General features: G+C 64.4%; 102 protein-coding genes and 1 other RNA gene (1 of these 103 only partly in view). 46 read left to right on the top strand and 57 right to left on the bottom strand.

The window, feature by feature from the left end; genetic code table 11:
- The first annotated feature begins 4 nt into the window (after nt 1-4).
- Genes gpgS through gpgF form a run of 3 tightly spaced genes read left to right on the top strand, consistent with a single transcriptional unit; the run spans nt 5 to nt 2,875 of the window.
- The gene (gene gpgS, locus CCOS865_RS18775; protein ID WP_119143573.1) at nt 5-1,126 is read left to right on the top strand and encodes an N-acetylglucosaminyl phosphatidylglycerol synthase; all 1,122 of its coding nucleotides are present in this window, start codon (nt 5-7) and stop codon (nt 1,124-1,126) included.
- Nucleotides 1,119-1,883, top strand: a complete 765-nt coding sequence (gene gpgD, locus CCOS865_RS18770; protein ID WP_119143571.1) for an N-acetylglucosaminyl phosphatidylglycerol deacetylase — start codon at nt 1,119-1,121, stop codon at nt 1,881-1,883. The genes gpgS and gpgD overlap by 8 nt, the downstream gene beginning before the upstream one ends.
- Entirely contained in the window at nt 1,880-2,875 is a 996-nt protein-coding gene (gpgF, locus tag CCOS865_RS18765; RefSeq protein WP_119143569.1) for a glucosaminyl phosphatidylglycerol flippase, read from the top strand. The genes gpgD and gpgF overlap by 4 nt, the downstream gene beginning before the upstream one ends.
- On the opposite strand, the gene CCOS865_RS28780 is transcribed toward gpgF, so the two are convergent.
- The gene (locus tag CCOS865_RS28780) at nt 2,778-3,014 is read right to left on the bottom strand and encodes a hypothetical protein (protein ID WP_119143567.1); all 237 of its coding nucleotides are present in this window, start codon (nt 3,012-3,014) and stop codon (nt 2,778-2,780) included. The genes gpgF and CCOS865_RS28780 overlap by 98 nt on opposite strands.
- A 15-nt stretch (nt 3,015-3,029) precedes the next feature.
- Nucleotides 3,030-3,881, bottom strand: a complete 852-nt coding sequence (gene purU, locus CCOS865_RS18755) for a formyltetrahydrofolate deformylase (RefSeq protein ID WP_119143565.1) — start codon at nt 3,879-3,881, stop codon at nt 3,030-3,032.
- Between the two features lie 301 nt (nt 3,882-4,182).
- Between purU and mvaT the strand changes: the two genes are divergently transcribed.
- Entirely contained in the window at nt 4,183-4,560 is a 378-nt protein-coding gene (gene mvaT / locus CCOS865_RS18750; RefSeq protein WP_119143563.1) for a histone-like nucleoid-structuring protein MvaT, read from the top strand.
- Between the two features lie 68 nt (nt 4,561-4,628).
- On the opposite strand, the gene sbcB is transcribed toward mvaT, so the two are convergent.
- The 3 genes from sbcB to CCOS865_RS18735 form a co-directional block, all read right to left on the bottom strand.
- Nucleotides 4,629-6,059, bottom strand: coding sequence for an exodeoxyribonuclease I (gene sbcB / locus CCOS865_RS18745; protein ID WP_119143561.1), 1,431 nt, complete (start codon nt 6,057-6,059; stop codon nt 4,629-4,631).
- A 90-nt stretch (nt 6,060-6,149) separates the two neighbouring features.
- A complete protein-coding gene (locus CCOS865_RS18740; RefSeq protein WP_119143559.1) occupies nt 6,150-6,509 on the bottom strand; it encodes a PilZ domain-containing protein in 360 nt (119 codons plus the stop codon).
- A 124-nt stretch (nt 6,510-6,633) separates the two neighbouring features.
- On the bottom strand, nt 6,634-7,020 hold the full coding sequence (locus CCOS865_RS18735) for a tol-pal system YbgF family protein (RefSeq protein ID WP_119143557.1): 387 nt from the start codon (nt 7,018-7,020) through the stop codon (nt 6,634-6,636).
- Nucleotides 7,021-7,200: 180 nt separating this feature from the next.
- Between CCOS865_RS18735 and pyk the strand changes: the two genes are divergently transcribed.
- Nucleotides 7,201-8,655 (top strand): pyruvate kinase, encoded by a 1,455-nt coding sequence (pyk, locus tag CCOS865_RS18730; RefSeq protein WP_119143555.1) that lies wholly within the window; start codon nt 7,201-7,203, stop codon nt 8,653-8,655.
- Between the two features lie 142 nt (nt 8,656-8,797).
- On the opposite strand, the gene CCOS865_RS18725 is transcribed toward pyk, so the two are convergent.
- Nucleotides 8,798-9,721 (bottom strand): iron-sulfur-binding ferredoxin reductase, encoded by a 924-nt coding sequence (locus CCOS865_RS18725; protein ID WP_119143587.1) that lies wholly within the window; start codon nt 9,719-9,721, stop codon nt 8,798-8,800.
- 254 nt (nt 9,722-9,975) lie between these two features.
- Between CCOS865_RS18725 and CCOS865_RS18720 the strand changes: the two genes are divergently transcribed.
- The gene (locus CCOS865_RS18720; RefSeq protein ID WP_119143553.1) at nt 9,976-11,499 is read left to right on the top strand and encodes a fumarate hydratase; all 1,524 of its coding nucleotides are present in this window, start codon (nt 9,976-9,978) and stop codon (nt 11,497-11,499) included.
- Between the two features lie 103 nt (nt 11,500-11,602).
- Here CCOS865_RS18720 and CCOS865_RS18715 read toward each other — a convergent pair whose 3' ends face one another.
- A complete protein-coding gene (locus CCOS865_RS18715) occupies nt 11,603-12,193 on the bottom strand; it encodes a GNAT family N-acetyltransferase (RefSeq protein WP_119143551.1) in 591 nt (196 codons plus the stop codon).
- A gap of 115 nt (nt 12,194-12,308) precedes the next feature.
- Between CCOS865_RS18715 and CCOS865_RS18710 the strand changes: the two genes are divergently transcribed.
- Complete coding sequence (locus CCOS865_RS18710; RefSeq protein ID WP_119143549.1) at nt 12,309-12,707, top strand: ketosteroid isomerase-related protein; 399 nt, start codon at nt 12,309-12,311, stop codon at nt 12,705-12,707.
- Nucleotides 12,708-12,734: 27 nt separating this feature from the next.
- Here the strand turns inward: CCOS865_RS18710 and CCOS865_RS18705 are convergent, their stop codons facing one another.
- From CCOS865_RS18705 to colR, 5 genes are all read right to left on the bottom strand, one after another.
- Nucleotides 12,735-12,962, bottom strand: a complete 228-nt coding sequence (locus CCOS865_RS18705; protein ID WP_119143547.1) for a hypothetical protein — start codon at nt 12,960-12,962, stop codon at nt 12,735-12,737.
- The gene (locus CCOS865_RS18700) at nt 12,962-13,660 is read right to left on the bottom strand and encodes a lipopolysaccharide kinase InaA family protein (protein WP_119143545.1); all 699 of its coding nucleotides are present in this window, start codon (nt 13,658-13,660) and stop codon (nt 12,962-12,964) included. Before CCOS865_RS18700 ends, CCOS865_RS18705 begins: the two co-directional genes overlap by 1 nt.
- A gap of 6 nt (nt 13,661-13,666) precedes the next feature.
- Nucleotides 13,667-14,347: a class I SAM-dependent methyltransferase gene (locus CCOS865_RS18695; protein ID WP_119143543.1), complete on the bottom strand. Its 681-nt coding sequence runs from the start codon at nt 14,345-14,347 to the stop codon at nt 13,667-13,669.
- Nucleotides 14,348-14,471: 124 nt separating this feature from the next.
- The gene (locus CCOS865_RS18690) at nt 14,472-15,782 is read right to left on the bottom strand and encodes a sensor histidine kinase (RefSeq protein WP_119143541.1); all 1,311 of its coding nucleotides are present in this window, start codon (nt 15,780-15,782) and stop codon (nt 14,472-14,474) included.
- Nucleotides 15,772-16,455, bottom strand: coding sequence for a two-component system response regulator ColR (gene colR, locus CCOS865_RS18685; protein ID WP_119143539.1), 684 nt, complete (start codon nt 16,453-16,455; stop codon nt 15,772-15,774). Before colR ends, CCOS865_RS18690 begins: the two co-directional genes overlap by 11 nt.
- A 178-nt stretch (nt 16,456-16,633) precedes the next feature.
- Here colR and CCOS865_RS18680 point away from each other — a divergent pair, with 178 nt between their 5' ends.
- Nucleotides 16,634-17,362, top strand: a complete 729-nt coding sequence (locus CCOS865_RS18680; protein WP_119143537.1) for a phosphatase PAP2 family protein — start codon at nt 16,634-16,636, stop codon at nt 17,360-17,362.
- A gap of 840 nt (nt 17,363-18,202) precedes the next feature.
- Here CCOS865_RS18680 and groL read toward each other — a convergent pair.
- From groL to CCOS865_RS18655, 5 genes are all read right to left on the bottom strand, one after another.
- The gene (groL, locus tag CCOS865_RS18675; protein WP_119143535.1) at nt 18,203-19,846 is read right to left on the bottom strand and encodes a chaperonin GroEL; all 1,644 of its coding nucleotides are present in this window, start codon (nt 19,844-19,846) and stop codon (nt 18,203-18,205) included.
- Between the two features lie 48 nt (nt 19,847-19,894).
- Nucleotides 19,895-20,188 (bottom strand): co-chaperone GroES, encoded by a 294-nt coding sequence (locus CCOS865_RS18670; RefSeq protein WP_016488938.1) that lies wholly within the window; start codon nt 20,186-20,188, stop codon nt 19,895-19,897.
- A gap of 258 nt (nt 20,189-20,446) precedes the next feature.
- On the bottom strand, nt 20,447-20,908 hold the full coding sequence (locus CCOS865_RS18665; protein WP_119143533.1) for an FxsA family protein: 462 nt from the start codon (nt 20,906-20,908) through the stop codon (nt 20,447-20,449).
- Nucleotides 20,909-20,973: 65 nt separating this feature from the next.
- Nucleotides 20,974-21,705 (bottom strand): HugZ family pyridoxamine 5'-phosphate oxidase, encoded by a 732-nt coding sequence (locus CCOS865_RS18660; RefSeq protein ID WP_119143531.1) that lies wholly within the window; start codon nt 21,703-21,705, stop codon nt 20,974-20,976.
- 90 nt (nt 21,706-21,795) lie between these two features.
- The gene (locus CCOS865_RS18655; RefSeq protein WP_119143529.1) at nt 21,796-22,803 is read right to left on the bottom strand and encodes a DUF481 domain-containing protein; all 1,008 of its coding nucleotides are present in this window, start codon (nt 22,801-22,803) and stop codon (nt 21,796-21,798) included.
- Between the two features lie 153 nt (nt 22,804-22,956).
- Here CCOS865_RS18655 and CCOS865_RS18650 point away from each other — a divergent pair, with 153 nt between their 5' ends.
- Together CCOS865_RS18650 and CCOS865_RS18645 are read left to right on the top strand one after the other, a co-directional pair.
- Nucleotides 22,957-23,310: an MGMT family protein gene (locus CCOS865_RS18650; protein ID WP_119143527.1), complete on the top strand. Its 354-nt coding sequence runs from the start codon at nt 22,957-22,959 to the stop codon at nt 23,308-23,310.
- Nucleotides 23,311-23,353: 43 nt separating this feature from the next.
- Nucleotides 23,354-24,901 carry an AmpG family muropeptide MFS transporter gene (locus CCOS865_RS18645; RefSeq protein WP_119143525.1) on the top strand — a complete coding sequence of 516 codons (1,548 nt, stop codon included), beginning with the start codon at nt 23,354-23,356 and terminating at the stop codon, nt 24,899-24,901.
- 25 nt (nt 24,902-24,926) lie between these two features.
- On the opposite strand, the gene CCOS865_RS18640 is transcribed toward CCOS865_RS18645, so the two are convergent.
- The 3 genes from CCOS865_RS18640 to CCOS865_RS18630 all read right to left on the bottom strand — a co-directional run bounded on the left by CCOS865_RS18640 (nt 24,927) and on the right by CCOS865_RS18630 (nt 27,811).
- The gene (locus CCOS865_RS18640) at nt 24,927-26,171 is read right to left on the bottom strand and encodes an MFS transporter (protein ID WP_119143523.1); all 1,245 of its coding nucleotides are present in this window, start codon (nt 26,169-26,171) and stop codon (nt 24,927-24,929) included.
- Nucleotides 26,172-26,370: 199 nt separating this feature from the next.
- A complete protein-coding gene (locus tag CCOS865_RS18635; RefSeq protein WP_119143521.1) occupies nt 26,371-27,210 on the bottom strand; it encodes a mechanosensitive ion channel family protein in 840 nt (279 codons plus the stop codon).
- 115 nt (nt 27,211-27,325) lie between these two features.
- Nucleotides 27,326-27,811 carry a YajQ family cyclic di-GMP-binding protein gene (locus CCOS865_RS18630; RefSeq protein ID WP_119143519.1) on the bottom strand — a complete coding sequence of 162 codons (486 nt, stop codon included), beginning with the start codon at nt 27,809-27,811 and terminating at the stop codon, nt 27,326-27,328.
- A gap of 100 nt (nt 27,812-27,911) precedes the next feature.
- Between CCOS865_RS18630 and CCOS865_RS18625 the strand changes: the two genes are divergently transcribed.
- Genes CCOS865_RS18625 through CCOS865_RS18615 form a run of 3 tightly spaced genes read left to right on the top strand, consistent with a single transcriptional unit; the run spans nt 27,912 to nt 31,466 of the window.
- A complete protein-coding gene (locus CCOS865_RS18625; RefSeq protein ID WP_119143517.1) occupies nt 27,912-28,829 on the top strand; it encodes a putative 2-dehydropantoate 2-reductase in 918 nt (305 codons plus the stop codon).
- A gap of 38 nt (nt 28,830-28,867) precedes the next feature.
- Complete coding sequence (locus tag CCOS865_RS18620; protein ID WP_119143585.1) at nt 28,868-30,898, top strand: sensor histidine kinase; 2,031 nt, start codon at nt 28,868-28,870, stop codon at nt 30,896-30,898.
- A gap of 1 nt (nt 30,899) precedes the next feature.
- Nucleotides 30,900-31,466, top strand: coding sequence for a cob(I)yrinic acid a,c-diamide adenosyltransferase (locus CCOS865_RS18615; protein WP_119143515.1), 567 nt, complete (start codon nt 30,900-30,902; stop codon nt 31,464-31,466).
- A 138-nt stretch (nt 31,467-31,604) separates the two neighbouring features.
- Here CCOS865_RS18615 and CCOS865_RS18605 read toward each other — a convergent pair whose 3' ends face one another.
- From CCOS865_RS18605 to secA, 4 genes are all read right to left on the bottom strand, one after another.
- Nucleotides 31,605-32,549: a Nudix family hydrolase gene (locus CCOS865_RS18605; RefSeq protein ID WP_119143513.1), complete on the bottom strand. Its 945-nt coding sequence runs from the start codon at nt 32,547-32,549 to the stop codon at nt 31,605-31,607.
- Nucleotides 32,546-33,178 (bottom strand): glutathione S-transferase family protein, encoded by a 633-nt coding sequence (locus tag CCOS865_RS18600; RefSeq protein WP_119143511.1) that lies wholly within the window; start codon nt 33,176-33,178, stop codon nt 32,546-32,548. Before CCOS865_RS18600 ends, CCOS865_RS18605 begins: the two co-directional genes overlap by 4 nt.
- A 101-nt stretch (nt 33,179-33,279) precedes the next feature.
- The gene (gene argJ, locus CCOS865_RS18595; protein ID WP_119143509.1) at nt 33,280-34,497 is read right to left on the bottom strand and encodes a bifunctional glutamate N-acetyltransferase/amino-acid acetyltransferase ArgJ; all 1,218 of its coding nucleotides are present in this window, start codon (nt 34,495-34,497) and stop codon (nt 33,280-33,282) included.
- A 127-nt stretch (nt 34,498-34,624) separates the two neighbouring features.
- Nucleotides 34,625-37,366, bottom strand: coding sequence for a preprotein translocase subunit SecA (secA, locus tag CCOS865_RS18590; protein ID WP_119143507.1), 2,742 nt, complete (start codon nt 37,364-37,366; stop codon nt 34,625-34,627).
- 350 nt (nt 37,367-37,716) lie between these two features.
- Here secA and CCOS865_RS18585 point away from each other — a divergent pair, with 350 nt between their 5' ends.
- Nucleotides 37,717-38,178, top strand: a complete 462-nt coding sequence (locus tag CCOS865_RS18585; protein WP_119143505.1) for a DUF721 domain-containing protein — start codon at nt 37,717-37,719, stop codon at nt 38,176-38,178.
- A 647-nt stretch (nt 38,179-38,825) separates the two neighbouring features.
- On the opposite strand, the gene lpxC is transcribed toward CCOS865_RS18585, so the two are convergent.
- The 17 genes from lpxC to rsmI all read right to left on the bottom strand — a co-directional run bounded on the left by lpxC (nt 38,826) and on the right by rsmI (nt 58,274).
- Nucleotides 38,826-39,737 carry a UDP-3-O-acyl-N-acetylglucosamine deacetylase gene (gene lpxC, locus CCOS865_RS18580; RefSeq protein WP_119143503.1) on the bottom strand — a complete coding sequence of 304 codons (912 nt, stop codon included), beginning with the start codon at nt 39,735-39,737 and terminating at the stop codon, nt 38,826-38,828.
- Nucleotides 39,738-39,849: 112 nt separating this feature from the next.
- Nucleotides 39,850-41,046 (bottom strand): cell division protein FtsZ, encoded by a 1,197-nt coding sequence (gene ftsZ / locus CCOS865_RS18575; RefSeq protein WP_119143501.1) that lies wholly within the window; start codon nt 41,044-41,046, stop codon nt 39,850-39,852.
- Between the two features lie 55 nt (nt 41,047-41,101).
- Entirely contained in the window at nt 41,102-42,364 is a 1,263-nt protein-coding gene (gene ftsA / locus CCOS865_RS18570) for a cell division protein FtsA (protein WP_119143499.1), read from the bottom strand.
- 14 nt (nt 42,365-42,378) lie between these two features.
- Nucleotides 42,379-43,248 (bottom strand): cell division protein FtsQ/DivIB, encoded by an 870-nt coding sequence (locus CCOS865_RS18565; protein WP_119143497.1) that lies wholly within the window; start codon nt 43,246-43,248, stop codon nt 42,379-42,381.
- Between the two features lie 5 nt (nt 43,249-43,253).
- Nucleotides 43,254-44,210 carry a D-alanine--D-alanine ligase gene (locus CCOS865_RS18560; RefSeq protein WP_119143495.1) on the bottom strand — a complete coding sequence of 319 codons (957 nt, stop codon included), beginning with the start codon at nt 44,208-44,210 and terminating at the stop codon, nt 43,254-43,256.
- Complete coding sequence (gene murC, locus CCOS865_RS18555; protein ID WP_119143493.1) at nt 44,207-45,661, bottom strand: UDP-N-acetylmuramate--L-alanine ligase; 1,455 nt, start codon at nt 45,659-45,661, stop codon at nt 44,207-44,209. The genes CCOS865_RS18560 and murC overlap by 4 nt, the downstream gene beginning before the upstream one ends.
- Nucleotides 45,654-46,733: an undecaprenyldiphospho-muramoylpentapeptide beta-N-acetylglucosaminyltransferase gene (gene murG / locus CCOS865_RS18550; RefSeq protein WP_119143491.1), complete on the bottom strand. Its 1,080-nt coding sequence runs from the start codon at nt 46,731-46,733 to the stop codon at nt 45,654-45,656. Before murG ends, murC begins: the two co-directional genes overlap by 8 nt.
- Nucleotides 46,723-47,937 carry a putative lipid II flippase FtsW gene (gene ftsW / locus CCOS865_RS18545; RefSeq protein WP_119143489.1) on the bottom strand — a complete coding sequence of 405 codons (1,215 nt, stop codon included), beginning with the start codon at nt 47,935-47,937 and terminating at the stop codon, nt 46,723-46,725. The genes murG and ftsW overlap by 11 nt, the downstream gene beginning before the upstream one ends.
- Entirely contained in the window at nt 47,934-49,280 is a 1,347-nt protein-coding gene (murD, locus tag CCOS865_RS18540) for a UDP-N-acetylmuramoyl-L-alanine--D-glutamate ligase (RefSeq protein WP_119143487.1), read from the bottom strand. Before murD ends, ftsW begins: the two co-directional genes overlap by 4 nt.
- 6 nt (nt 49,281-49,286) lie before the next feature.
- Entirely contained in the window at nt 49,287-50,369 is a 1,083-nt protein-coding gene (mraY, locus tag CCOS865_RS18535; RefSeq protein ID WP_119143485.1) for a phospho-N-acetylmuramoyl-pentapeptide-transferase, read from the bottom strand.
- Nucleotides 50,369-53,209 (bottom strand): bifunctional UDP-N-acetylmuramoyl-L-alanyl-D-glutamate--2,6-diaminopimelate ligase MurE/UDP-N-acetylmuramoyl-tripeptide--D-alanyl-D-alanine ligase MurF, encoded by a 2,841-nt coding sequence (murF, locus tag CCOS865_RS18530; protein WP_341868392.1) that lies wholly within the window; start codon nt 53,207-53,209, stop codon nt 50,369-50,371. The genes mraY and murF overlap by 1 nt, the downstream gene beginning before the upstream one ends.
- Nucleotides 53,210-53,214: 5 nt before the next feature.
- Entirely contained in the window at nt 53,215-54,963 is a 1,749-nt protein-coding gene (locus CCOS865_RS18525) for a peptidoglycan D,D-transpeptidase FtsI family protein (RefSeq protein WP_167469077.1), read from the bottom strand.
- Nucleotides 54,963-55,256: a cell division protein FtsL gene (gene ftsL, locus CCOS865_RS18520; protein ID WP_119143480.1), complete on the bottom strand. Its 294-nt coding sequence runs from the start codon at nt 55,254-55,256 to the stop codon at nt 54,963-54,965. Before ftsL ends, CCOS865_RS18525 begins: the two co-directional genes overlap by 1 nt.
- On the bottom strand, nt 55,253-56,200 hold the full coding sequence (rsmH, locus tag CCOS865_RS18515; RefSeq protein WP_119143478.1) for a 16S rRNA (cytosine(1402)-N(4))-methyltransferase RsmH: 948 nt from the start codon (nt 56,198-56,200) through the stop codon (nt 55,253-55,255). Before rsmH ends, ftsL begins: the two co-directional genes overlap by 4 nt.
- Nucleotides 56,197-56,652, bottom strand: coding sequence for a division/cell wall cluster transcriptional repressor MraZ (mraZ, locus tag CCOS865_RS18510; protein WP_119143476.1), 456 nt, complete (start codon nt 56,650-56,652; stop codon nt 56,197-56,199). The genes rsmH and mraZ overlap by 4 nt, the downstream gene beginning before the upstream one ends.
- A 311-nt stretch (nt 56,653-56,963) precedes the next feature.
- Nucleotides 56,964-57,323: RNase P RNA component class A (gene rnpB, locus CCOS865_RS18505), an RNA gene on the bottom strand.
- A gap of 75 nt (nt 57,324-57,398) precedes the next feature.
- Entirely contained in the window at nt 57,399-58,274 is an 876-nt protein-coding gene (gene rsmI / locus CCOS865_RS18500; protein ID WP_119143474.1) for a 16S rRNA (cytidine(1402)-2'-O)-methyltransferase, read from the bottom strand.
- Between the two features lie 187 nt (nt 58,275-58,461).
- Between rsmI and CCOS865_RS18495 the strand changes: the two genes are divergently transcribed.
- From CCOS865_RS18495 to CCOS865_RS18445, 8 genes are all read left to right on the top strand, one after another.
- A complete protein-coding gene (locus tag CCOS865_RS18495; RefSeq protein WP_119143473.1) occupies nt 58,462-60,276 on the top strand; it encodes a penicillin-binding protein activator in 1,815 nt (604 codons plus the stop codon).
- Entirely contained in the window at nt 60,276-60,647 is a 372-nt protein-coding gene (locus tag CCOS865_RS18490; RefSeq protein ID WP_119143471.1) for a YraN family protein, read from the top strand. The genes CCOS865_RS18495 and CCOS865_RS18490 overlap by 1 nt, the downstream gene beginning before the upstream one ends.
- 88 nt (nt 60,648-60,735) lie before the next feature.
- Complete coding sequence (locus CCOS865_RS18485) at nt 60,736-61,329, top strand: phosphoheptose isomerase (RefSeq protein ID WP_119143469.1); 594 nt, start codon at nt 60,736-60,738, stop codon at nt 61,327-61,329.
- A complete protein-coding gene (locus tag CCOS865_RS18480) occupies nt 61,326-61,904 on the top strand; it encodes a BON domain-containing protein (RefSeq protein ID WP_119143467.1) in 579 nt (192 codons plus the stop codon). The genes CCOS865_RS18485 and CCOS865_RS18480 overlap by 4 nt, the downstream gene beginning before the upstream one ends.
- Nucleotides 61,905-61,965: 61 nt before the next feature.
- A complete protein-coding gene (locus CCOS865_RS18475; RefSeq protein ID WP_119143465.1) occupies nt 61,966-62,184 on the top strand; it encodes a YgdI/YgdR family lipoprotein in 219 nt (72 codons plus the stop codon).
- Between the two features lie 1,491 nt (nt 62,185-63,675).
- Nucleotides 63,676-64,929: an OprD family porin gene (locus tag CCOS865_RS18460; protein ID WP_119143463.1), complete on the top strand. Its 1,254-nt coding sequence runs from the start codon at nt 63,676-63,678 to the stop codon at nt 64,927-64,929.
- 207 nt (nt 64,930-65,136) lie between these two features.
- A complete protein-coding gene (locus CCOS865_RS18450) occupies nt 65,137-66,096 on the top strand; it encodes a LysR family transcriptional regulator (RefSeq protein WP_119143461.1) in 960 nt (319 codons plus the stop codon).
- Between the two features lie 101 nt (nt 66,097-66,197).
- Entirely contained in the window at nt 66,198-66,722 is a 525-nt protein-coding gene (locus CCOS865_RS18445; protein ID WP_119143459.1) for an Mpo1 family 2-hydroxy fatty acid dioxygenase, read from the top strand.
- Between the two features lie 133 nt (nt 66,723-66,855).
- Here CCOS865_RS18445 and pcaC read toward each other — a convergent pair whose 3' ends face one another.
- The 7 genes from pcaC to pcaR form a co-directional block, all read right to left on the bottom strand.
- Nucleotides 66,856-67,254 (bottom strand): 4-carboxymuconolactone decarboxylase, encoded by a 399-nt coding sequence (pcaC, locus tag CCOS865_RS18440; protein WP_119143457.1) that lies wholly within the window; start codon nt 67,252-67,254, stop codon nt 66,856-66,858.
- Nucleotides 67,255-67,264: 10 nt separating this feature from the next.
- Nucleotides 67,265-68,056 carry a 3-oxoadipate enol-lactonase gene (pcaD, locus tag CCOS865_RS18435; protein WP_119143455.1) on the bottom strand — a complete coding sequence of 264 codons (792 nt, stop codon included), beginning with the start codon at nt 68,054-68,056 and terminating at the stop codon, nt 67,265-67,267.
- Between the two features lie 11 nt (nt 68,057-68,067).
- Nucleotides 68,068-69,432, bottom strand: a complete 1,365-nt coding sequence (locus tag CCOS865_RS18430; RefSeq protein WP_119143453.1) for a 3-carboxy-cis,cis-muconate cycloisomerase — start codon at nt 69,430-69,432, stop codon at nt 68,068-68,070.
- Between the two features lie 9 nt (nt 69,433-69,441).
- Nucleotides 69,442-70,731: an MFS family transporter gene (locus CCOS865_RS18425; RefSeq protein WP_119143451.1), complete on the bottom strand. Its 1,290-nt coding sequence runs from the start codon at nt 70,729-70,731 to the stop codon at nt 69,442-69,444.
- Between the two features lie 195 nt (nt 70,732-70,926).
- Complete coding sequence (gene pcaF, locus CCOS865_RS18420) at nt 70,927-72,132, bottom strand: 3-oxoadipyl-CoA thiolase (protein ID WP_208644551.1); 1,206 nt, start codon at nt 72,130-72,132, stop codon at nt 70,927-70,929.
- A 194-nt stretch (nt 72,133-72,326) separates the two neighbouring features.
- Nucleotides 72,327-73,673, bottom strand: a complete 1,347-nt coding sequence (pcaK, locus tag CCOS865_RS18415; protein ID WP_119143447.1) for a 4-hydroxybenzoate transporter PcaK — start codon at nt 73,671-73,673, stop codon at nt 72,327-72,329.
- 321 nt (nt 73,674-73,994) lie between these two features.
- The gene (gene pcaR, locus CCOS865_RS18410; RefSeq protein WP_119143445.1) at nt 73,995-74,864 is read right to left on the bottom strand and encodes a pca regulon transcriptional regulator PcaR; all 870 of its coding nucleotides are present in this window, start codon (nt 74,862-74,864) and stop codon (nt 73,995-73,997) included.
- A 560-nt stretch (nt 74,865-75,424) separates the two neighbouring features.
- Here pcaR and CCOS865_RS18405 point away from each other — a divergent pair.
- The 3 genes from CCOS865_RS18405 to CCOS865_RS18395 all read left to right on the top strand — a co-directional run bounded on the left by CCOS865_RS18405 (nt 75,425) and on the right by CCOS865_RS18395 (nt 79,305).
- On the top strand, nt 75,425-75,625 hold the full coding sequence (locus CCOS865_RS18405) for a hypothetical protein (protein WP_119143443.1): 201 nt from the start codon (nt 75,425-75,427) through the stop codon (nt 75,623-75,625).
- Between the two features lie 310 nt (nt 75,626-75,935).
- Nucleotides 75,936-77,408, top strand: coding sequence for an inorganic phosphate transporter (locus CCOS865_RS18400; protein ID WP_119143441.1), 1,473 nt, complete (start codon nt 75,936-75,938; stop codon nt 77,406-77,408).
- 874 nt (nt 77,409-78,282) lie between these two features.
- Complete coding sequence (locus CCOS865_RS18395) at nt 78,283-79,305, top strand: IS110 family RNA-guided transposase (protein WP_119143439.1); 1,023 nt, start codon at nt 78,283-78,285, stop codon at nt 79,303-79,305.
- A 526-nt stretch (nt 79,306-79,831) separates the two neighbouring features.
- Here CCOS865_RS18395 and CCOS865_RS18390 read toward each other — a convergent pair.
- From CCOS865_RS18390 to CCOS865_RS18380, 3 genes are all read right to left on the bottom strand, one after another.
- A complete protein-coding gene (locus CCOS865_RS18390; protein ID WP_119139278.1) occupies nt 79,832-80,857 on the bottom strand; it encodes an IS110 family RNA-guided transposase in 1,026 nt (341 codons plus the stop codon).
- Nucleotides 80,858-81,055: 198 nt separating this feature from the next.
- Complete coding sequence (locus tag CCOS865_RS18385) at nt 81,056-82,342, bottom strand: sensor histidine kinase (protein ID WP_119143437.1); 1,287 nt, start codon at nt 82,340-82,342, stop codon at nt 81,056-81,058.
- On the bottom strand, nt 82,339-83,079 hold the full coding sequence (locus CCOS865_RS18380; protein WP_119143435.1) for a response regulator: 741 nt from the start codon (nt 83,077-83,079) through the stop codon (nt 82,339-82,341). The genes CCOS865_RS18385 and CCOS865_RS18380 overlap by 4 nt, the downstream gene beginning before the upstream one ends.
- 218 nt (nt 83,080-83,297) lie before the next feature.
- Between CCOS865_RS18380 and CCOS865_RS18375 the strand changes: the two genes are divergently transcribed.
- On the top strand, nt 83,298-83,573 hold the full coding sequence (locus CCOS865_RS18375; RefSeq protein ID WP_119143432.1) for a DUF2790 domain-containing protein: 276 nt from the start codon (nt 83,298-83,300) through the stop codon (nt 83,571-83,573).
- Nucleotides 83,574-83,635: 62 nt separating this feature from the next.
- On the opposite strand, the gene CCOS865_RS18370 is transcribed toward CCOS865_RS18375, so the two are convergent.
- Both CCOS865_RS18370 and aroQ read right to left on the bottom strand, forming a co-directional pair.
- Entirely contained in the window at nt 83,636-84,481 is an 846-nt protein-coding gene (locus tag CCOS865_RS18370) for a shikimate dehydrogenase (protein WP_119143431.1), read from the bottom strand.
- A complete protein-coding gene (gene aroQ, locus CCOS865_RS18365; protein ID WP_119143429.1) occupies nt 84,478-84,927 on the bottom strand; it encodes a type II 3-dehydroquinate dehydratase in 450 nt (149 codons plus the stop codon). The genes CCOS865_RS18370 and aroQ overlap by 4 nt, the downstream gene beginning before the upstream one ends.
- Nucleotides 84,928-85,180: 253 nt before the next feature.
- Here aroQ and CCOS865_RS18360 point away from each other — a divergent pair, with 253 nt between their 5' ends.
- Genes CCOS865_RS18360 through CCOS865_RS18350 form a run of 3 tightly spaced genes read left to right on the top strand, consistent with a single transcriptional unit; the run spans nt 85,181 to nt 90,812 of the window.
- The gene (locus CCOS865_RS18360) at nt 85,181-86,389 is read left to right on the top strand and encodes a TolC family protein (protein ID WP_119143427.1); all 1,209 of its coding nucleotides are present in this window, start codon (nt 85,181-85,183) and stop codon (nt 86,387-86,389) included.
- A 58-nt stretch (nt 86,390-86,447) separates the two neighbouring features.
- Nucleotides 86,448-87,671 carry an efflux RND transporter periplasmic adaptor subunit gene (locus CCOS865_RS18355; protein ID WP_119143425.1) on the top strand — a complete coding sequence of 408 codons (1,224 nt, stop codon included), beginning with the start codon at nt 86,448-86,450 and terminating at the stop codon, nt 87,669-87,671.
- Nucleotides 87,672-87,686: 15 nt separating this feature from the next.
- Complete coding sequence (locus CCOS865_RS18350) at nt 87,687-90,812, top strand: CusA/CzcA family heavy metal efflux RND transporter (RefSeq protein WP_119143423.1); 3,126 nt, start codon at nt 87,687-87,689, stop codon at nt 90,810-90,812.
- Between the two features lie 35 nt (nt 90,813-90,847).
- Here the strand turns inward: CCOS865_RS18350 and CCOS865_RS18345 are convergent, their stop codons facing one another.
- Nucleotides 90,848-92,173, bottom strand: a complete 1,326-nt coding sequence (locus CCOS865_RS18345) for an MFS transporter (protein WP_119143421.1) — start codon at nt 92,171-92,173, stop codon at nt 90,848-90,850.
- A 281-nt stretch (nt 92,174-92,454) separates the two neighbouring features.
- On the bottom strand, nt 92,455-93,147 hold the full coding sequence (locus CCOS865_RS18340; RefSeq protein ID WP_119143419.1) for a FadR/GntR family transcriptional regulator: 693 nt from the start codon (nt 93,145-93,147) through the stop codon (nt 92,455-92,457).
- Between the two features lie 265 nt (nt 93,148-93,412).
- Between CCOS865_RS18340 and CCOS865_RS18335 the strand changes: the two genes are divergently transcribed.
- Genes CCOS865_RS18335 through CCOS865_RS18320 form a run of 4 tightly spaced genes read left to right on the top strand, consistent with a single transcriptional unit; the run spans nt 93,413 to nt 96,255 of the window.
- On the top strand, nt 93,413-94,198 hold the full coding sequence (locus CCOS865_RS18335; RefSeq protein ID WP_119143417.1) for a transporter substrate-binding domain-containing protein: 786 nt from the start codon (nt 93,413-93,415) through the stop codon (nt 94,196-94,198).
- Nucleotides 94,199-94,221: 23 nt separating this feature from the next.
- Nucleotides 94,222-94,887, top strand: coding sequence for an amino acid ABC transporter permease (locus CCOS865_RS18330; protein ID WP_119143415.1), 666 nt, complete (start codon nt 94,222-94,224; stop codon nt 94,885-94,887).
- Entirely contained in the window at nt 94,884-95,534 is a 651-nt protein-coding gene (locus CCOS865_RS18325) for an amino acid ABC transporter permease (protein ID WP_208644550.1), read from the top strand. Before CCOS865_RS18330 ends, CCOS865_RS18325 begins: the two co-directional genes overlap by 4 nt.
- Nucleotides 95,521-96,255, top strand: a complete 735-nt coding sequence (locus CCOS865_RS18320; protein WP_119143411.1) for an amino acid ABC transporter ATP-binding protein — start codon at nt 95,521-95,523, stop codon at nt 96,253-96,255. The genes CCOS865_RS18325 and CCOS865_RS18320 overlap by 14 nt, the downstream gene beginning before the upstream one ends.
- Before the next feature lie 14 nt (nt 96,256-96,269).
- Here the strand turns inward: CCOS865_RS18320 and CCOS865_RS18315 are convergent, their stop codons facing one another.
- Together CCOS865_RS18315 and CCOS865_RS18310 are read right to left on the bottom strand one after the other, a co-directional pair.
- Complete coding sequence (locus CCOS865_RS18315) at nt 96,270-97,091, bottom strand: hypothetical protein (RefSeq protein WP_119143409.1); 822 nt, start codon at nt 97,089-97,091, stop codon at nt 96,270-96,272.
- A 754-nt stretch (nt 97,092-97,845) separates the two neighbouring features.
- A complete protein-coding gene (locus CCOS865_RS18310; protein WP_415842635.1) occupies nt 97,846-100,470 on the bottom strand; it encodes an autotransporter family protein in 2,625 nt (874 codons plus the stop codon).
- 355 nt (nt 100,471-100,825) lie between these two features.
- On the opposite strand from CCOS865_RS18310, the gene flgB reads away from it, so the two are divergent.
- The 13 genes from flgB to CCOS865_RS18245 form a co-directional block, all read left to right on the top strand.
- Complete coding sequence (flgB, locus tag CCOS865_RS18305) at nt 100,826-101,233, top strand: flagellar basal body rod protein FlgB (protein ID WP_119143405.1); 408 nt, start codon at nt 100,826-100,828, stop codon at nt 101,231-101,233.
- A gap of 2 nt (nt 101,234-101,235) precedes the next feature.
- Nucleotides 101,236-101,679 carry a flagellar basal body rod protein FlgC gene (flgC, locus tag CCOS865_RS18300; RefSeq protein ID WP_119143403.1) on the top strand — a complete coding sequence of 148 codons (444 nt, stop codon included), beginning with the start codon at nt 101,236-101,238 and terminating at the stop codon, nt 101,677-101,679.
- A 15-nt stretch (nt 101,680-101,694) separates the two neighbouring features.
- A complete protein-coding gene (gene flgD / locus CCOS865_RS18295; protein WP_119143401.1) occupies nt 101,695-102,405 on the top strand; it encodes a flagellar hook assembly protein FlgD in 711 nt (236 codons plus the stop codon).
- A 27-nt stretch (nt 102,406-102,432) separates the two neighbouring features.
- Nucleotides 102,433-103,779, top strand: coding sequence for a flagellar hook protein FlgE (gene flgE / locus CCOS865_RS18290; protein ID WP_119143399.1), 1,347 nt, complete (start codon nt 102,433-102,435; stop codon nt 103,777-103,779).
- Nucleotides 103,780-103,849: 70 nt separating this feature from the next.
- Nucleotides 103,850-104,038 carry a hypothetical protein gene (locus CCOS865_RS18285; protein ID WP_119143397.1) on the top strand — a complete coding sequence of 63 codons (189 nt, stop codon included), beginning with the start codon at nt 103,850-103,852 and terminating at the stop codon, nt 104,036-104,038.
- A gap of 178 nt (nt 104,039-104,216) precedes the next feature.
- The gene (gene flgF / locus CCOS865_RS18280; RefSeq protein WP_119143395.1) at nt 104,217-104,957 is read left to right on the top strand and encodes a flagellar basal-body rod protein FlgF; all 741 of its coding nucleotides are present in this window, start codon (nt 104,217-104,219) and stop codon (nt 104,955-104,957) included.
- Between the two features lie 46 nt (nt 104,958-105,003).
- A complete protein-coding gene (gene flgG, locus CCOS865_RS18275) occupies nt 105,004-105,789 on the top strand; it encodes a flagellar basal-body rod protein FlgG (RefSeq protein ID WP_119143393.1) in 786 nt (261 codons plus the stop codon).
- 47 nt (nt 105,790-105,836) lie between these two features.
- Nucleotides 105,837-106,532 (top strand): flagellar basal body L-ring protein FlgH, encoded by a 696-nt coding sequence (flgH, locus tag CCOS865_RS18270; RefSeq protein WP_119143391.1) that lies wholly within the window; start codon nt 105,837-105,839, stop codon nt 106,530-106,532.
- 12 nt (nt 106,533-106,544) lie between these two features.
- Nucleotides 106,545-107,654: a flagellar basal body P-ring protein FlgI gene (locus CCOS865_RS18265; RefSeq protein WP_119143582.1), complete on the top strand. Its 1,110-nt coding sequence runs from the start codon at nt 106,545-106,547 to the stop codon at nt 107,652-107,654.
- Between the two features lie 11 nt (nt 107,655-107,665).
- Nucleotides 107,666-108,868 (top strand): flagellar assembly peptidoglycan hydrolase FlgJ, encoded by a 1,203-nt coding sequence (flgJ, locus tag CCOS865_RS18260; RefSeq protein WP_119143389.1) that lies wholly within the window; start codon nt 107,666-107,668, stop codon nt 108,866-108,868.
- 12 nt (nt 108,869-108,880) lie between these two features.
- On the top strand, nt 108,881-110,920 hold the full coding sequence (gene flgK / locus CCOS865_RS18255; protein ID WP_119143387.1) for a flagellar hook-associated protein FlgK: 2,040 nt from the start codon (nt 108,881-108,883) through the stop codon (nt 110,918-110,920).
- A 13-nt stretch (nt 110,921-110,933) separates the two neighbouring features.
- Nucleotides 110,934-112,523, top strand: a complete 1,590-nt coding sequence (locus tag CCOS865_RS18250; protein ID WP_119143385.1) for a flagellar hook-associated protein 3 — start codon at nt 110,934-110,936, stop codon at nt 112,521-112,523.
- Between the two features lie 73 nt (nt 112,524-112,596).
- Nucleotides 112,597-114,743: the 5' portion of a glycosyltransferase gene (locus CCOS865_RS18245; RefSeq protein WP_119143383.1), read on the top strand. 1,426 nt of this gene lie beyond the right edge of the window; 2,147 of the gene's 3,573 nt are visible here — the first part of the coding sequence; the start codon lies at nt 112,597-112,599; the stop codon falls past the right edge of the window.

Raw genomic sequence — 114,743 nt, 5'->3', positions numbered from 1 at the left:
AGGGATGCTGATCGTGCACATTGCTGACATCACCATGTTCTACGCCCCGGCCAGCGGCGGCGTACGTACCTATCTTGATGCCAAACACCGCCGCCTCGATGCCATGCCCGGGGTGCGCCACAGCCTGTTGATCCCCGGCGCCAGCGCCACCCACACCGACGGCGTGTACCGGGTTCCCGCGCCTCCCCTGCCCTTCGGCAAAGGCTATCGCTTTCCGGTCCGCCTGGCGCCCTGGTGCAACGTGCTGCGCGAACTGCAGCCGGACCTGATCGAAGTCGGCGACCCCTACCTGACCGCCTGGGCGGCTCTCGAAGCGCGGCGCAAGCTCGATGTGCCGGTGATCGGCTTCTACCACTCCGACCTGCCGCTGCTGGTCGGCAACCGCATGGGCAACTGGTTCACGCCCAATGTCGAAGCCTATGTCAGCAAGCTCTACGGCAACTTCGACCGGGTGTTGGCGCCCAGCCAGGTGATGGCCGACAAGCTGCGCCGCCTGGGCGTGCGTGAGGTGCATGTGCAACGCCTGGGCGTCGACCTCGCGACCTTCCACCCCGACCACCGCGACGCTGGCCTGCGCGCGCAGCTGGGCATCGCCGACACCACCCGCCTGCTGGTGTTCGCCGGGCGCGGCTCGCGGGAGAAGAACCTGCCCGTGCTGCTCGAGTGCATGGGCCACCTCGGCCGGCACTACCACCTGCTGTTGGTGGGCTCGGGGATGCCGACCAACGTGCCCGACAACGTCAGTGTGATCAACCAGTTCTGCCCCCTGCCGGAGGTCGCCCGGCTGATCGCCAGCGCCGACCTGCTGGTACACGCCGGCGACCAGGAAACCTTCGGCCTGGTGATACTCGAAGCCATGGCCAGCGCCACCCCGGTGGTGGCCGTGCGCGCCGGTGCCTTCGGCGAAATCGTCAACGAGCAGTGCGGCCGCCTGTGCGCGCCGAACGATGGCCGGGCGATGGCCACGGCGGTGCGCGAGATCTTCGAGCAAGGCGTGCGCAAGCTCGGCCTGCAGGCGCGCCGTCACGTCGAGCAGCACTACTCGTGGGATAACGTGGTCAACGGCCTGCTGCAGCACTACCAGGCCGTGCTCGGCCACCCGTCACAGGCGCGCGCGCATGCCTGAGCCCACGCCCCAGCCACGCAGCCTGATGCTGGTGCTGCACGATGTCGCGCCCGAGACCTGGCCCGACTACCAGCCCTTCGTCGAAGCCGTCGACCGACTCGGCGAGGTGCCGATGACCTGGCTGGTGGTGCCGGACTTTCATCACCGCAACGCCCTCAGCCGCGCGCCGGGCTTCTGCCAACTGCTCGAGCGGCGCCTGCAGCAGGGCGACGAGCTGGCCCTGCACGGTTACTACCATGCCGACGATGGCCCTGCGCCGCGCAGCACGCGCGACTACTTCATGCGCCGGATCTACACCCACGAGGGTGAGTTCTACGCGCTCGACCAGGCGCAGGCCCTGCAGCGCCTGCACGACGGCCTGGCGCTGTTCGATCGGCACGGTTGGCCAGTGGCCGGCTTCGTCGCCCCCGCCTGGCTGATGAGCGAAGGCACGCGCCAGGCCCTGCGCCAACTGCCGCTGCGCTACACCAGCACCCCACAGCACCTTTATCGCCTGCCCGAGTTCACCGCCATCGACGCCCCGGGGTTGGTCTGGAGCGCACGCAGCGCCTGGCGTCGGGGGCTATCGCGGGTGGTCTGCGACTGGCAGTGCCGGCGCTGGCGCGAGGCGCCGACCTTGCGCCTGGGCCTGCACCCCGTCGACATGCGCCACCGGGCCTCGCGCGAGTATTGGCTGCGGACGCTACAGACGCTGCTGGAGCAAGGCCGCCAACCCTTGACCAAGTCCGCCTGGCTGGACCGCCAGGTCGCCGCATGAACCGCCTGGGCTGGCTCGCCCTGGCCTTGCTGCTGGCCTTGCTGGTACCGGCCGTGCTCGGCGGCAGCGAGCTGCTGCCAAGGCTGCGCACGTTCGACCCCGGCCTCATGCTGACGCTGCTGGGGATGATCCTGCTGTGCTGGGTGATCAACGCGTTGCGCCTGCGGCTGTTGCTCGGCGAGCAAGGCGCGAAGCTGGGCCGGGTACGCAGCCTGGGCGTAGTAATGGCCACCGAATTCGCCATCTGCACCACGCCCGGCGGCAGCGGCGGGCCGTTGACCCTGATGGCCCTGCTGGCCCGCGACCGGATCGGCCCCGCGCGCAGTGGCGCGGTGTTCGCCATGGACCAGCTGAATGACCTGCTGTTCTTCTTCTGCGCGATGCTGGCGATCGCCGGCTACGCCTTGTTCCACAGCCTCGGGCGCAGCCAGGAGAGCATGCTGCTGGGCAGCGCGCTGATGCTCTGCACAGCACTCGCCGGGGTCATCGCCCTGCTGCGCTACCGCCGCCCGCTGATGCGCGCCAACGGCCGACTGCTGCGCCGGCTGGGCCTGGCCGCCCAGCGCCAGCGCCGCTGGGCGCGCAAGCTGCTGCGCTTCGTGCAGGCGCTGGCCGACACCTGGCGCCTGCCCAAGCGCACCCTGGTGCTGGTGTTCGGCCTCACGTGCGTGCACTGGAGCCTGCGCTACAGCGTGCTGTACCTGGTGTTGCGCGGGTTGGGCGTGGAGCTGGCGTGGATCCCCAGCTTCCTGGTGCAGATGCTCTCGCTGAGTGCCGGCCAGTTCAGCCTGCTGCCGGGCGGCGCAGGCGCTGCAGAACTGACCTCGGCGAGCCTGTTGACGCCCCTGGTGGGCAGCTCGACCGCGGCCGCGGCGATCCTCCTGTGGCGCGCCGTTACCTACTACTTCTATCTGCTGGCGGGCGGACCGGTGTTCGTCTGCCTGCTGGCGCGTCCGCTGCTGGAGCGCTGGCGTCGTCATCAGGCGGGTTGAGCTGACGCCAGAGCTCGGCGGCACCGGCAAACTCGGTACCGTCCTGCTCGCTCAAGGCGTCGGGATCGAAACGCGCCAGGCAGCCCTCGCCCAGCGTCGGCGGCGCCTTGGCAGCCGCCTTGTCGCGTGGATCAGCCATCGCCCCGGCCTCGTCTCAGTCGAACACCACGGTCTTATTACCGTGCACCAGCACGCGGTCTTCAAGGTGATGACGCAGGCCACGGGCGAGCACCATCTTCTCGACGTCGCGGCCGAAGCGGACCATGTCTTCGATGCTGTCGGCATGGCTGACACGAACCACGTCCTGCTCGATGATCGGGCCGGCGTCGAGCTCTTCGGTGACGTAGTGGCAGGTCGCGCCGATCAGTTTGACGCCGCGCAGCGCTGCCTGGTGATACGGCTTGGCACCGACAAACGACGGCAGGAAGCTGTGATGGATGTTGATCACTTTTTCGGCGTACTGCTGGCACAGCTGCGGCGGCAGGATTTGCATGTAACGCGCCAGCACAACGACGTCGGCCGCGTGCTCCTCGACCAGACGCGACACTTCGGCAAAGGCCGGTTGCTTGTCTTTCGGGTCGACCGGGACGTGGAAGAACGGAATGCCATGCCACTCGACCATGCTGCGCAGGTCGTCATGGTTGGAGATCACGCACGGAATGTCGCAATCCAGTTCATCGGTGTGCCAGCGGTGCAGCAGGTCGGCCAGGCAGTGCGACTCGCGGCTGGCCATCAGCACCACGCGCTTCTTCTGCGCCGAGTCGGTGACCCGCCAGATCATGGAGAACTCGTCGGCAATCGGCGCGAACGCTTCACGGAACGCCTCGATACCGAACGGCAGCGACTCGGCGCGAATTTCATGACGCATGAAGAACCAGCCACTCTGCACGTCGGAGTGGTGGCTCGCTTCGTTGATCCAGCCGTTGTACAGCGCCAGGAAATTACTGACTTTCGCCACGATACCGACACGGTCGGGGCAAGCGATCACCAGACGATAGGTGCGCATGAGTGAGACTCCAAGAACTTCGCAAAGGCGCATAGTCTAGCGGCCTGTCAGGAAAAACGCAGTAGTCATCGTTACCCCCGGCGAGCGCCCGGCCGGCGGCGCGTGGAGCCACGACAATTAGCCATGAACAGCGCGATAACCCGGTCGCGTCTCCGACATATGTAAATTTTTCTTAACCTGGCGCACTAGTTATTAGCAGCGGCATGACAATTGATGCCTTTATTAATTGTTTACTTGAGAGTATCGCCTGTCTATTATTGGCCCACACTGTCTCCCTGTACATGCATTTAAGGAACACGCCATGTCCCTGATCAACGAATACCGCGCGACCGAAGAAGCCATCAAAGAACTTCAAGCGCGTCTGGCCAACCTGTCGCAAGATGACAAGCTGAAGAAAGAGCTGGAATTCGAAGGCAAGCTGCGCACCCTGATGGGCGAATACTCCAAGTCGCTGCGCGACGTGATTGCCCTGCTCGACCCAGAGTCGAAACTGAGCAAAGCCCCACGTGGCGCCGTGAAGACCACCGCCACCAAGCGTGCGCGCAAGGTCAAGCAATACAAAAACCCGCACAACGGTGAAGTCATCGAAACCAAAGGCGGCAACCACAAGACCCTGAAAGAATGGAAAGCCAAATGGGGTGGCGATGTGGTTGAAGGCTGGGCAACCCTGCTGGACTGATAGTTCCACTGCAGTACCCCTGCAAAAACGCCGGCAATTGCCGGCGTTTTTTTATGGGCTTTTAACACTCACAGCTGCAACTGGGCCTGCAACTGCCCGACATGCGCCTGCCACGCCTCCAGTACCTGCCGCCCCGCCGCATCGGCGCTTTGCCAACTGCTCTGCCATGCCTGCTGGAAATCACCCAGGGTAATCGGTGCGCCCAGCTGCGGATCAGCCAGGCGCTGCTGGCAGAATTGCTGCCAACGCTGCCGTTCCTGTTCATCGAGGGTGTCGTAGAAGTTGCGCGCACGGTAGCGAAAGAGCAGCTCAGGCATACGCGGGTCATCGAACATCCACGGCGACTGCGCTAATTGATGAGGGTCTGCCTCACGTACCTGCTCGCACAGGCGGCGATCTCGATCACCGAGGAAACCACCGTACAACTGCTGTTCGGGATCTTCGCAGGGGGCAAATTCTTCTGCACTATAAACAGCCGGCAATTTGTCCTGCCACTCTGCCTGCTGGCGCGCCAACTCTTCCGCGCGCGATTGCAGCACGCCGATGTCGATGCCCAGACGCTGTTGATCCGCCGGGCGCAATACGTTCAAAGGCGCCAGCACCGGGCAACGGTTGATCTGTACCAACTTCAACGGTACCGGTAATTGTCCTACAGCGAGTTGGTCACGGCGGGTGTACAAACGGTCACGCAATGTTTCAGCGGTTTCATTTATTAACGGTGACGCGTCCTGCTGCAGGTCGCAGACAATCAATGCATTACGATTACGCGGGTGCCACGCCAACGGCAGTACCACGCCGATATAACTGCGCTCGGCGGAGAACCGCCCGGAAATATGCACCAGCGGCTGTAACAGGCGAATCTGTTCCATCACCTTGTGCTTGCTGCGCAACTGAAATAACCAGTCATACAAGCGCGGCTGTTTTTCGCGGATCAACCGCGCCAGGGCAATCGTCGCCCGCACGTCGGAAAGCGCTTCGTGGGCATGCCCATGGTCGATCCCGTTGGCCTTGCTGAGCAACTCCAGGCGAAGGCTGGTGCGCCCGTCCTGTTGCGGCCAGACGATGCCATCCGGGCGCAGCGCGTAGGCGGTGCGCACCACGTCGATCAGGTCCCAGCGGCTGTTGCCGCCTTGCCACTCGCGCGCATACGGGTCGAAAAAATTGCGGTAGAGGCTGTAGCGGGTCACCTCGTCATCGAAGCGCAGGGTGTTGTAGCCCGCACCGCAGGTGCCGGGGCGAACCAGTTGCTGGTGCACCCGGGTCATGAACTCGGCTTCGCACAGGCCCTTGCTGGCCAACTGCTCAGGGGTGATACCGGTCACCAGGCACGCCGCCGGGTGCGGCAGGATATCGTCCGAGGGGCGGCAATAGAGGTTGACCGGCGCTTCGATCTCGTTGAGGTCGAGGTCGGTACGCACACCCGCCATCTGCAACGGGCGGTCGCAGCGCGGGTTGATGCCGGTGGTTTCGTAGTCGTGCCAGAAGATGCTGGAGCTCACGGGGTGTTCCTGTCACTAGGTCGACCGTGAGTCTAGCGGCCTGGGCGGCCAAATCGAATCCCCAATGCGGGCAAGGTGTGTCGCCGGCGCTCAGGCCGAGGCGTTGGCCGGGCGGAAACTGAAGAAATCGCGCAGCGAACGGACGAAGTCGTCGTACTCGCGCGGCGCCTGCAGCAGCATGAAGCCCGAGTCGTAGTGCCCGGGCGTCTGGTCTTCCCGGCACCACAGGCAACTGGCCGTGAGGTTGATGAACTGATGCCCGCCGCTGGCCAATGGCACACGCAGCTGCAGTTCGAAATCCGGCCCGACCAGTACCGGCAAGGTACTGATCAGCATCAGGCCGTCTTCGGAGGCATTACCCAGGTATCCGATCTGCTGGTCGGTGAAACGGTTGTAGACCTTGAGCACACAAGGTAACTGGTGACGTTGGATGTGGCGCTGGATAAACATGATCGCAAGTGATGTCCCGTACCCGAAGCCAGGAATGCACGGTACTGGCGGTTGCTGTTACAGCTAAGATACAGGTTAGTCCAGCCGCCGTGGCAAATCTCGTGAAATCAACGACACCTTGGTGTTAACGCCAAGGGGTAGCCTTCGCCGGGCTGGCCACCGCGGGCTCACCGCTGCGGTAGTGGCCGAGTTTTTCCAGGGTCTGCAAGCGCGCACGGGCGCGGTAGGCGTACTCGTTCTGTGGGTAGCGCTGGATCAGGTACTGGTAAGTCTGCGCGGCATCGACGAAGAGGTTCTGGCGCTCCAGGCACTGGCCACGCAGCAACGCCACTTCCGGATGGATGAACGGTCGCGCACGGCTGGTGCGGTCGACCTGCGACAGCTCGAGCATGACCCGCTGGCAGTCGCCGCGGTCATAGGCGCGGTAGGCGTTGTTCAGGTGATGGTCCATCGACCAACGGGTGCAGCCGACGACACTGGCCGCGACAGCTAAAACGATCAGGGCTCGCATGGGGATCTCCTTTGCTACGCAGTATATCGGCTTGGCACGGCAAATCTTCACAGGCTTTTGCAAGGATACCCCGACCGTTCAAACGCCCCCCTCGCAGGATGCCAGGTAGTGCAACGGAACAATGACTACAGCGCAACGAAGGAGTAGCCTTTCGCTGCGCTTCACTATAGGAGTCTGTGCATGACCATCCGCCGTACCAAAATCGTCGCCACCCTTGGCCCCGCCAGCAATTCGCCGGAAGTGATCGAACAACTGATCCTCGCCGGCCTGGACGTGGCACGTCTGAACTTCTCCCACGGCACCCCGGACGAGCACAAGGCCCGGGCCCGCCTGATCCGCGAGATCGCCGCCAAGAACGGCCGCCACGTCGCGCTGCTGGGCGACCTGCAGGGTCCGAAGATCCGCATCGCCAAGTTCAGCAACAAGCGCATCGAACTGAAGATCGGTGACAAATTCACCTTCTCCACCGTCCACCCGCTGACCGAAGGCAACCAGGATATCGTCGGGATCGACTATCCCGACCTGGTCAAGGACTGCGGCGTGAACGACGAGCTGCTGCTCGATGATGGCCGCGTGGTCATGCGCGTCGAGACCGCCACTGCAGACGCCCTGCACTGCGTGGTGCTGGTCGGCGGCCCGCTGTCCGACCACAAAGGCATCAACCGCAAAGGTGGCGGCCTGACCGCCCCGGCACTGACCGAAAAAGACAAGGCCGACATCAAGCTGGCCGCGGAAATGGACCTGGACTACCTGGCCGTGTCGTTCCCGCGTGACGCCAAGGACATGGAATACGCGCGCAAGCTGCGTGACGAGTCCGGCGGCAGCGCCTGGCTGGTGGCCAAGATCGAACGCGCCGAAGCGGTCGCCGACGACGAGACCCTCGACGCCCTGATCGCCGCCTCCGACGCGGTGATGGTCGCCCGTGGTGACCTGGGTGTGGAAATCGGCGACGCCGAGCTGATCGGTATCCAGAAGAAGATCATCCAGCACGCCCGCCGCAACAACAAGGCGGTGATCGTCGCGACCCAGATGATGGAGTCGATGATCCAGAACCCGATGCCGACCCGTGCCGAAGTGTCCGACGTGGCCAACGCCGTGCTCGACAACACCGACGCGGTGATGCTGTCGGCCGAAAGCGCCGCCGGTCTCTACCCGATCGAAGCGGTCCAGGCCATGGCGCGGATCTGCCAGGGTGCCGAGAAGCACCCGACCAACCAGAAGTCCAGCCATCGCCTGCACACCACCTTCGAGCGCTGCGACGAGAGCATCGCCCTGGCGGCGATGTACACCGCCAACCACTTCCCCGGCGTCAAGGCGATCATCGCCCTCACCGAGAGTGGCTACACCCCGCTGATCATGTCGCGCCTGCGTTCGCACGTGCCGATCTACGCGCTGTCTCCGCACCGCGCGACCCAGGCCCGTGCGGCGATGTTCCGCGGCGTCTACCCGATCGCCTTCGACCCGGCCTCGCTGCCGGCCGACAAGGTCAGCCAAGCGGCAGTGGACGAGCTGCTGCAGCGCGGCCTGGTCGCGCAAGGTGACTGGGTCATCCTGACCAAGGGCGACAGCTACCACACCATCGGTGGCACCAACGGCATGAAGATCCTGCATGTCGGTGATCCGCTGGTCGGCTGATCAATCCGGGCCGCTTTGCGGCCCTTCGCGGGGCAAGCCCGCTCCCACCGGACCCCTGCAAGGCTCGAATGCTGAGCCCTCCACAGAGCCTGTAGGAGCGGGGTTGCCCCGCGAAGAGGCCCGCATCAGCGCCGCCATCACCTTAAACGTGCTCGGTGAACACATCGGCAAACAGCTGATTCCTCGGCAGCCCGGCAATGAACAAGCGCCGCGCAAACTGCTCGACACTCCCCGGCGACCCGCACGCCAACGCCACTGTCTGCCGCGACGCCAGGCGCAATCCTGCCAGCGCTTGCTGGAAGTCCTCCAGCGCATGCAACTCCACCGTCAACTGCGGATACACCCGAGCCAGCTCATGCAGCGCCTCCGCCAGGTAGTGCTCGTGCGCGACATGCAGCACTTTGATTTCACCTTCATGCCCCTCGCGCAACGCCTCACGCAAAATGCCCCATAACGGCGCCAGCCCGGTGCCCGCCGCCAGCAACCAGAGCGGCCGCGCCTGCCAGTCCGGGTCGTAGTGCAGCGCACCGCCGCGCAACTCGCCGAGGCGCAGCTCATCGCCCAGCCGCAATCCCCGCGCCAGGTCGCAAAACGCCCCCGGCCGTCGGCAGTCGATATGAAACTCGAGAAAATCATCCTCACCCGGCAGGCTCGCCAGGGAATACGGCCGCGCGACCTCGCCGTGCCACAGCAGCACATGCTGCCCGGCCCGATAGCGCATTGGCCGCTGCGCGCGCACGCGCAGGCGCAGCACCTCGGCGAACCAGTCTAGCCCGCAGACCAACGCCGGCAGGCCATCGCTGAGCGGGTCGAACAAGGCCACGCGCAGATCGTCGACCACCCGGCACTGGCAGGCCAGCCGCCAGCCCAACGCGTATTGCTCCAGGGCCAAGGCCTCGGGCAAGGCATCGGCCGGCTGCCCTGCTTCACAGCGCACCAGGCAGGCATGACAACTGCCCGCCCGGCAGCTGTAGGGCACGGCCAGGCCCGCCGCATTGAGGGCATCGAGCAGGTTGCTGCCGGCCGGCACCGGCCAGCGGCGCTCGCCGACGCAGAGTTCAGGCATGGTCATCGAATCTCCAGGTATCACAGGGCCACTGTAAGGCAAGCCGGGATCGACAGCAAAAACGATGCCCAGTGGCTGCCGACAAAGGTCCAGACCGCGCGCTGGTGTACCGGCCCCGGATGCGCGCTATACTGCCGCGCCTTTTTTGCGTCGGCCTGACCTGCCGATGCACCTTGCAAGGTCGTTTCGACACGCTGGTCGGCGCCGTCGGAAGGCCTTTACGAATGTTCCCGTCTTAAAGAGGAGCGCGCTGCATGACCGTGATCAAGCAAGACGACCTGATTCAGAGCGTCGCCGACGCCCTGCAATTCATCTCGTACTACCACCCCGTCGACTTCATCCAGGCGATGCACGAAGCCTACCTGCGTGAAGAGTCGCCCGCTGCGCGCGATTCCATCGCCCAGATCCTGATCAACTCGCGCATGTGCGCGACCGGCCACCGCCCGATCTGCCAGGACACCGGTATCGTTACCGTGTTTGTCCGCGTCGGCATGGACGTGCGCTGGGACGGCGCGACCATGAGCCTGGACGACATGATCAACGAGGGCGTACGTCGCGCCTACAACCTGCCCGAGAACGTCCTGCGTGCGTCGATCCTGGCCGACCCGGCCGGTGCTCGCAAGAACACCAAGGACAACACCCCGGCGGTCATCCACTACTCGGTCGTGCCTGGCGACAAGCTCGAAGTGGATGTCGCAGCCAAGGGCGGCGGTTCGGAAAACAAGTCGAAGATGGCCATGCTCAACCCGTCCGACTCGATCGTCGACTGGGTGCTCAAGACCGTCCCGACCATGGGCGCTGGCTGGTGCCCACCGGGCATGCTCGGCATCGGCATCGGCGGCACCGCCGAGAAAGCCGCGGTGATGGCCAAGGAAGTCCTGATGGAATCCATCGACATCCATGAGCTCAAGGCCCGCGGCCCGCAGAACCGCATCGAAGAGATCCGCCTGGAGCTGTTCGACAAGGTCAACCAGCTGGGCATCGGCGCCCAGGGCCTGGGCGGCCTGACCACCGTGCTCGACGTCAAGATCATGGACTACCCGACCCACGCCGCTTCGCTGCCGGTGTGCATGATCCCCAACTGCGCGGCCACCCGCCACGCGCACTTCGTCCTCGACGGCTCCGGCCCGGCCGAGCTCGAAGCGCCGTCGCTCGACGCCTACCCGGAAATCGTCTGGGAAGCCGGCCCGAGCGCGCGTCGGGTCAACCTGGACAGCATCACCCCAGAAGAAGTCGCCAGCTGGAAACCGGGCGAGACCATCCTGCTCAACGGCAAGATGCTCACCGGCCGCGATGCGGCGCACAAGCGCATGGTCGAGATGCTCAACCGCGGCGAACAGCTGCCGGTCGACCTCAAGGGCCGCTTCATCTACTACGTCGGCCCGGTCGACCCGGTCGGTGACGAAGTGGTAGGCCCTGCCGGCCCGACCACCGCTACGCGGATGGACAAGTTCACCCGGCAGATCCTCGAGCAGACCGGTCTGCTCGGCATGATCGGCAAGTCCGAGCGCGGCCCGACCGCCATCGAAGCGATCAAGGACAACAAAGCCGTGTACCTGATGGCCGTCGGCGGCGCCGCCTACCTGGTCGCCCAGGCGATCCGCAAGTCGCAGGTGCTGGCCTTTGCCGAACTGGGCATGGAAGCGATCTACGAGTTCGAGGTCAAGGACATGCCGGTCACCGTCGCGGTGGACAGCAACGGTGAGTCGGTGCACATCACCGGCCCAGCGCTGTGGCAGAGCAAGATCGCCCAAAGCCTGGCAGTTGAAGTGAAGTGATTCACCTCCTGCGCTGACAGAAACGCCCGGCCTAGGCCGGGCGTTTTCATTTTCACGGTACCCAGGCACTGCCCTGTCGAGCACCGCCGGGCTGCCAGCCAGGTTACATCGGCAATGCCTTGAGCCAGAACGACATGATCTTGGCCGACTGCTCCTGCTGGTCCAGGTCGCGCCAGGCATGGCGGGTGCGCAGTGACGGTTCGTGGAGAAACCCGCGATTGCGCCAGAAACCCTGCAACGGCTTGTAGTCTGCCGGCCGTCGCGGGTGCCCGGCCGGGCGCTCGACCGCACAGAACGCGCAGTAGTCGAACCCGCCCAGCTTGTGCGCATACGACTCGCGCTCGATGAAGAAGCGCACGCCCAGGCCTTGGCCACGGTAGCCCGGCAGCAATACCGACTCGCCAAAATAGAAGACCCTGGCAGGATCACGGCCGTTGGCCAGGAACGGCTGCTGGAACGCGTCCGTCTCGTCGGCCAGGGGCAAGCCGGTCGATGCACCGACCACCTCGCCGTTATCCAAGGCCAGGACCACCAGGCTGCGGGGCGACGCGGCGTAGGCCGCCAGGTAGTCGGCCTGGTATTCAGGGGTACCGTCATACAGATAGGGAAACTCGCGGAACACCGTCAGGCGCAGGCGAACGAGGTCATCGATGTAAGGCGCGATGGCGGCGCCGTGCAACAGGCGGATTTCCATGCTTGGCGGTCGTTTTGTCGATGTGGATGACGCGCTCGGCTAAGCCGGGCCTGAGGGGAAACCCTATCATCCGCTGCATGCCCTCTCCTTTCCCGTACACGACAGGAACATTGCCATGACCGCTACTGAACTCGTCACTGCCTACTATGCCGCCTTGAATGCCAAGGACATGCCGGCCTTGCTCGACCTGCTCAGCGCGGACGTGATCCATGACATCAACCAGGGTGAACGACAGATGGGCAAGGCCGCCTTCGCCGCTTTCATGGACAAGAGCAACCGCTGCTACCGCGAACGCCTGGCCGACATCGTGGTGATGCAGGACGCCGAGGGCAAGCGCGCCGCCGCCGAGTTCACCGTACACGGTGAGTACCTGGCCGACGACGAAGGCTTGCCGGCGGCCAGCGGCCAGACCTATGTGCTCTCGGCGGGGGCGTTCTTCTACATTCACTTCGGCAAGATTGCCCGGGTGAGCAACTACCACAACCTCAATGACTGGCTTGAACAGGTGGCGTGAAACCACCCTGCGAGCGGGGGGTGGCCTTCAGCTGAACGGCCGCAAGCCTTGGCGCAGGCCAAACAGCAACAACAGCAGGTCGTGATCCGGTTGCACCGTACCCTGCGCCTTGGCCACACGGGGCAAGGCACATTGGCCACCCAGGTCGGCCTTGCTGAAGACGGTGGGCCGCGGTTCTTCCCACGCGGCCACCGCTGCGGTGGTCACGGCCAGAGCCGCCACCAGGAACAAAGCTCGAGCTATTTCTAGTTTCATTACTCTAACCCTTTGACAGCGCTGCCAAACGCCATCTGGTAAAAGTAGAGCAATGTCTGCCATTCCGCGTCGTTGAGTGACGAATGGCGGCGCAACTGGCCCAGGTCGTTGAGCGCTGCGCGGTGGCGGCTGATGCGCCGGCGGCACTTCTCCAGGTCGAGCAAGGCGACTTCGGCGCGGGCCTGCTCGCCTTCCCCGCTGACCTTGATGAACACATGCTTGCCATACAGGCAGCCATGCTGCCAATGGCCCAGGTGCATGCGCGACAGGTTGTCGGCGAGGTCCTTGAGCATGCGTTCGTGGAGCACCGGCGGGTAGGTCTCGCGCGCGCCCTCGGCGTGCCAGGAGTCGAGATCGACGAAGCCATCCAGCGCCTCGCTCACCAGCAGCGCACGCCACTGGTGATCGCCATCGCGCTCAGCGCCGCAATAGACGATCCGCGGGACTCGTACACCGAGTTCTTCGAAACTGTGCAGGGCATCCTGCTCGCGCAGCACCGTCGGCCGCCCGAACGGGTGCAGCAGGCTGCGGTAGGTATGGCCGATCTGACGCTTGGCATACAGCAACTGCCCGCTCGCGTCGTTCAGCCGCTGCACGCCGCTTTCGCCGCCGCGCCGCTGATTGGGTGCCTCGACCCATTCGCCCTGCTGTTGCCAGTAGTAATCGAACTGCGAACCGCGATGCTGGGCTGTTGCCATGAATGCCTACCCCTTGCGTAGTACGTAAACCCGCCACATGGCGTAGAACGGCAGGAAGTCCAGACGCTCCTGAATACGGAAACCGGCAGCGACAAACTCTTGCTCGACTGTATCGGCAGGTAACACAAAACGGTTCTGGTAACTGCCCTGCTCCGTTTTGGCGCTGCGTCGCTGTTCGAGTTTCTTGCGCCGCCAAGCCTTGAAGTTGCCATCCACCCACAGCGACAGAATCACACTGTCGCGGCTAACCCGCTGAAACTCAGAGAGAATAGTCTTGCGATGGGCGGCCTCGCCGATGTGGTGGAACAGGCGCATGCAGAAGATGCTGTCCACGGCGTTGTCGGGCAAGTCGATGGCAAAGGCTGATGTCTGCAAGGGTCGTACCCGCGCGACCACCTCTGGCGCTTGCGCGGCACAGGCTGTCTCGATCATCGCCTGCGAATTGTCGGCGCCGATGATCACGCGGTTGGCTTTTTCCGCTAGCAGCGGCCAGAAACGCCCGGCGCCACACGGCAGGTCGAGGACCAGCCCAGGGTCGCCCGCCAACGCCAGGGCACGCCGCGCCAGCTGTTCATCGCGTTGGTGGGACAAGCGACGCGCCAAGCCATCCTGATGCTTGTGGAAGTACGCCTGGGCGTGCTGCTGATCGTACTTCTCGGAAAATTCGAGTTTGATGGGGCTACGCATTGGGCATCTCCTGACTCAATGCGCTCACCTTAGGCAAGCGCACGTTGGCGTCAGGTCATGCAGATGTGAAAAATCTGTCAGCGCGCCGCCGACACGTTGCAGAAGATTACCGAGGCAGACGCGTTCACTCGCCTGCCCGATCATCCTCCAGCAACGCGGCGCTCTGGCACAGATCCACCTGGAAGCGGCAGCCGTGCGGCGAGGTGGCGGTCAGGGTCACTCGCCACCCCTGGTCGTCACAGATCCGCTGCACCAGCGACAACCCCAGGCCCAGCCCCTCACCGCGACGCTCGTCGCCGCGCACGAAGGGCTGGAACATCGCCTCGCGCTGCTCTTCGGGGATGCCCACGCCACTGTCTTCGACGCTGAAACCGTTAGGCTCCAGGCTCAGGCGGATGTAACCGCTGTCGGTGTAATGCGCAGCGTTGCGCAGCAGGTTGCCCATCACCGACTGCAGGAACGTGGCGTTGTGCACCAGCGGGCTGGCACTGACCCGGCCGTCGTAGTAGAGCGCCAGGCCCTTCTGCTCGATGGTGTCGCGCCAGACCCCGATGAGGTCGTCGGCCACCTCACGCAGGGAAGCACGCGAGGCCACAGCGCCTTCGTCGCGCTGGGCCCGGGCGAGCATGAGGAAGGTCTTGACCAGCTCGCGCATCTCTTCGGTGGCCCGCGCGATACGCTCCACCTGGCTGCGCGCGCGGCTGTCCAGGCCGGGGTTCTCGATCAGCAGTTCGCAGGAGGTGGCGAGCACCATCAGCGGCGTGCGCAGCTCATGGCTGACGTCGCTGGTGAACAACCGTTCACGGGTCAGTGCATCGCGCAGCCGGCCCAAGGTGTCGTCGAAGGCCACCGCCAGCTGGCCAACCTCGTCGGCGGCGTAGTCCGGCGCCAGCGGTGGCGCCAGGCCGAGCAACTGATCGCGGTGGCGCACCTGGCGCGCCAGGCGAATCACCGGTGCCATCACCCGCCGCGCCAGCAGCCAGCCGAGGAACACCGCCAGCACCAGGCTGAGCAGGAAGCCGACCACCACCACGGCAAACAGCACCCGCTCGCGCTCTTCGAAATCGCTCTGGTCCTGCAGCAGCACGTAGTGCCGGCCATCGACCACTTCGACCATCGCGTGGTAGGACAGCTGGTCGCGGAACACCTCGTGGAAGCCCGGGGTGAGGTGGCGCAGGTCCTTGGGCAGTTCGAAGTCGTCACGCCCGCCGCTGAAGTAGAACAGCTGGTCGGGGCGCGGCCGATGGCTCCAGTCGCTGACGCTGTCCATGCGCAGCAGGCGCTGCAGGTCGCCGCCAAGGACCGCCGAGATCAGCCGTTCTTCGACCAGGTGCACGGTGGCCACGATGCCGAAGGCGAAGGCCCCGGCGACCAGGGCGCTCATCAACGCGAAGGCGATGATGATGCGCTGGGCAAGGCTCTGCTTAAACTCCATCGCGACCCTCGGCGAGGCGGTAGCCGACGCCATGGACGGTATGCAGCAAGGGTTTGTCGAAAGGTTTGTCGATCACCTGGCGAAGCTGATGGACATGGCTGCGCAGGCTGTCGCTGTCCGGGCAATCATCGCCCCACAGGGCCTCTTCGAGGACCTCGCGGCGCAGCACGTGCGGGCTCTTCTGCATGAGTACCGCGAGCAGCTTGAGGCCGACCGGGTTGAGCTTGAGCAAGCGGCCCTGGCGGGTGACTTCGAGGGTGTCGAGGTCGTAGCTGAGCTCGGCGACCTGCAGGGTGCGCCGACCGCCGCCCTGGCTGCGGCGCAGCACGGCTTCGATGCGCGCGGCCAGCTCGGACAGGGCGAACGGCTTGAGCAGGTAGTCGTCGGCCCCCGAACGGAAGCCTTGCAGGCGGTCATCGAGCTGGTCACGGGCGGTGAGCATGATCACCGGGGTGTCGCGGCGGGCATCTTCGCGCAGGCGCTTGCACAGGGTGTAGCCATCGATGCCGGGCAGCATGATGTCGAGCACGATGAGGTCGTAGTGCTCGGTGGCGGCCAGGTGCAGGCCGGACAATCCGTCCTGGGCACAATCGACGGTGTAGCCCTTCATGCCGAGGTAGTCGGCGAGGTTGGCGAGGATATCGCGGTTGTCTTCAACCAGTAGAATGCGCATCGAGGTCTCCTGTGCGGCGCTTTCGCAGTGCGCGGCAGGCGCAGCTTACGGGCATCGCTGGCGCGGCGCCAGCCTCTGCCCACTATCGTCGAGCCTGACGTTTTTTTCACCCAAGCTTCACCTGTTGCCGATTGCGCCGAGCAGACAATGGCCGATCCCTCACGCTCCAGGAGCCGTCATGTACCCAGCCGTTCGTCCGCGTCCGATCAATCCTTGGCTTTATCTGGGCATCCCCCTGGCAACGGCGGCGGGCCTGCTGTCACTGGAGTGGACCTCGCTGGACATGGACCTGGCCAAGCTGGCCTTCGACCCGGCCGCCGGGCAGTTCATCGGCCGTCACAGTTACCTGCTGGAGAACGTCCTGCACGACGGGGTGAAGCAGGCGGTGATCGGCCTGGGCCTGCTGGCGATTCTGGCGTTCATTGCCAGTCTGTTCTGGCAGCGTCTGTTTACCTGGCGCCGGGAGCTGGGCTGCCTGGTGCTGTCGCTGGCGATCTCCACCGCGTTTGTCACGCCGCTCAAGCAAGTCACCCAGGTGCAGTGCCCCTGGAGCCTGAGCGAGTTTGGCGGCCAGGAGACCTACAGCAAGCTGCTCGAGGCGCGCCCGGCCACCGACAAGCCTGGGCTGTGCTGGCCTGGCGGGCATGCGGCGACGGGGTTCAGCCTGTTTGCATTGTTCTTCATGTTGCGCGACCGACGCCCGCGCTTGGCCCGGGTGGCCTTCGGGGTGGCGGCGACGACGGGGGTGGTGCTGTCGATCGGGCGGATGCTGCAGGGCGCGCACTTCTTTTCGCACAACGTATGGACGGCGGTGTTCTGCTGGCTGATCGGGTTGGGCTGTTACTACCTGGTGCTGTACCGCCGGGGGGTGGCGTTGGCGCCTGCTGGCCAGAGCAGCATTGCCTGAATGATTGTGGGTCTACCCATTCGATGCGTTAGCGCTTATGGCCCCTTTCGCCTTTCCGGCCAGCCCTTGCAAGGTGTTCTGAAATTGCGCTTGGCGTGAGCTCGCCGGGGCCGCTGCGCAGCCCTTTCGCGACACAAGGCCGCTCCCACATGGACCGCGCCGTGCAGTAATTTTCGCGTGTGCGCGCAGCGGACCCGGCGAGTTGAAAGGGCTGGCCCTTACGGCGTCCTGAGGCTGCCAGGTTAGGGGCGGCGCTTGTGCTGGCGTTGTCTTCGACAGCGGCATGGGTGGTGGATATTCGGGCCTCATCGCGGGCAAGCCCGCTCCTACAAGGACCACATACACCCGTAGGAGCGGGCTTGCCCGCGATAGGGCCGGAACTGCCAATGCAAATTCTTGCGCTGACGCGCTGTACCGCCCTTATAAACAAGCGAGAGCGCAGCGATTCGCCAGCCGTTGCCCCGGCCCTTGATCTGGCCCTTGATCTGGCTTGTGATCTTGATCTACCGCGACTTCAGGAGGCCGAACAGAGGTCTTGCGGAGCGAGGTGACGGCCAGGAAGGCCGGCAAGGGCTGCGGGCCAGGAAGGCCCGTACAGCCCGGTCCTCGCGGGAGCAAGGCCGGAGTGAGGGAACCCGTAGCGCAGCGAAGGGCCGGATGTAGGAGCAAGCGGTTTTTGGTTACTTTTTTCCAAGAAAAAAAGTGACCCGCCGTAAGGGCGGAAGGGGCCATCAGCCCCACCCCACCAAATGGATAAGCCCCCCATCCAAGCCCCCCCGAAGCAAAAAAAAGCCCCGCACTAGGCGGGGCTTTTTTATACAGCGAGGGGGTAAGGCTGGCTTACATCATGCCGCCCATGCCACCCATGCCGCCCATGTCTGGCATACCGCCGCCAGCTGCCTTGTCTTCCGGAGCATCAGCAATCATCGCTTCGGTGGTGATCATCAGACCGCCAATCGAAGCTGCAGCTTGCAGTGCCGAACGGGTAACTTTAGCTGGGTCGAGGATGCCCATCTCGATCATGTCGCCGTACTCACCGGTAGCAGCGTTGTAACCGTAGTTGCCCGAACCCTGCTTGACCTTGTCGGCCACAACGCTTGGCTCGTCGCCGGCGTTGGCAGTGATCTGACGCAGCGGCGATTCAACAGCGCGGCGCAGCAGTGCGATACCGACGTTCTGGTCTTCGTTGTCACCCTTCAGGTCAACGATGGCCGACAGGGCACGTACCAGGGCAACACCACCGCCAGGTACCACGCCTTCTTCAACGGCTGCACGGGTAGCGTGCAGGGCGTCTTCAACGCGGGCTTTCTTCTCTTTCATTTCAACTTCGGTGCCAGCACCGACCTTGATCACGGCAACACCGCCAGCCAGCTTGGCCAGACGCTCTTGCAGCTTCTCACGGTCGTAGTCCGACGAAGTCTCTTCGATCTGGGCGCGGATCTGCTTGACGCGTGCCTGGATGTCGTCTTCAACACCAGCGCCATCGATGATGGTGGTGTTTTCTTTCGACAGGATGACGCGCTTGGCGTTACCCAGGTGCTCCAGGGTAGCCGATTCCAGCGACAGGCCGATTTCTTCGGAGATGACCTGGCCGCCGGTCAGGACAGCGATGTCCTGCAGCATGGCCTTGCGGCGGTCGCCGAAGCCTGGTGCCTTGACCGCAGCAACCTTGACGATGCCGCGCATGTTGTTGACTACCAGGGTAGCCAGCGCTTCGCCTTCAACGTCTTCGGCAACGATCAGCAGCGGACGGCCGGCCTTGGCAACGGCTTCCAGAACTGGCAGCAGCTCGCGGATGTTGGAGATCTTCTTGTCGACCAGCAGCAGCAGCGGGCCATCCAGCTCGGCAACCATGGTGTCCGGCTTGTTGACGAAGTACGGCGACAGGTAGCCACGGTCGAACTGCATGCCTTCTACGACAGACAGTTCGTTTTCCAGGCCCGAGCCTTCTTCAACGGTGATCACGCCTTCTTTACCGACTTTTTCCATGGCTTCGGCGATGATTTCACCGATGGAGCTGTCGGAGTTGGCGGAGATGGTGCCGACCTGGGCGATGGCCTTGGAGTCGGAGCACGGCTTGGACAGGTTCTTCAGCTCGTTGACAATGGCGATGGTGGCCTTGTCGATGCCGCGCTTCAGGTCCATCGGGTTCATGCCGGCAGCGACGGCTTTCAGGCCTTCGTTGACGATGGCTTGAGCCAGAACGGTGGCGGTGGTGGTGCCGTCACCGGCAGCATCGTTGGCCTTGGAAGCGACTTCCTTGACCAGCTGGGCGCCCATGTTTTCGAAAGCGTCTTTCAGCTCGATTTCTTTGGCAACCGAAACACCGTCTTTAGTGATGGTTGGCGCGCCGAAGCTCTTGGCCAGGACAACGTTACGGCCTTTCGGGCCCAGGGTGGCTTTTACTGCGTCAGCCAGAACGTTGACACCAACGAGCATTTTCTTGCGGGCGGAATCGCCGAATTTTACGTCTTTAGCAGCCATGATCGTTTAATCCTTGGAATTCTTTGGAGTAACGGGAAGTCGGGGAAATCAGCCTTCGACGACAGCGAGAATCTCGTTCTCGGCCATCACCAGCAGATCTTCGCCGTCGACTTTCACGGTGTTGCTGCCCGAGTACGGGCCGAAAACCACTTTGTCACCCACTTTCACGGCCAGCGCGCGAACTTCGCCGTTGTCCAGGATGCGACCGGTGCCGACGGCGACGACTTCACCGCGGTTTGGTTTTTCAGCGGCCGAACCCGGCAGGACGATACCGCCAGCGGTTTTCGATTCTTCTTCGCTGCGACGGATGACTACGCGGTCATGCAGAGGACGAAGCTTCATTGTCGATCTCTCCCAAATTGTGGTTTTCATCGGCCGGTGTCGACACCGGCGGGTTGAGGCATTCCGGCGTTGCCGGTAGGGGCCCGCATTCGGCGAACCCCTGTGTTTGTCTGGTGTCGCCACCAGAAACCTTGCGGTGACCACATACATGAGGTCGGTAGAACCAATTACAAGGCTTGCCCACGAAAATATTTCATCGCTTTACCGCATAAGCAACAACGGCCCCTCTCGGGGCCGCTGGGTAAACTCTGGAAACATTCACTTGTCGCGGCGCTGGTATTCGCCCTCGATGACGTTCGGCTGCTGAGCGCCCTGCGCCGGCCGAGCGTCGAATGGATCATCCTGGAACGCCCGCTGGCGCATGGCCTGGGCTTCGGCGCGCTGACGCATCTTGCGCGCGGCCAGCTTGCGGCTGAACGGCAGCAGGAAGATCAGGCCCAGCACGTCACCGATGAAGCCCGGGATCAGCAGCAGGACGCCACCGACCGCCAGCATCAGGCCGTGGAACATGTCCTCAGCGGGCAGTTCGCCACGCTGCAGGCTCTCGCGGGCACGCAGGGCGGTGGCCAGGCCGGCCACGCGCAGCACCAGCACACCCAGGGCGGAGCCGGCGATGATCAGCAGCAGCGCCGGGAAGAAGCCAATGGCGGCGCTGACTTTGACGAAGACGAACAGCTCCAGCACCGGAAACAGCAGAAACAGCAATAGGAAAACACGCATCAAGGGTTCCTCGACGGAAGACAACCTTCCACTAAGACCACAAATGGATGCGTACGCTCGGTTTTTCAACCCCCGGCTGCACTCGCATCCGGCCATTTGTCGGCGCGCGCCAGCAAAACCAGCGCTTCGCGGACTTGTGTCGGCGTATTGCAAGTGCTGGGGAACGGCAGCCAGTACACGCCTTGGCCAATGCGCAGGTGCATGCCTTCAGTGTCGAGGCCGACCAGCTCGGCGGGCGCGGTACGCGGCAGGTCGCTGAGCGCGACGTAGTGGGCGATGGCGTTGGCGTGGTCGCTGTTCATGTGCGCGATCATGCTCGCCTCGGCCGTGCCGGCGAAGGCATTGGCCAGGGTCACCTGGTCGAGCCAGTGGATCGCGCCAAAGCCACCGATGTAGCGGTGGCGCACCGGCTGCAGCACCCAGAAGTCGAAATCATGGGCCTTGTGATAATTGGCGGCGTCGGGGAAGTAGCGGTAGTAGCGCTCGGCGGCCGCCTCGATCGCGGCGGGGTCGGTCAGCTTGTGCGCCTCGGCCATCACCGTCAGGCGGCCCACCGCCTGCACGTCCTCGGCCTCACGCTCACCCACCAGCAGCGAGCACTTGGCGTCCTGTTGCAGGTTGTGGGTGTGCTGGGCGATGCGGCTGATCAGGATCAGCGGGTGCCCTTCGGCGTCCAGGCAGTACGGGACCACCGAGCCGAACGGGTAACCGGGCATCGACTTGGAATGGGTCGAGAGGACCCCGCGATACTCCTTGAGCAGCAGTTCGCGGGCGGGACGAAGGGCATTGGTACTCACGAATGAGGCTCCTGGCGGCAGACTGGGTGGCTGACAAGATAAGCATTATCAGCGCCGTCTGCCAATGGGCCGCAACGCGGCCCTGATGCCTTACCAGGTGACGCCGAAGCCTGCGGTGTAACGCGTCTTGTCCAGGTCGCTGTCGCTGGTGCCCTGGATCATGTCCTTCTCGGCCTTGAGGTTGAGCGAGGCCCACTCGGTAACCTTGTAGCGCAGGCCGATCTCGGCATCCAGCGAGTAGTCCGCCACGCCGCCCAGCGGCTTGCCGAGTTCACCGTTGGTGAACAGCTGGACGTTCTTGCCGATCAGGTAGCGGGTGTAGTCCCACTTGACCGCTGCGGCATAGAAGTTGTCCTTGCCGCCATCGCGGTACTGGTAGTCGGTGCGGTTGATCAGCGCGCCGAGCGAGAACGCGCCCAGCTCGTCATCCCAGAACTGATAGCCCGGGCCGGTACCGACGGTGCGCTGGCGCGCCAGGTCTTCGATATGGTCGCGTTTGTACTCCAGGCGCCCCTGCCAGAACCACTTTTCGGTAATGAAGCGGTCCAGCGCGTACTCGGCGCTCCAGTTGTTGGTGGTGGTGACGTCGTCCTTGGTCTCGCGGTTGTATTCGCCTTCGGCGTTATGCCGCCAGCGACCATGGCGCGCGGTGGTCTTGAAGCCGACGTCGTAGTCGTCGGTGTCGTTCTCGGCGCGCTTGTAGTCCATCGCCACGTCGACGTTGCCCTTCCACAGGAAGTCCTCGACCAGCGGCCGCGGCTTCATGATCTGCTCGATGCTGGCCAGGTCGACGGTCTTCGGCGCGTCGCCATTGGCCAAGGTCACCTTGCCCGGCTCGGCGGCTTTCAGCGACTTGGCCTTCTCGCCGTTGTAGGCGTCCTGCTTGACCAGCATCTCCTGGTCGCTCTCGAGCGTCTGGACCTGTTTCCAGTCGAGGGCGATGGAGCCACCATAGGGCGTCTCGAGCAGCAGCTTGCCGCCGTCGAAGACCTTGATCTTGCCACTGAGCTTGTCACCGTTCTTCATCCACACGGTGTCGGCGAAAACGGGGCTGCACAGCGACGCGGCGATAAGGCAGAGCAAGGTTCTAGAATACATAAGCTGACTACGCGCTCGGTTTGACGAAAAAAGCCGGGCATTATCCAGATACGCGCGACTAGAGCAAGGACAGACCCAGCCCATGCCAATGAGTTCAACTCGCATTTGTGCAAATGCCTCGGGCCGCCGCCGTCTACGGCCGGGCATCGCCTGATGCCCGGCGCTTTGCACCTTTCGGCGGAAGCTGCCGAGGCCCGACGAATGGCACTCTACCTGGTGCTCGGGCAGGTCCCTGCCGGCAAGGTGGTGAGCTATGGCCAACTGGCCGAGCTGGCCGGCCTGGGGCGCGCCGCGCGCTGGGTCGGGCGCACCCTCGGGCAGTTGCCGAGCGACACCCGCCTGCCCTGGCACCGGGTGTTGGCGGCCGGCGGTCGGCTGAGCCTGGTGCCAGGTACGCCATCAGGCGACGAACAGCGTGCCCGGCTGCGCGCGGAAGGCGTCAATGTAACCAATAATCGTGTGGATATGACGCGCCATGGCTGGCGTCCAATGGAGCACAGCGGTTAGAGTGCGCGCTTTGTTTTCGTAAACTTGAGGCAGATGTTGGCCCATGCCCCGTAAAACCTGGCGCGCTGCGCTCGCTGCCTATGCCAGCCCGTCAACCTTGGTGCTTTTGCTGCTTGGCTTCGCCGCCGGCCTGCCGTACATGCTGGTGTTTTCAACCCTGTCGGTGTGGCTGCGCGAAGCCGGTGTGGCGCGCGAGACCATTGGCTATGCCAGCCTGATCGGCCTGGCCTATGCCTTCAAGTGGGTCTGGTCACCGCTGCTCGACCAATGGCGCCTGCCGCTGCTCGGCGGCCTCGGCCGACGCCGCTCGTGGCTGTTGCTGTCACAGGTGCTGGTGGTGATCGGCCTGGTCGGCATGGGCCTGTGCGACCCGCAAAAGCACTTGTCCTGGCTGATTGCCCTGGCCGTGCTGGTGGCGTTCGCCTCGGCCACCCAGGACATCGCCGTCGACGCCTACCGCCTGGAAATCGCCGAAGACCAGCGCCAGGCCGCCCTCGCCGCCAGCTACATGGCCGGCTACCGGGTCGCGGCGCTGCTCGCCACTGCGGGCGCGCTGTTCTTCGCCGAGTGGTTCGGTTCGACCGGCTTCAGTTACCTGCACCAGGCCTGGACCGGCACCTATGTGCTGTTCGGGATCATCATGCTGCCCGCCGTGTTCACCACCCTGGTGATGCGCGAACCGCCCGTGCCGCTGCGCACCCAGTTGTCTGCCGCGCGCTATGGCCTGGGCCATCAGCTGGCCTCGGTGTTCGTGCTGATCATCCTGCTGGTGTCGGTGCCGGCCAGCTTCACCCAGCTGTACAACACCGGCTGGGCCAGCGTGCTGTTCGGCGACGCCAGCGTGCTCGACCTGCTGCTCGAAGACCGCGCGTTCCTGCGCCTGATCCTCTATGTGCTGCTGAGCTGGGCCTGCCTCTCGTCGCTCGGCCGCCGCGGCCTGGCGCCGGTGCTGACGCCGGTCAACGACTTCATCGCGCGCTACCGCTGGCAGGCGCTGCTGCTGCTCGGGCTGATCGCCACCTACCGCATGTCGGACACGGTGATGGGCGTGATGGCCAACGTGTTCTACATCGACATGGGCTTCACCAAGGACCAGATCGCCAGCGTCAGCAAGATCTTCGGGCTGATCATGACCCTGCTCGGCGCCGGTGCCGGCGGCCTGCTGATCGTGCGCTTCGGCATCATGCCGATCCTGTTCATCGGCGGCGTGGCCTCGGCGGGCACCAACATCCTGTTCCTGATGCTGGCCGACATGGGGCCGAACCTGGAGATGCTGGTGGTGACCATCTCGCTGGACAACCTGAGCTCCGGCATGGCCACCTCGGCGTTCGTCGCCTACCTGTCGAGCCTGACCAACCTGAAGTTCTCGGCCACCCAGTACGCGCTGCTCAGCTCGATCATGCTGCTGTTGCCGCGGCTGATCGGCGGTTACTCAGGGGTGATGGTGGAGAAGTTCGGCTACCACGACTTCTTCCTGATTACCGCGCTGCTGGGGGTCCCGACGTTGATCCTGATCGCCCTGCAGTGGCGTCAGGAGGCTGGGCGCGGCAAGCCCGCAGAAGTCCAGCCTACCGCCACCGAACAGCCGTGAACGGGGGGTGCCTGGCACCCCCGATTCATTCAGCCACAGCGCCCGCATCCGGCCGTGCGCCGACCACGAACCACAACGGCCATAGCGCCAACGCACCGGCCACGCTCGCCGCCAGGGCGAAGTGCAGCAGGCTCGCGCCCGCGCCGATCATCGCCAGCAAGGCGCCGCCCAACCCCAGCAAGGCGATGGTGATCATCCCCAGCATCGCCGAGACCAGGCCCTTGCTCTGCTCGCTGGAGAACAGCGTCATGCGGTACAGCACCGCGTTGGCCACGCCCAGGCCCAGGGCATACAGCGACATCCCCGCCACCACGCTGGTCACCGATGGCCACAGCCAGGTCGCCACGAGCATCAGGCACAAGCCCGCCAGGTAAGGCACCAGCGCACCGCGCACGAGCGTCGCCAGCGGGTAGCGGTCGGCGATCCGGTTGATGATCAGGTTGCCCATGATCAACCCGCCGAACACCGGCAGCTGCCACAGTGCGTAGGCCATCGTGCTCAGCCCTTCGTCATGGATCAGCAGCACCGGCGACAGGCCGATCCAGCCAATCAGCGGCAGGCCGACCAGGCCCAGCGCCGCGCTGCCGGCGACAAAGCGGCGGTTGCCCAGCAACTGGCCGTAACCGGCTAGCAACGGCAGCAGGTGGATCGGCGTGAACGGCAGGGTCGAGCCGTCCCGGCGCTCGACGCCGAGGGTTTCCGGCATCAACCGGTAGAGCAGCCCCCAGGTCAACACGGCACCCACGGCGAACGCCACGAACAGCCAGCGCCAATCCAGCCATTGCAGCATCAGGGTACCGACCAGCGGCCCGAGCAGCGGCGAGAGCAAGGCGATGTTCGCCAGCAAGGCCATCATGCGCACCGCATCGGCCTCGCTGAACGCTTCGTTGAGCGCCGGGTAGCTGACCGTGACGACAAAGCCCAGGCCGATGCCCTGCAGCAGGCGCAGCAGGTTGAACAGGCCGATGTCATGCACCCAGTAGGTGGCCAGGCAGGCCAGGCCGAAGAGGATGCAGCCGGACAGCAGCAACGGCCGCCGCCCATAACGGTCGGCCAGCGGGCCGATCAGCCATTGCAGGACCACCCCGCCGAGCAGGTACAGGTTCAGGGCGTGCGGGATGAACTCAGGGCTGGCGTTGAGCTCGCCGACCACCACCGGCATCGCCGGCATGACCGCGTCGCTGGCCAGATAGGTGAGCAGCTCGAACAGGGCCAGGGTCAGGCCGAACAACAAGGCTTGCCGAGGGGTGATGTGCAGCAATGGTTTCATGGTGAACGTCGTTGGGGTACGAAAAGGGTCAGGTTATATGCCAGAAGTGGGCGTTACTGGCTGTGAACAAGTGTAAGGAGGGACAAAAAAATGTAGGAGCGGGCTTGCCCGCGATGGCGTCAGACGCAGCAACAGGGTTGCTCGGTCGAACGTCATCGCGGGCAAGCCCGCTCCTACAGGGGCTTGCGCGGTTCGGCTGTTACGCGGCGGTTTCCTGCACCACGCGAATCACCCGCTGCGGAAACGGAATGTCGATGCCCTCGGCCTTGAGCCGGTCACGCGCATGCTCGTTGAGCATGAACATCACATCCCAGTAATCGGCAGTCTTCACCCACAGCCGCAAGGACACGGTAATCGAGCTGTCGCCCAGGGTCGAGATCACCGCCTGTGGCGCTGGCTCGGCCAGCACCCGCGGATCCTGCCCCAGCTCCAGCAGCACGTTGCGCGCCTTCTGCAGGTCGGCTTCGTAATCGACGCCGACATCGAACACCACCTTGCGCGTCGGCTGACGGTTGGTGTTGGTGATGATGCCGTTGGACAGGCTGCCGTTGGGCATGATCACCGTCTTGTTGTCGCCGGTACGCAGCACCGTGTGGAAGATCTGGATGCTGTCGACGGTGCCACTGACACCCTGCGCCTCGATCCAGTCACCGATACGGAACGGCCGGAACAGCAGGATCAGCACGCCACCGGCGAAGTTCGCCAGGCTGCCCTGCAAGGCCAGGCCGATGGCCAAGCCCGCGGCACCGATGGCGGCAACGAACGAGGTGGTCTCGATGCCGATCATCGACGCCACGCTGACCATCAACAGGACCTTCAGCACGATATTGGCCAAGGTGCTGATAAAGCCCTGCAGGGCCAGGTCCGAGTTACGCAGGCCCACCAGCTTGCCCAGGCGAGCGCTGAGCTTGTTGGTGATCCACCAGCCGACAGCCAGGGTCAGCAGCGCCAGCAGCACACGGCTGCCGTATTCCATTATCAAGGGGACCCAGGTCTGCGATTGGCGGACCAGCTGATCGACCTCAGCGTTCAAATCCATTGTCATCTCCTGATGCCTAGCGGCACATAACACAAACAGGCAAGCCGCAGGGTTTCAGCGGCCACTGGAAGCGATGGACCTCATCGGGCCAGCGATGTTCCTGACCGCTGCCTGATCAGTCGCGGAAGTTGTTGAACTGCAGCGGCATGTCGAATTCCTTGGCGCGCAAGGCGGCGATGGCCTCTTGCAGGTCGTCGCGCTTCTTGCCGGTAACGCGCACTTGCTCGCCCTGGATGGCGGCCTGGACCTTGAGCTTGGCGTCCTTGATGTGGGCGACGATCTTTTTCGCCAGCTCCTTGTCGATGCCCTCGCGGAAGGTCGCTTCCTGCTTCATTTCCTTGCCCGAGGCATAGGCGTCCTTGACCTCGAGGCACTTGACCTCGATCTTGCGCTTGACCAGCGCGCCGCGCAGGATGTCGATCATGGCTTCGAGCTGGAACTCGGCCTCGGCGGTGAGCAGGACGGTCTGGTCCTTGTCCTTGAATTCGAAGCTACCCTTACCTTTGAGGTCGTAGCGACGATCCAGCTCCTTGATGGCGTTGTCGACAGCGTTCTGCACTTCGTGCTTGTCCAGTTCCGATACCACGTCGAACGAAGGCATGGTGATTCTCCAAAATAGAAGCGCGCTCGGCATGGAGATGGAGCGCGGCGGGTTTGATGGTTAAAATGCGGGACACATTATAACGGGTTGCGAAACGCAGATGAGCAGCACCTGGCATATTCTCGGCGCCGGTAGCCTGGGCAGCCTCTGGGCGTGCCGGCTGGCACGCGCGGGCAAGGCGGTCCGGCTGATCCTGCGCGACCCGCAGCGCCTGGCGGCCTACCAGGCCGCAGGCGGCCTGACCCTGCTCGAACAGGACCAGGCGACGCACTTCGCCATCCCCGCGGAAACGGCGGCAAGCGGCGGCCCGATCCATCGCCTGCTGCTGGCCTGCAAGGCCTACGACGCCGCGCCGGCCCTGGCCCGCCTGGCACCGCGCCTGGCCGACGGGGCCGAGCTGGTGCTGCTGCAGAACGGCCTGGGCAGCCAGGACGAAGTGGCCGAGCAAGTGCCCCACGCACGCTGCATCTTTGCCTCCAGCACCGAGGGCGCGTTCCGCGAGGACGACTGGCGGGTGCGCTTTGCCGGGCATGGTTTCAACTGGCTGGGCGACCCGCTCAACAGCGGCCTGCCCGACTGGTTCGACGACCTGCACGAGGCGGGTATCCCGGCCGAGTGGACGGTGGACATCCTCACCCGGCTGTGGCGCAAGCTGGCGCTCAATTGCGCGATCAACCCGCTGACCGTGCTGCATGACTGCCACAATGGCGGCCTGCTCGAGCACCTCGGCGAGGTCGACGCCCTGTGTGCGGAACTTGCCGAACTGTTGCGCCGTTGCGGCCAGCCCGAAGCGGCCGAAGACCTCGGCGAGGAAGTGCAACGGGTGATCCTCGCCACGGCGGCCAACTACTCTTCGATGTACCAGGACGTGCGCCACGCGCGCCGCACCGAGCTGCACTACCTGCTCGGCCACGCCTGCCGCGCCGCCGCCCGTCATGGCCTGGCCCTGCCACGGCTGGAACAGCTGCGCCGGCGCCTGGTCGAAAACCTGCAGGCCCGCGGCCTGCCCAGCGACTGACGCCGCCCCCTCAACCGGAAATGGACACTGCCTTGCCGATGACCCTGCGCCAACGCCTGGACAACCTGCCGGTCGGGCAGAAACTGCTGGCGGCCCTGCTGGTGCTGCTGGTGACCATCCTGCTGGTGGCCAACCTGACGTTCATCAGCGCCGCCTACTGGATCACCCAGGAGAGCATGGCCCCGCAAGCCCTGCAGACCATCGGCCGGCTGGTGTCCAACCCGCAGCTCTCCGCCCGCGCCGGTGACTCGACAGAAACCGCCGAGGCCCTGCTCAAGGAGCTCGACAGTTACTCGCCGCTGCGCGCCGCCGCCGTCTACGGCAGCGACGGGCGCATGCTCGCGCAACTGCAGCATGGCGAGCCGCTGGCGTTGCCCAAGCGCTACCGCAACATCGATGGCTGGCGCCTGATGGAGTTTCGCAGCACCCAACTGATCCGCCTGCCGCGCGCCGCCAGCCCGCCGGCACACCTGCTGCTGGTCGCCAGCAGCGAGCTGCCGACCGCGTTCTATACCGGCACCCTGACCGCCAGCCTGGCGATCCTGGTGTTCAGCATCCTGCTCTGGCTGGTGGTCGCCCGGCAGATCAAGCGCCTGATCACCCAGCCGATCAACCAGCTCGAAGAGCTCAGCCGCCAGGTCACCCGTGAAGAGAGCTACGCGCTGCGCGCCAAGCGCGGCAACGACGACGAGATCGGCAGCCTGGCGAGTGCCTTCAATACCATGCTGTCGCGTATCGAAGCCCGCGAGCAGCAGCTCAAGCGCACCCGCGACGAGTTCCAGACCGCTTACGACCAGGCCCAGGGCCTGGCCGAGGAAACCCGCCACACCAACCGCAAGCTGGAGCTGGAAGTCCAGGTGCGCAGCAAGATCGAGAAAAAGCTCACGGGCTTCCAGAACTACCTGAACAGCATCATCGACTCGATGCCCTCGGCGCTGATCGCGCTGGACGAGCAGCTCTACGTGACCCAGTGGAACCACGAGGCCACGGTGCTCTCCGGGACGCCGCTGGACGAGGCGCTGAACCAGCCGATCTTCATTGCCTTCGAGCCGCTCAAGCCGTTCTTGCCGCAGCTCAAGGAGAGCGTCGAGAAGCACCGGGTGGCGAAGATCGAACGGGTCACCTGGCACAAGGACGACGAGTCCCGCCACTACGCCCTGACGTTCTACCCGCTGATGGGCGGCGGCGGCCGTGGCGTGGTGATCCGTATCGACGACATCACCCAGCGGCTGTCGCTGGAAGAGATGATGGTGCAGTCGGAGAAGATGCTCTCGGTCGGCGGCCTGGCGGCGGGCATGGCCCACGAAATCAACAACCCGCTCGGTGCGATCCTGCACAACGTGCAGAACATCCGCCGACGGCTGTCGCCGGAGCTGCCGCGCAACCAGGAGCAGGCCGCCGAGCTGGACATCGACCTGGCCGTGGTCAATCGCTACCTGGCGAGCCGCGAAGTGCCGCAGCTGCTCGATGGCATTCAGCAGGCCGGGGCACGGGCGGCAAAAATCGTCACCCACATGCTCAGTTTCAGCCGCTTGAGCAACCGCCAGCTGGCGCCCTGCGACTTGCCCGGGTTGATCGACCAGGCGGTGGAGATCGCCGGCAACGACTTCGACCTGGCGATCGGCTTCGACTTCAAGGGCCAGGCCATCGTCCGCCAGTTCGACCCGCGCCTGGGGCCGGTGCCGTGTACCGCCAACGAGCTGGAACAGGTGCTGCTCAACCTGCTGAAAAATGCCGCCCAGGCCATCCACCTGCGCCCGCAGCCGAGCGAGCCGGGGCGGATCATCCTGCGCACCCGGCTCAACCCGCCGTGGGCCGAGATCCAGGTCGAGGACAACGGCATCGGCATGCCCGAGGCCGTGCGCAAGCGCACCTTCGAGCCGTTCTTCACCACCAAGGAGATCGGCCAGGGCACCGGGCTCGGCCTGTCGGTCTCGTATTTCATCATTACCAATAACCACAAGGGGCAGATGGAGGTGCACTCCACCCCCGGCCAGGGGACCTGCTTTACCCTGCGCCTGCCCCTTGGCTCGCCCGTGCCGGCGGCACCGGCGAAAACGGAGGCATGACATGGGCTATCGCCTGTCGAAGATCTACACCCGTACTGGCGACAAAGGCGAAACCGGCCTGGGCGATGGACGCCGAGTGCCCAAGGACCATCCACGCATCGAGGCGATTGGCGAGGTCGACAGCCTCAACAGTCAGCTGGGGGTATTGCTGGCGGGCTTGAGCGAGGCGGGGCTGGAGGAGCTTATCGAGGTGTTGGCGCCCTGCCAGCACCGGCTGTTCGACCTTGGCGGGGAGCTGGCGATGCCCAGTTACCAGGCGCTGAAGCTGGCGGAGGTGGAGCGGCTGGAGGCCGTGATCGACCTGTGGAACGAGGAGCTGGGGCCGCTTGAGAACTTCATCATGCCCAGTGGCTCGATGCTGGTGGCACAGGCGCACGTGTGCCGCAGCCTGGCGCGCAGTGCCGAGCGGCGGTGTCAGGCGTTGAATGCGCTGGAGCCGTTGCAGGGGGTTGGGTTGGCGTATATCAACCGGCTTTCGGATCTGCTGTTTGTGGCAGCGCGGATCGTTGGGCGGCGACAAGGGGTGGCTGAGGTCTTGTGGCAGCCTGCGAGCAAGCCGCAGGGCTGAGAGTGCTGGGGCCGCTTCGCGGCCCTTCGCGGGCAAGCCCGCTCCCACAGGGACCGCGCCGCTCTGGAGATAAGCGCTAATCCTGTGGGAGCTGGCTTGCCTGCGAAGGGCCGCAAGGCGGCCCCTGGCACAGCCGGCTCAGACCTCAGGCCAGAACGCCCGAATCCCCGCCACACCCTGCGCCCCAACCTGCCAGGCACGCTCGCGGTGGTCAGCCCCCACGCCGCCCAGCAGGAACACCGGCCGGCTCGCAGTCTCGATCAACCGCTCAGCCTCCTCCCACCCCAGTGGCACCGCCTCGGGATGGGTCTGGGTCGCCTGCACCGGCGACAGGGTGAAAAAATCCACCCCCATCTGCTCAGCCAGGGCCAATTCTTCGGCACTGTGGCAAGACGCCGCCAACCAGCGGTGCGCCGGGAACGGCCGCCCCTTGGCAGCATACTTGCGCAGCTGCGCCGCCGTCAGGTGCCAGCCCGCCGCCGGGAAGTCGCCCAGCCACTCCAGCGGCCCCTTGAGCATCAACTGCGCCTTGCCCGCGCACAGCCCCACCGCATCCACCGCGACATCACGGTACTTGGGGTCGTACATGTCCGGCGCGCGCAGCTGAATCAGCTTGATGCCATTGGCCACGGCCTTCTGGATGCCCCGCAGCAATTGCGGGACTTCCAGGTCGTCCGGGGTGATCAGGTACTGATCCGGCAGACGGGCCGCCGCGACGATCGGCTTGTTCGCCTCGGGGAAGTCATACTGGTCCAGATCACGCGGGGCGACCCAGGCCAAGGGCTGACCCTCGACGCCATGAGGCTCGCCGGTAAACCCGTCGACTTCACGCACGTCCAGCAGTACCTGCTTGTCCGGGTAGTCGTGGCTGATCTTGATCAGCGGCCGCGAACGCGTGACCTCGATGCCGAGCTCCTCGCGCAGCTCACGGGCCAACGCCGCCTCGACGCCCTCGCCCGCCTCCAGCTTGCCCCCCGGGAACTCCCACAGGCCGCCCTGGTGCTGGCTGTCGGCACGCCGGGCAATCAGGATGCGCCCGTCGCCGCCACGGATCACCGCGGCCACTACATGAATCCGCTTCACCCTTCGCGCTCCGCCAGCCCGGCGCTCTGCCAGGCCTGGAACGCAGGCCACTGGTAGATCGCTTCGATGTAGCGGGCCGCTTCGGCCGGCACCTGCACCCGGTAGGTACGCAGGCGCACTGCCACCGGGGCGAAGAAGGCGTCGGCCAGGCTCGGCTTGCCGAACAGGAACGGGCCGCTGTCCTTGGCCGCCAGGCGGCATTCGGACCACAGGGCGACGATACGGTCGATGTCGACCTGCACGTCCAGCGGCACGTTCTCCAGCGCCTGATCACGCGACAGGTCGAACGGCATGGCACCGCGCAGGGCAAAGAAGCCGCTGTGCATCTGCGCGCAGGCCGAGCGCGCGTGGGCGCGAGCCGCCACGTCGGCAGGCCACAGCTGGGCGTCAGGATGCTGCTCGGCGAGGTACTCGGCAATTGCCAGCGAATCGGCGATCACGCCGTGCTCGGTCTGCAGCAGCGGGACTTTACCGGTAGCCGAAAACGCCAGCACGCGGGTGCGGGTGTCGGGCTGGTTGAGTTTGATCAGGGTTTCTTCGTAGGGGACGCCGGCCAGTTCAAGGGCCAGGGCGCCACGCAGCGACCAGGAGGAGTACAGCTTGTCGCCGATGATCAGGTGATAGCTCATGGGGGCAGCTCCATCAGGTGTGAAGCCCCTCGCGGAACAAGCCCCGCCCCCTGCTGCGTGGGAGCGGGCTGGCCCCGCGATGGGGCCTTGGGATCAGTCGATCAGGTGCGGTATTCGGCGTTGATCTTGACGTACTCGTGCGACAGGTCGGTGGTCCAGATGGTCTCGCTGCACTGGCCACGGCCGAGCTCGATGCGAATGGTGATCTCTTCCTGGGCCATGACCTTGGAGCCCTGCTCTTCGGTGTAGCTCGGGCTGCGACCGCCTTGGCTGGCGATGCACACGTCACCGAGGTAGACGTCGATCAGGCTGACGTCGAGCTGCGGTACGCCGGCACGGCCGACGGCAGCGAGGATGCGGCCCCAGTTCGGGTCGGAGGCGAACAGCGCAGTCTTGATCAGCGGCGAGTGGGCGACGGCGTAACCGACGTCCAGGCATTCCTGATGGTTGCCACCGCCGTTGACCTGCACGGTCACGAACTTGGTCGCGCCTTCGCCGTCACGGACGATGGCCTGGGCGACTTCCATGCAGACTTCGAACACCGCCTGTTTCAGGGCGTCGAACAGCTCGCCGCGAGGCTCGGTGACTTCGGCGACATTGGCCTTGCCGGTGGCGATCAGCATGCAGCAGTCGTTGGTCGAGGTATCGCCATCGATGGTGATGCGGTTGAACGACTTGTTGGCACCGTCGAGGATCAGGTCCTTGAGCACCGCTGGGGCGACCTTGGCGTCGGTGGCGATGTAGCCGAGCATGGTGGCCATGTTCGGGCGGATCATCCCGGCGCCTTTGCTGATGCCGGTCACGGTGATGGTCTGGCCGTCGAACTGGAATTGCCGGCTGGCACCCTTGGGCAGGGTGTCGGTGGTCATGATGCCGGTGGCGGCTTCGGCCCAGTGGTTTTCCGAGAGGTTGTCGAGGGCGGCCTGCAGCGCGCCTTCGATCTTCTCGACCGGCAGCGGCTCGCCGATCACGCCCGTGGAGAACGGCAGCACCGCCTCGGCAGCGACACCGGTCAGCTCAGCCAGCTTGGCGCAGGTGCGCTCGGCGGCGGCCAGGCCTGGCGCGCCGGTACCGGCGTTGGCATTGCCGGTGTTGGTCAGCAGGTAACGCACGCTGCCCTGCACCCGTTGCTTGGCGAGGATCACCGGCGCGGCGCAGAAGGCATTGAGGGTGAACACGCCGGCAACGCTGGAGCCTTCGGCGCAGCGCATTACCACGACGTCCTTGCGCCCAGGGCGCTTGATGCCCGCCGAAGCGATGCCGAGTTCGAAACCGGGAACCGGGTGCAGGGTGGGCAAAGGACCAAGACCAACAGCCATGAATGCGCTCCTAGAAAATATGTGCCGCACAAGATACGGCCAAGCTTGAGATGGAACAACGCCGCGAAGGTCGAAGCCCTTCGCGGCGCAGTAGTTCAGTTGTCAGGGTGCAGCAGGAACGGCTCGATCACTCGATCTGGCCGTGGCAATGCTTGAACTTCTTGCCCGAACCACACCAGCACGGCTCGTTGCGGCCCAGCTTCAGGTCATTGCGCACCGGCGCGGCGGCCACTGCCACTTCAGCGCCCTCCTCGTTCAGTTCGTTCAGCTCGCTTTCCAGGCCCGGTGCCGGGGCGTGCTGGAACTGCATGCGCTGGGCCAGTTCTTCGGCATCGCGACGCAGGCGGGCTTCTTCTTCGATCGGGTCTTCGCGGCGGACCTGGACGTGCGAGAGCACACGGATGGCATCGCGCTTGATCGACTCGAGCAGCTCCTGGAACAGGGTGAAGGATTCGCGCTTGTACTCCTGCTTCGGGTTCTTCTGCGCATAACCGCGCAGGTGGATACCGTGACGCAGGTGGTCCATGGTCGACAGGTGGTCTTTCCACAGGTCGTCGAGTACGCGCAGGAGGATCTGCTTCTCGAAGGTGCGCAAGGCCTCTTCGCCAGCCTGGTCTTCCTTCTCGTTGTAGGCGCTGGTGATCTCGTTCAGGAGCTTCTCGCGCAGGGTCTCTTCGTAGAGGTGATCGTCCTCGTCGAGCCACTGCTGGATCGGCAGCTTGATCCCGAAGTCGCTCGACAGCGAAGCCTCGAGACCGGCCACGTCCCACTGCTCTGGCAGCGATTGCGGCGGGATGTGCTGGCTGATGGTGCTGTCGAGCACTTCCTGGCGGAACTCGGCAATGGTGTCACCAATGTTCTGCGCAGCCAGCAGGCTGTTGCGCATGTGGTAGATCACCTTACGCTGTTCGTTGGCCACGTCATCGTATTCGAGCAGCTGCTTGCGGATGTCGAAGTTGCGCCCTTCGACCTTGCGCTGGGCTTTTTCGATGGCGTTGGTGACCATGCGGTGCTCGATGGCCTCGCCGGACTGCATGCCCAGCGCCTTCATGAAGTTCTTCACCCGGTCAGAGGCGAAGATACGCATCAGGCTGTCTTCCAGCGACAGGTAGAAGCGGCTGGAGCCCGGGTCACCCTGACGACCGGAACGGCCGCGCAGCTGGTTGTCGATCCGGCGCGATTCGTGACGCTCGGAGGCGATCACGTGCAGGCCACCGGCCTCGATCACCTGCTGGTGACGCTTCTGCCAGTCGGCCTTGATCTGGGCGATCTGCTCGGCGGTCGGGCTTTCCAGCGCGGCGACTTCCGATTCCCAGTTACCGCCCAGGAGGATGTCGGTACCACGGCCGGCCATGTTGGTGGCGATGGTCAGGGCACCCGGTGCGCCTGCCTGGGCAATGATCTCGGCTTCTTTTTCGTGGTACTTGGCGTTGAGGACCTTGTGCTCGATGCCTTCCTGCTTGAGCAGGGCGGACATGTGCTCGGAGGTCTCGATGGTCGCGGTACCGACCAGCACCGGGCGACCGGTGGCCATGCTCTCTTTGATGTCCGCGATGATCGCCAGGTACTTCTCTTCGGCGGTCAGGTACACCAGGTCGTTGAAGTCTTTACGCGCCAACGGCTTGTTCGGCGGGATGACCATCACGTTGAGGGCGTAGATCTGGGCGAACTCGAACGCTTCGGTGTCAGCGGTACCGGTCATGCCGGACAGCTTGTTGTAGAGGCGGAAGTAGTTCTGGAAGGTGGTCGAGGCCAGGGTCTGGCTCTCGGCCTGGATATTCAGGTTCTCTTTCGCCTCGATGGCCTGGTGCAGGCCTTCGGACAGGCGACGACCCGGCATGGTCCGGCCGGTGTGTTCGTCGATCAGCAGGACCTGGCCGTCCTGGACGATGTACTCGACGTTGCGGTTGAACAGCTTGTGCGCGCGCAGGCCGGCGTAGACGTGGGTCAGCAGGCCCAGGTTGTGCGCCGAATAGAGGCTCTCGCCCTCGGCCAGCAGGCCGGCCTGGGTGAGCATCTCTTCGATGAACTGGTGGCCGGATTCGTTGAGTTCGACCTGGCGGGTCTTCTCGTCGATCGAGTAGTGGCCTTCCTGGGTGACCTGGCCTTCGACTTCTTCGATGTGCTGGGTCAGGCGCGGGATCAGGCGGTTGATCTCGATGTACAGCTTGGAGCTGTCTTCGGCCTGGCCGGAGATGATCAACGGGGTCCGCGCTTCGTCGATGAGGATCGAGTCGACTTCGTCGATCACGGCGAAGTTCAGCTCACGCTGGAACTTCTCTTCGACGCTGAACGCCATGTTGTCGCGCAGGTAGTCGAAACCGAATTCGTTGTTGGTGCCGTAGGTGATGTCGGCGGCATAGGCGGCGCGCTTCTCTTCCGGCGGCTGGAAGGCCGAGACGATGCCCACGGACAGGCCGAGGAACTCGTACAGCGGGCGCATCCAGTTGGCGTCACGGCGGGCCAGGTAGTCGTTGACCGTGACCACGTGCACGCCCTTGCCGGACAATGCGTTGAGGTACACGGCCAGGGTACCGACCAAGGTCTTGCCTTCACCGGTACGCATTTCTGCGATCATGCCCTCGTGCAGGGTCATGCCGCCGATCAGCTGCACATCGAAGTGGCGCATGCCCATCACGCGCTTGCCGGCCTCACGGGCCACGGCAAAGGCTTCAGGCAGCAGTTGGTCGAGCGTTTCGCCTTTGGCCAGGCGCTCTTTGAACTCTGCGGTCTTGCCCCGCAGCTGCTCGTCGGAGAGGGCCAACATCTTCTCTTCGAAGGCATTGACGGTGGTTACCGTCTTGAGCAGGCGTTTGATTTCACGCTCGTTCTTGCTTCCAAAAAGTTTTTTTAACAAAGGCGCAAACATATCGGCAGGATCTTCCACACTTAGGGATGGAGGGCGGCCCCATGAGTCGCCCGAGCAGCCCTTGGGCCGCATGCGAACGAGCATTCTACCCGGAAACGATGGTGAGGAAAGTGGTGGATTTCCACGATGCTGGCACAGCGCTAGGGTGGGGACGTCTCTAACATAAGGACTTTTTTTCCAAGTTCAAGGTGTAGCGAAGATGAAAGCTATTGAGAATGACTCTCGCCCCTGAACATCCCGCTGCCCGCTGCCCACGTGGGGGTGGGCTCGCCCGGCGATGAGGCCGGCACTGTCAGTACAAATTCAGTGTTCTGTTACCATGACGATTCTGTAACTTCCTGCGTACCCCCATGGCCTACAAACCTTCGCCCGCCCGGCCACCGGCCGCGCTCCTGCGTGGCGCCCGGCCCTTGCGCCTGCTGCTCAACCAGGCCGAACGCCTGGTGCATCTGCAGCGCCTGCTGGAAAGCCAGCTGCAGCCGGCCGCCCGCGCCCATTGCCATGTGGCGTCGTGGCGCGATGGCGTGTTGCTGCTGGTGGTCACCGATGGGCACTGGGCGACGCGCCTGCGCTATCAACAGAAGCGCTTGCAGCGCCAGTTGCTGGAGCTGGAGGTGTTCGGCAATTTGCGCCGGATCCTGTTCAAGGTACAGCCGCCGATGACCCCGGCCAAACGCGCGGGCCACGCGCCGGAGCTGTCCAGCGAAGCCGCCGAGAGCATTCGCGATACCGCCGAGGGGATCAGTGATCCCAAGCTGCGGGCAGCGCTGGAGCGTTTGGCTGGGCATGCCAAGCCTAAAGAGCCGCGCTGATCGGGATCGTGAATTGTGGGCGATAGCCCCCTCCCCTTTACGGCGCCTGGGCTGGCGTCATCTTCGATAGTGGCATGGTCGGTGGATATTCGGGCCTCTTCACGGGGCAAGCGGGCTCCCACAGGATCTCCGTTGACCGAAAGAGCGACGCTATCCTGTGGGAGCGGGCTTGCCCCGCGAAAGAGGCCGGAACTGCCAATGCAAATTCTGGCGCTGACGCGCTGTACCGCCCTTATAAACAAGCGAGAGCGCAGCGATTCGCCAGCCGTTGCCCTGGCCCTTGATCTGGCTTGTGATCTTGATCTACCGCGACTTCAGGAGGCCGAACGCAGGTCTTGCGAAGCGAGGTGACGGCCAGGAAGGCCGGCAAGGGCTGCGGGCCAGGAAGGCGCGTACAGCCCGGTCCTCGCGGGAGCAAGGCCGGAGTGAGGGAACCCGCAGCGCAGCGGAGGGCCGTATGTAGGAGCAAGCGGTTTTTGGTTACTTTTTTCCAAGAAAAAAAGTGACCCGCCGTAAGGGCGGAAGGGGCCAGTAACCGCACCACAACGAACGGATATGCTCACCAGCCCCAGCCCCAGCCCCCCCCACAAAAACCCAATAAAAAGGCCACCCGAAGGTGGCCTCAATGAACTAGAGAGTGTTCGAACTTACACGGCCGCAACAGGGCGCATATAAGAGATCGGTGCCGTACTGGCATCTTCGAAAGTGACCACTTCCCAGGCATCGGTCTCGGCGATCAGCTTGCGCAACAGTTGGTTGTTCAGCGCGTGCCCGGACTTGAAGCCCTTGAACTCGCCGATCAGGCTGTTGCCCAGCAGATACAGGTCGCCGATGGCGTCGAGGATCTTGTGTTTGACGAATTCGTCTTCGTAACGAAGGCCGTCTTCGTTGAGCACGCCGGTCTCGTCGACGACGATGGCGTTCTCGACACTGCCGCCCAACGCAAGGTTGTGCTTGCGCAGGTACTCGATGTCACGCATGAACCCGAAGGTCCGTGCGCGGCTGACTTCCTTCACGAACGAGGTGCTGGAGAAGTCGACACTGGCGCTCTGGGTCCGGCCGCTGACGACCGGGTGATCGAAGTCGATCTCGAAGCTCACCTTGAACCCTTCGAAAGGCAGGAAGGTAGCGCGCTTGTCGCCGTCCTCCACTGTCACTTCACGCAGGATGCGGATGAATTTCTTGGCTGCGTCCTGCTCTTCCAGGCCGGCAGACTGAATCAGGAATACGAAAGGTCCGGCGCTGCCATCCATGATCGGCACTTCCGAGGCGGAGAGCTCGACGTAGGCGTTATCGATGCCCAGACCCGCCATGGCGGAGAGCAAGTGCTCGACCGTATCGACCTTGACGTCACCGTTGACCAACGTCGTCGACATGGTTGTCTCGCCGACGTTGGCCGCGCGAGCCGGGATCTCGACCACAGGGTCAAGGTCGGCGCGGCGGAAGACGATGCCGGTATCCACAGGCGCAGGCTTGAGGGTCAGGTAGACCTTCTCACCGGAGTGCAGGCCGACGCCTGTGGCACGGATAATATTCTTCAGGGTGCGTTGTTTAATCATGGCATTGGCCGCTTCAGCGCAAATTGCGAACTGGTATCAACAAAGGCTGGGGATGATAACAGACCCGACCTTTGCTGAATACCAATCACCTTTATACCCCTGATAAATTCCATCAATCAGCCTGGCGACGCAGGAAAGCCGGGATATCCAGGTAGTCCAAGTCATCCTGAGGGTTCAGTTTAGCTGCTGCGGCGGCACCTGCATGCGCCTGGTTGCGCATCACGGTAGGACGCTCCAGGTCGCGGTAGTTGACCGCTGGCTGCTCTTGACGGGCCGGGGCCGGGTTGGACGCCTCGTAGGCCGCGTGCGCGGTCTGCAGGGTGTTGTCGACGACCTTGACCGGCTTCTCGATGCGCGCACCCAGGCCAGTGGCGACCACGGTGACGTGCAGCTCGTCGCGCATGTCCGGGTCGATCACGGTACCCACCTTGACCATCGCGTGGTCGGAGGCGAAGGCCTCGATGATGCTACCGACGTCGGAGTACTCGCCCAGGGACAGGTCGGGACCGGCGGTGATGTTCACCAGGATACCGCGTGCACCCTGCAGGTTGACGTCTTCGAGCAGCGGGTTGCGGATCGCAGCCTCGGTGGCCTCGCGCGCACGGTTCGGGCCGCTGGCGCAGCCAGTACCCATCATCGCCATGCCCATCTCGCTCATCACGGTACGCACGTCGGCGAAGTCGACGTTGATCATGCCCGGACGTTTGATGATGTCGGAGATACCGCGCACCGCACCGGCGAGCACGTCGTCCGCCTTGGCGAAGGCAGACAGCAGGCTGGCGTCCTTGCCGAGAATGGTCAGCAGCTTCTCGTTGGGGATGGTGATCAGCGAGTCGACGCTCTCGGCCAGCATGCGGATGCCTTCATCGGCGATCTGCATGCGCTTGCGGCCTTCGAACGGGAACGGACGGGTCACCACGGCAACGGTGAGGATGCCCATTTCCTTCGCCACTTCGGCGATGATCGGCGCCGCACCGGTACCGGTACCGCCACCCATGCCGGTGGTGATGAAGACCATGTTGGTGCCTTGCAGCACTTCAGCGATGCGCTCACGGTCTTCCAGCGCGGCCTGACGGCCGACTTCCGGGTTGGCACCGGCACCCAGACCGCGGGTGACCCCGGTACCCAGTTGCAGGATGGTACGCGCACCGATGTTTTTCAGCGCTTGAGCATCAGTGTTGGCGCAGATGAATTCCACGCCTTCGATGCTGCTCTTGACCATGTGGTTGACGGCGTTGCCGCCGCCACCGCCGACGCCGATCACTTTGATGACCGGACTTTGCGGGACGTTGTCTACGAGCTCGAACATTTTCCCTCTCCTTACAGTTCTCTAGTTGTTGCGCCTACCACTACTGCTTTGAAACTTAGAAATTGCCCTGGACCCAACGCTTGAATCGCTCGAGCACTGGGGCCTTCGGTTCATCGCCATAGCTGTTGCTGCTGCTGTTGCTGTGACCGGTCAGGATCAGGTCCTCGGACTGCTTGAGCAGGCCGTAGGTGAGCAGACCCACGCCGGTGGAATAGATCGGGTTGCGCACCACGTCGCTCAGCCCCCGAACGCTGTGCGGTACGCCCAGGCGTACCGGCATGTGGAAGATTTCCTCGGCCAGTTCCACGGCCCCTTCCATCTTCGAGGTGCCGCCGGTGAGGACGATGCCCGCAGGCACCAGGTCTTCATAACCGCTGCGGCGCAGCTCAGCCTGGATCAGGGTGAACAGCTCGTCGTAACGCGGCTCGACCACTTCGGCCAAGGCCTGACGCGACAGCTCGCGCGGCGGACGGTCGCCGACGCTCGGCACCTTGATGGTTTCGCCGGCACCGGCCAGCTTGGCCAGCGCGCAGGCGTAGCGAATCTTGATTTCTTCGGCGTACTGGGTGGGTGTCCGCAGGGCCATGGCGATGTCGTTGGTGACCTGGTCGCCGGCGATCGGGATCACCGCGGTGTGACGGATCGCGCCTTCGGTGAAGATGGCGATGTCGGTGGTACCGCCACCGATGTCGACCAGGCACACGCCCAGCTCTTTTTCGTCATCGGTGAGCACCGAGTAGGCCGAAGCCAGCTGCTCGAGGATGATGTCGTCGATTTCCAGGCCGCAGCGGCGCACGCACTTCTCGATGTTCTGCGCGGCGTTGACGGCGCAGGTGACCACGTGGACCTTGGCTTCCAGGCGCACGCCGGACATGCCCAGCGGCTCACGGACGCCTTCCTGGTTGTCGATCACGTAGTCCTGCGGCAGGGTGTGCAGCACCCGCTGGTCAGCCGGGATGGCCACGGCCTGGGCGGCGTCGAGCACGCGCTCGAGGTCGGCGGCGCTGACTTCGCGGTCGCGGATGGCGACGATGCCGTGGGAGTTGAGGCTGCGGATGTGGTTACCGGCAACACCGACGAAGGCCGAGTGGATACGGCAGCCCGCCATCAGCTGGGCCTCTTCGACGGCGCGCTGGATCGACTGCACGGTCGACTCGATGTTGACCACCACGCCCTTCTTCAGGCCGCGGGACGGGTGGGTGCCGATACCGACGATCTCCAGGGTACCGTCTTCGCCGACTTCACCCACCAGCGCCACCACCTTGGAGGTGCCGATGTCCAGCCCGACGATCATTTTGCCGCTATGCGCGTTTGCCATGGTCCTGCCTCTCTCTAATTCTTCGCAACGGCGGGTTGGGCCGTCGTCGGTGCAATCGGTTCCCGCCAGCCAACAGCCAATCCGTTGGCGTAGCGCAGATCAACGCGGGCGATGTTGGTGATCTGCTCTTTGAGTGTCTTGTCGTAAATGGCAATGAAACGGCGCATCTTCTCCACCAGATGGTCGCGCCCCAACAGCAGCTCGATGCCCGGCCCGGCGCTGCCTGCGCCGGTGGTCAGGAACCAGCTGCCACGCTCGCGCAACTCCAGGCGAGCGATGGAAAAGCCCATGGGGCGGAGCATCTGGCTCAATACCTGATACTGCTGCATGACTTGTTGCTGAGCCCGCTGCGGCCCGAACAGCTGCGGCAGGTGCTCATAGTTGGCCAGCTCGCGCGGGGTGAACGCCTGGCCCTGGTTGTTGAGCAAGGCCTCCGCGCCCCAGCGCGCCACGGGCAGCTGTTCTTCGAGGCGGATCACCACTTCGTCCGGCCACACCCGCCGTACTTCGGCATGGGCGATCCATGGCATCTGCTCGAGCTCGGCGCGCATGGCGCTGAGGTCGACACTGAAGAAGCTCGCCGCCGTGAACGGTGCAATACGCTGCTGCACCGCCTGCTGGCTGATGTAGCTGAGGTCGCCCTGCACGGCGATCTTGGTGATCGGCCGGTCGGCATACGGCATCAGGCGCACCGCGCCTTCGTAGGCGGCAAAGCCCGCAGCGACCAGTAGCACCGGCCACAGCAAGCGCTTGAAGACGCTGAAGTTGGCCTTCGGCAGGCGCGCCGACATCGGCTCCTGAGCGACCATTCGGCTGGCACCACGCGGCACCGGCTTGTGACGGCCGGGTACGGGTGGCTGCTGACGGAGCATCGCGCCTTGCATGATGGTTAACCTCGCGTCGCTACGCTGTCGGCCAGGATCGCCAGCACCAGTTGCTGGAAGTCCAGGCCGGCCGCGCGGGCCGCCATGGGCACCAGGCTATGATCCGTCATGCCCGGTGCGGTGTTGACTTCGAGCAGCCAGAAACGGCCTTGCTCGTCCTGCATCACGTCCAGCCGGCCCCAGCCTTCGATGCCGATGGCATCGCAGGCGCGCGCGGTCAGGTCGATCAGTTCCTGTTCCTTGACAGCGTCCAGGCCGCACGGGATGCGGTACTGGGTGTCATTGGCGATGTACTTGGCGTCGTAGTCGTAGAACACGTGCGGGGTGCCCAGCGCGATCGGCGGCAGCACCTGGCCACGCAGCACCGCGATGGTGAACTCCGGGCCGTGAACCCATTGCTCGACCAGCACTTGCGAATCGTAGTGGGCAGCGTCCTTCCAGGCAGCGATCAGCTCCTGCTCGCTATTCACCTTGGCCATGCCGATGCTAGAGCCTTCATGGGCAGGTTTGACGATCAGCGGGAAGCCCAGTTCCGTACTGGCCAACACACAGTCCTGCTCGCTGGCCAGCACGGCGTGGCGCGGGGTCGGAATACCCAGGCTCTGCCACACCTGCTTGGTGCGCAGTTTGTCCATCGCCAGCGCCGAGGCGAGGATGCCGCTGCCGGTGTAGGGAATGCCCAGGCACTCCAGCAGGCCTTGCATGCTGCCGTCTTCACCGCCACGACCGTGGAGGATGATGAAGGCGCGGTCGATCTTCTCGCTCTGCAGGCGCGCCAGCAGGTCGTCGCCGACATCGATGCCGACCACGTCGACACCGGCGCTGGTCAGTGCCTCGAGCACCGCGGCGCCGGATTTCAGCGACACCTCACGCTCGGCGCTCTTGCCGCCATAGAGCACGGCGACGCGGCCGAACGCCTTGGCGTCCAGGGTCGAGTGCAATGTGTCGTAGGCGGTGGTCATTTGGACTTCTCCTGCTGGGCGACGGCGCCGGCGAACAGTGGGCTTTTCATCAGTTGTGGGGCGAGGCCGCCGATATCACCGGCACCCTGGCACAGCAGGATGTCGCCGGCGCGCAGCAGCGGCTTGACCAGCGGCGCCAGCTCGACGCCGCGCTCGATGTAGATCGGGTCGAGCTGACCGCGCTGGCGGATGCTGTGGCACAGCTGACGGCTGTCGGCACCGGGGATCGGCTCTTCGCCGGCCGGGTAGACTTCCATCAGCAGCAGCACGTTGGCGTCGGCCAGGACCTGGACGAAATCGTCGTAGAGGTCGCGGGTGCGGCTGTAGCGGTGCGGCTGGTAGACCATCACCAGGCGCCGGCTCGGCCAGCCGCCACGCACGGCCTTGATCACCGCGGCGACTTCGGTCGGGTGGTGGCCGTAGTCGTCGACCAGCATCACGCTGCCGCCGTCGACCGGCAGCTCGCCGTAGACCTGGAAGCGTCGACCGACGCCCTGGAAGCCCGACAGCCCCTGGACGATGGCGGCATCGGTGATGCCCTCGTCAGTGGCGATGGCGATGGTCGCCAAGGCGTTGAGCACGTTGTGGTTGCCCGGCATGTTGACCGACACGTCGAGCGGCTCGCAGTCGCGACGCAGCACCGTGAAGTGGGTCTGCATGCCCTGCTGGCGCACGTTGATGGCGCGGATGTCGGCCTCTTCGCTGAAGCCATAGGTGACCGTCGGGCGTTTGACCTGCGGCAGGATCTCGCGCACCACCGGGTCGTCCAGGCACATCACCGCCAGCCCATAGAACGGCAGGTTGTGCAGGAACTCGACAAAGGTCTTCTTCAGCTTGTTGAAGTCGCCTTCGTAGGTGGCCATGTGGTCGGCGTCGATATTGGTGACCACGGCAACCATTGGCTGCAGGTGCAGGAAGCTCGCGTCGCTCTCGTCGGCTTCGGCGATCAGGTAGCGGCTGGCGCCCAGCTGAGCGTTGGTGCCGGCAGCGGTCAGGCGGCCGCCGATGACGAACGTCGGGTCCAGGCCACCGGCCGCGAACACCGAGGCCAGCAGGCTGGTGGTGGTGGTCTTGCCGTGGGTACCGGCCACCGCGATGCCGTGGCGATAGCGCATCAGCTCGGCGAGCATCTCGGCACGCGGCACCACCGGAATGCGCCGCTCGAGTGCGGTGGCGACTTCCGGGTTGGCCGGGTTGATCGCGCTGGACACCACCAGCACATCGGCGTTGGCGGCGTTCTCGGCGCGGTGGCCGACGAAGATTTCGGCGCCAAACGACTTCAGGCGCTCGGTCACCGGCGACGCCTTGAGGTCGGAGCCGGAGACTTCATAGCCCAGGTTGAGCAGCACTTCGGCGATGCCGCACATGCCCACGCCGCCGATACCGACGAAGTGGATACGGCGGATACGGCCCATTTTTGGCTGTGGCATGGCTTTCTGGGTTTCAACCATGGGCCACCTCCAGGCAGATATCGACCACGGTGCTGGTTGCGGCAGGCTTGGCCAGGCGCCGTGCGGTGCCAGCCATGGTGTTGAGTTTCTCGGGTTGCATCAGCACCTCGTTCAGGCGTTCAGCGAGCTGCGCTGCGCCAGTTGTCGCTTGTGGCATGAGGAAGGCAGCGCCTTCCCGAGCCAGATAATGGGCGTTGTGGGTCTGGTGGTCGTCGATCGCGTGGGGCAAGGGCACCAGCATCGAAGGCAGGCCTGCCGCCGCGAGTTCGCTGACGGTCAGGGCACCGGCCCGGCACACCACCATGTCAGCCCAGCCATAGGCATGGGCCATGTCCTTGATGAACGGCTCGACCTGAGCCTCGACCCCGGCCTCGCGATAACGCTCGGCGGTGATCGGCGCGTGCTGCTTGCCAGCTTGGTGGAACACCTCTGGCCGCAGCGCCGCAGACACCTCTGACAGGGCCTTAGGTAGCAATTTGTTCAATGGTTCCGCACCCAGGCTGCCACCGAGCACCAATAGCCGTGCGCGGCGCTCGGCCAGCGGCGCGCGCAGGCCCTCGAGGAACAGTTCCGGGCGCACCGGGTTGCCGGTGGTGCGACGTTTGTCGCTGGCCGGGAAGGTGTCCGGAAACGCTTCGCAGACGCGCGCCGCCAGTGGCACCAGCAGGCGATTGGCGGTACCGGCGCGGGCGTTCTGCTCGTGGATCACCAGCGGTACGCCGCACAGCTTGGCCGCCACGCCGCCTGGGCCGGTGACGTAACCGCCGAAACCGATCACGCAGACCGGCTGCAAACGGGCGATGATCTTGCGCGCCTGGAGCACGGCCTTGATCAGGGTGAACGGCGCCTTGAGCAGCGACAGCTTGCCCTTGCCGCGCAGGCCCGTGACCTGGATCAGGTGCAGCGGCAAGCCGGCCTGCGGCACCAGCTCGTTCTCGATGCCGCGCGGGGTGCCCAGCCAGTGCACGCTGTAGCCACGCGCCTGGAACTCGCGCGCGCAGGCCAGCGCCGGGAACACATGCCCGCCGGTGCCGCCCGCCATGATCAGTACGTTCTTGCCGTCAGCGGCCATGTGGGCTCTCCTCGGCAAAATCGCTCTCGTTGAATTCGTGCTCTTCGCTGCCCAGGTGCGTGCGACTCTCCCACTCGATCCTCAGCAACAGCCCGACACAGGCGCAGCAGATCACCAGCGAGCTGCCGCCGTAACTGAGGAACGGCAAGGTCAAGCCCTTGGTCGGCAGCAGGCCGACGTTCACCCCGATGTTGATCAGGAACTGGCCGATCCACAGGAACGCCAGGCCAAAGGCCATGTAGGCGGCAAAGAACTGCTTGGCTTTTTCGGCCCACAGGCCGATGTACAGGGCGCGCACGGTGACGAACACGAACAGCGCCACGGTGCACAGGGTGCCGACCACGCCGAGCTCTTCGGCAAGCACCGAGAAGACGAAGTCGGTGTGCGCTTCAGGCAGGTAGAACTGCTTCTGCACACTGTTGCCCAGGCCGACGCCGAGCCACTCGCCGCGGCCAAAGGCAATCAGTGCCTGGGTCAGCTGGTAGCCGGAGCCGAACTGATCCGACCAGGGGTCGGTAAAGGTGATCAGCCGCGCCATCCGGTAGGGCTGCGCCTGCACCAGGACAAACACCGCGACCACCGCCAGCACCACCATCAGCGAGAAGCGGAACAGCCCCACCCCGCCGAGGAACAGCATCGCCGCCGCCGCGCCCATCATCACCACGGTGGCGCCGAAGTCTGGCTCCATCAGCAGCAGGCCCGCCATCGGCAGCAGCACGATGAACGGCTTGAAGAAGCCCATCCAGCTCTCGCGCACTTCCTGCTGGCGACGCACCAGGTAGCCGGCCAGGTAGATGACCACGAAGACCTTGGCGATCTCCGACGGCTGCACGTTGAAGAAGCTGAAACCGATCCAGCGCATCGAACCGTTCACTTCACGGCCGATGCCCGGCACCAGTACCAGGAACAGCAGGCCGAAGGCGCCCAGCAGCATCAGGAAGCCCATGCGCTGCCAGGTGGCGATCGGTACCAGCATGGTCATGCCGCAGGCAACCAGGCCGATGGCCACGTAAATCAGGTGGCGGAACATGTGGTAGAGCGGATTGCCCGACTGCACCGCGGCCACTTCCGAGGACGCCGAGGTGATCATCACCAGGCCCAGGCCGAGCAGCGCCAGGCAGCCGGCGAGGAAAGCGAAATCGAGGTCGATGCCACGGCCACTGATCAGTGGCGACGGGTACGGCTTGAGGATGCCGAAGATCATGCCAGCCCCTCCGCCGCCTGGGCGAACAGGCGCCCACGCTCTTCGAAGTTCTTGAACATGTCGAGGCTGGCGCAGGCGGGCGAGAGCAGCACGGCGTCGCCGGGCTGGGCCAGTGCAGCGCATTGCTGCACGGCCTCGTCCAGGGTCTGCACGCGCACCTGCTGCACCTGCTCGCCCAGCGCCTGGCCGAGGCGTTCGGCATCGCGGCCGAGCAGCACCACGGCGCGGCAGTAGCGCGCGACGGGCTCACGCAGGGCGGCGAAGTCGGCACCCTTGCCGTCACCGCCGGCGATCAGCACCAGCTTGCCTTCGATGTCGGCGCCCAGGCCTTCGATGGCCGCCAGCGCGGCACCGACGTTGGTCGCCTTGGAGTCGTCGTACCAGTGGGCGCCGTTGCGCTCGCGCACCCATTGGCAACGGTGGGCCAGGCCCGCGAACTCGCGCAGGGCTTCGAGCATCGGCGCGAACGGCAGGCCGACCGCGTGGCCGAGGGCCAGGGCGGCCAGGGCGTTGCTCTGGTTATGCGCGCCCCGCACTTTCAGCTCGCGCGCTGGCATCAGGTTGTCGAACTCGAACGCCAGCCATTTTTCGCCGTCGACTTCACGCAGGCCAAAGGCCTTGAAGTCCGGCGCATTCAAGCCAAAGCTCCAGCACGGGCGGCCTTCGACCGGCAACGGCCGGCTGAGGGCGTCCTGGCGGTTCACCACCACCTGGTTGGCACCGCGGAAGATCCGGTGCTTGGCCAGGTGATAGGCCGGCAGGCCGCTGTAGCGGTCCATGTGGTCTTCGCTGATATTGAGCACGGTGGCCACTTCGGCGTTCAGCTGATCGGTGGTTTCCAGCTGGAAGCTGGACAGCTCCATCACGTACAGCTCGACCCTGTCGTCGAGCAGGTCCAGCGCCGGGGTACCCAGGTTGCCGCCGACCGCCACGCGCTTGCCGGCCTTGGCCGCCATCTCGCCGACCAGGGTGGTCACCGTGCTCTTGGCGTTCGAGCCGCTGATGGCGATGATCGGCGCCTTGGCGTTGCGCGCGAACAGCTCGATGTCGCCGGACAGCTTCACGCCACGCGCGGCCGCCTGCTGCAGGGCCGGCGTGGCCAGGGCCAGGCCCGGGCTGACGTAGAGCTCGTTGGCGCGGCAGAGGAAGTCCACGTCCAGCTCGCCACAGCGTACTTCCACCTGCGGGTAGTCACGGCGCAGGGTGTCCAGTTCCGGCGGTTGCTCGCGGGTGTCGGCGACCGCAAAGGCAATGCCCCGGCTCGCCAGGAAGCGAACCAGGGACATGCCGCTCTTGCCGAGGCCGACAACGATGCGGAATTGGTCGGAAGCGATCAGTGACACGCGCGTCTACCTCAGTTTCAGGGTTGCAAGGCCGATAAGCACCAGGATCACGGTGATGATCCAGAAGCGGACGATCACCCGTGGCTCGGGCCAACCCTTGAGTTCAAAGTGGTGGTGGATCGGCGCCATGCGGAACACCCGCTTGCCGGTCAGTTTGAAGGAGGCGACCTGGATCACCACCGACAGGGTTTCCATGACGAACACGCCGCCCATGATGAACAGGACGATTTCCTGGCGCACGATCACCGCGATGGTGCCCAGCGCGGCGCCCAGCGCCAGTGCGCCGACGTCGCCCATGAACACCTGAGCCGGATACGTGTTGAACCACAGGAAGCCCAGCCCGGCACCGATCAGCGCGCCGCAGAACACGATCAGCTCGCCGGCACCCGGCACGTAAGGGATCAGCAGGTACTCGGCGAACTTCACGTTACCCGACAGGTAGCAGAAGATGCCCAGCGCGCCGCCGACCATCACTGTCGGCATGATCGCCAGGCCATCGAGCCCGTCGGTCAGGTTGACCGCGTTGCTCGAGCCGACGATGACGAAGTAGGTCAGCACCACGAAGCCGATGCCCAGGGCAATCGTGACGTCCTTGGCGAACGGTACGATCAGCGTGGTTTCGACGCTGGTCGGTGCGGTCATGTAGAGGAACACCGCAGCGCCGAGGCCGAACACCGACTGCCAGAAGTACTTCCAGCGGCTCGGCAGGCCACGCGAGTTCTTTTCGATCACCTTGCGGTAGTCATCGACCCAGCCGATGGCCCCGAACAGCAGGGTGACGATCAGCACGACCCACACATAGCGGTTGCTCAGGTCAGCCCAGAGCAAGGTGCTGATGGCGATCGCGGACAGGATCAAGGCGCCGCCCATGGTCGGCGTACCGGACTTGGACAGGTGCGATTGCGGGCCGTCGTTGCGCACCGCCTGGCCGATCTGGCGGATCTGCAGGGTACGGATCATCCAGGGGCCCAGCCACAGCGACAACGACAACGCGGTCAGTACACCGAGGATCCCGCGCAGGGACAGGTACTGGAAGACCGCGAAGCCTTTGTAGAACTGCTGTAGATACTCAGCCAACAGCAAAAGCATTAATGTTTCTCCCCGCTGGCACCGCACAATGCCGCCACGACGTGTTCCATCGCAGCGCTGCGCGAGCCCTTGATCAAGATAGTGGTGTTGCTGGAATTCTCGGCGCTAACAGCGTCGATCAGCTCAGCCTGAGTCGCGAAATGACGGCCATCGGCGCCGAACGCCGCGACCGCATGAGTCATGTTGGTACCCACCGCGTACAAGGCGTTGACCTTGCCACGTGCGTAGTCGCCCACCTGCCGGTGACCTTCCTGCGCCCACTGCCCCAGTTCGCCGATATCCCCGAGCACCAGAACGGTGCGACCGGAAAAGCCGGCGAGTATATCAATGGCGGCGCACATGGAGGTGGGATTTGCGTTGTAGCTGTCGTCGATGACCCGTGCGCCACCCGGCGCCATGTGCACCACGGTGCGGCCCTTGACCGGCTGCACGGCGTTCAGGCCGGCGGCGATGCCCGGCAGGCTGACGCCCAGGGCATGCGCGGCGGCGGCGGCGGCCAGGGCGTTGCTGACGTTGTGCGTGCCGAGCAGGTTCAGCTGCACCGGCACCGAACCGTCCGGGCCGTGCAAGGTGAACGATGGGCAGCCGCGCGCGTCGCGACCGATGTCGCTGGCGTGGAAGTCGGCCTGGCTGTTGCTCAAGGCGAAACTGAGGATGCGCTGGTTGCCCGCGCGCTTCTGCCAGATCGCGAACGCCTTGTCGTCCAGGTTGAGGATGGCCGTGCCGCCCTCACCCAGGCCTTCGAGGATCTCGCCCTTGGCTTCGACGATTTTTTCCGGCCCGCCGAACTCGCCGACGTGGGCGGTCCCGGCGTTGTTGATGATCACGACTTGCGGCCGGGTCAGGCCGACGGTGTAACGGATTTCGCCGATGCGTGAAGCACCCAGCTCGATCACCGCGGCGCTGTGCTCGCCGGCGATTTCCAGCAGGGTCAGCGGCGCACCGAGGTCGTTGTTGAGGTTGCCGCGCGTCGCCAGCACCGGGCCACGGGTACGCAGGATGCAGGCGAGCATCTCCTTGACCGTAGTCTTGCCGCTGGAGCCGGTGATGGCCGCGACGGGCTTGTCGAACAGCGCGCGGTTGAGCGCGCCGAGCTGGCCGAGGGCCAGGCGGCAGTCGGCGACGACCAGCTGCGGCAGGCCGACGTCGGCGACTTCACGCTCGACCAGCGCCGCCACGGCACCCTTGGCCTTGACGTCGGCCAGGTAGTCATGGCCATCGAAGTTCGGGCCCTTGAGCGCGACGAACAACTGGCCGTCGGTGACCGAACGGCTGTCGATGCTGACGCCACCGAAGCTGACATCGGCGCCCAGCAGGCGGGCGTTGAGCGCAGCGCTCACTTCACTGAGTTTGAATGGCTTAAGCATGTGCAGCCCCCAGGCTGTAAGCGCCTTCTGGGCTTCGACCAAGTCGGAGAAATCGTGGCGTTCGCCGTTGATTTCCTGGTAGTCCTCGTGCCCCTTGCCGGCCAGGACGATGACATCGTCGGCCGCCGCGGTGGCGATCAGGTGCGCGATGGCGGCACCACGGCCGGCGACGAACTCGACGGCGTCGGGCTGGGCGAAGCCAGGGCGAATATCATCGAAGATCCGCGCGGGGTCTTCACTGCGCGGGTTGTCGTCGGTCACCAGCACGCGATCCGCCAGGCGTTCGGCGACCTCGGCCATCAACGGACGCTTGCCGCTATCACGGTCGCCGCCACAGCCGAACAGGCACAGCAGCTTGCCGTGTGCGTGCGGGCGCAAGGCTTCGAGGACTTTTTCCAAAGCGTCAGGCGTGTGGGCGTAATCGACCACCACCAGCGGCGTGTGACCACCCCCCAGGCGCTGCATGCGGCCGACCGGCCCTTCGAGCTTGGCCGTCACCTTGAGGATCTCGTCCAGCGGATAATCCAGGGCCATCAGGGTGGCGACGGCGGCGAGCATGTTGCTCAGGTTGAAGCGACCCAGCAGCTGGCTGCGCAGAGTGCGTTCGCCTTGCGCGGTGACCAGGATGGCGCGCACGCCATCGTCGTCGAACGTCGCTTCGCGGCAGTACAGCGAAGCTTCCGGGTTCTCGAGGCTGTAGCTGAGCAGCCGGGTCTCGACATGGTCGGCCATTGGCTGGCGGGCGAAGTCAGCCGCCAGGCGACGACCGAACTCATCGTCCAGGTTGACCACCTGGCTGTGCAGGTTGGGCCAGGCGAACAGCTTGGCCTTGGCCGCTTCGTAGGCCTGCATGCTGCCGTGGTAATCGAGGTGATCACGCGACAGGTTGGTCATCACCGCGATGTCGAACGCCAGCGCCGCGACCCGGCCCTGCTCGAGGGCGTGCGAGGAGACTTCCATGGCCACGGCCTTGGCGCCGCTTTTCTTCAGGTCATACAGGGTCGCCTGCACGGCGATCGGGTCGGGCGTGGTCAGCCGGCCGCTCTGCAGCTCGCCGAAGAACCCGGTGCCCAGGGTGCCGATCAGCCCGCAATGCTGGCCGAGCTTATCGAGCGCCTGGGCCAGCAGTTGGGTGACGCTGGTCTTGCCGTTGGTACCGGTCACGCCGATCAGGTTGAGCTGGCGGCTCGGCTCGCCATAGAAGCGCCCGGCGATTTCCGACAGCTGCGCGATCAGGCCCTTGACCGGGATCAGCGCGACGTCGGTCAGCGGCAGCACGGTGGCGCCCTGCTCTTCATAGGCGACCGCGGCAGCGCCACGGGCCAAGGCATCGGCAATGTGGTCGCGGCCATCGACCTTGGCCCCTGGCACGGCCAGGAACAGGTCACCCGGGCGCACGGCACGGCTGTCTAGGGTCAATTCGCGGATCAGCGGATCGCGGCTGGCATGGGCGAACAGCTTGCTCAGTGGCATCGTCATCAACCACGCCCTCCTTTGGCGGCGGCAGCATTCACCTGCTGCGGCGCAACAGGGGCGACAGGTGCAGGCGGCGGCAGGTTATCGGGCGGTACGTTCATCAGGCGCAGGGTGCCGGACATGACCTTGCTGAATACCGGTGCAGACACCAGGCCACCGAAGTAGCCGCCCTTGCTGGGCTCGTCGATGACCACGACGATGGCGTAACGCGGGTCGCTCATCGGGCCGAAACCGGCGAACAGCGAGCGGTAGGCGTTTTCGGTGTAGCCCTTGGCGCCCACGGTGGCTTTACGCGCGGTCCCCGACTTGCCACCCACGTGGTAGAACGGCACCTGCGCGCGGTAGACGCCGCGCGGCGCTTCGATCACCTGCTGGAGCATGCCTTGAATGGTTTCGGCGGTTTCTTTCGGCAGCACCTGGGTGGACTCGGGCGTCTTGTCGACCTTGACGATGCTCAGCGGCACCATCTTGCCGTCGTTGGCCAGCGCCGCGTAGGCGTGCACCAGCTGCAGCGCGGTGACCGACAGGCCGTAGCCGTACGACAGGGTCGCGGTCTCGGCCTTGCGCCACTCGCGGTGGTTGGGCAGGTTGCCGACGCGCTCACCCGGGAAGCCCAGGCCGGTGTATTGGCCCAGGCCCAGTTGTGACATCACCCGGTAGATCGCCTCACCGCCGATATCGAAGGCGATCTTGCTCATGCCGACGTTACTGGAGTTGATCAGGATGCCGGTCAGGTCGAGCACCGGCCCTTCGCTGCGCGACACGTCCTTGATGGTGTAGCGGCCGATCTGCAGGCTGCCGGGGTAGACCTCGACCTTGTCGGTGGGCTTCCAGCGGCCGCTTTGCAGGGCGGCGCTCATCGACAGCGGCTTGACCGTGGAACCGGGCTCGAACACGTCGATGATCGCCCGGTTACGCATGGCCGCGGGGAACATGCTGCGGCGGTTGTTGGGGTTGTAGGTCGGCTGGTTGACCATCGCCAGCACTTCGCCGGTCTTGACGTCCATGATCACCAGGCTGCCGGCCTTGGCTTCCTGCTCGGCAATCGCGTTGCGCAGCTCGCGGGTGGCCAGGTACTGCAGGCGCAGGTCTATCGACAACGCCAAGGTCGAACCGGCCTTGGCGTTTTTGGTGACCTGGATGTCCTTGATCAGCCGGCCACGCCGGTCCTTGATCACCTGGCGCTTGCCGGGCACCCCGGCGAGCCATTCGTCGTAGGCCAGCTCGACCCCTTCGCGACCGTGGTCGTCGAGGTCGGTGAAGCCGACCATGTGCGCGGTCACATCGCCGGCCGGGTAGAAGCGGCGGAACTCTTCCATGCCGTACACGCCCGGGACTTTCAGGTCGAGCACCTGCTGGCCCTGCTCCGGGGTCAGGCCACGGACCAGGTAGATGAATTCTTTGTTGGCCTGCTGGGTCAGGCGCTCGGTCAGCTGCTGCGGGTTCTGCCCGAGCACGGCGGCGAGTTGCGCCCAGCGGTCCTTGTACGGCTGCATTTCCTTGGGGTTGGCCCACAGCGTGGTGACCGGGGTACTGACCGCCAGCGGCTCGCCGTTACGGTCGGTGATCAACCCGCGGTGCGCCGGAATGGTGATATGGCGCAGGCTGCGGGCATCGCCCTGGCCCTTGAGGAAGGCACGGTCGACCACCTGCAGGTCGATGATCCGCCAGCAGATCGCGCCGACCATCAGCGCCAGCAGGCCGATCACCACCCGGAACCGCCAGGGATACAGTGCCCCCTCGAGTTTCATCATGGCGCCACCATCCGCACTTCATCGGCGGCCGGCACGCGCATCTTCAACTGCTCGGTGGCCAGGCTCTCGATGCGGCTGTGGGCGGTCCAGGTGCTTTGCTCGAGAATCAGCCGGCCCCATTCGGCCTGGGCCTTGTCGCGCTCGCTCAGCTCACCGAACAGGCTGTTGAGCAGCTGACGGTTCCAGTGCGCGCTATAGGACACGGCGATCGCCGAAACCAGCACGGCGACGAACAGCACAAGCATCAGGAAGCTTCCGCCTGGCAGAGGTTTGGCGAAGAGCCGACTCACCGCAACTTCTCCGCCACCCGCATGACGGCGCTGCGCGCCCGCGGGTTGGCCTTGAGTTCTGCGTCGGAGGCGAACTGCGCCTTGCCGATCAGGCGGACCTTGGGTTCGAACACGGTGTGCTGGACCGGCAGGTTGCGCGGCAGGTTGTCCGCCTCGCCCTTGACCAGCTTGCGCATGAACAGCTTGACGATGCGGTCTTCCAGCGAGTGGAAGCTGATCACCACCAGGCGACCGCCGATCTCCAGCGACTCGAGGGCGGCCTCGAGGCCCGCCTCGAGATCACCCAGCTCGTTGTTGACGTGAATACGCAGGCCCTGGAAGGCACGGGTGGCCGGGTTCTTGCCCTTTTCCCAGGCCGGGTTGGCGACCTTGAGCACTTCGGCAAGGTCCGCAGTGCGCTCGAACGGCTTGATCACACGACGCTCGACCACCGCACGGGCCATCCGCCCGGAAAAACGCTCTTCGCCGTACTGCTTGAACACACGGGCGATTTCTTCTGCGGGGGCGGTGGCGATGAACTCGGCGGCGCTGATGCCCTGATCGGGGTTCATGCGCATGTCCAGCGGGCCATCGTTGAGGAAGCTGAAGCCGCGCTCGGGGTCGTCCAGCTGCGGCGACGACACGCCGAGGTCGAGCAGCACGCCGCTGACCTTGCCGGCCAGCCCGCGCTCGGCGAACTCATGGCCCATCTCGGCAAAGCTGCGCTGCACAATGACGAAGCGGCCGTCTTCGGCCGCCAGCGCTTGCCCCGTGGCAATCGCTTGTGGATCTTTGTCGAAGCCCAGCAGCCGCCCATCCGGCCCCAGCTTGCTGAGGATCAGGCGACTGTGCCCACCACGGCCGAAAGTGCCGTCGACGTAGCAGCCGTCGGCGCGCAGGGCCAGTGCCTCGACAGCTTCGTCGAGCAGCACGGTGATGTGGTTGAAGCCGCTATCTATGGTCACAGGATCAGGTCACGCAATTCATCAGGCATGGCGCCCGGTTGTTGAATAGCTGCGAGATCGGCTGCCGAAACCGCGTTCCAGGCATCTTCATCCCACAGCTGGAATTTGTTCAGTTGCCCCACCAGCATCGCCTTCTTGTCGAGCTTGGCGTATTCGCGCAGGCGGGGCGGGACCAGGAAACGACCACTGCCATCGAGCTCCAGGTCAACCGCATTGCCAATCAGCAAACGCTGCAGGCGGCGGTTTTCCTCACGCAACGACGGCAAGGCACGCAACTTGGCTTCTATCTGTTCCCACTCATCGAGCGGGTATACACATAAGCAGGGATCTACCGCATCAATAGTCACGATCAGCTGGCTGTCGCAGCGCGAATCCAGCTCGTCACGGTACCGACTCGGCATGGCGAGTCTGCCCTTTGCATCAAGGCTGACGGCGTTGGCTCCGCGGAACACGGCTGTGATCCCCACAATATTAGCGTTTTTGTGTCAGAAAACCCACTTCATCCCACTTTCTGCCACTTGCGCACACTATAGGAATCCGCCCGCCACACCGTCAAGGCACGCTCGTAGGGAAATCCCTTACACAGCGGCGATTTAGCGCAACAAAGCGATGAGAAGTGATTATTGGCGGGTAAAACGGAGGGGAAAAACCGTACGCACTCAAACGGATAGAGTGTGAAGTTAATGTAATTTATTAAGAGTAAGATTTTTTCGGTATTACCAACGCGATCCTGCTATCGATTCAAGCAGGGAGGGAGGGAGAGGTGGAGAGTCGATCTATAAGCCGGGTTTTGTCGAGGACAGTCATTCCTCTACGACGGCCATCACTGGACGCCTCTAGCAACCTACCCGGTTCCGACGCGGGCCACGCCTAATGGAACCCTATTTGGTCTTGCTCCGAGTGGGGTTTACCTAGCCACGAACTGTTGCCAGACGTGCGGTGCGCTCTTACCGCACCTTTTCACCCTTACCGGCACCGAAGTGCTTAGGCGGTTATTTTCTGTGGCACTTTCCGTAGGCTCGCGCCTCCCAGGGGTTACCTGGCACTCTGCCCTATGGAGCCCGGACTTTCCTCCCCCCTCTTTTGCGGAACAAAAGAAGGCAGCGACTGTCCAATCGACTCTCCGCCGACAAGGTTAACGGCAGGCGCGCTCAAGAACAAGCGATATCACCCACTATATCGTCTGCATCGCCTGATCTTACTGGGTTTTCTGTTTTTCCAGGGCCGCCTGGTACAGCAGGTTCTTGCGCACACCGGTAATTTCCGCCGCCAACGCCGCCGCGCGCTTGAGCGGCAGTTCGGCGAGCAACAGGTCCAGCACCCGCTGCGCTTCGCTGCTGATGGCCTGGTCGTCTTCCGGCGCACTCCAGCCACCGACTACCACCACGCACTCGCCACGCTGCTGATTACTGTCGGCGGCGACGAACGCGTGCAGCTCAGCCAGCGGCAAGCCCTTGAGGGTCTCGAAGGTTTTTGTCAGCTCACGCCCGAGCAGCGCCGGGCGCTCGGCACCCAGCACCGCGTGCATATCCTCGAGGCACTCGAGGATGCGATGCGGCGCTTCGTAGAAGATCAGCGTGCGCGGCTCTTCCTTGACCTGCTCCAGGCGCGCGCGGCGCCCGGCCGTCTTGGCCGGCAAGAAGCCTTCGAAGATGAACCGGTCAGACGGCAGGCCGGCCGCCGACAGCGCGGCAATCAAGGCACAGGCGCCAGGCACAGGCGCCACCTTGATCCCCGCCGCACGCGCCTGGCGCACCAGGTGATAGCCCGGGTCGGAGATCAGCGGCGTGCCGGCATCGGAGACCAGCGCCACATCGTCACCGGCCAGCAGCCGGGTGATGAAGCGACTGCCTTCTTCACGCTCGTTGTGCTCATGGCAGGCCGCCAGCGGCGTATCGATACCGAAGTGCTGCATCAGGCGCACCGAGTGACGGGTGTCTTCGGCAGCGATCAGGGCCACATCGGCCAACACCTTGAGGGCCCGCGCACTGATGTCGTCGAGGTTGCCGATGGGCGTTGCGACCACGTACAGCGTACCGGTGGTGGATTTCGAAGCCCCTGCTACATCTGTCACTGCGCGCACCTGTCTTTCGGATCAAAGGCGCCATTGTAGCCCGAGCATCCGCAATAGGGCGCAATGAACTTCACCGGCGAGCGGCTGCAGGCGACCTATAGTGAAGGTTGCGCGTCAGCAACATCGCGCCCCGGCCAGCGGTTGGGTACAATTGTCGGCCAACTTGATCGAGTAACAGGACTTTTACATGATCGCTTGCCTGCGGCTGCTCACAGCCCTCTGCCTCGCTGCCTTGCTGGCGGCTTGCGCCAGCTCGCCCTCATCCAGCCTGGGCGAACTGCCACGCACCCCGGACGCCAGCATCGAGCAGCTGCTCGACAAGGCCGCGACCAGCAAGTCGCCGGAAGACGCTGCCCTGCTGCGCCTGAGCGCCGCCGACCTGGCCTACAAGCAGAAGGACTACCCACGCGCCGCACGCATCCTCGAGCAGGTGCCACTGGAGCCGCTCAAGCCTGCGCAGCAGGTCTTCGCCAGCACCCTTGGCGCCGAGCTGGCCATGAGCCGCAACCAGCCCAAGGCCGCCCTCACCGCCCTCGCCCACCCGAGCCTGCAGCGCCTGGGCGAGTTGCCGGCCGAGCAGCAGGTCCGCACCTACAGCGTTCACGCTGCCGCGCTCGAGGCCGATGGCCAGACCCTGCCCGCCGCCCAGCAACGGGTATTGCTCGCGCCGCTGCTCAGCGGCCAGGCCGCCAGCGCCAACAACGACGCCATCTGGGCGCTGGTTGCGGCACTCCCGGCCGAACAACTGCAAGCCCCTGGCAACGACGCCCTGGCCGGCTGGACCAGCCTGGCCCTGGCGGTAAAAAGCGCCGGCACCCTCGAGCAACAGCAGGCCGCCATCGAAACCTGGCGCCAACAGCACCCCGACCACCCTGCCGCCCAGCAACTGCCGACGGCCCTGGTCAAGCTCAAGGAGCTGGCCAGCCAGCCACTGACCAAGATCGCCCTGCTGCTGCCCCAGGAAGGCCAGCTCGCCGGTGTTGCCCGCGCCCTGCGTGACGGCTTCATGGCGGCCCACTTCCAGGCCCAGCAAGCCGGCCAGGCGGCACCCGCCGTGCAGGTGTTCGACAGCTCGCGCATCAGCTCGCTGGATGACTTCTACCGCCAGGCCCAGGCCGCCGGCGTGCAACTGGTCATCGGCCCGCTGGAAAAACCGCTGGTGAAGAAACTCGCCGCCTACCCGCAACTGCCGATCACCACGCTGGCCCTGAACTACGCCGACGCCGGCCAGACCGCCCCGCCGCAACTGTTCCAGTTCGGCCTCGCCGCTGAAGACGAAGCCCGCGAGGTGTCACGCCGCGCCCGTGCCGATGGCAAGGTCCGCGCCGTGGCCCTGGTGCCGAGCGGTGAATGGGGTGACCGCGTGCTGGCCGCCTTCCGCAAGGACTGGGAAAGCAACGGCGGCACCCTGCTCGCCGCCGAGCGCATCGCCCAGCCGGTCGCCCTGGCACAACAGATCGCCGAGCTGTTCCAGCTGCGCCAGAGCGAAGGCCGCGCCAAGAGCCTGCAGAGCACCGTGGGCGGCAACATCGCCGCGCAGCCGTCGCGCCGCCAGGACATCGACTTCATCTTCCTCGCCGCGACCCCGCAGCAAGCGCAACAGATCAAGCCGACGCTGAACTTCCAGTACGCTGGCGACGTGCCGGTCTACGCCACCTCGAACCTGTACAGCGCCAGCGGTGACGTCAACCAGTACAACGACATGAACGGCATCCGCTTCTGCGAAACGCCGTGGCTGCTCGACACCAGCAACAACCTCCGCCAGCAAGTGGTCCAGCAGTGGCCACAAGCGGCCGGCAGCCTTGGCCGCCTGTACGCGATGGGCGTCGACGCCTACAGCCTGGCGCCGCGCCTGGGCCAGCTGAAGGCGCTGCCTGACAACCGCGTCGAAGGCCTTTCCGGGAGCCTGAGCATGAACCCCAACCAACGCGTCGAACGCCAGCTGCCGTGGGCAGAGTTCAGCGGTGGCCAGGTCAAGCGCCTGCCGGACACCCCGCGCTGATGCCCGACGCATCGACCACCCGCGCCGGCCAGGCAGCTGAAAACCAAGCCCTCGAATACCTTCGTGGGCAAGGTCTTGAGCTCCTCACGCGCAATTGGCGATGCAAGGGAGGCGAGCTTGATCTGGTCATGCTCGACACCGATACAGTAGTATTCGTCGAAGTCCGCTACCGGCTGCACGCGGACTTCGGCGGCGCCCTCGGCAGCATCGACGGGCGCAAGCAGAAACGACTGGCGCTTGCCGCCAATCTGTTCCTGCTCAAGGAGTCCCGCTGGGCCAACCATCCCTGCCGCTTCGACGTAGTCGCCCTGCAAGGCGCTGGCCATGCTGGCCAACCGCTGCAATGGCTGAAAAACGCCTTCGAATGCTGAACCCATTCCGAATTTTTTGCTCTATGTTTCGCGGGCTGGTCCCTGTTGCGCGTTGCGCGGGCCACCGCCCCTCTTAAGGTCACACCAGATGGACATGCAATCCCGAATTCGCCGGCTGTTCCAGGCCAGCATCGACACCAAGCAACAGGCAATGGACATCCTGGCACCGCACATCGAGCAGGCCAGCCTGGTCATGGTCAATGCACTGCTCAACGAGGGCAAGATGCTCGCCTGTGGCAACGGCGGCTCGGCCGGCGACGCCCAGCATTTCTCTTCGGAGTTGCTCAACCGCTTCGAGCGCGAGCGCCCGAGCCTGCCGGCGATCGCCTTGACCACCGACAGCTCGACGATCACCTCGATCGCCAACGACTACAGCTACAACGAGGTCTTCTCCAAGCAGATCCGCGCGCTGGGCCAGCCCGGCGACGTGCTGCTGGCGATTTCCACCAGCGGCAACTCGGCCAACGTGATACAAGCCATTCAGGCCGCACATGACCGCGAAATGATTGTCGTAGCTATGACCGGGCGCGACGGCGGAGGCATGGCCTCGCTGCTGCTGCCTGAAGACGTCGAGATCCGCGTGCCTTCCACGGTCACTGCACGTATCCAGGAAGTCCACCTGCTGGCGATCCATTGCCTGTGCGATCTGATCGACAGCCAACTGTTCGGGAGTGAAGAATGATCCCCAAGCGTTTCGGCCTGATGGCCCTGACCCTGTGCCTGAGCCTTTCGGGCTGCAGCTCGGTATTGACCTCGGCCCGCGACAACCCCATCGAGGATGACCGCGGCACCCGCACCATTGGCAGCAAGATCGACGACTCGCTGATCGAGACCAAGGTCTCGGTCAACATCGCCAAGGCCAACCCGGACCTGGACAAGGGCTCGCACATCGTCGTGAGCAGCTACAACGGCGTGGTCCTGCTGGCCGGGCAAACGCCGCGCGCCGACCTCAAGAGCCTCGCCGAGCAGACCGCCGGCCAGGTGCAGCGGGTCAAGAAGGTGCACAACGAGATCCAGGTGATCCAGCCGTCGTCGATCCTTGCGCGCAACAACGACGCGTGGCTGACCACCAAGATCAAGACGCAGATGCTCGGCGACGCCAATGTGCCGGGTTCGCGCATCAAGGTGATCACCGAGAACGGTATCGTCTACCTGCTGGGCCTGGTCACGCAGCGCGAAGCCAACGCGGCCACCAGCGTGGTGCAGGGCGTCTCGGGCGTACAGAAGATCGTCAAGCTGTTCGAATACATCGACTAAGCCGCACCCGGCGGGCGCGCAGTGTGCGCCCGCCCTCCTCCCCTGATCCAGGAAACACCCCATGAACAAGACCCTGCTGCCCGCGCTGCTGATCGGCGTCTGCGCGACCCTGGCCGGCTGCTCCACGCCGAGCCTGATCACCCTCAACGATGGCCGTGAGATCCAGGCGATCGACCAGCCGCAGTACGACCGCGATTCGGGCTTCTATGAGTTCGAGCAGCTGGATGGCAAGCGGACGCGCATCAACAAGGATCAGGTGCGTACCATCAGCGACCTGTGACAGCTGCGCCGCGCGAATTTTTTTGCGTGCGTTTGGTGTAGATGCGTTGGGCGCTGGGGGGCTTATCCATTTGATTTGGTGACGCTTATGGCCCCTTCCGCCCTTACGGCGGGTCACTTTTTTTCTTGGAAAAAAGTAACCAAAAACCGCCGGCTCCCACATACGGCCCTCCGCTGCGCTGCGGGTTCCCTCACTCCGGCCTTGCTCCCGCGTGGACCGGGCTGTACGGGCCTTCCTGGCCCGCAGCCCTTGCCGGCCTTCCTGGCCGTCACCCCGCTCCGCAAGACCTCCGTTCGGCCTCCTGAGGTCGCCAAGTTAGGGGTGGTGCCTGGGCTGGCGGTATCTTCGATAGTGGCAATGGTGGTGGATATTCGGGCCTCATCGCGGGCAAGCCCGCTCCTACAAGGATCGCAGACACCTGTAGGAGCGGGCTTGCCCGCGATGGGGCCGGAACTGCCAGTGTGAATTCTGGCGCTGACGCGCTGTACCGCCCTTATAAACAAGCGAAAGCGAAGCGATTCGCCAGCCGTTGCCCTGGCCCTTGATCTGGCCTTTGATCTGGCTTGTGATCTTGATCTACCGCGACTTCAGGAGGCCGAACGGAGGTCTTGCGGAGTGAGGTGACGGCCATGGATGGCCGGCAAGCGCCGCGGGCCAGGAAGGCCCGTCCCGCGCGGTCCTCACGGGAGCAAGACCGGAGTGAGGGAACCTGAGGTCGCCAAGTTAGGGGTGGCGTCTGGGCTGGCGTTATCTTCGACAGTGGCATTGGTGGTGGATAGTTTGGCCTCTTCGCGGGTAAACCCGCTCCCACAGGGACCGCAGTGGCCTTACAGTCAGCAGATAACCTGTGGGAGCGGGTTTACCCGCGAAGAGGCCGGGACTGCCACTGCAAATTCTGGCACTGACGCGCTGTACCGCCCTTATAAACCCGCGAGAGCGCAGCGATTCGCCAGCCGTTGCCCTGGCCCTTGATCTTGATCTGGCCCTTGATCTGGCTTGTGATCTTGATCTACCGCGACTTCAGGAGGCCGAACGGAGGTCTTGCGGAGTGAGGTGACGGCCATGGATGGCCGGCAAGCGCCGCGGGCCAGGAAGGCCCGTCCGGCGCGGTCCTCACGGAAGCAAGACCGGAGTGAGGGAACCCGCAGCGCAGCGGAGGGCCGGATGCAGGAGCAAAGAATTTTTGGTTACTTTTTTTTCGACTGAAAAAAGTGACCCGCCGTAAGGGCGGAAGGGGCCAGTAGCCGCACTCCATCAACCGGATAAGCCCAACAATCGAAACGCGCCCCCCGGGTCAGTCGCATTAACACGTAATTAACTAACTGGAACATTCCGTTCGATTATCGCCCAGAACCGCCTGCGACGAATTGCCCCGCCCCCATCCTCCGCCGCACCATCCGCTCAGCAACACGTTCATCCAACGCCCCGCCGCACCTGCAGGCCCGCACCCGCAGCCCCGGCTCGCCAATAAAAACAAGAGATCCACGACAGATGAGCACTTCGAAATCCGCACGCCAGCTGCTGCCCAGCCTGTTGGCCATGTCCTGCGCCCTGCCCGCCTTCGCCGCCGAAAGCGGTTTCATGGAGGACGCCAAGGCCACGCTCAACCTGCGCAACTTCTACATCAACCGCAATTTCGTCGACCCCGCCAACGCCCAGGCCAAAGGCGAGGAATGGACCCAGAGCTTTATCCTCGATGCCCGCTCCGGCTTCACCCAGGGCACCGTCGGCTTTGGTGTCGACATCCTCGGCATGTACTCGGTCAAGCTCGACGGCGGCAGAGGCACCGCCGGTACCCACCTGCTGCCGGTGCATGACGACGGCCGTCCGGCCGACGACTTCGGCCGCCTGGGCGTGGCGCTCAAGGCCAAGGTGTCGCAGACCGAACTGAAGGTCGGCGAATGGATGCCGGTGCTGCCGATCCTGCGTTCGGACGATGGCCGCTCGCTGCCACAGACCTTCCGCGGTGGCCAGGTCACCTCCAAGGAGATCGACGGCCTGACCGTGTACGGCGGCCAGTTCCGCGGCAACAGCCCGCGCAACGACGCGAGCATGGAAGACATGTCGCTGAACGGTCGCGCGGCGTTCACCTCCGACCGCTTCAACTTCGCCGGCGGTGAATACACCTTCAACGAAAAGCGCACCATGATTGGCCTGTGGGGTGCCCAGCTGAAGGACATCTACCGCCAGCAGTACCTCAACCTGACGCACAGCCAGCCGCTGGGTGACTGGACCCTGGGTGCCAACCTGGGCTACTTCACCGGCAAGGAAGACGGTGCCGAACGCGCCGGCAAGCTCGACAACCGCACCGCCTCGGCGCTGCTCTCGGCCCGCTACAAAGGCCATACCCTGTACGTTGGCCTGCAGAAGGTCAGCGGCGATGACGCCTGGTTCCGGGTCAACGGCACCAGCGGCGGGACCCTGGCCAACGACAGCTACAACTCAAGCTTCGACAACGCCAAGGAGCGCTCCTGGCAGGTGCGCCACGACTTCAACTTCACCACCGTCGGCGTGCCAGGCCTGACCCTGATGAACCGCTACATCAAGGGCGACAACGTGCACACCGCCGTGGTCGACGATGGCAAGGAGTGGGCGCGCGAGACCGAGCTGGCATACGTGGTGCAGTCGGGCACGTTCAAGGACCTGACGCTGAAATGGCGCAACTCGACCATGCGCCGTGACTACAGCACCAACTCGTTCGACGAGAACCGGGTGATCGTCAGCTATCCGCTGAACCTGCTGTAATCAGTACCGGCCCCTTCGCGGGCAAGCCCGCTCCTACAGGATCAGCGTGCACCGTAAACCCTGTAGGAGCGGGCTTGCCCGCGAAGAGGCCGGCACATTCACCCCCTCTATAGATATGCAATAAAGATCTAACATCCATCAATAACCATCATTGACGGAATATGTAACAAAGGCTAAAAACGTCACTCCGCCCCCGCAGAGCTCGACATGGACCTTCGCCAACTGCGCTACTTCATCGCCCTGACCGAGTACCGCAGCTTTGTCCGTGCCGCCGAGGCCATGGGCATTACCCAACCCGCCTTCAGCCGCGCCATCCAAGGCCTGGAACAGACCTTTGGCTGCTCGCTGGTCGACCGCGCCAGCAAGGCCCTGCACCCGACCCCGGAAGGCCTGGTGGTCCTCCAGCACGCCCGTCGCTTGGTGCAGGGTGCTGCGCAACTGAGCACCGAGGTCCTGCAGATGACCAAGCTCGACGCCGGCGAACTGCACTTCGGCAGCGGCCCGGCGCTTGCCGTGCGCCTGGTACCGGACGCCCTGCAGCACTTTCTGGCGACCCACCCGGGTATCCGCAGCGCGCTGCTGGTGGACAATGCCGAACGCCTCGGCCAGGCCCTGCGCCGCGAGCAGATCGAGTTCTTCGTCGACGATATCCGCCCGTTCGAGGCCGACCCGAACTTCCATACCGAACCGCTCAACCCGCGCCCCGGGCTGTTTTTCTGCCGCCCTGGGCATCCGTTGCTGGGCAAGGACAGCCTGTCGACCAACGACCTGTTCGCCTACCCGCTGGCCAGCGCCCTGCTCGCCCCTGGCGTGCGCAAGCGCCTGGCCAACCTCAGTGGGCGCAATGACTTCACCCCGCACCTGCAGACCGAACACCTGGCGGTGCTGCGCAGCGTGGTGCTGGCCAGCGATGCGATCGGAACCGCCAGCGAAGAAGCGGTCGCCGACGACCTCGCCGCCGGCCACCTGGTACGCCTGCACTGGCGCAACCTGCCGCCGGGGCTTGAAGTGTTGAGCGTGCGCTGCGGGATCGTCAGCCGCAGCGGTTACCGTTTGTCACCCGCAGCGCGGGCGATGATCGAGACGCTGGTCAGCCTCGACGCCCAGAACGCGAACAGCGAGCCCTCGCTAAGGCCTGTGGCCAGGCGTGGCTATTCGCCACGCTGATAAGCCGGCATCAGCCGCACGCGGTTCCGGCGCCTGGGTCCAGGGGCTATGCTGAAACACAGTGATCCACTGTCAGCAGGGGCAGCCAAGGAGGAACAACAATGAAAAGCCTCGTCGAACACTTGAGCCAGTACGCCAACTACCACCGCGACCCACGCAATATCGCGACCCATTTCGTCGGCATTCCACTGATCGTGCTGGCTGTGGCCATTCTGCTGTCGCGTCCCGGATGGGACTGGGGCGGCATGTGGCTGTCACCGGCGTTGCTGGCCGCTGCGGCATCGGTGTGGTTCTACCTGCGCCTAGACCTGCGCTTCGGGCTGGTGATGGGGCTGCTGCTGGGGCTGTGCCTGTGGCTTGGGCAGATGCTGGCGGTGCAGGCCACCGGGCTGTGGCTGAGCGTCGGCCTGGGGACATTCGTGCTGGGCTGGGTCATCCAGTTTGTCGGGCACTACTACGAGGGGCGCAAGCCGGCGTTTGTCGATGACCTGAGTGGGCTGATCATCGGGCCGCTGTTCGTGGTGGCCGAGGCGGCCTTCATGCTGGGGCTGTGCCCGGCCTTGAAGAAGGCCGTGGAGGCGAATGCCGGACCGGTGGCGATCAGGCACAAGAACGCGGCGGTGTGACAGTCACGCCCTCTTCGCGGGTAAACCCGCTCCCACAGGGTCCGCGCCGCTCTGCAGGTAGGCGCTATCCCTGTGGGAGCGGCGGTGCGCCGATGCGATTTACCCGCGATGAGGGCGGAACATTCACAACGGATCAGTCCTGCTGCCGCGACTCCACGCCCAACTCGTCCCACACCGACTCAGCCATGTGGAAGGTGGCGTTGGCCGCCGGGATGCCGCAATAGATCGCGCTCTGCATCAGCACTTCCTTGATCTCGTCACGGGTCACGCCATTGTTGGCGGCCGCACGCAGGTGCAGCTTGAGCTCGTCATTGCGGTTCATGCCGATCAGCATGGCAATGGTGATCAGGCTGCGGGTGTGCCGTGGCAGGCCGGGGCGGGTCCAGATATCACCCCAGGCGTGGCGGGTGATCATTTCCTGGAACTCGCCATTGAAGTCGGTGAGCTTCTCCAGGCTGCGGTCGACGTGGGCGTCGCCGAGCACTGCGCGGCGCACTTGCATGCCGGCGTCGTAACGTTGTTTTTCGTCCATGGGAGGGTCCTCAGCGAGCCAGCAGGAAATCGAGGACACGCGCGGTGAACGGCGCTCCGATCTCGACATTGGAAAGGTGTGCGGCGTGGAATTCGACGTACTGCGCACCGGCGATGGCCGCTTGCATGAAGCGCCCATGCTCCGGCGTGGTCACCACGTCCGCAGTACCGGCGACGATCAGGCTGCGCACCTGCACCGCGCCCAGTTGCTCGCGGTAGTCGGCATCGCGCACGGCAGCGCAGTTGGCCGCGTAGCCTTGCGGCGAGGTCTGCGCGAGCATCTCGGTGATGCGCTGCGCCTGAGCTGGCTGAGCCTCGGCAAAGGCCGGGGTGAACCAGCGGGCGATGGACGCATCGCGCAGGTCGATCATGGCCTGCTGGCCACGCGCGAGCACGGTTTCGATGCGCGGGTTCCACACCTCGTCGCTGCCGATCTTGGCGGCGGTGTTGCACAGGGTCAGGCTGAGCAGGCGCTGGCCGGCATTGATGCCCAGCCACTGGCCGATCAGGCCACCCATCGACAGGCCGACGAAATGCGCCTGGGCGATGTCCAGGCCGTCGAGCAGGGCCAGCACGTCATTGCCCAGCTGCTCGATGCTGTAGGGGCCGTCGCTGACCAGCGAGCCACCATGGCCGCGGGTGTCGTAACGCAGGACGCGGAAGTGCTCGGCCCAGGCCGGGATCTGCGTGTCCCACATGCCCAGGTCGGTCCCCAGCGAGTTGGACAACACCAGCACCGGTGCATCCTCGGGGCCATCGAGTTGGTAGTTCAGTACGCCATCGGCCAGTTGCAAATGTGCCACAGCGGTCTCCTTCAGGCAGTCAAACGTTGATGGTCAGCCACGGCGCGCGCCACCCAGACGCGGGCCTGGCCGAGGTAATGAGCAGGGTCGAGCAGGCGGTCGAGTTCTTCAGCGGACAGTTCGGCGCTGACCTGCGGCTCGTCACCGAGCACTGCGCGCAGGTGACGCTGCTCGGCCACGGCACGCTGGCAGCACTGCTCGAGCAGGTGGTGCGCGCGGTCACGGCCCAGGCGCTGGGCGAGGACGATACTCACCGCCTCGGCCAGCACCAGGCCCTGGGTCAGGTCGAGGTTGCGGCGCATGCGCTCGGCATCCACCTGCATGCCCTCGGCGATTACCTGGGCCTGGCGCAGGGCGCCCGAGACCAGGCAGCAGATATCCGGCAGGGTTTCCCATTCGGCGTGCCACAGGCCGAGGCTGCGCTCGTGCTCCTGGGGCATGGCCGAGAACAGCGTGGCGATCAGGCCCGGCACGCGAGTGGCGGCGCCGATCAGCACGGCGGCGCCGACCGGGTTGCGCTTGTGTGGCATGGTCGACGAGCCGCCCTTGCCCGGCGCCGAAGGCTCGAACAGTTCGCCGGCCTCGGTCTGCATCAGCAGGCTGACGTCCCGGCCGAACTTGCCCAGGCTGCCGGCCACCAGCCCGAGTACCGAGGCGAATTCCACCAGCCGATCGCGGTGGGTGTGCCACGGTTGCTCGGGCAGGCTCAGCTTGAGCTGCTCGGCCAACGCCTCGGCCACCGGCAAGGCTTTGCTGCCGAGCGCCGCCAGGCTGCCCGAGGCACCGCCGAACTGCAGGCAGAGCAAGCGCGGGCGCAGCTCCTTGAGGCGTTGGCGATGGCGGGTCAATGCGCCGAGCACACCGGCCAGCTTCATGCCCAGGGTCACCGGCGTGGCGTGCTGCAGCCAGGTGCGCCCGACCATCGGCGTGTCGGCATGCTGCAAGGCCTGACGGGCCAGGGTATCGGCCAGCTTGACCAGGTCGGCTTCGACCAGGTCGAGGGCATCGCGCAGCTGCAGCACCAGCCCGGTGTCCATAGCGTCCTGGCTGGTCGCGCCAAGGTGCACATAGCGCTCGGCTTCCGGCACGCCGCTGGCCACCACCTTGCCCAGCGCCTTGACCAGCGGGATCGCCGAGTTGCCCGCCGTGGCGATGGCCTCGGCCAGGGCACGGGTATCGTAGCGCTCGGCCTTGCACGCCGCCTCGATGGCCGGCACCGCCGTGTGCGGCACCAGCCCGACGGAGGCTTCGGCCCGCGCCAGGGCGGCTTCGAAGTCGAGCATGCCCTGCAGGCGGCCATGGTCGGAGAACACCTCGCGCATCGCCGGGGCGGTGAAGTAGGCGTCGAACAGCTGGTTGTCCGCTCGGTGCGTCATCGTCAATCCTTAGTGATCATGGTGCAGGTACGCCGCCTGTTTCGGCAGGCGCAGGCTGAACAGGAAGGCCACCGCCATCATCGCGGTCACATACCAGTAGAAGGTGTTTTCCATCCCCAGGGTTTTCAGGCCCAGTGCGACGTATTCGGCCGAACCGCCAAACATCGCGTTGGCCACCGCGTAGGCCAGGCCGACACCCAGGGCGCGGACTTGCGGCGGGAACATCTCGGCCTTCACCAGGCCGCTGATGGAGGTGTACAAGCTGACGATACACAGTGCCAGGGTAATCAGCACGAAGGCCATGAACGGGCTGGTCACGGTCTTCAGCGCCATCAGCAGCGGTACCGTGAACAGCGTGCCCAAGGCGCCGAACAGGAGCATCGAAGTCCGTCGGCCGATGCGGTCGGAAAGCATACCGAACAGCGGCTGCAGGATCATGAACAGGAACAGCGCGCCGGTCATCACGAAACTGGCGTTCTTGGCGTTCATCCCGGCGGTGTTGACCAGGTACTTCTGCATGTAGGTGGTGAAGGTGTAGAAGATCAGCGAGCCGCCGGCGGTGTAGCCGAGCACGGTGATGAACGCCGCGGTGTGGTTGCGGAACAGCCCCTTGATGCTGCCGGCGTCCTTGTCCTGGCGGGTTTCGGCGCTGCTGGTCTCTTCCAGCGAGCGGCGCAGCATCAGCGAGATCACCGCGGCAATCGCACCGACCACGAAGGGAATCCGCCAGCCCCAGGCGCGCAGTTCGTCTTCGCTGAGCAGCTGTTGCAGGATCACCACCACCAGCACCGCCAGCAACTGGCCGCCGATCAGGGTGACGTACTGGAACGAGGCATAGAACCCGCGCTGGCCGCGCAGGGCCACTTCGCTCATGTAGGTGGCGGTGGTGCCGTACTCACCGCCCACCGACAGGCCCTGGATCAGGCGCGCCATCAGCAGCAGCGCCGGTGCCCAGGCGCCGATGCTGGCGTAGGTCGGCAGGCAGGCGATGATCAGTGAGCCGAAGCACATCATCAACACCGAGATCATCAGGGAATTCTTGCGCCCATGGCGGTCGGCCAGACGGCCGAAGATCCAGCCACCGATCGGTCGCATGAGGAAGCCCGCGGCGAACACCCCGGCGGTATTCAGCAGCTGTACGGTCGGATCGTCGGAGGGGAAGAAGGCAGGGGCGAAATAGATGGCGCAGAAGGCGTAGACATAAAAGTCGAACCATTCCACCAGGTTGCCTGATGAAGCACCGACGATGGCGAAGATGCGCTTGCTGCGTTCTTCGCCGGTGTAATAGCTTGAGGTCATGGTGGTGTTACTCCTGAGGGTCACTGAGAGTCTAGACATACCCAGTAACACTCTCGTTCCGCTACCCGGCCATGGTCGAGTACAGCCGTGTTGAAGCAGGCCCTATCGCAGGCTAACCCGCCCCCACAGGATTTTCGTGGACCCTGTAGGAGCGGGCTTGCCCGCGATAAGGCCAGACCTGCTCAAAGCAGTGGATCAGACCCGCTCGATGGCCAGTGCCAGCCCTTGGCCAACACCCACGCACATGGTCGCCAGGCCTTTACGCCCACCGCTCTTCTCCAACTGGTGAAGCGCCGTCAGGACCAGCCGCGCGCCGCTCATGCCCAGCGGGTGGCCGAGGGCGATCGCCCCGCCATTCGGGTTGACCTGTGGCGCATCGTCGGCCACACCCAGCTCGCGCAGCACCGCCAGGCCTTGGCTGGCAAAGGCTTCGTTGAGCTCGATGACGTCGAAATCGGCTACCGCAACGCCCAGGCGCTCGGTCAGCTTGCGCACCGCCGGTACCGGGCCGATGCCCATGACCCGTGGGGCGACGCCGCCGCTGGCCATGCCCAGCACCCGTGCACGCGGGGTCAGGCCGTGCTTCTTGACGGCTTCGGCCGACGCCAGGATCAGCGCGGCGGCACCGTCGTTGACGCCCGAGGCGTTGCCGGCGGTAACGGTCTTGTCCGCGCCGTTGACCGGCTTGAGACGGGTCAGCGCTTCCAGGGTGGTGTCCGCACGCAGGTGCTCGTCGTGCTCGACCACGGTTTCGCCCTTCTTGTGGGCGATGCGGACCGGCACGATCTCTTCAGCGAAGAAACCGGCTGCCTGGGCCGCCGCGGCCTTCTGCTGGCTGCGCAGGGCAAAGGCGTCCTGGTCGGCACGCGATACCTGGTAGTCGTCGGCGACGTTGTCGGCGGTCTCGGGCATCGAGTCGACGCCGTACTGGCTCTTCATCAACGGGTTGACGAAGCGCCAGCCGATGGTCGTGTCCTCGAGCTTCATGTTGCGCGAGTAGCCGCTCTCGGCCTTGCCCATGACGAACGGCGCACGCGACATCGACTCGACGCCGCCGGCGATCGCCAGCTCCATCTCGCCGCTGGCGATCGCCCGGAACGCCGTGCCGATGGCGTCCATGCCGGAGGCGCACAGGCGGTTGAGGGTCACGCCGGGGATGCTCTCCGGCAGGCCGGCCAGCAGCAAGGCCATGCGCGCGACGTTGCGGTTGTCTTCGCCGGCCTGGTTGGCGCAGCCGAAGAACACTTCGTCGACCTGGTCCCACTGCACCGACGGGTTACGCTCGATCAGCGCCTTGAGCGGCACAGCCGCCAGGTCGTCGGCGCGTACGCTGGCAAGGGCGCCGCCGAAGCGGCCGATCGGGGTACGAATAGCGTCGCAGATGAATACGTCACGCATCAGGCTTCTCCTGGTTTCTGGCCGTGGGCGGCAGCGGTGCGCTGCTCGAGGTCGGATGGGGCTCAGATTAAGGACGCGGGCGGGTCGCGCACAATCCGATAATCGACTATTGGTGCGATTATCGAACAACTTGTTGTTGTGCTATCCATCGCCACACGCGTCTTCGAGGCGCGGTTTTACCCGCGCCCGAATGGCGGTCAGGTTGCGTCGGCGTGGCTGACCAGGCCTTTGATGATCACGCCCACGGCCGCCAGGGCAGCCGGCACCAGCAGCGCCGTCAGCACCTGCTCGAAGCTCCAGCCCAGGCCCAGCAGGGTGGCGCCACTCCAGGCACCGAGAATCGCCCCGAAGCGGCCGATACCGAGCATCCACGACACGCCCGTGGCGCGCCCTTGGGTCGGGTAGAAGCGGGCCGCCAGCGACGGCATGGCCGACTGCGCACCGTTGACGCACATGCCGGCGATCAGCACCAGGGTCGCCAGCAAGGTGATGTTGCCCAGGCTCTGGCCGACTGCGTAGGCAAACACCCCGGCCAGCAGGTAGAAGATGCCGATGACCTTGTGCGGGTTGAACCGGTCCATCGCCCAGCCCACGAACACCGCGCTGAGCACGCCGCCGAACTGGAACAGCGCACCGATGAACGCGGCCTCCTCCATGCTCGCGCCGCTGTCACGCATCAGCGTCGGCAGCCAGCTGGTCAGCAGATAAACGATCACCAGGCCCATGAAGTAGGTCAGCCACAGCAGCACGGTGCCCAGGCCGTAGGTACCCGAGAAGATCACTGCAAAGACGTTGCGCTTGGACACGACCTTCTGTTCAGGAACGCTGAAACTGGACGCCTGGGCGACCACGGCGGGCGCAATCGGCAACAGTGTCTTGCGCACCTTGTCGGTGCCGCGGTTGCGCACCACCAGGAAGCGCGCCGACTCCGGCAGCCACACCAGCAATACCACGGCCAGCAGCAGCGGCAGCACCCCGCCGACCACCAGCAGGCTGTGCCAGCCGTACGCCGGGATCATCTTCGCGGAGATGAAGCCCCCGCCGGCCATGCCGAGGTTGAAGCCGCAGAACATGCTGGTCACCAACAGCGACTTGAGCCGCTCTGGGGTGTACTCGGACAGCAAGGTGGTGGCATTGGGCATGCCGGCACCCAGGCCCAGGCCAGTGAGGAAGCGCAGGATCAGCAGTTGGTCGACATTGGTCGCGTAGGCCGAGGCCAGGCTGAAGCCGCCGAACACCAGGACCGCGCCAATCAGCACGCCTCTACGACCGAAGCGGTCGGCCAGGGGGCCGGAGCCAAGGGCGCCGAAGACCATGCCGATCAGCGCGGCGCTCATCACCGGGCCGAGGCTGGCGCGGTCGATACCCCATTCCTGGGACAGCGCCGGGGCGATGAAGCCCATCGCGGCGGTGTCCAGGCCATCGAGGAAGACAATCAGGAAGCACAGGATCACTACCCGCCATTGAAAGCGCGAAAGCGGCTGCTCATTGATGAACGACTGGACGTCGAGGCAGTTCCCGACGGTGGTTTGTGGTTTGTTCATGGTTGTAATCCAGAAAATCGGCGCAGGCAGGACCCTGGCGCAAGGGGTTGCGCAGGTAGCGAGGATCGGAAAAACGGCCGAGCGTCAGCCTGGATACAACGGTACTGCGTGCGGGTGCGGCCGCAGCACAGAAAGGACAGTGGTCATGGGTGATGCCTCTCGCATGTTGTTCTTGTTCGGTCGGCTTAAGCCGACCGTTGCGAGAGACATTAATCAGCGGGCGCTGAGTGTGCAATTCAGCCAGAGCGACATTGTGCGTTTATCGAACAGTAGATGTAGCTCACCTGTACGGTGCACTACAATCATTGCCCTGTCGCGGGCTTAACCAAACAACTGGGTACACAGGTCCCGGCTGGAGGCCAACAGGATCGGCAGGAAGCGCTGCTCCAGCTCGCTGCGGGTCACCCGGCCGACATGGGTACTGACATTGAGCGCCGCCAGTACCTGCCCCGAAGCGTCATAGATCGGCACCGCAATCGACCGCAGGCCCTGCTCCAGCTCCTGATCGACCACGCACCAGCCCTGCGCGCGCACCTGCTGGATGCAGGCGAACAGCGACTCCGGGTCATTCAGGGTCCTGCTGGTACGGGCCTTCAGGTCGGCACGTTCGAGGTACTCGCGCAGGCTGGCGTCATCCAGCGCCGCCAGCAGGATGCGCCCCATCGAGGTGCAATAGGCCGGCAGCCGGCCGCCCACCGACAGGTCGACCGAAATAAGCCGCTCGACCGTCGCCGAGCGGGCTATATAAAGAATGTCGTCACCCTCGAGGGTGGCCATGTTGGCGGCCTCGTGCAATTGGTCGCTGATGCGGTCCAGGTAGGGCTGCGCCGACATCGCCAGCGGCGTCGACGACAGGTAGGCGTGGCCCAGTGTCAGCACCTTGGGCAGCAACGAATAGGTACGCCCGTTGGTGGTGGCATAGCCAAGCTTCATCAACGTATGCAGGCAACGGCGCACCGCCGCCCGGGGGATCTCGGTACGGTGGCTGATCTGGGCGATGGTCAGGTGGCGCTTGCGCTCCTGGAACGCCTGGATCACCGCGAGGCCTCGGGCCAGCGAGGTCATGAAATCCGGATCGCCGGTAAACGCCTGGATGCGCTTGGCCGGCGAAGCCACGATCGGCGGCGCCATCGCAGGGGACGTGGCCCGTTCGGGGTTCGGAGCATCCTTGGGCAGGTTTTCGTCGCTCATGGCAGACCTCTAAAAAAATCCGTCGTTCGTGCGATTATCGAACGAACGGCCGATAATCGCAATTGACCGCTGACACTTTTGCTTATACCTTTCTCATGCCACATGTGGCTTCTTTGGAGAGACTGGTCAGGTACCCACCGAAGAAATCCCCAGGCACGGCCTCGTCACCGCGAGGCCGTTTTACATTCCCCCGCCGCCCCCGAACTTTCTGCGCAACACCCGCTCAAACTTCTGACAGCGGCGATGGCGTAATCACTTGTTACTTGGATAACTTTCCGGACTTGTGTCAGTTACCCATAAAGCGCGATGATCAATGCGTGAGCGATTGCTATAATCGACTCAGCTGGGCGTGATCGATACTTCGACGGTGGTTGCAACTAGCCTCCCCTGTCACACGCTCCCAGCCCGGTGCAAGGCACTGCGGCGCAGCCGTTTGACCCCGTGCCATCGCACCTTTGGATACTGTTGCTGCGACAGCGAATTCGCTCTGGTTGCGTAGCCGCATGCTCAACTTCGCATGCCGAGGCCAGGGCCAACTCTCAAACTATTCAGGTACTACTGTGACGAAAGATGAACTGCGCGCAGAACTCGAGCGCCAGGCTGAACGTTACAAGGATGTTTACGGCGGTGAAGTCACCACCTATGCGGCGCAACCCGAACCGGAACGCAAACCGTGGCGCAAACGTGCAACGGTCCAGGACCAGGTGTTCGCCCAGGAGCTGGAAAAGATGGAAAAGGATCTGCGCACCGACGAATCCTGAAGCCGTTGCGCCTGGCCGGTCTCTCCAGCGCCAGGCGAGCGTGGTCGAGACGTCGCGCGGAACGCCTGCGTGAAATGGAATTACACAAATTTCATACAAACGTTTGAATAGCGCCCCAGCCTGATAATTCGCGAGCATTCGCGAACAATTGCAGCAATTAGCGATTTTTATCGGCATTTAGCCTGCTCGATGCCGCCCCTTGACGGCTGCGTGTGCGGCACTTTGGGGCGCCATCGGTCTGTCAGGGGTGCATCGACTGCCACGCTTTTCTGGCATAATCCGGCCCCCCTACGACCGCCAGAAAACCTTCATGATCGATTTATTCAGCGGACTGGATGCCTGGGTAGTGGTGAGCTTGGTGCTCGCACTGACCTTCGTGCTCGCATTCGAGTTCATCAATGGCTTTCATGACACCGCTAACGCGGTAGCCACCGTCATCTATACCAAAGCCATGCCGCCGCACCTCGCCGTGTTCTTCTCCGGCGTGTTCAACTTCCTCGGGGTTCTGCTCGGCGGCGTCGGCGTGGCTTACGCCATCGTCCACCTGCTCCCGGTCGAACTGCTGATCAACGTGAACACCGGTCACGGCCTGGCCATGGTCTTCTCGCTGCTGGCTGCGGCCATCACCTGGAACCTGGGCACCTGGTACTTCGGTATCCCCGCCTCGAGTTCGCACACGCTGATCGGTTCGATCCTCGGCGTGGGTCTGGCCAATGCGCTGATCAGCGACATTCCGCTGGGTGACGGCGTCAACTGGCAGAAGGCGATCGACATCGGCATGTCGCTGGTGCTCTCGCCGATGGCCGGCTTTGCCGTTGCCGCGCTGGTGCTGCTGGGCCTGAAGTGGTGGCGTCCGCTGTCGAAGATGCACAAGACCCCGGAGCAACGCCGCAAGCTCGACGACAAGAAGCACCCGCCGTTCTGGAACCGTCTGGTGCTGGTCATCTCGGCCATGGGCGTGAGCTTCGTGCACGGCTCCAACGATGGCCAGAAAGGCATCGGCCTGATCATGCTGGTGTTGATCGGTATCGTCCCGGCCAAGTTCGTCCTCGACCTGAACAGCACCACCTACCAGATCGAGCGGACCCGCGACGCGACCCTGCACCTGAGCCAGTTCTACGAGCGCAATGCCGCGACCCTGGGTGAATACCTGGCGCTGGGCAAGGCCGCCGCGGGTGATCTGCCGGAGCAGTTCAGTTGCAACCCGCAGCAGACCGAGCCGACCATCGCAGCCCTGCAGACCTCGCTCCAGGGTGTGACCGACTACCGCGCGCTCGACTCGGAGAAGCGTGTTGAAGTACGTCGTTACCTGCTCTGCCTGGACGACACGGCGAAAAAGGTCGGCAAGCTGCCGGGCCTGGAGCCGCGTGAAAAGGCTGACCTGGAAAAACTGCGCAAAGACCTGACCGCGACCACCGAGTACGCCCCGTTCTGGGTGATCGTCGCTGTTGCCCTGGCCTTGGGCCTGGGCACGATGGTGGGCTGGAAGCGTGTGGTGCTGACCGTTGGCGAGAAGATCGGCAAGCAGGGCATGACCTATGCGCAGGGCATGTCGGCGCAGATCACTGCGGCGTGTGCGATCGGCATGGCCAACGTGTTCAGCCTGCCGGTATCGACCACCCATGTGTTGTCTTCGGGCGTGGCCGGTACCATGGTTGCCAACAAGAGTGGCCTGCAAGGCGGCACCGTCAAGACCATCCTGCTGGCCTGGGTGTTGACCCTGCCGGCGACCATGGGGTTGGCAGCGGGGCTGTTCTGGCTGGCGACCAAGGCGATCAGCTGAGACGCTTTGCCTTGATCTGAAAAAAGCGCCTTCGGGCGCTTTTTTTCGTTTTGGGCTTGGGCTTGGGCTTGCAGATTGTGGGCTTATCCGTTCGATGGGGTGGCGCTTATGGCCCCTTCCGCCCTTACGGCGGGTCACTTTTTTTCTTGGAAAAAAGTAACCAAAAACCGCTGGCTCCCACATACGGCCCTCCGCTGCGCTGCGGGTTCCCTCACTCCGGTCTTGCTCCCGCGTGGACCGGGCTGTACGGGCCTTCCTGGCCCGCAGCCCTTGCCGGCCTTCCTGGCCGTCACCCCGCTCCGCAAGACCTCCGTTCGGCCTCCTGAGGTCGCCAAGTTAGGGGTGGTGCCTGGGCTGGCGTTATCTTCGATAGTGGCAATGGTGGTGGATAGCTTGGCCTCTTCGCGGGTAAACCCGCTCCCACAGGGACCGCAGCGGCCTTACGGTCAGCAGAGAACCTGTGGGAGCGGGTTTACCCGCGAAGAGGCCGGAACTGCCAATGCACATTCTGGCGCTGCCGCGCTGTACCGCCCTTATAAATTAGCGAGAGCGCAGCGATTCGCCAGCCGTTGCCCTGGCCCTTGATCTTGATCTGGCCCTTGATCTGGCTTGTGATCTTGATCTACTGCGACTTCAGGAGGCCGAACGGAGGTCTTGCGAAGCGAGGTGACGGCCAGGAAGGCCGGCAAGGGCTGCGGGCCAGGAAGGCCCGTACAGCCCGGTCCTCGCGGGAGCAAGGCCGGAGTGAGGGAACCCGTAGCGCAGCGAAGGGCCGGATGCAGGAGCAAGCGGTTTAATGACATGGTCAGCCCGCAGCGGGACACCCGGAAAGTCTAGACTTACCGGGTGCCCCTCTTAACGACGAGGATCTGCCATGAACACTGTTTCGCTCTTGGGGATCGACCAAGGCAAAAATAGGCATCACCTCATTGGCCATGATAGGAGCGGCCATCGGACTCTGCAAAAGCAATTCAATCGAAGCCGACTACTGGAGTTCGCAGCTAAGCTCCCGGCCTGCACGATTGCCATGGAGTCTTGCGGCGGCTCGCACTGCTTGGCCCGAAAACTAGCTTCATTCGGTCATACGGTAAGGCTCATCGCTCCCCAGCATGTGAAGCCCTATGTGTCGGGCAACAAGAATGACTTCATTGACGCAGAAGCAATCTGCGAAGCAGCTTCCCGCCCCAGAACCCGATACGTAACGATCAAGACAGTTGAGCAGCAAGTACTGTCAACTGAGCACCGACTGCGGGAAGCATTGGTTCACCAGCGAACTCAGGCGATCAACCGTATTCATGGATTTCTCCTGGAGTTCGGCATCAGTCTGGCACCTACGAAAGCAGCCATCGCACACGCTCATGAGTACTTGGATGACCCGGCGACTGACCTACCGGTTCGCTTCAAGATCGTCATTGAATACTTGCTTAAAGACATCCAGCGGTTGAGTGCAGAGATCAAAACCCTCGAAATGCACCTGCGCGAGGAGCTAGCGGCGAGTGATGTTGGGACCCGACTGTTGAGCATCCCCGGCATCGGCCCCATCACCGCTAGCGCGCTGGTGGCCGATGTCGGCGACGCTTCGAGTTTTCATTGTGGCCGTGATTTCGCCGCATCCCTAGGTCTTGTGCCCAGGCAGTACTCGACCGGAGGCAGGAACAACTTGCTTGGCATCAGTAAGCGCGGTGACAAGCACATACGAACGTTACTGCTACAGGGCGCGCGAGCCATGATGATACGAATCGGCAAGCGCAAGGACCCTCTGGGCGCGTGGGTGAGAGATCTGCTGACGCGTAAACACCCTAATAAGGTCGCCTGCGCCCTGGCGAACAAAATCGCCAGAATTATCTGGGCGGTACTAGCTCGCGGCGGTAGCTACTCAACGCTTGAACCTGTGTGACAACCCGATCACTACCAGCTTTTGCGACGACGAGATGATGACGATAATCAGCCCAAATCCTGACTGAAAACCTGGTAACCAAAAGAGCTTTCGAAGCTGTCGGTTTGGTAAGGACAGACAGGAGCGACTATTCATCAGGGGCCAGGCAGCTGCACCGCCTATCAGTGCCCGGATACATTAGAGCAAGCCTGATTTACCGCCCGTCTTTTCGGAGTTGCAGAAGGTGGGCTGACCATACATTTGGTTACTTTTTTCCAAGAAAAAATCTATGGTCACCCCATTTTTTGCAATACTGATTAACGGATGAAATGGGTGGCTTGCTTAAATCTATCCGGCGTCTATTGGGCTCTAATCCCGCGCCACGATGAGTATTCGCACCTGACGATCCTAAAAAAGTGAGCGGCTTCTGTGAGCCAAATTTTCTTCCAGGATCACCGTCAGGCCGATCGGCCGTTTATTTCATCTGTTGTCAGCTATCGCAAAACCTGGTGGTAAAACACTTGCAAAACGGTGCTGTACTGCGGGGTCAGGCGTTGGTGACGTCTGGCTCCGCTTCATATTGCGTGTGCCGAGTGGTGATTGCCCACGCGATACGTGCGAGTTTGTTGGCCAACGCACAGGCCACCACATTGGAGTGTCGCCGCATTGACAGCGACCTCACCCATTCGGCCAAGGGACCTTTTTGGTGCTCCAGGCGCAGCATGTACACCCGGGCGCATTGCACCAACAAGCGCCGTAGATTCTTGTCGCCGCGCTTGCTGATTCCTAGCAGGTTGGGCTTGCCGCCGGTACTGAACTGTTTGGGTACCAAACCGACGGATGCCGCAAAATCCCGACTACAGCTGTATTGCTGACCGTCGCCCATCTGTACGGCCAGCAGGCTGGCGGTGATCGGGCCAACACACGGGATGCTCAACAAACGGCTTCCGAGATCATCGTCAGCCAGCTGGCTTTCCAGCTCCTTGTCCAACACCTTGATTTGCTCTTCCAGATAGACGAAATGGTCGTGCTGGCGCTGCAGCAAAGCGATGAGGCGCACAGGCAGGTCGTGTTCCTCAAGGATCGAGGCTAGCCGTTTGACGACTGCCAGCCCGGTCGGCAGGCTGATGCCGAACTCGAGCAAGAATCCATGCATCTGGTTCACCGTCTTGGTGCGGTCGCGGATCAGCGATTCACGAATCCGGTGTGAGACTGAAAGCGTCTGCTGCTCCACAGTCTTGGCCGCGACGAAACGCATCGTTGGCCGAGAAGCGGCTTCGCAGATCGCTTGAGCGTCGACAAAATCGTTCTTGTTACTTTTGACGAAAGGTCGCACGAACTGAGGGGAAATCAGCTTGGCATCGTGCCCCGCAGCTTTCAGTTCACGCGCCAGGTAATGCGCTCCAGCGCAGGCTTCCATCACCACGGTGCATACCGGATGGTTGGAGAAAAAGCGCATTAATTGCTGTCGTGAGCACTTCTTGCGTAGCACTTCCCGGCCGGACCTATCCTGAGCATGCAGGTGGAAGGTGTGCTTGCCGATGTCGATGCCGACTAATGCCACTTCGCTCATGGTGATGATCTCCGGAGATAAAAACACCCTGCGCAAGCCTAGCCTGCGCAGAGTGCCGGGGTGACCATCTCATTAAGTGACCCGCCGTAAGGGCGGAAGGGGCCATTAGCGCCACAACAGGTAACGGATAAGCCCCCCAACGCCCAACGCATCTACACCGAACACACGCAAAATGTATCGCGACGCGGCGGCAGGTTCTCAGCGTAACTCGACCTGCGCGCACAGCCCGCCCCCTTCGCGGTTGCTCAGGGTCAGCGTGCCGCCCATGGCCAGGGTCAGCTGCTCGGCAATCGCCAGGCCCAGCCCGGTGCCGCCGGTGCTGCGGTTGCGTGAGCCTTCGACCCGGTAGAACGGCTTGAGCACCTCCGCCAGCTCTTCGGGCGCAATACCCGGGCCGTCATCGAGCACGCGAATCACCGTGCTCGCCCCGTGCTGGCTGACCTCCAGCTGCGCCGCGCCGGCAAACTTCAAGGCGTTGTCGAGCAAGTTGACCAGCACCCGGCGCAAGGCGTGCGGGCGGATCTGCAGGATGGCCTGGGTACTGCCCAGCCGCTCGACCTGCGCGCCGCTGTCCTGGTAGTCGAACACCACGCTGTCGAGCAATGCATCGAGGTCGACCCGGCACGGCGCCTCGGTGCCGCCGTCCATGCTGCGGGCATAGGCCACGCCCTCGCGCACCAGGTGCTCCATGGCGCTCAGGTCGCTCCACAGCTTGTCTTTTTCCACGCTGTCGTCCATCACCTCGACGCGCAGCTTCATCCGCGTGATGGGCGTTTGCAGGTCATGCGAGATGGCCGCCAGCAGTTGCATGCGCTCCTTGAGGTAGGCCGCGATGCGCGCTTGCAGGGCGTTGAACGCGACTGCGGCATAGCGCACTTCGCGGGGCCCGCGTTCGTCCAGCGCGGGGCCGGGGCTGTTCGGGTCGAGGTCGTCCAGCGCCTGCACCAGGCGGGTCAGCGGGCTGATCGCCACGCGCACCGCGAGCCAGGTACACAGCAGCAGTACCAGCAACTGGATCAGCAGCACCACCGGCAGCCAGCTGGCCACAGGCATCGACGCGGGGGTGACATCGAGGGTCAGCGGGGCGCCGTCGGCCAGGCGCAGGTGCACCTGGAAGTGAGCGTTCGGGCCGGGGATCTCGAGAAAGGTCAGCGGGTAGTCCTGGCCGATCGCCTTGACGATCGACTCAGCCGCCATCGGCGGGTTCTCGCTGGGCATGGCCTGGCCGGGCAGGCCGGCGTCGAGGCGGTAGCGATAGAGGCGCCGCTCCAGCCGTGGCAGCCAGGCGGCGCGTTCGGCGGCCGGCAGGCGATCGAGAATGGCCACCGAGGTGGCCACGTCCAGCTCGAGGTTGCTGAGCATCATCGAGCGGCTGCTGATATAGCGCTCGTACGCCTGCAGGCCAAACGACAGGCCGTAGGCCAGCACCAGCCCGGTGAAGAAGATCAGCGCCAGGCGCGAGGCGAGGGTGCGCGGCCACTTCATGCCGGCGACTCGAGCAACTGCACCGGCAGCGAGAAGACATAGCCCTCGCTGCGCACGGTCTTGATGCAGGTCGGCTCGCGGGCATCGTCACCCAGACGCTGGCGCAGGCGGCTGACCAGCAGGTCGATGGAGCGGTCGAAGATGTCCGCTTCGCGGCCCTGGGTGAGGTTGAGCAGTTGCTCGCGGCTGAGCACCCGCTGCGGGTGATCGAGGAATACCCGCAGCAGCCGGTACTCGGCGCCGCTGAGCGCGACCAGGGTGCCGTGCGTGTCGAGCAGGTGGCGCGCGGTGGTGTCCAGCCGCCATGGGCCGAAGGCCAGCAGGCGGCTGCCCTCACTGAGGGTCAGGTTGGGCGGCAGCATCCGCGTACGGCGCAGCACAGCGTTGATCCGGGCCAGCAGCTCACGGGCCGAGAACGGCTTGGTCAGGTAGTCGTCGGCGCCCATCTCGAGGCCGATGATGCGGTCGGTTTCGTCGTTGCGGGCGGTGAGCATCAGCACCGGCGTGTTGCGCTGCTTGCCCGCGCGCAGCTCGCGGCACAGCAGCAGGCCGTCGTCGCCGGGCATCATGATGTCGAGGACGATCAGGTCGACCGTGTTCGCCTCGAGAAAGGCGCGCATCTGTCGGCCGTCGGCGACGATGCTCGTGCGCAGGCCATTCTTTTTCAGGTAATTGCCGACCAGCTCGCGAATTTCGCGGTCGTCGTCGACGATCAGGATGTGATCGACGTGTTCCATCGTGTGTGTCCTGTCTCGGTGAGCGTGGCCGCAGTGTACCGAGCGTCCCCGCGCTTGCCTGTAGGGCTTTGTATTGCAGTGTATCTGCTGGCGGGATGGATACAGCAGGAGGCACAGCGGGCGGCTGCGGACACACGGCAGATACCTGGCGGGGGTGAAATGGCTGTGACCGGGGAGACAACCTGCTCCCTACGCAAACCCCGCACCGGAGAGACGCCATGACCTTCAAGACCTTCGCCAGCGCCAGCCTGTTTGCCCTGCTCGGCTTCGGCGCGCTTGCCGCCCAGGCCAGCAGCATGCCGATGGCCGACAGCAGCGTGATGCAATACCGCTATGGCGATAAGCTGGACGTGAAAAAAGTGCTGTCGGTGAGCGATGACCAAACCACTGCCTGCGGCGTGGTCAACGCACGGATGGATTACCTCGACTCGCACGGCCAGCCGCAGAGCGTGGCGTACCGCAGTTACGCCACCGACGGTTGCCATGACAACTGATCGGCGGCCTCATCGCGGCGCGTTGGCGTCGCGACAAGGCCTGCTGCCGGCTCGCTTCGAGGTCAGGGAAAGCTGGCGAAGTGGGCTTGCATCCGCCCGGCGTCCGCCGTTTGCCCACTGAACAGCTCGAAGGCTTTGACCGCCTGGAACACGGCCATGTTGCCGCCGTCCAGGGTGCGGCAGCCCAGTGCACGGGCGTGGCGCAGCAAGGCGGTCTCGAGCGGGAAGTAGATGATCTCGGCGACCCACAGGCGGGCATGCAGCAGCTCTACCGGCAGGGGGGTACCGGGCAGCTTGGCCATCCCCACGGGGGTGGTATTGACCAAGCCGTCGGCCTCGGCCAGTACGCTGGCCAGGTCGCTGCCGAGCACGGCCCGACCGGCGCCGAAGTGGCCATTGAGGTTGTCGACCAGCGCCTGGCCACGGGCCGCATCGACCTCGAACAGCACCAACTGTTCGACGCCTTCACCGAGCAGCGCGTGGGCCACGGCGGCACCCGCACCCCCGGCGCCCATCTGCACCACCTGACGGCGCGCGACATCACCCAGGCCGCGGCGGAAACCTTCGGCGAAACCCAGGCAGTCGGTGTTGTGGCCGACGCGCTTGCCGTCCTTGAGCACCACGGTGTTGACGGCGCCGATACCGCGCGCTTCGTCCGACAGTTCGTCGAGCAGCGGCAGGATCGACTGCTTGAACGGGTAGGTGATGTTCAGCCCGGTGAAGCCGGTGCGCTGAGCCGCGTCGAGCAGGCCGGGCAGGGCGCTGTCGTCAAGGCCCAGCTGGTCGGCGTCGATCAGCCGGTAGAGGTAGCGCAGCGACTGCGCGTCGCCTTCGCGTTCGTGCAGGGCTGGCGTGCGCGAGGCCTGGATGCCACGGCCGATCAGGCCGGCGAGGATACCTTGGCTCATGCCTTGCGCTCCCCGAGCAGTTGCCCGAAGTGGGCCAGGCCCAGGCGATAGCCGTGGCTGCCGAGGCCGCAGATCACGCCGACGGCAATCGACGAGACGAACGAGATATGGCGGAACGGTTCGCGCTTGTGCACGTTGGACAGGTGCACTTCGATGACCGGCAGTTCGCAGGCCACCAGGGCGTCGCGAATGGCCACCGAGGTGTGGGTCCAGGCACCGGGGTTGATCAGGATACCGGCGCAGCGGCCGCGCGCAGCGTGGATCCAGTCGATCAGCTCACCTTCATGGTTGGTTTGGCGGAATTCGAGTTCCAGGCCCAGTTCGCGGGCGGTTTCAGCGCAGCCGTTGGCAACGTCGGCAAGGGTTTCGCGGCCGTATTGTTCCGGCTCGCGGGTACCGAGCATGTTCAGATTAGGGCCGTTGAGCACGAGGATTCGGGGCGTCATGGCAGGGATCGCTTTGTTGTTGTTGGTTACGCCGATCTTTGTACTATCTGGTTAATTCGTCAATTAACTTGGGCCTCATGTTGATGAAAATGTGCGATTACCGAACTTGATCCGCCTGATCGCCAGGCATTACAGGATTGTAATGTTGCCGCCACCCCCCGGATAACCGCGCCTTTCTACAGTCCCCCGGCCAAGCCAGCCGACGAGGACCTGTAACGTGCCGCGCCATCGTGCCATCCCCCCCAAGAGCGCCATGCTCTGCCTGCTGCTCAGCCTACTCGCCGCGCCCGGCGTGCAGGCCCAGCGCCTGAGCCTGGCGCAGGCGCTCGACGCCGCGTTCGGGCAAAACCCCGAACTGGCCGCCGCCGGCCGAGAAATCGGCATTGCCGAAGGCGAGCGCCGCCAGGCCGGGCTGCTGCCCAACCCGGAGCTGTCCTGGGAGGTCGAAGACACCCGGCGCAACACCAGCACCACCACGGTCACCCTCAGCCAGCCGCTGGAGCTGGGCGGCCAGCGCGGCGCGCGGATCGAGCTGGCCAGCGCCGGCCAGGCGCTCGCCCAACTAACCCTTGAACAGCACCGCAACAGCTTGCGCGCCGAGGTGGTCCAGGCCTTTCACGCCGCCCTGCACGCAGACGCGGCGCTGGCACTCGCGGAGCAATCGCAAGCCTTGACCGAACGTGGCCTGCGGGTGGTCGACGGGCGGGTCAAGGCGGGCCAGTCGTCGCCCGTCGAGGCCACTCGCGCCGAGGTCCAGCTGGCCCAGGCCAAGGCCCAGCGGCGGCGTGCCGAATCGGACCGAGTGGTGGCCTACCACGCCCTGGCGCGGTTGACCGGCAGCCCCCAGGCCGGTTTCGACCGGCTCGACGCCGCGAGCCTTTCGCCGGGCCCCGCGCCGCAGGCCGAGGCCTTGCTCGGCAAGCTCGAGCAAACCCCCGAGTGGCGCCTGGCACAGGCGCAGATCAGCCAGGGCGACGCGGCGCTCGGCGCGCAACAGGCCCAGCGTATCCCCAACCTCACCGTCAGCCTCGGCAGCCAGTACAGCCGTGAAGACCGCGAGCGGGTCAACGTGGTCGGGTTGTCGATGCCGCTGCCGTTGTTCGACCGCAACCAGGGCAATGTGCTGGCCGCCGCGCGCCGCGCCGACCAGGCCCGCGACCTGCGCAACGGGGTCGAGCTGCGCTTGCGCAGCGACACCCGCAGCGCGGTCAGTCAGTGGGCCACGGCGATGCAGGAGGTGCAGGCCTACGACCAGGCCATCCTGCCTTCGGCCCAGCAGGCGGTGGACACCGCGACCCGTGGCTTTGAAATGGGCAAGTTCGCCTTTGTCGACGTGCTCGACGCCCAGCGCACGCTGATCGATGCCCGCGGCGCGTACCTCGAGGCATTGGCCTCGGCCACCGATGCGCGGGCGCAGGTCGAGCGGATCTATGGCGAGCTCATGCCGCAGGCGAATCCGTGACGCCCTGTAGGGCCGCCGAGTGGCCCCAACCGAACGCAATGATTTCTTGGGAGTAACCATGAACACTTCACGCAAGATCGCCCTCCTGGCGGCCACGGTCGCGGTACTGGGCGTGGCAGGCCTGGCCTGGACCGGCACCCTCAGCCCGGCCACTGCCACCCAGGCCGAACACGCCGAACACGCCGACCATGGCGAGCAGGGCCATGCCCACGAAGCGCAAGACGGCCACGGCCATGCGCCGCAAGCCGACGCTCACGAGGAAGAAGGCCAACTGCACCTGTCCGCCGAGCAAATAGTCGCCGCAGGCATTCAGCTGGCCAACGCCGGCCCGCAGTCGCTGGGCACCTCGATCAGCTTCCCTGGCGAAATCCGCTTCGACGAGGACCGCACCGCCCACGTCGTGCCGCGGGTGCCCGGGGTGGTCGAGTCGGTCCACGCCAATCTCGGCCAGACGGTCAAGCGCGGTCAGGTCCTGGCGGTGATCGCCAGCCAGCAGATCTCCGAGCTGCGCAGCGAGCAGCAAGCCGCCCAGCGCCGCCTCGAACTGGCCCGGCTGACCTTCGGGCGCGAACAGCAACTGTGGCAGGAGCGCATCAGCGCCGAGCAGGACTTCCAGCAAGCGCGCCAAGCCCTGCAAGAGGCCGAAATCGCCCTGGCCAATGCCCGGCAGAAGGTCGCTGCGGTCGCCCCGGCAGGTGCCGGCAACCGCTACGAGCTGCGCGCGCCGTTCGATGCCGTGGTGGTGGAAAAGCACCTGAGCCTCGGCGAAGTCGTCGACGAGACCAGCAATGCCTTTACCCTGTCCGACCTGAGCCGGGTCTGGGCCACCTTCGCGGTGGCCCCGCGTGACCTGGGCAAGGTCACCCATGGCCGCAGCGTCACCGTCAGTGCGCCAGACCTCGGCGTGCAGGTCGAGGGCCAGGTCAACTACGTCGGCAGCCTGCTCGGCGAGCAGAACCGCGCCGCCACCGTGCGCGCCAGCCTGAGCAACCCCAACGGCGCCTGGCGCCCGGGCTTGTTCGTCGACATCGCGGTCAGCGTGGCACGCTTCGACGCCGCCGTGGTGGTGCCCGACAGCGCCCTGCAGACCTGGGAGGGGCAAACCGTGGTCTTCGCCCGCACCGCCGAGGGCTTCGAAGCGCGCCCGGTACAAACCGGCCGGCGCGACGCCGGCCAGGTCGAAATCATCCAGGGCCTGAGCGCCGGCAGCCAGGTCGCTGCCGCGGGCAGCTTTGTCCTCAAGTCCGAGCTCGGCAAGGGTTCTGCCGAGCACAGCCACTGATCCGGGGACGCCTCCATGTTTGAACGCATCATCCAATTCGCCATCGAGCAACGCCTTGTAGTCATGCTCGCGGTGCTGCTGATGGCCGCCGTTGGCATCCACAGCTACCGGCAGCTGCCGATCGACGCCGTGCCCGACATCACCAACGTGCAAGTGCAGATCAACACCGCCGCGCCGGGCTATTCGCCGTTGGAAACCGAGCAGCGCATCACCTTTGCCATCGAGACGGCCATGGCTGGGCTGCCCGGGCTCAAGCAGACCCGCTCGATGTCGCGCTCGGGCTTGTCGCAGGTGACGGTGATTTTCGCCGACGGCAGCGACCTGTTCTTTGCCCGGCAACTGGTCAACGAGCGCCTGCAGGTGGCCCGCGCACAGCTGCCCGAGGGCATCGAGGCGGTCATGGGGCCGATTTCCACCGGCCTGGGCGAGATCTTCCTGTGGACGGTCGAAGCCGAGGACGGTGCGCGCAAGGACGATGGCAGCGCCTATGACGCCACTGACCTGCGGGTGATCCAGGACTGGATCATCAAGCCACAGTTGCGCAACGTGCCCGGCGTGGCCGAGGTCAACAGCATCGGCGGTCACGCCAAGCAGTACCTGATCGCCCCGGACCTCAAGCGCCTGGCCGCCTACAAGCTGACCCTCACTGACCTGGTCGGCGCCCTCGAGCGCAACAACGCCAACGTCGGCGCGGGCTACATCGAGCGCAACGGCGAGCAGTTGCTGATCCGCGCACCGGGCCAGGTGGCCGCGCTCGACGACATCGCCAACGTGGTGATCGTCAGCGCCGCAGGCACGCCGATCCGCGTCAGGGACGTCGCCGAGGTTGGCTTGGGCCAGGAACTGCGCTCCGGCGCCGCCACTGAAAACGGCCGCGAAGTGGTGCTCGGCACGGTGTTCATGCTGATCGGCGAGAACAGCCGCACGGTGTCCCAGGCAGTCGCCGCCAAGCTGGTCGAAATCAACCGCAACCTGCCCAAGGGCGTGCATGCGGTCACCGTCTACGACCGCACCAACCTGGTCGAAAAGGCCATTGCCACGGTCAAGCAGAACCTGGTCGAAGGGGCGATCCTGGTGATTGCCGTACTGTTCCTGTTCCTGGGCAACATCCGCGCCGCGCTGATTACCGCCATGGTCATTCCTTTGTCGATGCTGTTCACCTTTACCGGCATGTACAGCAACAAGGTCAGCGCCAACCTGATGAGCCTGGGTGCCCTGGACTTCGGCATCATCGTAGATGGCGCGGTGGTGATCGTCGAAAACGCCATTCGCCGCCTGGCCCATGCCCAGCAGCGCCATGGGCGGATGCTGAGCCGCAGCGAGCGCTTCCACGAGGTCTTCGCCGCCGCCCGCGAGGCCCGGCGGCCGCTGATCTTCGGCCAACTGATCATCATGGTGGTGTACCTGCCGATCTTTGCCCTGACCGGGGTCGAGGGCAAGATGTTCCACCCGATGGCCTTTACCGTGGTGCTGGCGTTGCTCGGCGCGATGATCCTCTCGGTCACCTTCGTGCCGGCGGCAATCGCCTTGTTCGTCACCGGCAAGGTCAAGGAAGAAGAGGGCGTGCTGATGCGCAGCGCGCGCCGGCGCTATGCCCCGGTGCTGAGCTGGGTGCTGGGCAGGCGCAAGCTGGCCTTTGCCGGCGCCGCCGCGCTGGTGCTGTTGTCGGGGGTGATGGCCAGCCGCATGGGCAGCGAGTTCATCCCCAGCCTCAGCGAGGGCGACTTCGCCCTGCAGGCCTTGCGCGTGCCAGGCACCAGCCTCAGTGAGTCGGTGCAGATGCAGCAGCGCCTGGAGCAGGCGATCATCGCCCAGGTACCGGAGGTCGAGCGGGTGTTCGCCCGCACCGGCACCGCCGAAATCGCCTCCGATCCGATGCCGCCGAACATCTCCGACGCCTACGTCATGCTCAAGCCGCGTGAGCAGTGGGCCGACCCCGACAAGCCGCGTGACGCATTGATCAGCGAAGTGCAGCGCGCCGCCGCGGGCGTGCCGGGCAGCAACTATGAAATGTCCCAGCCGATCCAGTTGCGCTTCAACGAGTTGATCTCCGGGGTGCGCAGCGATGTCGCGGTGAAAGTCTTCGGCGATGACATGGACACCCTCAACCGCACCGCCGCGCAGATCGCCGCGACCTTGCAGCAGGTGCCGGGTGCCTCCGAGGTGAAGACCGAACAAACCACCGGATTGCCGGTACTGACCATCGATATCGACCGCGACAAGGCCGCCCGGCATGGCTTGAACGTCGGCGATGTGCAGGACGCGATTGCCATCGCCGTGGGTGGGCGCACGGCCGGTACGCTGTATGAAGGCGACCGCCGTTTCGACATGGTGGTGCGCTTGCCCGAGGCGATGCGCACTGACGTCGAGGGCTTGCACGGCCTGTTGATTCCGGTACCGGCGAGTGCCGCAGGGCAGATCGGCTTTATCACCCTGTCGCAGGTGGCCAGCCTGAACCTGGCACTGGGGCCGAACCAGATCAGCCGCGAGGATGGCAAGCGGGTGGTGGTGGTCAGCGCCAACGTACGGGGGCGTGACCTGGGCTCGTTCGTGGCAGACGCCGAGCAGGCCCTGATCGACAAGGTGCAGGTGCCAGCGGGCTATTGGACCCGCTGGGGCGGCCAGTTCGAGCAGCTGCAATCGGCGGCGCAGCGCCTGCAGGTGGTGGTGCCGGTGGCGCTGCTGCTGGTGATGGCCTTGTTGCTGATGATGTTCAACAACCTCAAGGACGGTTTGCTGGTGTTCACCGGCATCCCGTTCGCCCTGACCGGGGGTGTGCTGGCGCTGTGGCTGCGTGATATCCCGTTGTCGATCTCGGCGGGGGTCGGGTTTATCGCCTTGTCCGGGGTGGCGGTGCTCAACGGCCTGGTGATGATCGCCTTCATTCGCAACCTGCGCGAGGAAGGGCGGCCGTTATCGATGGCGATCGAAGAGGGCGCCTTGACTCGGCTGCGGCCAGTGTTGATGACCGCCCTGGTGGCGTCGCTGGGGTTCATCCCGATGGCGCTGGCCACCGGTACCGGGGCCGAGGTGCAGCGGCCACTGGCGACGGTGGTGATCGGCGGGATCCTGTCGTCGACCGTACTGACCTTGCTGGTCTTGCCGGCGCTGTATCAGTGGGCGCATCGTCGCGAGGAATAGCGCATGGGGCTGCAACGCAGCCCCAGTTTATTGGATCAAAGCACCGGGCTTGGCTGCCCAGCCGGCCCTTCTTCATGCAACGAAATCCGTGACGTCTCCGGCAGCGCCAGTCCGCCGATCAACGCCACCAGGGCAATCACCACCAGGTAGAACGCCGGGGCCAGGCTGCTGCCGGTCTGCCCGATGAGCCAGGTCGCGACCAGCGGCGCGGTGCCGCCAAACAACGTATACGCGACGTTGTAGGTAATCGCCGACGCGGTGTAACGGGTCCGGGTCGGGAAGCTTTCCGACAGCAGCGCGGCGGTGACCACGCCACTGGCCAGCGCGCCAACCGCCAGCAGGATCACCCCGAGCAACGCCCCCGACATCGACCCCGAACTGGCCAGCCAATACGTCGGGAACACCGCCACCATCACCCACAGGCAGGTAAAGCCGATGGTCCGGCGCCGCCCGATACGGTCGGACAGCGCCCCGGCCAGCGGGCAACCGGCCGCCGCGAACAGCAGCGCCACGGTGGTAACCAGCAACGACTGGGCGCGGGTCAGGTTGCCGACCATCTGCAGGTAGGTGGCGAAGTAGGTGGTGAACATATAGAACGACAACGCCGTCAGCGAGATGAACGCGCCCAGGTTGCGGATCGCCCGGCCATGGTTGCGCAGGGTCTCCTTGAGCGGCGAATGGGCGTGCTCCTTGCCCTCGGCCAAGGCCGCGCGGAAGGCCGGGGTTTCTTCCATCCGCCAGCGCAGGTAGAGCCCGACCAGGCCCAGCGGTGCGGCGATCAGGAACGGCACACGCCAGCCCCAGCTGTTCATCGCGTCTGCGCTCAGGCTGGCTTCGAGGCCGTAGGCGATCACCGCCGCGCACGCGAACGCAGAAAAGGTCGAGACCGGCACGAAGCTGCCATAGAAGGCGCGTTTGTCCTGAGGTGCATGCTCCATCAGGTAGGCGCAGGCACCGGCGTATTCACCGCCGGCCGAGAAGCCCTGCAGGCAGCGCGCCAGGGTCAGCAGGATCGGTGCCGCCAGGCCAATACTGGCATAGGTCGGCAGCAGGCCGATCAAGGTGGTGGAGCCAGCCATCAGCAAGATGGTCATCGACAGGATGCGCTTGCGCCCGAGGCGGTCACCCAGCGCGCCGAACACGATCCCGCCGAGCGGTCGCAGGGCGAAGGCCACGGCGAACACGGCAAAGGTCTTGAGCAGGCCGGCGCTGGGGTCTGAACTGGCGAAGAACTGGCTGGCGATCAAGGTGGCGAGAAAACCATACACGGCAAAGTCGAACCATTCGACGAAATTGCCGATGGCCGAGGCCGCGATCACCCGGCGCAGGGTGGCGGGGGATACCTCATGGGGTGTGGACATGCGCAGACGCTCCGATTTCCATTGGCAGCCTGGGAGGAAGTGCCGCGGTCGGGCCGCGTCATCGTTGTTGTGCTTCCAGTAGACCGACCGGGGGTACGCCGCGCATCCTCGTGGGCGACATCGGGATACCTGTTTCAACCATCGGGATGTGTTGTGGCAGTACCGGCCTCTTCGCGGGGCAAGCCCGCTCCCACAGGAATTTCGCTGTTCTGGAGATTTGCGAGGACCCTGTGGGAGCGGGCTTGCCCCGCGAAAGGGCCGGTGCTGGCAAATGCTATCAACTAGACGGAAAACACCACGCCCGTGCGCGACGCCGCATTGCGAATGTGCTCCTGCATCGCCCGTTGCGCCCCCAGCTGCGAGCGCCGGCCCAGGGCCCGCAGGATCTTGTTGTGCTCCTGCCAGGTCTCCATCGCGCGCTCGGGGCGAATGAACGGCAGCTTCTGGCTCTCGAGGAAAATATCCTGGCTGGCCGTGATCACGTGCAGCATGGCCCGGTTGCCACTGGCCTGAAGCAAGTCCTGGTGAAAGGCGAAATCCAGCCGCGCCGCCGCCTCGAAGTTGCCCGCGCGCAACTCATGGCGCATCGCCTCGACGTTCGCGGCGAGGCGATCGAGGTCATCGGCGGTCAGGTTCAGCGCCGCCTGCCCGGCGGCAAAGCCCTCCAGCACATAGCGCAGCTGGAAGGTGTCGACCGCAGACACCTGCTCGGCATACGGCCAGCTGAAACCCACTGGCGCCGCTGCCACAGGGGCCTGGACGAACACGCCCTTGCCCGGCTGCACGCTGACCAGCCCCAGCGCACTCAACGACGACAGCGCCTCGCGCAGGGAGGCCCGGCTGACGCCGAGCTGCTCGGCCAGGTCGCGCTGTGAGGGCAGGGCGTCGCCGGGCACATAGCCGCCGTCCTCGATCAGTTTGCGGATCGCCTGCAGGGCAATTTCCGGGACGGCGCGGGGCAGGGTGTCGAGCATGCAGTTCAGACCGGTCAGAGGGCGTTGTCCGATCCTTTTACGGGCAAAGCGCCGAGCTGGCAAGCCTTGCCCCGTGCTGGCGCAGGCCCATCATTGATTGCACGAATGCGGGGCGCTGGCGGCTCCAGCCCATCAAACCCGCAGGCAACTGTTCAGACCAGTAAGACCTTGTGGCAGAGGGCCTGCAAGCGCATCCGGGGCATTCTGGCATGCCCCGTGCACTGGCAATCGGCACTGATGACTCACACTCCCACGAGGCTCGTGCATGACTAAATTCCGCTCGCTGTTCCTGGCCACCCTGTTCTGCGGTACGGCCCTGAGCCTGCCTCAGGCCCAGGCTGATGCCCTGGCCGACATCAGCGCCCGTGGCGTGTTGAAAGTGGCCGTGCCACAGGATTTCCCGCCGTTCGGTTCGGTCGGCCCCGACCTCAAGCCACGCGGCCTGGACATCGACACCGCGCAGCTGCTGGCCGACAAGCTCGGGGTCAAGCTGGCGCTGACGCCGGTCAACAGCACCAACCGCATCCCGTTCCTCACCACCGGCAAGGTCGACCTGGTGATCTCCAGCCTCGGCAAGAACCCCGAGCGCGCGGCCGTCATCGACTTCTCGCGGCCGTACGCGCCGTTCTACCTGGCCGTGTTCGGCCCGGCCGATGCGAACATCGACGGCATCGAGGCCATCGCCGGCAAGACCATCAGCGTCACCCGCGGCTCGATCGAAGACATGGAGCTGTCTGCCGTGGCGCCCAAGGGGGCGACCATCAAGCGCTTCGAAGACAACAACTCGACCATCGCCGCCTACCTCGCCGGCCAGGTCGAGCTGATCGCCAGTGGCAGCGTGGTGATGGCTGCCATCGCCGAGAAGAACCCGGCCAAGGTGCCGGTGATGAAGGTCAAGCTCAAGGACTCGCCGGTCTACGTCGGCCTGGCCAAGCAGGAGCCGGCGCTGCTGGACAAGGTCAACGCCACCCTGGAAGCGGCCAAGGCCGATGGCAGCCTCAACCGCAACGCCGAGAAATGGCTCAAGCAGCCACTCCCGGCCGACCTTTGACCAGCGCCTGGAGTCGCTGAGCGATGGCCTATCAATTCGATTTCGCACCGGTGCTGGGGCAGGCTGACCTGCTGCTCAAAGGGGCGCTGTTCACCCTGCAACTGACAGTCGTGGGCACAGTGCTGGGCCTGGCCATCGGCGTGCTCGGCGCGGTGGTGCGTGCCTGGCGGCTGCGGCCGTTCGATGCGCTGTTCGGCGTGTACGTGGAGCTGATCCGCAACACCCCGTTCATCGTCCAGCTGTTCTTCATCTTCTTCGGCCTGCCGGCGTTGGGCGTGCGCCTGACGGAATGGCAGGCGGCGGTGCTGGCGATGGTGATCAACCTGGGCGCGTATTCCACCGAGATCATTCGCGCCGGCATCATGGCGATCCCCAAGGGGCAGCTGGAAGCCGCTGCGGCGCTGGCCATGAGCCGCGTCGAAGCGTTCCGCCATGTGGTCCTGCAGCCGGCGCTGGCCAAGGTCTGGCCGGCGCTGACCAGCCAGATCGTGATCGTCATGCTGGGCTCGGCGGTGTGTTCGCAGATCGCCACCGAAGAGCTGTCGTTCGCTGCCAACTTCATCCAGTCGCGCAACTTCCGCGCCTTTGAAACCTACCTGCTGACAACCGTGCTGTACCTGGTCATGGCGATTGTCGTACGGCAGTTGCTGGCATGGCTCGGCCAGCGCTTCTTGATGGGACGCCGCTGATGGATTTCACCTTGTGGGATATCGTCCGCAACCTGCTGATCGGGTTGCAATGGACCTTGCTGCTGTCGCTGGTGGCGTTTGTCTGTGGCGGCCTTGCCGGGCTGCTGCTGTTGCTCGGGCGGATCTCCGCCAACCCGTACCTGCGGGGCTTGAGCCGGGGTTACATCGAGCTGTTCCAGGGCACGCCGTTGCTCATGCAGCTGTTCATGGTGTTTTTCGGCATTGCCTTGTTCGGCCTCGACGTGTCGGCCTGGATGGCGGCGGCGATCGCCCTGACGCTGTTCACCAGTGCGTTTCTCGCTGAGATCTGGCGCGGCTGCGTCGAGTCGATCCCCACGGGTCAGTGGGAAGCCTCCGGCAGCCTCGCTCTGAGCCCGCTGGAGCAGCTGCGGCATGTGATCCTGCCGCAGGCCATGCGCATCGCCATCGCGCCGACGGTGGGCTTTTCGGTACAGGTGGTCAAGGGCACGGCGGTGACGTCGATCATCGGCTTCACCGAGCTGACCAAGACCGGCGGGATGCTCGCCAACGCCACCTTCGAACCGTTTCTGACCTACGGCCTGGTGGCCGTCGGTTACTTCATCCTTTGCTACCCGCTCTCGCTGAGCGCCCGTTACCTGGAAAGGAGGCTGCATGCCCCTGCTTAGAGTGTCCGCGTTGCACAAGTACTACGGCGACAACCATGTGCTCAAGGGCGTCGACCTGAGCATCGAGGAGGGCGAGGTGGTCGCCATCATCGGCCGTAGCGGCTCGGGCAAGAGCACCTTGCTGCGCACCCTCAATGGCCTGGAGTCGATCAGCGACGGCGTCATCGAAGTCGACGGCGAGTACCTCGATGCCGCGCGCGCCGACCTGCGCAGCTTGCGCCAGAAGGTCGGCATGGTGTTCCAGCAGTTCAACCTGTTCCCGCACCTGACCGTCGGCGAAAATGTCATGCTCGCGCCGCAGGTGGTGAAGAAGACCAGCAAGGCCGAGGCCCGCGAACTGGCCCAGCAGATGCTCGCGCGGGTTGGCCTGGGGGAGAAGTTCGATGCCTACCCGGACCGCCTCTCGGGCGGTCAGCAGCAGCGCGTGGCGATCGCCCGCGCGCTGGCGATGTCGCCCAAGGTGTTGCTGTGCGACGAGATCACCTCGGCGCTCGACCCGGAGCTGGTCAACGAGGTGCTCGGCGTGGTGCGTCAGTTGGCCAAGGAAGGCATGACCCTGATCATGGTGACCCACGAGATGCGTTTTGCCCGTGAAGTGGGCGACAAGCTGGTGTTCATGCACCAGGGCAAGGTGCATGAAATGGGTAACCCGCGCGACGTGTTCGCGGCGCCGCAAACCCCTGAACTGGCCAACTTCATTGGTGCGGTGGCCCAGGCCTAGCGCCGCTCACGGCATTACGGGCGGCCAACTTTCCAGGGCGCGTATTCGACCAGGGCAAAGCCTTCCATCTTGCCTTGCGGGTCTGGCGCGAAGCCCGGCATGCGTTGCAGGTCGAGGGCCATGCAGGCGCTGCTCAGGCGCGACTGCAAGCCTCCGTCCATGCGGAAGGCATCCGCCCGCGCGGCCGAGGGGCGCAACTCGATCAAACAGCCTTGCACCTTGCCTTGGCTGTTGGCCTGGTAGCGGATGATGGCGACGCCGATGCTGTCCACCGGTTGTTCACGCAGCAGTTGCTGCCAGAAGAACTCGCGTTGTTGCTGGCGCGCTACCCAGGCCGGGTTGGGCGGCTGCTGGTTGGCCGAGGGCATGAGGATCAGCGGCGCGACGATTTCCACCGTGCCGTCCTCGTCGTAGGCCCCGGCGGGCACGGGTGGGTAGACGGTCTTCCAGCATTGCGCTTCGACTGCTGCGGCGAGGCTTTTGAAGTCTGAGCGATTCGCGTCTGCGGGCAGCAGGCTGGCCAGCTTGGGGCCGGGTTCCTGGGCTTTGCAGGCCACCGGGGCGTAGGTCTGGTCCAGTTTGATGGAGAGTTTTACCGCGCCGACCAGCGTGCCGCGCACGGCGTTGGCGATGTTGGTTTGCAGGGTCTTCTGCATGTCGCCGACGAACTGCTGCATGACCTTCGGGTCGATCGCTTCGGCGGTGTCCGTGGCGGCGGGCTCAGAGGTTTTGCAGCCGGCCAGGGTCAGCAGGCACAGCAGGGCGATGGGCAGGGGGCGGAGGGGATGTTTGGTGAGCACCGGGACTTCCTTGAGTGAGCAGGGGGGAGCTTTCATGCTTCACCCTTGGATAACGTGTGGGTACTGGGCTGCGGCGTGGTATGTAGCTTGTTGTGTGCCAGGTCGGCGGCCATCATAACCGCAGCTGGGGTGTCGGGAAAATCTGTTGGGATTGGGGTGGTGGGTTTTGGATTTGGGGCTTATCCGGTTGATGTGGCGTGGCCACTGGCCCCTTCCGCCCTTACGGCGGGTCACTTTTTTTCTTGGAAAAAAGTAACCAAAAACCGCTTGCTCCTACATCCGGCCCTTCGCTGCGCTACGGGTTCCCTCACTCCGGCCTTGCTCCCGCGAGGACCGGGCTGTACGGGCCTTCCTGGCCCGCAGCCCTTGCCGGCCTTCCTGGCCGTCACCTCGCTTCGCAAGACCTCCGTTCGGCCTCCTGAAGTCGCGGTAGATCAAGATCACAAGCTAGATCAAAGGCCAGATCAAGGGCCAGGGCAACGGCTGGCGAATCGCTGCGCTCTCGCGGGTTTATAAGGGCGGTACAGCGCGTCAGCGCCAGAATGTGCATTGGCAGTCCCGGCCTCTTCGCGGGTAAACCCGCTCCAACAGGTTCTCTGCTGACCGTAAGGCCACCACGGTCCCTGTGGGAGCGGGTTTACCCGCGAAGAGGCCAAGCTATCCAACACCGATGCCACCTTCGAAGATAACGCCAGCCCAGGCGTAGCCTCCGTTGCAGCTTGCCAATCCCCAAATGCAAAAAAAGGCCAGTGTCGCGAGACACTGGCCTTTTTCATTACATCAGACTCGATCAGAAGTCGTAACGCACCTTGGCCGAGAACACATCGGCATCAAAGCCCGACTTGCCAATGTAGTCATAGTTCACGCCCAGGGTGACTGCGCCCAGCTTGTAGTCAGCGCCCACGCCGGCTTCATAGCTGTCACGCACGGCGTTTGCGCCATGGGTCACGAACGGCGTGCTGCCGAGCAGGAAGGTCGAGGTGCTGGCGGCTTCGTCAGCGGCGAAGTCGTGGTAGGCCATCAGCTTGAACTGCGGCTCCAGGGTGCCGGCACCCAGGTTGAAGCTGCCCGCCACGCGCACGCCGGCGCCCAGCTCGATGGCCTCGTAACGCTGGTCTTCGACTTTCAGTGCGGCAGACGAACCCTTCTCGCGGTAGCCGTCGATGTCTACACGGCTGTAACGGGCGGCCAGGCGTGGCTCGACCAGCAGCTGCGGGCTGATGCGGTAGGTGTAGCCACCCACCACGTTCAGGCCGAACAGGTTGCTGTCATAGTCGGCCTTGGCTTTGGTGCCGGCGATTTCGCGCTTGCCTTCGTTGTCGTTGATGCCGTAGGTCATGCTGGCATCGACGAAGTAGTTGCCTTGCTCGAAGCCGCCGTACAGGGTGAATGCGTGGCTGTCGACTTCGGTCTTGTTGCCGCCCTTGGAATTGACGTCGGTGTTGATGAAGCTGTACGCCAGGCCCAGGGTCAGCTGGTCGTTGAGCTTGCCGTCGGCGCCGACCGCGATGCCGCGGCTGTAGGCGTTGTAGCCGGCAATGCCGTCACGCTGGCCTTGGGTGGCGTCGCTGTACAGCGACTGGACCCATACGCCGGTGTCCTTGAAACCTTCACCCGACGAGGCGCCGCGCAGGCTGCTGGTGCGGCCGCTGGTCACGCCGTTGACCAGGCTCTGGCTGGTGGTGGCGGCCTGGGTGGCTGCACCGTTGGTTTCCGGGGTCAGCTGCTCGGCGAGTTTGGCCACTTCGGCGCTGCTGCCATTGAGCGCGATTGCGCGCAGTGGGTCGTTGTCGCCCAATTGGCTGATGATACCGTCCTGCACCAGGGCGCCCAGCGAGCGCTTGTGGTTGTCCGAGCCACCGTGTTGATCAAGGATCTGGTCGATGCCTTGCTGGTTCTTGGTGGTGACCACGGCCACCAGCTTGTTGTCGACGATGGTGCTGGTATCGACGTTGAGCAGCACCGAGGTGCTGGTGACCGCGAGGGTGCCTTGCGGGTTGACGTTTTCGCCGCTGGCGTCGAGTACCTGCAGGGTGCCGGCGTCGATCAGCGTGTAGCTGCTGCCGTTGGCGCTGAAGTCGTTGCCGCGGGCAGACAGCTTGACCTGTGCGCCCTGGCCGAATTCGGCGGTACCGGTGACGCTCAGGACAGGCTTGCTGGCGTTGGTGTCGTTGCCCAGGGTCAGGCCCAGGGCCGAGTTGCCGGCGATGTACAGGTTGCCGTCGATCGAGGTGTGCGCCGACTCCAGCGACAGGGTGGCCGAGTTGCCGCCGCTGACCGAGCCGACATCGATCCAGCCCTCTTTGGCATCTTTCAGGCGGATATTGTAGCCATCGCCGCTGATGTCGGTGCCGGTGAACGAGCTGTCGGCTTCGACTTCGATGTTCGACAGGTCGATCAGGTTGCCGACGATGACGCTGCCCTTGCGCAGGATCAGCTCCACTGGGCGGTTCGACTCAGAGGCGTCGATTGCTTCATCCTGGGAAATGATGGAGCCGCTGTTGAAGATGTTCAGGTCGCCGTATTGCGCGTAGTTGTCGGTCTGGCCTGGGGTGTCGAAGTCGGTGTTGCCGATCAGGATGCCTGCGTCCTGGGCGATGATCGTGCCGGTGTTGAGCACGTGCATGCCGTTGGCGGTGGTCAGGCTGGCGCCGTCGAGGACGATGCCGTTGGCGTCTTCGCCGGTGGCAATGATGGTGCCGTGGTTCTCGATGCCGGCCAGGTCGACCATGTCGGTGTAGAAGCCGTTCTCGCTGGTGGTGGCGTCGATGGCAGTGGCGCCTTCACCGACCACCTCGATGCGACCATAGTTGATCACTTTGCCCTCGATGGTGCCGCCTTCGAGGTTGATGCCGCGGGCATCTTCGCCGCGTGCATAGATCTGACCGCTGGCCGCGTTGACCAGGTCACCCGCGATCACCGAGCTGCCGGAGAAGTCCAGAGCGCGGGCCACGTCGGTGCCGCCTTCGTCGGTCAGCGGTTCGCCGATGGCCGACAGCAGGCCTTCGTTGATCACGCTGCCGCCGATGCGCGCAGGGTCGATCATCAGGGCGTTGGCGCCGCCGCCGTTGGCCTGGATGCTGCCTTTGTTGATCACGCTGCCGGTGATGACGTTCGGCGTGAACACCTCTGCCTCGTCCCACTGGTCCATGTCGACGCCGCCAGCGAAGTCGCCGGTGCTGGCAATGTTGGCGTTGAGGATCAAGTCACCGTTGATGGTCGAGCCATTCAGTTCGATGGCGTCTTCTTCGCCTCCGCCGCTGTAGCTGCCGGTGAATTCGAGGTTGCCGTTATGCGTCTGGTGTTCGCTGACATAGCCAGCGTTGGTCAGTTGCACGGTTTCAGCGAAAGCGGGGAGGGCGCTCGCGGTGATGGCGAGGGCCAGCAGGGTCTTGCGGAAGGTCAGCGGAGCCACGGGTTCTTTCCTTGGAAATCGTTGGGGAAGAGCGGCGCGCATCCATGCTTTGGCTGAAACCTTTTATCCTGAAGATAGTGGCGTCATGCCACATATCAGCGCGGGGGCGAAATCGTAGCGCAAACGCTGGCAAATTGACACGATTGCCTGGCGTCAATTTTTTGGTTTGCCGCTTTTGCGGCTATTCCATTGCCGCTTGCCCCTCCTCAAGCGGAAGCACTTTGCCGCTTTTCTGGCATGCCCGCGCAGCGTGAGGCGGCTAAAGCCCCGCAACAGTGGGGCTTGGCTGGGTTGGCACAGGCCTTGCTATAGCTTGGTCAACGACACTCCGGTCAACCGTCGAAGGTTTTCAGACATGAGCATCAGTTTCGACAAGGCGCTTGGCATTCATGAAAAGGCCCTGGGCTTCCGCGCACAACGCGCCGAAGTGCTGGCCAACAACATCGCCAACGCCGATACGCCCAACTACAAGGCGCGCGACATGGACTTCTCGTCGGTGCTCGCCGCCGAGGCCGACAAGCAGCAGAAGGGCCGTATCGCTCTGGACCGGACCAACACCCGGCATATCGAGGCCCAAGGCCTGGCGATGGCTGATGACAGCCTGCAGTACCGCACGCCTACCCAGCCTTCGATCGACCAGAACACCGTGGACGCGCAGATCGAGCAGTCCAACTACACGCAGAATGCGATCGATTTCCAGGCCAGCTTCACTTTGCTCAACAGTAAATTCAAAGGGCTGGTATCGGCCCTGCGCGGAGAGTGACCATGTCCCTTGCCAACGTTTTCAATATTGCCGGTAGCGGCATGAGTGCGCAGAACACCCGCCTCAACACCGTCGCCTCGAACATCGCCAACGCCGAGACCGTCTCGTCGAGCATCGACCAGACCTACCGTGCGCGCCACCCGGTGTTCGCCACCACCTTCCAACAGGCCCAGGGCGGCACCGGTCAGTCGCTGTTCGAAGACCAGGGCGAGGCCGGCCAGGGCGTGCAGGTCACCGGCATCATCGAAGACCAGAGCAACCTGGAAGCGCGCTACCAGCCCAATCATCCGGCGGCGAACAAAGACGGCTACGTCTATTACCCGAACGTCAACGTGGTTGAGGAGATGGCTGACATGATCTCTGCCAACCGCTCGTTCCAGACCAACGCCGAGCTGATGAACACGGCCAAGACCATGATGCAGAAAGTACTGACCTTGGGTCAGTGATAAGGAATTCGGACCATGGCTATCGATAGCACCAGTGGTGTCAATCTCAATGATGTCCTTGCAGCATCGGGCGTCAGCAGCGGTACCAAGAAGACCACCGTCGACACCGCCGCGCAGACCGGCACCAGCACCCTGGGCAAGGACGCGTTCCTGCAGTTGCTGGTCACCCAGATGCAGCACCAGAACCCGCTCGACCCGCAGGACAACGGCGAGTTCGTGGCGCAGCTGGCGCAGTTCAGCAGCCTCGAGGGGATCACCTCGCTGAACGACTCGGTCAACACCATCACCAGTTCGCTGGGTTCGTCCCAGGCCCTGCAGGCCTCGTCGCTGGTCGGTCGTTCGGTGATCGTGCAGAACGACAAGGCGGTGGTCGATACCGCCGACAGCTTCAATGCCCAGGTCGTCGTGCCGCAGGCCATCAGCGAAGGCAAGATCATCGTCAAGGACAAGGACGGCAACACCGTCAAGACCATCGAGATGGGCGCGCAGGCAGCCGGTTATGCCGACTTCATCTGGGATGGCACCAACTCCAGCGGCGCCAAGGTCGACCCAGGCACCTACACCTTTACCGCCACCACCACCGTGGAGGGCCAGTCGGTGCAGATGAACACGCTGCTGCCGGCCAAGGTCACCAGCGTCAGCTTCAGCGCCGCCGGCGAAATGGTGCTGAACCTGGCAGGGGTAGGGAAGGTTTCCCTGTCCGACGTACAAACCATCGGTATCTAAGGCCAGAACGGCACAAGGAGCAACAACATGTCTTTCAATATCGGCCTTAGCGGTCTGTACGCGGCCAACAAGCAACTGGACGTCACCGGCAACAACATTGCCAACGTCAGCACCACCGGCTTCAAGTCGTCGCGCGCCGAGTTCGCCGACGTCTACGCGGGCGCCAACCGCCTCGGCGTGGGCAAGAACCAGATCGGCAACGGTGTGCGTCTGGCCGCCGTTTCCCAGCAGTTCAGCCAGGGTGACATCAACAACACCGGCAACGTGCTGGACATGGGTATCCAGGGCCAGGGCTACTTCGTCCTGTCCAACAATGGCGCGCAAGTCTACACCCGTGCCGGTGCGTTCCAGACCAACAAGGACAGCTACGTCGTCACCTCCGACGGCCTCAAGCTGCAGGGTTATGCCGCCGACGCCAACGGCAAGATCCAGACCGGTATGCTCACCGACCTGAAGATCGACACCTCGGCGTTGCAGCCCAAGGCCACCACGCTGATCGACCAGGGCATCAACCTGAACTCCTCGGCTGACTCGATCGCCCTGCCGGCCACCCCGCCAGCGGCCGGCGACATCGTCTTCGACCCGGCCGACGAGACCTCGTACACCAAGTCCTTCCCGACAAAGGTTTACGACAGTCAGGGCAACGAGCACACCATGGAGCAGTTCTATCGCAAGACCGATACGAACGAGTGGACCATGTACACCCTGGTCGACGGCCGTAACCCGTTCGACCCGAGCAGCACCGAGCCGCTGACCGGCACCATCAGCTTCAACAGCGATGGCTCGGTCAAGACCATGGCCACCGATCAGACCAACGTGCCGGCAGGTGCCGAGTGGGATGTGACCAACAGCACCTTCACCATGAAGGGCTGGATCCCGGCAGAGAAGGATGCTGCCGGTAACTGGGCATCCAACGGTTCGGTGGGCAACGCCGACGGTATCCGCCTGGCAATGAACAGCACCACCTCGTACAACACCGATACCGCGCGCGGGTCGCAATCCCAGGACGGCTATGCCACCGGTATCCTGTCGAGCCTGTCGATCGACTCCACCGGTGTGATGTTCGCCAGCTTCAGCAACCAGCAGTCGCGTGCCATCGGCCAGGTGGCAATCGCCAGCTTCGCCAACGAGCAGGGCCTGCAGCAGATCGGTGGCACCCGCTGGACCGAGACCTACTCCTCGGGCATCCCCGGCATCGATGCGCCAACCACCGGTACCCTGGGCAGCGTCGAGTCCAACTCGCTGGAGGCGTCCAACGTCAACCTGACCCAGGAGCTGGTCGAGCTGATCAAGGCGCAGAGCAACTACCAGGCCAACGCCAAGACCATCTCCACCGAAAGCACCATCATGCAGACCATCATCCAGATGACGTGATGGGCCGCTGAGGCTCGCGGGTAGTCGAACCCCTTTTTCGGAAGGGGTTCGTCGTTTTGAGGGAAGGCTCATGAAAGCACTGATCGTCGCCTGCGTTGCCGCGTTCTGCCTGCTGCAGGCACACGCTGGCACGGCGCCGTGGTGGCGCTGGGAAAGTCAGGTCGATGGCCGGCTGGTCTGCTCCCAGTGGTCGCCCGGCAAGGGCTGGAAACGCTTTGCCGGGCCATTCAACAACGCGGGCTGCCGCGAGCTGCAGTAGCGTTGCCGCGACCGGCAAGCTGGCGCCGGATATCCGACGTCGGTATTTCCCCGATCTCCCGCAAAGGCCCGTATTCACGGGCTTTTTCATGTTTTTTGAAAGTTGGTTCGGAACTTGCTTTATTGCCTGCACAGCAACGGCGAGCGGCAAGCAATCGCCAGTGCAGCGGAGGATGACTGTGGACAAGATGCTATACGTGGCCATGACCGGCGCCAGCCAGAACGCGCTTGCGCAGAAGGCCCATGCCAACAACCTGGCGAACATTTCCACCAACGGTTTCCAGCGCGACCTGGAGCAGGCGCGCTCGATCCCGGTATTCGGTGACAGCTTTCCGTCGCGCGCCTTCGCCCTGAGCGAGCGTCCGGCCACTGACTTCAGTGCGGGCGCCATGGTCGAGACCGGGCGCGAGCTGGACGTCGCCGTCGCTGGCGAAGGCTTTATCGCCGTGCAGGCGCCGGATGGCAGCGAAGCCTATGTGCGCACCGGCAGCCTCAATGTCGACGCCCTCGGCGTACTGCGCGCCGGTAACGGCATGCCGGTGATCGGCAACGGCGGCCCGATCGCCATTCCGCCGGAGCAGAAGGTCGAAGTGGGCCAGGACGGCACCATCAGCATCCGAGCCATGGGCGAGGACCCGCGAGTGATGGCCGAAGTCGACCGGATCAAACTGGTCAACCCGGACACCAAGGGCCTGACCAAGGGCCAGGACGGCATGATCCGCACCGCCAGCGGCCAGCCGGCCGATGCCGACATCAACGTCAAGGTGGTGTCGGGCTTCCTCGAGTCGAGCAACGTCAATGCCGTCGAGGAAATGACCTCGGTGCTGGCGCTGTCCCGTCAATTCGAACTGCACGTCAAGATGATGAACACGGCCAAGGAAGGCGACGAAGCCATGGCGCGTGTTTTGCAAATCGGCTAATCACATTTGAACGGGTGCCGTAAAACAGGCGCACGAGGAGAACACTATGCTTCCGGCTCTTTGGGTCGCTAAAACCGGCCTGTCCGCTCAGGACACCAACCTGACGGTCATTTCCAACAACCTGGCCAACGTCTCGACCACCGGTTTCAAACGTGATCGTGCCGAATTCCAGGACCTGCTCTACCAGATCAAACGCCAGCCGGGCGCCCAGTCGACCCAGGACAGCGAACTGCCGTCGGGCCTGCAAGTGGGTACCGGTGTGCGCATCGTCGGCACCCAGAAGAACTTCCAGACCGGCAGCCTGCAGACCACCGAAAACCCGTTGGACCTGGCCGTCAATGGCCGTGGCTTCTTCCAGGTGCTGCAACCGGACGGTACCGTTTCGTATACCCGCGACGGCACCTTCCACCTGAACTCCGACGGCCAGGTCGTCACCGCCAACGGCTTCGCCCTGGAGCCAGCGATCGTCGTGCCTAACGATGCGCAGACCTTCACCGTCGGCCAGGACGGCACCGTGTCGATCACCACCGCCGGCAACGCGGCCGCGCAGATCATCGGCAACCTGCAGACCGCCGACTTCATCAACCCGGCCGGCTTGCAGGCGATGGGCAACAACCTGTTCCTGGAAACCGCTGCCAGCGGCGCGCCACAGGTCGGTACCCCAGGCCTGAACGGCTTTGGCACGACCCTGCAGCAGACCCTGGAAAACTCCAACGTCAGCACCGTCGAAGAGTTGGTGAACATGATCACCACCCAGCGTGCCTACGAGATGAACTCCAAGGTCATCTCCACCGCCGACCAGATGCTGTCGTTCGTTACCCAGCAGCTGTAAACCCCAGGTCGCTGTTGCAGCGTCTGTTCCACCATGAGGTAAGTGTCATGAAGCGTCTGTTGTCCGTATTCGCCCTGGGGGGGGCGGTGTTGTTGGCCGGTTGCGTCGGTCCGACGCCCAAACCCAACGACCCGTACTACGCGCCGGTGTTGCCGCGCACCCCGTTGCCGGCGTCGGCCAACAACGGTTCGATCTACCAGGCCGGTTTCGAACAGGACATGTACGGCGACCGCAAGGCGTTCCGGGTCGGTGACATCATCACCATCACCCTGAACGAGCGGACCTCGGCGAGCAAGAACGCCAACTCGCAGATCGACAAGGACAGCACCGCCAACCTCGGCCTGACCTCGTTGTTCGGCGCGATCCCCAACACCAACAACCCGTTGGGCAGCGGTGACCTGACGCTCGATGCCGGCTACAGCGGCAGCCGTGCGACCAAGGGTGAAAGCAAGGCGGCCCAGGGCAATACCCTGACCGGTTCGATCACGGTCACCGTCGCCGAGGTGCTGCCCAACGGCATCATCGCCGTGCGCGGCGAGAAGTGGATGACCCTCAATACCGGTGACGAGCTGGTGCGTATCGCCGGCCTGATCCGTGCCGACGACATCGCCACCGACAACACCGTGCCGTCCACGCGGATCGCCGATGCGCGCATCACCTATTCGGGCACCGGCTCGTTTGCCGATGCCAGCCAGCCGGGTTGGCTGGACCGCTTCTTCATCAGCCCGCTGTGGCCTTTCTGAGTGCGGATGCCCATGTTCAACTTCAGGCAGCTGATTGCCGCAACCCTGCTCATGTCCTGTGCGTTCGCCGCTCACGCCGAACGCCTCAAGGACATCGCCAGTATTTCTGGCGTGCGCACCAACCAGCTGATTGGTTATGGCCTGGTGGTGGGTCTGAACGGCACGGGTGACCAGACCACCCAGACCCCGTTCACCCTGCAGACCTTCAACAACATGCTGTCGCAGTTCGGCATCAAGGTGCCGGCCGGTTCCGGCAACGTGCAGCTGAAGAACGTTGCCGCCGTGTCGGTGCATGCCGACCTGCCGGCCTTCGCCAAGCCCGGCCAGGTGGTGGACATCACCGTCTCCTCTATCGGTAACTCCAAGAGCCTGCGCGGCGGCAGCCTGCTGATGACCCCGCTCAAGGGTATCGACGGCAACGTCTACGCGATTGCCCAGGGCAACCTGGTGGTCGGCGGCTTCGACGCCGAGGGCCGCGACGGCTCGAAGATCACCGTCAACGTGCCGTCGGCCGGCCGTATCCCCGGTGGCGCCAGCGTCGAACGCGCCGTGCCGAGCGGTTTCAACCAGGGCAACAGCCTGACCTTGAACCTCAATCGGCCGGACTTCACCACTGCCAAGCGCATCGTCGACAAGGTCAACGAGCTGCTCGGCCCAGGCGTTGCCCAGGCCCTGGACGGTGGTTCGGTCCGTGTCAGCGCGCCGATGGATCCGAGCCAGCGGGTCGACTACCTGTCGATCCTCGAGAACCTCGAGATCGATCCGGGGCAGGCGGTGGCCAAGGTCATCATCAACTCGCGCACCGGCACCATCGTCATCGGCCAGAACGTCAAGGTGTCGCCGGCAGCGGTGACCCACGGCAGCCTGACCGTGACCATTACCGAAGACCCGATCGTCAGCCAGCCGGGGCCGTTCTCCAACGGCGAGACGGCCGTGGTGCCACGCTCGCGGGTCAATGCCGAGCAGGAAGCCAAGCCGATGTTCAAGTTCGGCCCGGGCACCACCCTGGATGAGATCGTCCGGGCGGTGAATCAGGTCGGGGCGGCGCCCAGCGACTTGATGGCCATCCTTGAAGCGCTGAAACAGGCCGGCGCCTTGCAAGCCGACCTGATCGTCATCTGAGGGGCTGACGCATGGAATCCAAGAGCCTGGTCTCGACCCAAGCCGACAGCGGTGCCTACACCGACCTCAATCGCCTGAGCTCGCTCAAGCACGGTGATCGCGACAGCGAAGCCAACGTGCGCAAGGTCGCCCAGGAGTTCGAGTCGCTGTTCATCAGCGAGATGCTCAAGGCGTCGCGCAAGGCCAGCGATGTGCTGGCCGCCGACAACCCGATGAACACCGAGACGGTCAAGCAGTACCGCGACATGTACGACCAGCAGCTGGCCGTGAGCATGTCCCGCGAAGGCGGCGGTATCGGTTTGCAGGACGTGCTGGTGCGCCAGTTGTCCAAGCAGAAGAACCCGGTCACCTCGGTCAACCCGTTCCTGCGCGGCGAGGGCACTGGCCCGGCGCTGTGGGGCACCAAGGTGAGCGATACCGCGGCCAGCGGCGCAACCGCCAGCACCAGTACGCGCAACGATGTCGCGGCGCTCAACGCCCGGCGTCTGTCGTTGCCGGGCAAGCTCACCGATCGCCTGCTGGCCGGCATCGTGCCGTCAGCCGGCAACCCGGCGTCCACCACTAACGCCGCGGCGCTGCCGGCGCGTGACGGCCAGTTGGTCAATGGCGTGATCAAGGGTGACTGGGAGCCAGCGCAAGCCTTTGCTGCCGCAGACGGCGGTACGCGCATCCTCGGGCGGGCCATGGCGCAGCCACCGCTGGCGCCGAAAAAGGCCTTCGGCAACAGTGACGAATTTGTAGCGACCATGCTGCCAATGGCGGAACAAGCCGCCAAGCGCATCGGCATCGACCCCCGTTATCTGGTCGCCCAGGCGGCGCTGGAAACCGGCTGGGGCAAATCGGTGATGCGCACCACAGATGGCAGCAGCAGCCACAACCTGTTCGGCATCAAGGCTACCGGCAATTGGCAGGGCGGCGAAGCGCGGGCGATCACCAGCGAGTTTCGCGACGGCGCATTCGTCAAGGAGACGGCGGCGTTCCGTGCCTACGACTCTTACCAGGACAGCTTCCACGACCTGGTCAGCCTGCTGCAGAACAATTCCCGCTATCAAGATGCGGTGAAGTCAGCCGATAACCCAGAACAGTTCGTGCGAGAGCTGCAAAAGGCCGGGTACGCAACCGACCCGAACTACGCCAGCAAGATCTCGCAGATCGCAAAACAGATGAAGTCGTACGAGAGCTACGCGTCGCTCGGTACTACCACGCAACTTTAAGGATCCAGCCCCATGGCGAGTTTGCTCAATATTGGCATGTCCGGCCTTGGCGCCGCTCAGTCTGGGATGTATACCCTGGGCAACAACATCGCCAACGCCGATGTCGAAAGCTATTCGCGCCAGCAGAACGTGCAGAAGACCAGCGGCGGGCAGCAGGTTGGCCAGGTCTTCATCGGTACCGGCACCACCTTGGCCGACGTGCGCCGGGTGTACAACGCGTTCCTCGAGAACCAGTTGCGTACCACCACGTCGCTGTCCAGCGATGCCACGACCTACCTCAATCAGATCACGCCGCTGGACACTGCCCTGTCGAGCGCCGACACCGGTATCACCGCTGCCTTGCAGAGCTTTTTCAGCGCCATGCAGGACGCCTCGGCCAAGCCGACCGAAGACGCCTCGCGCCAGCTGCTGCTGAGCAGCGCGCAGACCCTGGCCAAGCGTTTCAATACGCTGTCCGCCCAGCTCAACCAGCAGAACAGCAACACCAACAGCAATATGACCTCGCTGGCCAATCAGGTGAACAACCTGACCAAGACCATCGCCGATCTCAACGAACAGATCTCCAAAGTCGGCGTGGTCACCGGCCAGCCCAACGATCTGCTCGACCAGCGTGACGGCGCAGTGCGCGAGCTGACGTCGCTGATCGGCGCGGACGTGGTCGAGCAGAAAAACGGCAACTACGACATCTACCTGAAAAACGGTCAGGCGCTGGTACTGGGCAACACCACCCAGACCCTCGGCGTCGAGCCGACCGCCACCGATCCGACCCGCATGAGCCTGATCCTCAATCGTGGCTCGACCAAGATGGACATCACCAACAGCACCACCGGTGGTGAGCTCGGCGGCCTGATCCGTTACCGCAAAGAGACCCTCGACCCGGCGCTCAACGAGCTCGGCCGCGTGGCGCTGGTAGTGGCTGATGCGATCAACAGCCAGTTGGCCCAGGGCATCGACAAGGACGGCAACTTCGGTGCCAGCCTGTTCGGCGACATCAACAGTGCCAAGGCCATCGGCGAGCGCAGCATTGCCAAGCAGGGCAATACCGGCACCGGCAACTTGAACGTGACCATTGCCGACACCGGCAAGCTCGGCACCAGTGACTACCAGGTAACCTTCAACAACCCGCTGAACCTGAAAGAGTACACCGTGCGCAAGTTGCCGGAAGGCACCGATATGGGCACGCACAACCTCGATGACGACCCGGCGCCGGTCTTCGACGGCTTCACCCTGGCGGGCAACGGCGGCACGTTCGCTGCCGGCGACAGCTTCAAGATCACTCCGACGCGCAACGCTGCGGCCACTATCGAGTCGGTGCTGACCGACCCCAAGCGCCTGGCACTGGCCTCGCCGCTGACCGCGACCAGCGGTTCGGGCAACAAAGGCACCGGGGTCATCACCCAGCCAAATCTGACCAGCGAGCTGGATATCTATGACGCCGCCGAGCTGAACAAGCTGCAGACCGGCCTCAAGTACTCCACCCCGGTCAAGCTGGTGTTCGGCGATGACGGCGCCTCGCCGCAGAGCTACACCCTGTACAACTCCACGGGTGATTCGATCGGTACCGGCACCATCATCCCCGGCCAGGACAACAAGCTGCAATTGTCGGTGCCCCTGACCGATGCCAATGGCAACGCGCTCGGCGGCAACTTCACCTTCGAGATGAACGTCAACGGCGCGCCCAAGAACGGCGACAGCTACAGCGTGGCGTTGACCGGTGCGGGCTCGGCGGATAACCGCAATGCCCAGTCGGTGATCGACCTGCAAACCAAGTCGACCGTGGATGTTGGCACCAACGGCAAGGGCATCAGCATCACCGACGCCTATGCCAAGCTTGTCTCCAATGTCGGCGGCAAGGCCGGCCAGGCGCAGATGGACAGCGACGCCACGGGCGCGCTGCAGAAGTCTGCCCTGGACAGCCGCAACTCGTTGTCGGGCGTTTCGGTCGATGAAGAGACCGGCAACCTGATCAAGTTCCAGCAGTACTACACCGCGTCGTCGCAGATCATCAAGGCGGCCCAGGAAACCTTCGCCACCTTGATCAACAGCCTTTAAGGAGCCGTAGACCGTGCGCATTTCCACTTCGCAGTTCTACAACACCAACAGCGCCAATTATCAGCGCAACTTCGCCAACCTGGACAGGACTCGGCAAGAGGCTTCCGACGGTCTGCGCATTCGCAGCGCTGCTGATGATCCGGTTGGCGCCGCGCGCTTGCTGCAGCTTGAGCAGCAGCAGAACATGCTCAAGCAATACAGTGGCAACATCACCAACGTGCGCAATGCGCTGGGTAGCACCGAGAGCACCCTGAACGCGATCGGCAGTATCCTGCAGCGGGTCAACGAACTGGCGATCAGTTCCGGCAACGCCGGCTTCACCGATGCTGACCGCAAGGCCAACGCCGACGAGTTGTCGTCGCTGGAAGATCAGCTGTTCTCGCTGATGAACAGCAAGGACGAGAACGGCAAGTACCTGTTCTCGGGCTCCAAAGGCGATACCCCGCCGTATGTGAAGAATGCCGACGGCACCTTCAGCTACCAGGGTGACCAGAGCAGCCTGGTCCTGCAGGTCGGCGACATGCTCAGCCTGGCCGCCAACGAGACCGGCTACAGTGCCTTTGAACAGGCGCTCAATACCAGCCGTACCGAGGCCCGGCAGACTGCGCCGAGCCCGGATGACGGTCGCGTCAACCTGTCCAATGGTCAGGTCACCGGCAGTGTGGTGTTCAATGATCGCTTCCGTGGCGGCGAACCCTACACTGTCGAGTTCGTCAGCAGCACGCAGATCAAGATCACCGCAGCCAATGGCGACGACGTCACCAGCGAAGCGACCCAAGGCGGCAAGTTCGATCCAAATGGTACTAACACCATGATCAACTTCCGCGGTGTCGACCTGCGCCTGGAGATCAGCTTCAAGGACGGTGACAGCGCCGATCCGGATGCCGCCATCAGTGGCCACACCTTCACCCTGGGTGCCAAGGAAGACACTGTCAGCGGCACGCGCAGTGCGGGCAACGGTGTCAGCGGCAGCCAGCTGACCGGTGCCAGCATCTCGGACCAGGACAAGTACAAGGCCGCCTTCCCGGCGGGCGGCGCGGTGCTCAAGTTCTCCGAAACCGATCCGACCCAGTTCGACCTGTACGCCGCGCCTTACAGCCCCGACAGCCGCCCGATCGGCAGCGGCACGTTGTCTGGCTCTGGCGCCAACACCACGGCCACCGTGGCCGGCTTGACCTTCAAGTTCTCCACAGAGCCGGATGCCGGTGACTCGTTCGCGATCAAGGCCGACACCCATCAGACCCAGAACGTGCTCGACACCATCAGCCAACTGCGCACCGCGCTGACCACGCCGATCGACAACGACCCGGTGGCCAGGCAGAACTTCCTCGCTTCGCTGGATTCGGCCATCGGCAACGTCGCCAGTGGCATCAACCAGGTCAGCTCGTCGATCAGCTCGATTGGTGGTCGCGGTCAGGCGCTGGATGTGCAAGCCGAGACCAACGAATCGCTGAGTACCGAGAACACCAAGACGCAAAGCTCGATCCGCGAAAGCGATCCGGCCGAAGTGATGATCCGTCTGCAAATGCAGAGCAACATGCTGCAAGCTTCGCTGCAGGCCTACGCCAAGGTGGCCGGGCTGTCGCTGCTCAACTACATCTGATCCCCTCTCGTGTCAGCGGTCGCGCGGTGCCTGGTAACGGGCGCTGCGCGAACCTTCTCCCAGGTTCCCCATCGTGAATCATTCGGCTCTCGTCAGCATCGTCATTCCGGCATTCAACCCCGAGTTTTTTCAGAACGCGTTGATGAGTGCGCTCAACCAGGACTATCCGCACCTGGAAGTGGTGGTCTGCGACGACAGTCAGGGCGAGGACATTCAACGTATCGTCGACGAGGTCAGCGGCCAGACCGGTAAGCCCGTCCGCTATCTGCGCAACGCGCAAACGCTGGGGTTCAGCCGCAATCTGCTGGTCTGCCTGGCGCAGGCGCGCGGCGACCTGGTCAAGTTTCTGTGCGATGACGACCTGTTGTTCACCGACTGCGTGAGCTTGCAGGCCGCGGTGATGACCGAGCGCGCCGATGTCAGCATGACCATCTGCCAGCGCATGCTCTGCGCTGCGGACGACTCATTGCTGCCCTCACGCATGCTCAACATGGTGATGTGCCCGGATGACGCTGTGGTCAAAGGCACCGACCTGCTCGAGGCGTTGGAGCATGCGACGCCCAACCTGTTCGGTGGCCTGAGCAGTGCGCTGCTGCGGCGAGGTCTGGTCGAAGAATTCCTGCCGCAACTGGTGCAGGAGGGCCAAGGCTTTGTCGCACGCCTGGACCTTGCGCTGTACATCTGCATGCTGCGCCGCGGCAACCTCGGCCATCTGGATCGCTTCCTGTGTCTCGAGCGCCTGCATCCGCGCCGGCTGAGTCATCAGAGCAGCATCACTTTGCTGTATCCGGTCGAGAGTGACTGGATCAAGGCGATGCTGCTTGCCCGCAGCAGTGAGGCAGCGCCTGCCAAGGGTTGGGTGCGTTATGTGCCGCTGCTCGACTATGTCGATGAGCAAAGCACGCTGTGGCAGGAATATGACCTCAACGGTCTCGGTGCCTTGCAGAACGCGCGGACCCAGCAGCAGGTCGGCAGCGACTGCATGTCCTTCGAGGAGGTCTACGCGCAGTGGCTGGAGTGCCGCACGCTGACGCCGGCCCAGCTCAAGTTGCTGCCCAAGCGTATTCAGCAGTGGCCTGCGCAACCGCGCATCGTCGCCGTGATCTGGGCCGAGCCCGGGCAGGAACACGCGCTGCGCACGACGCTCGACAGTCTGGCGCTGCAGTCCTATCCAGTGACTGCTTGCTGGGTGCTGGCGCCGGCGCAGATGAAGTTGGCCCCGGCTGCCAACCTTGAACACCTGCCGTTGCAGGATGACGGCCTGGCGCAATTGCAGCGCCGCCTGGAGCACGCGGACGACGCTGACTGGGTCTTCCTGTTGCAGGCTGGCGACCGGGTAGTCCCGCATGCACTGGCGATCATGGCCGAGCGCATGGTCCTGCGCGATCGTGCTTGCCTGTATCTCGACGAGGACAGCCACGACGGCGTCAGCGCCAGCGTGCCGATCTTCAAGCCTGACTTCAATCTCGACCTGATGCGCAGCCTGCCTTACGTCGGTCGCCTGCTGGCCTTTGAGTGCAAGGCGCTGCGTGAAACCGGCGGGTTCGATGCCGACTTTGGTGTGTTGGCCCCGCATGACGTGCTGTGGCGTCTGGTCGAAAGTCGTGGTTTGCACGTCATCGAACACATCGATGAACTGCTGGTGCACAGCCAGTGCAGTTTCAACCAGTGGCTTGGCGACCCGCGTTGCATCGCCCAGGCGCCGCGTGTGGTTCAGGCGCACCTGCGCCGCCTTGGGGTAGAGGCCGAAGTGACCTGCGCCCCCGATCGGGCTCTGTGTCAGGTCAGCTACCTGCACGAAGGGCTGGCCGGGGTGTCGATCCTGCTCGATGTCGGTACTGACTTGAACGGCGCCCGACGGTGTCTTGAGTCGCTGTTCGAGCACACCGCGTACAGCAATTTTGAAGTGCTGCTGGTCGCTCCGTCCGAGCCGTTACCGGAGCTGCGCCACTGGCTCGAAGCCATGCAGGGTTTGGGCAGCGACCAACTGCGCGTGATCAGCGTCGCCAGCGACAGCCGCGTGGCCCGCCTCAATCAAGCCACCGCGAGTGCCCGTGGCGACTACCTGCTGATGCTCGACAGCGCCTGTGTGGCCTTCGATGCACGCTGGCTGGCGCAACTGATGGCCCAGGCCCGCCGGCCTGAGGTCGGGGTGGTCGGTCCCAAGCTCTGCAACGCCGCCGGCGGCGTGTTCAGTGCGGGTCTGATCCTGGGCCTGCA

This window comes from Pseudomonas reidholzensis (genome assembly GCF_900536025.1).
GTDB lineage: Bacteria > Pseudomonadota > Gammaproteobacteria > Pseudomonadales > Pseudomonadaceae > Aquipseudomonas > Aquipseudomonas reidholzensis.
The sequence above is the reverse complement of the archived record's forward strand: the minus strand, read 5'-3'. Positions and strand labels throughout refer to the sequence as shown.

Coding starts and splice junctions, on each gene's coding strand:
- pyk (WP_119143555.1), top strand. CDS start 7,201: ATGACCATCCGCCGTACCAAAATCGTCGCCACCCTTGGCCCCGCCAGC.
- CCOS865_RS18375 (WP_119143432.1), top strand. CDS start 83,298: ATGACCTTCAAGACCTTCGCCAGCGCCAGCCTGTTTGCCCTGCTCGGC.
- CCOS865_RS18625 (WP_119143517.1), top strand. CDS start 27,912: ATGAGCAGCACCTGGCATATTCTCGGCGCCGGTAGCCTGGGCAGCCTC.
- CCOS865_RS18480 (WP_119143467.1), top strand. CDS start 61,326: ATGATCCCCAAGCGTTTCGGCCTGATGGCCCTGACCCTGTGCCTGAGC.
- CCOS865_RS18485 (WP_119143469.1), top strand. CDS start 60,736: ATGGACATGCAATCCCGAATTCGCCGGCTGTTCCAGGCCAGCATCGAC.
- ftsA (WP_119143499.1), bottom strand. CDS start 42,364: ATGGCAAACGCGCATAGCGGCAAAATGATCGTCGGGCTGGACATCGGC.
- CCOS865_RS18495 (WP_119143473.1), top strand. CDS start 58,462: ATGATCGCTTGCCTGCGGCTGCTCACAGCCCTCTGCCTCGCTGCCTTG.
- ftsW (WP_119143489.1), bottom strand. CDS start 47,937: ATGATCTTCGGCATCCTCAAGCCGTACCCGTCGCCACTGATCAGTGGC.
- murG (WP_119143491.1), bottom strand. CDS start 46,733: ATGGCCGCTGACGGCAAGAACGTACTGATCATGGCGGGCGGCACCGGC.
- CCOS865_RS18265 (WP_119143582.1), top strand. CDS start 106,545: ATGTTCAACTTCAGGCAGCTGATTGCCGCAACCCTGCTCATGTCCTGT.
- CCOS865_RS18600 (WP_119143511.1), bottom strand. CDS start 33,178: ATGAGCTATCACCTGATCATCGGCGACAAGCTGTACTCCTCCTGGTCG.
- groL (WP_119143535.1), bottom strand. CDS start 19,846: ATGGCTGCTAAAGACGTAAAATTCGGCGATTCCGCCCGCAAGAAAATG.
- lpxC (WP_119143503.1), bottom strand. CDS start 39,737: ATGATTAAACAACGCACCCTGAAGAATATTATCCGTGCCACAGGCGTC.
- aroQ (WP_119143429.1), bottom strand. CDS start 84,927: ATGACGCCCCGAATCCTCGTGCTCAACGGCCCTAATCTGAACATGCTC.
- CCOS865_RS18710 (WP_119143549.1), top strand. CDS start 12,309: ATGACCGCTACTGAACTCGTCACTGCCTACTATGCCGCCTTGAATGCC.
- argJ (WP_119143509.1), bottom strand. CDS start 34,497: ATGGCTGTTGGTCTTGGTCCTTTGCCCACCCTGCACCCGGTTCCCGGT.
- pcaC (WP_119143457.1), bottom strand. CDS start 67,254: ATGGACGAAAAACAACGTTACGACGCCGGCATGCAAGTGCGCCGCGCA.
- CCOS865_RS18560 (WP_119143495.1), bottom strand. CDS start 44,210: ATGACCACCGCCTACGACACATTGCACTCGACCCTGGACGCCAAGGCG.
- CCOS865_RS18665 (WP_119143533.1), bottom strand. CDS start 20,908: ATGCGTGTTTTCCTATTGCTGTTTCTGCTGTTTCCGGTGCTGGAGCTG.
- CCOS865_RS18620 (WP_119143585.1), top strand. CDS start 28,868: ATGACCCTGCGCCAACGCCTGGACAACCTGCCGGTCGGGCAGAAACTG.
- mraY (WP_119143485.1), bottom strand. CDS start 50,369: ATGCTTTTGCTGTTGGCTGAGTATCTACAGCAGTTCTACAAAGGCTTC.
- murC (WP_119143493.1), bottom strand. CDS start 45,661: ATGGTTGAAACCCAGAAAGCCATGCCACAGCCAAAAATGGGCCGTATC.
- CCOS865_RS18475 (WP_119143465.1), top strand. CDS start 61,966: ATGAACAAGACCCTGCTGCCCGCGCTGCTGATCGGCGTCTGCGCGACC.
- CCOS865_RS18680 (WP_119143537.1), top strand. CDS start 16,634: ATGTACCCAGCCGTTCGTCCGCGTCCGATCAATCCTTGGCTTTATCTG.
- CCOS865_RS18345 (WP_119143421.1), bottom strand. CDS start 92,173: ATGTCCACACCCCATGAGGTATCCCCCGCCACCCTGCGCCGGGTGATC.
- flgC (WP_119143403.1), top strand. CDS start 101,236: ATGTCCCTTGCCAACGTTTTCAATATTGCCGGTAGCGGCATGAGTGCG.
- CCOS865_RS18460 (WP_119143463.1), top strand. CDS start 63,676: ATGAGCACTTCGAAATCCGCACGCCAGCTGCTGCCCAGCCTGTTGGCC.
- CCOS865_RS18335 (WP_119143417.1), top strand. CDS start 93,413: ATGACTAAATTCCGCTCGCTGTTCCTGGCCACCCTGTTCTGCGGTACG.
- gpgD (WP_119143571.1), top strand. CDS start 1,119: ATGCCTGAGCCCACGCCCCAGCCACGCAGCCTGATGCTGGTGCTGCAC.
- flgG (WP_119143393.1), top strand. CDS start 105,004: ATGCTTCCGGCTCTTTGGGTCGCTAAAACCGGCCTGTCCGCTCAGGAC.
- CCOS865_RS18315 (WP_119143409.1), bottom strand. CDS start 97,091: ATGAAAGCTCCCCCCTGCTCACTCAAGGAAGTCCCGGTGCTCACCAAA.
- CCOS865_RS18585 (WP_119143505.1), top strand. CDS start 37,717: ATGGCCTACAAACCTTCGCCCGCCCGGCCACCGGCCGCGCTCCTGCGT.
- CCOS865_RS18380 (WP_119143435.1), bottom strand. CDS start 83,079: ATGGAACACGTCGATCACATCCTGATCGTCGACGACGACCGCGAAATT.
- flgK (WP_119143387.1), top strand. CDS start 108,881: ATGGCGAGTTTGCTCAATATTGGCATGTCCGGCCTTGGCGCCGCTCAG.
- CCOS865_RS18340 (WP_119143419.1), bottom strand. CDS start 93,147: ATGCTCGACACCCTGCCCCGCGCCGTCCCGGAAATTGCCCTGCAGGCG.
- CCOS865_RS18715 (WP_119143551.1), bottom strand. CDS start 12,193: ATGGAAATCCGCCTGTTGCACGGCGCCGCCATCGCGCCTTACATCGAT.
- CCOS865_RS18320 (WP_119143411.1), top strand. CDS start 95,521: ATGCCCCTGCTTAGAGTGTCCGCGTTGCACAAGTACTACGGCGACAAC.
- flgJ (WP_119143389.1), top strand. CDS start 107,666: ATGGAATCCAAGAGCCTGGTCTCGACCCAAGCCGACAGCGGTGCCTAC.
- CCOS865_RS18740 (WP_119143559.1), bottom strand. CDS start 6,509: ATGTTTATCCAGCGCCACATCCAACGTCACCAGTTACCTTGTGTGCTC.
- purU (WP_119143565.1), bottom strand. CDS start 3,881: ATGCGCACCTATCGTCTGGTGATCGCTTGCCCCGACCGTGTCGGTATC.
- CCOS865_RS18450 (WP_119143461.1), top strand. CDS start 65,137: ATGGACCTTCGCCAACTGCGCTACTTCATCGCCCTGACCGAGTACCGC.
- CCOS865_RS18725 (WP_119143587.1), bottom strand. CDS start 9,721: ATGCCTGAACTCTGCGTCGGCGAGCGCCGCTGGCCGGTGCCGGCCGGC.
- CCOS865_RS18390 (WP_119139278.1), bottom strand. CDS start 80,857: ATGAGCGAAGTGGCATTAGTCGGCATCGACATCGGCAAGCACACCTTC.
- CCOS865_RS18385 (WP_119143437.1), bottom strand. CDS start 82,342: ATGAAGTGGCCGCGCACCCTCGCCTCGCGCCTGGCGCTGATCTTCTTC.
- flgB (WP_119143405.1), top strand. CDS start 100,826: ATGAGCATCAGTTTCGACAAGGCGCTTGGCATTCATGAAAAGGCCCTG.
- pcaR (WP_119143445.1), bottom strand. CDS start 74,864: ATGAGCGACGAAAACCTGCCCAAGGATGCTCCGAACCCCGAACGGGCC.
- CCOS865_RS18615 (WP_119143515.1), top strand. CDS start 30,900: ATGGGCTATCGCCTGTCGAAGATCTACACCCGTACTGGCGACAAAGGC.
- gpgF (WP_119143569.1), top strand. CDS start 1,880: ATGAACCGCCTGGGCTGGCTCGCCCTGGCCTTGCTGCTGGCCTTGCTG.
- CCOS865_RS18370 (WP_119143431.1), bottom strand. CDS start 84,481: ATGAGCCAAGGTATCCTCGCCGGCCTGATCGGCCGTGGCATCCAGGCC.
- CCOS865_RS18700 (WP_119143545.1), bottom strand. CDS start 13,660: ATGGCAACAGCCCAGCATCGCGGTTCGCAGTTCGATTACTACTGGCAA.
- gpgS (WP_119143573.1), top strand. CDS start 5: ATGCTGATCGTGCACATTGCTGACATCACCATGTTCTACGCCCCGGCC.
- CCOS865_RS28780 (WP_119143567.1), bottom strand. CDS start 3,014: ATGGCTGATCCACGCGACAAGGCGGCTGCCAAGGCGCCGCCGACGCTG.
- CCOS865_RS18425 (WP_119143451.1), bottom strand. CDS start 70,731: ATGACCTCAAGCTATTACACCGGCGAAGAACGCAGCAAGCGCATCTTC.
- mvaT (WP_119143563.1), top strand. CDS start 4,183: ATGTCCCTGATCAACGAATACCGCGCGACCGAAGAAGCCATCAAAGAA.
- CCOS865_RS18430 (WP_119143453.1), bottom strand. CDS start 69,432: ATGACGCACCGAGCGGACAACCAGCTGTTCGACGCCTACTTCACCGCC.
- CCOS865_RS18695 (WP_119143543.1), bottom strand. CDS start 14,347: ATGCGTAGCCCCATCAAACTCGAATTTTCCGAGAAGTACGATCAGCAG.
- CCOS865_RS18355 (WP_119143425.1), top strand. CDS start 86,448: ATGAACACTTCACGCAAGATCGCCCTCCTGGCGGCCACGGTCGCGGTA.
- flgE (WP_119143399.1), top strand. CDS start 102,433: ATGTCTTTCAATATCGGCCTTAGCGGTCTGTACGCGGCCAACAAGCAA.
- CCOS865_RS18360 (WP_119143427.1), top strand. CDS start 85,181: ATGCTCTGCCTGCTGCTCAGCCTACTCGCCGCGCCCGGCGTGCAGGCC.
- CCOS865_RS18690 (WP_119143541.1), bottom strand. CDS start 15,782: ATGGAGTTTAAGCAGAGCCTTGCCCAGCGCATCATCATCGCCTTCGCG.
- CCOS865_RS18490 (WP_119143471.1), top strand. CDS start 60,276: ATGCCCGACGCATCGACCACCCGCGCCGGCCAGGCAGCTGAAAACCAA.
- CCOS865_RS18395 (WP_119143439.1), top strand. CDS start 78,283: ATGAACACTGTTTCGCTCTTGGGGATCGACCAAGGCAAAAATAGGCAT.
- CCOS865_RS18285 (WP_119143397.1), top strand. CDS start 103,850: ATGAAAGCACTGATCGTCGCCTGCGTTGCCGCGTTCTGCCTGCTGCAG.
- CCOS865_RS18635 (WP_119143521.1), bottom strand. CDS start 27,210: ATGGATTTGAACGCTGAGGTCGATCAGCTGGTCCGCCAATCGCAGACC.
- CCOS865_RS18650 (WP_119143527.1), top strand. CDS start 22,957: ATGCCCGGCGCTTTGCACCTTTCGGCGGAAGCTGCCGAGGCCCGACGA.
- pcaK (WP_119143447.1), bottom strand. CDS start 73,673: ATGAACAAACCACAAACCACCGTCGGGAACTGCCTCGACGTCCAGTCG.
- murF (WP_341868392.1), bottom strand. CDS start 53,209: ATGCCACTGAGCAAGCTGTTCGCCCATGCCAGCCGCGATCCGCTGATC.
- CCOS865_RS18645 (WP_119143525.1), top strand. CDS start 23,354: ATGCCCCGTAAAACCTGGCGCGCTGCGCTCGCTGCCTATGCCAGCCCG.
- CCOS865_RS18655 (WP_119143529.1), bottom strand. CDS start 22,803: ATGTATTCTAGAACCTTGCTCTGCCTTATCGCCGCGTCGCTGTGCAGC.
- CCOS865_RS18565 (WP_119143497.1), bottom strand. CDS start 43,248: ATGCAAGGCGCGATGCTCCGTCAGCAGCCACCCGTACCCGGCCGTCAC.
- CCOS865_RS18400 (WP_119143441.1), top strand. CDS start 75,936: ATGATCGATTTATTCAGCGGACTGGATGCCTGGGTAGTGGTGAGCTTG.
- CCOS865_RS18705 (WP_119143547.1), bottom strand. CDS start 12,962: ATGAAACTAGAAATAGCTCGAGCTTTGTTCCTGGTGGCGGCTCTGGCC.
- flgH (WP_119143391.1), top strand. CDS start 105,837: ATGAAGCGTCTGTTGTCCGTATTCGCCCTGGGGGGGGCGGTGTTGTTG.
- flgD (WP_119143401.1), top strand. CDS start 101,695: ATGGCTATCGATAGCACCAGTGGTGTCAATCTCAATGATGTCCTTGCA.
- CCOS865_RS18630 (WP_119143519.1), bottom strand. CDS start 27,811: ATGCCTTCGTTCGACGTGGTATCGGAACTGGACAAGCACGAAGTGCAG.
- CCOS865_RS18735 (WP_119143557.1), bottom strand. CDS start 7,020: ATGCGAGCCCTGATCGTTTTAGCTGTCGCGGCCAGTGTCGTCGGCTGC.
- colR (WP_119143539.1), bottom strand. CDS start 16,455: ATGCGCATTCTACTGGTTGAAGACAACCGCGATATCCTCGCCAACCTC.
- CCOS865_RS18525 (WP_167469077.1), bottom strand. CDS start 54,963: ATGAAACTCGAGGGGGCACTGTATCCCTGGCGGTTCCGGGTGGTGATC.
- ftsZ (WP_119143501.1), bottom strand. CDS start 41,046: ATGTTCGAGCTCGTAGACAACGTCCCGCAAAGTCCGGTCATCAAAGTG.
- CCOS865_RS18350 (WP_119143423.1), top strand. CDS start 87,687: ATGTTTGAACGCATCATCCAATTCGCCATCGAGCAACGCCTTGTAGTC.
- CCOS865_RS18445 (WP_119143459.1), top strand. CDS start 66,198: ATGAAAAGCCTCGTCGAACACTTGAGCCAGTACGCCAACTACCACCGC.
- CCOS865_RS18670 (WP_016488938.1), bottom strand. CDS start 20,188: ATGAAGCTTCGTCCTCTGCATGACCGCGTAGTCATCCGTCGCAGCGAA.
- CCOS865_RS18640 (WP_119143523.1), bottom strand. CDS start 26,171: ATGAAACCATTGCTGCACATCACCCCTCGGCAAGCCTTGTTGTTCGGC.
- CCOS865_RS18720 (WP_119143553.1), top strand. CDS start 9,976: ATGACCGTGATCAAGCAAGACGACCTGATTCAGAGCGTCGCCGACGCC.
- CCOS865_RS18330 (WP_119143415.1), top strand. CDS start 94,222: ATGGCCTATCAATTCGATTTCGCACCGGTGCTGGGGCAGGCTGACCTG.
- secA (WP_119143507.1), bottom strand. CDS start 37,366: ATGTTTGCGCCTTTGTTAAAAAAACTTTTTGGAAGCAAGAACGAGCGT.